Here is a 113780-nt window from a genome sequence, read left to right on the forward strand (position 1 = left end):
GGCATGACGACTGCCCGGCCTTCTCCGTCGGCTGGTCCGTGGCGATCCGAAGCTACACCACACCCAGGGACATCACCCAGTCCTGACCTCGGCCGCTTCGTCATGCCCAGGCTTGTCCCAGGCATCCACGCCTCGCCGCTGGCGCATTCTTGAGGCGCTTCCCGGCCATTCCCCGTGGATGGCCGGGACAAGCCCGGCCATGACACAGGGGAGAGGGGACGTTTCTGTGCCGGGTCATGTCCGCAAGGCCGGTGAGGCTCTTCCTCTTTTCAACCTTTGACTCTTTTCCGCCCTGAGACCTGCCGGATCGTCATGCCCGGGCTGGTCCCGGGCATCCACGCCCCGCCGCTGGCGCATTCCTGAGGCGCTTCCCGGCCATTCCCCGTGGATGGCCGGGACGAGCCCGGCCATCCACGGGGGAGGGCCCTCTCGGAGACGAACGGCAGAGCCCGTTATTCCGCCGCCGTGCGGCGGGTGCGGCGGGTGGCGCCCCGCGCGGGGGGGGCTTCGGTGGCCTCGTCGTCTTCCGCCGCGGGTGGGGCGGATTTAACCATCGGCTTTGCGGTGGATTTGGCCGTCGATTTGGCCGTGGGTTGGCCCCCAGCCGCCTTCCGCCGTCCACCCGGAGGGGCGGGGGCCGCCTCGTCCGCATCCGATGGCACCGCCGGCTTGTGCGGGCGGCGGGCCAGCACCTCGGCCAGGAAGCGGCCGGTGTGGGAGCGGGGGTTGGCGGCGATCTCTTCCGGCGTGCCGCAGGCGACGATCTCGCCGCCGCCATCGCCACCCTCGGGACCCAGATCCACCACCCAGTCGGCGGTCTTGATGACATCGAGATTGTGCTCGATGACCGCGATGGTGTTTCCCTGCTCCACCAATTCGTGCAGCACTTCCAGGAGCTTGGACACGTCGTGGAAGTGCAGGCCCGTGGTCGGCTCGTCCAGGATATAGAGGGTGCGGCCGGTGGCGCGCTTGGAGAGTTCCTTGGCGAGCTTCACCCGCTGCGCCTCGCCGCCGGACAGGGTGGTGGCCTGCTGGCCCACCTTGATATAGCCGAGCCCCACCCGCGCCAGCGTCTCCAGCTTCTCCCGCACGGACGGCACCGCCTTGAAGAAGGCGGCGCCTTCGTCCACCGTCATGTCCAGCACGTCGGCGATGGACTTGTCCTTGAAGGTGACTTCCAGCGTCTCGCGATTGTAGCGCTTGCCCTTGCAGACATCGCAGGTGACGTACACATCCGGCAGGAAGTGCATCTCGATCTTGATGACGCCGTCGCCCTGGCAGGCCTCGCACCGCCCGCCCTTCACGTTGAAGGAGAAGCGCCCGGCCCCATAGCCGCGCGCCTTGGCCTCGGGGAGACCCGCGAACCATTCGCGGATCGGGGTGAAGGCCCCCGTATAGGTGGCCGGGTTGGAGCGCGGCGTGCGGCCGATGGGGGACTGGTCGATGTCGATCACCTTGTCCAGGTGCTCGAGCCCCTCCAGTCGGTCGAAGGGGGCGGGGGCCTCGGAGGCATTGTTCAGCCGCCGCGCCACCGCCTTGTAGAGCGTGTCAATCAGCAGCGTGGACTTGCCGCCGCCCGACACGCCGGTGACGCAGGTGAACAGGCCGAGCGGCACCTCGGCGGTGACGTTCTTCAGATTGTTGCCGCGCGCGCCGACCAGCTTCAGCTGGCGCTTGGGGTTCGGCTTGCGCCGGGCCGGCACACCCACGGCGAGGGCGCCGGTGAGATACTTGCCCGTCAGCGAGGCCGGGTCCGCCATGATCTCGGCGGGTGTGCCCTTGGACACGATCCGCCCGCCATGGATGCCGGCGCCGGGGCCCACATCCACCACATAGTCGGCGGCGAGGATGGCATCCTCGTCATGCTCCACCACAATGACGGTATTGCCGAGATCCCTCAGGCGCTTCAGCGTTTCAAGCAGGCGCACATTGTCCCGCTGGTGCAGGCCGATGGAGGGCTCGTCCAGCACATAGAGAACGCCCGACAGGCCCGAGCCAATCTGCGAGGCAAGGCGAATGCGCTGGCTCTCGCCGCCGGACAAGGTGCCGGACGAACGGGCGAGGGTGAGATATTCCAGCCCCACATCCATGAGGAAGCGCAGGCGCTCGCGGATCTCCTTGAGGATGCGGACCGCGATCTCGTTCTGCTTGGCATTGAGCGCGGCGGGCAGGGCTTCGAACCAGTCGTGCGCCGCCTTGACCGAGAGCACGCCCACCTCGCCGATATGCCGGTGGCCCACCTTCACGGCCAGCGCTTCGGGCTTGAGGCGATAGCCCGTGCACACGGCGCAAGGGACGGTGGAGAAATATTTGGAGATTTCCTCCCGCGCCCAGTCGCTGTCGGTCTCCTTCCAGCGCCGGTCCAGGTTGCGCACGATGCCCTCGAAGGTCTTCGAAGTCTCATAGGCGCGCAGGCCGTCATCATAGCGGAAGGTGATGAGCTCTTCGCCTGAGCCATAGAGGATGACGTCCCTGGCCTTTTCCGGCAGTTCGGCGAAGGGCGTGGTGAGCTTGAAGCCGTAATGCTTGGCCAGCGCGTCCAGGGTCTGGCCGTAATAAGGCGAGGTGCTCTTGGCCCAGGGGGCGATGGCGCCCTGCTTCAGGGAGCGGGCCTTGTCTGGGACCACGAGATCGGGATCGATGGTCTGCTCGACGCCGAGGCCGTCGCAGGCTGGGCAGGCGCCGAAGGGATTGTTGAAGGAGAAGAGCCGCGGCTCGATCTCGGGAATGGTGAAGCCGGAGACCGGGCAGGCGAACTTTTCCGAGAACAGGATGCGCCGGGGCGCCCCGTCCGCGTCCTTCTCATCGGCAAATTCCAGCACGGCGATGCCGTCGGCGAGGCCCAAGGCGGTCTCGAAGCTGTCGGCGAGGCGGGTGGCGATGTCCGGGCGCACCACCACGCGGTCCACCACCACGTCGATGTCGTGCTTGAACTTCTTGTCGAGGGCGGGGGCCTCGGCGATCTCGTGGAAGGTGCCGTCGATCTTGACCCGCTGGAAGCCCTTCTTGAGGAACTCCGCCAGCTCCTTGCGATACTCGCCCTTTCGCCCGCGCACCACGGGCGCGAGCAGATAGAGCCGCGTGCCCTCGGGCAAAGCGAGGGTGCGGTCCACCATCTGCGAGACGGTCTGGCTCTCGATGGGCAGGCCCGTGGCGGGGGAATAGGGAATGCCCGTGCGCGCCCAGAGGAGGCGCATATAGTCATAGATTTCGGTGACCGTGCCCACCGTGGAGCGCGGGTTCTTGGAGGTGGTCTTCTGCTCGATGGAGATGGCGGGGGAGAGGCCGTCAATCTGGTCCACGTCCGGCTTCTGCATCATCTCCAGGAACTGGCGCGCATAGGCCGAGAGGCTCTCCACATAGCGCCTTTGGCCTTCCGCATAGATGGTGTCGAAGGCAAGCGACGACTTGCCCGAACCGGACAGGCCGGTGAACACGACGAGGCTGTCGCGCGGCACGTCCAGGTCCACGTTTTTCAGATTGTGCTCCCGCGCCCCGCGCACGGACAGCATCCGCGCATCGCGGCGCTCGCGCGAAGCGGGCAGGGAGGACGGGGAGGCGGAAGCACGATCGGTCATGGATGGGGGCTCGGACTTGTGGCGCAGGCCGGGCGCCAGACCGGAGGGAGACAAGGCAGGCCGAAGATCGCGCTCCGCCCCACTACGCCCTCCGGCCCGGTGGGGATCACCGAGGTGAGGGACAGGAGGAGAACGGGAAAGCGCGGCGACATGGCTCGCACGTCCTATCTAAGAGCAGGCGGTTCAGGAACAAGGGTGCGGTGCAAAAGGAAGCCTCTTCCATGGCCGCCCGCCTGTCAAAGGCGGCGGATGTCGCCCGCCTGTCGGCACGCGCCGCATATGCGGTTGAAGAAGCCGTTCCGGCGCGACTCTCCCCTTGCCACTCAAATCGGCGACCTATAGAACATATCAAGAACGCAGAGGGAAGGGGCCGAGGGCCTTTTTGGTGGACAAAGGCTTTGCGCGCCTTCCCCGGCGGGTTTTGCGCTGTAGGGTGCATGCGCGTCCGCGAGGGCGGGCCTTGCGCCCGGCGCTCAAGCGGATGCAATCGGGAACGGACGGCGGAGGAAGAAGATGGCCGGCAGCGTCAACAAGGTGATCCTGGTCGGCAATCTGGGCCGCGACCCGGAGGTGCGCTCCTTCCAGAATGGCGGGCGGGTGTGCAATCTGCGCATCGCCACCTCCGAAACCTGGCGCGACAAGGCGTCGGGCGAGCGGCGCGAGCGCACCGAATGGCACACGGTCGCCATCTTCAACGAGAATCTCGTGGGAGTGGCCGAGCGGTTCCTGAAGAAGGGCTCCAAGGTCTATATCGAAGGCCAGCTGGAGACCCGCAAGGCCACCGACAACCAGGGCCAGGAGCGCTATTTCACCGAGGTGGTGCTGCGTCCCTATCGCGGCGAACTGACCCTTCTGGACGGCCGCAGCGGCGGCGGATCCGAGGGCGGTGATGATTATGGCGGCGGCTCCGACTTCGGCTCCTCCGGCCCCATGGGCGGCGGGGGCGGCGGCTTTGGTGGCGGCGGCGGCAGCTTCGGCGGCGGCGGCGGTGGGGGCTTCGGTGGCGGCGGCGGTGGACGTCGTGGCGGCGGCTCCTCTGGCGGCTCCTCCGGTGGTGGCGGCGGTGGCTTTGGCGGCGGCGGGGGTGGCGGCCGGCCTTCCGACGACATGGACGACGAAATCCCGTTCTGACAACGCGGCACGCACAAGAGTGCGCGGGGAGGGGCAATGACGCTGGAACCGCTCCTGTCCACCTCCCCCGCCATTCAGGTGCATGCCTTCGCCGCGCTGGCGGCGTTGGGGCTCGGCGCGGTGCAGCTGAGCCGGCCCAAGGGCGATCCGCGCCACCGGCTCATGGGCTGGGCGTGGGTGGTGCTCATGGCGGTGGTGGCCGGCTCCTCGCTGCTGATCCATGAAGTGCGGGTCTGGGGCTCCTGGAGCCCCATTCATCTGCTTTCGGTCTGGGTGCTGATCGTCCTGCCTTTTGCGGTGTTCGCGGCGCGGCGGCACCAGGTGAGCCGGCACGGGCGCACCATGCGCCATCTCTTCCTGTTCGCACTGGTGGTGGCGGGGCTGTTCACGCTCTGGCCAGGGCGCATCATGCATGCGGTGGTCTTCGGCAGCTGAGGCTGCACGGCACCGGTTGAGCCGGGCGGAACGACCTGTGCCCCCGGCGGCCGCCCCCGAATTGGGGCGGTGCGAGACCAGGCGGCCCACCTGAAGCAGCCAACCTCAATCGACCAAGATCAAGCGGACAATCCCAATCGGTCGCGATCAAGGGGGCGAGACCAGGTCGCGCGGCTCAAATCGTCCAGACCAGAAGGCCGCCGCGTGGCCTGACTGTTGCGCCTCGGCTTACGCCCCCGTGGTGTCCCTGCAATCCCGCCCGAAAGGGGCGCGCGGCCTTTGCGCGCCCAAGGCCTCAGGGGCGCCATGTCTGGCCGGCAGGGCCCGTCATGGGGTCAAGGCGCGCCTTTGCCGCTGGCGGCGGCGCCCGCGCATTCCATCGCCATGGCCATCCCCATCCTGTCCTTTCGGGGCTGAGGCACAGGCCGGCGCCGCGCCCGCCATGGCGCCATCGCAGGGCCAGTCCTGACGCGCTGCCGTCCGTCCATTGCCCCTTGCGATGCGCCGGTTTTTCCGGCCGGACGGGTGCATTGCCGCAATGTCGCCCGAAAGGCCCGGGCGCCTGTGGCTAATATATTGAATTATCAGCATAAAATAACCGTTCAAGGCGCCGGTTTCGCTGGAGTTTCACGGCTGAATCAGGTAAAAGCTGCAACAGCTGTGCATCATGTGAGATTTGTCTCTTGGCTGAAAACGAGACTCCGAAGCAGGGCGGTGATCTGCCCTCGGACATCCGGCCCGTATCCATTACCGAAGAACTGTCGCGCTCTTATCTCGACTACGCGATGAGCGTGATCGTCGCGCGCGCTCTTCCAGACGTGCGGGACGGACTGAAGCCGGTGCATCGCCGCATCCTGTTCTCCATGCATGAGAACGGGTACGAGTGGAACAAGTCCTACCGCAAGTCGGCCCGCGTGGTCGGCGACGTCATCGGTAAATACCATCCGCACGGCGACCAGTCGGTCTATGAGGCCCTGGTGCGCATGGCGCAGCCCTTCTCCATGCGGGTGCCGCTGGTGGATGGCCAAGGCAATTTCGGCTCCGTGGACGGCGATCCTCCGGCGGCCATGCGCTACACCGAGGTGCGCCTGGAAAAGGTCACCCAGTCGCTGCTGGACGACCTGGACAAGGAAACCGTCGACTATCAGGACAATTATGACGGCAGCGAGCATGAGCCCGTCGTCCTCCCCGCCAAGTTCCCGAACCTGCTGGTGAATGGCGCCGGCGGCATCGCGGTGGGCATGGCCACCAACATCCCGCCGCACAATCTGGGCGAAGTGATCGACGGGGCGGTGGCGCTGATCGACGATCCCACCCTGCTCCCGGAAGCGCTCATCGAGCACATTCCCGGCCCCGATTTCCCCACCGGCGGCCTCATCCTCGGCCGCGCCGGCATCCGCCAGGCCTATCTGACCGGGCGCGGCTCCATGGTGGTGCGGGCCAAGGTGACGATCGAGACGATCCGCAAGGAGCGCGAGGCGATCATCATCACCGAGATCCCCTACCAGGTGAACAAGGCCTCGATGATCGAGAAGATCGCCGAGCTGGTGCGCGACAAGCGCCTGGAGGGCATTTCCGAGATCCGCGACGAATCCGACCGCGAAGGCATGCGGGTGGTAATCGAGGTCAAGCGCGACGCCCAGGCGGACGTGGTGCTGAACAACCTCTACCGCATGACGCCCCTGCAGTCGTCCTTCGGCGCCAATATGGTGGCCCTGTCCGGCGGCAAGCCGGCGGTGATGACCATCCATGACATGCTCACCGCCTTCATCGCCTTCCGGGAAGAGGTGGTGAGCCGGCGAACCAAGTTCCTGCTGCGCAAGGCGCGCGACCGTGCCCATGTGCTGGTGGGCCTCGCCATCGCCGTGGCGAACATTGATGAAATCATTCGTCTTATCCGCACCGCGCCCGACCCGGCAGCGGCGCGTGAAGCCCTGATGTCGCGTGATTGGCCGGCTAAGGATGTCGAATCGCTGATCGCCCTCATCGCCGATCCCCGCCATGTGGTCTCGGCGGACGGCACCTATCGCCTCTCCAACGAGCAGGCCCGCGCGATTCTGGACCTGCGCCTCCAGCGGCTCACCGCCCTCGGGCGCGACGAGATTGCGGACGAATTGGACAAGCTGGCGGTGGAGATCGCCAATTACCTGGAAATCCTGGCGAGCCGCGCCCGCATCCAGGCCATCGTCCGGGAGGAGCTGCTGGCCATCAAAGCCGAGTTCGGCACCCCCCGCCGCACCGAGCTGGTGGAAGGCTATGGCGACCTCGACGACGAGGACCTGATCCAGCGCGAGGAGATGGTGGTCACCGTCTCCCATGCCGGCTACGTGAAGCGCGTGCCGCTCTCCACCTATCGGGCGCAGCGCCGGGGCGGCAAGGGTCGCTCGGCCATGCAGACCCGCGAGGAGGATTTCGTCACCCGCCTCTTCGTGGCCTCCACCCATGCGCCGGTGCTGTTCTTCTCGTCCAAGGGGCAGGTCTACAAGCTCAAGGTCTATCGTCTGCCCGCCGCCGCGCCCCAGGCGCGCGGCAAGGCGCTCATCAATATCCTGCCGCTGGACCCGGACGAGCGCATCACCTCCATCGTTCCCCTGCCGGAGGATGCGGAGGAGCATGCCCGCTGGCAGATCCTGTTCGCCACCACGGGCGGCACGGTGCGGCGGAACGAACTGGCCGATTTCAGCCAGGTGAACCGCAATGGCAAGATCGCCATGAAGCTGGAGGAGGGCGAGTCCATCGCCTCGGTCCAGCTGTGCACCGAGAATGACGACGTGCTCCTGACCACGGCGGAAGGCGCCTGCATCCGCTTCCCGGTTACCGATGTGCGCGTCTTCAAGGGGCGCGATTCCGTGGGCGTGCGCGGCATCCGGCTGGAGAAGGACGACACGGTCATCTCCATGGCCGTGATCGGCCATTCCGATGCCAGCGCGGAAGAGCGCTCCTCTTATCTCAAGGCCGCCAATGCGGTGCGCCGGGGTGGCGAGGACGTCGCCGTCGAGACGGATGGCGAGGAGGTGGCAGCCGATGCCGCTCTCTCCACCGAGCGTTATGCGGAAATGAGCGCCCGTGAGCAGTTCATCCTGACCCTGTCGGAGAACGGCTACGGCAAGCGCACCTCGTCCTACGAGTATCGCGTCACCGGCCGGGGCGGTAAGGGCATCGTCGCCATGGCGGTGAACGAGCGCAATGGCCGGCTGGTGGCCTCCTTCCCGGTGGAGGATACCGACCAGATCATGCTGGTGACCAATGGCGGCCAGCTCATCCGCTGCCCGGTGGATGGCATCCGCGTGGTGGGCCGCGCCAGCCAGGGCGTCATCGTCTTCAACACCGCATCGGGTGAGCGGGTGGTCTCCGTCGAGCATATCAGCGAGGACGGCGCCGCCGAGGAGGGCGAACTGGGCGGCGAGGCCGGCGAAGCCGGAGGCGAGCCGGAAGCATGATCTCCGCCGAGAGCCTCGCGATCTTCGTGCTGGCCTGTCTGGCGCTGGGCGCGACGCCGGGGCCCAATGTGGCCCTCATCGTCGGCACCAGCCTCAAGCACGGCCGGCGCGCGGGGCTTCTCACCGCCACCGGGGTGAATGTGGGTCTGGTGCTTCAGCTGGCCTTCGTGGCGGCGGGGCTCGCCTGGGTTGTGGAGGTCTTCTCCCGTCATTTCGACCTGGTGCGCTATGCGGGCGCCGCCTATCTCATCTGGCTTGCCATCGCCCAATGGCGGGCGGCGGGGCAGGAGCGGGCGGAAGCTCCGCCCACCGGCCGTGCCGCCTTCTCGCGCGGGCTGGCTGTGGCCTTCGCCAATCCCAAGACGCTGCTCTTCCATGCAGCCTTCCTGCCGCAATTCGTCGCCGACCCCACCGATCCCGTGCCGCAGATCGCGCTGCTGGCCGCCATTTTCGCGGTAATCGCCCTGGTGGGCGACATGCTGTGGGCGGTCATCGCCGATCGCGCCCGCACCGCGCTCACGGGCCGGTTCACGGCGATGGCGGACCGGGTGTCGGCCGTGATCCTGGCGGGGGGCGCCGCGCTGCTGCTGGCGGCAGGTCGCCGCTGAAGTCCTCTCTGTGCGGCCGGGCGGTCAGGTCCCGGCCGGGCGGGGCGCCGAACAGGCGGGCATAGTCGCGGGTGAAGTGGGACACGCTCTCATAGCCCACGTCGAACGCGGCCTCGGCAATGGCGAGCCCCTCCCCATGCAGCCGCCGCCGCGCCTCCACCAGGCGCAGCCGCTTCTGGAACTGGAGCGGCGAGAGCGAGGTCACCGCCTTGAAGTGGGCGTGGAAAGACGACACGCTCATGCCCGCTACCTCGGCCAGTTCGTCCACCGGCAGGGGCCGGGCATAGTCCGCGCGCAGCACGGCCACCGCACGGGAAATGCGCGCCGCATGGCTGTCCGGCAGGCTCAATTGGCTGAGCATGGCGCCATGGGGGCCGCGCAGCAGCCAGTAATGGAGTTCGCGCAGGATGGAGGGGCGCAGCACCGCAAGGGCATCGGGCGTCTCGATCAGCCGCACCAGCCGGGCGACGCAGTCCTGCACGGCGGCCTGCGTCTGCGCCACCGCCACGCGCACGGTCTTCTGCGCCTCCGGCACCGCCGCCATCTCGCCCATCAGGTCCTTGAGCAGGGCGAGGTCGATGCCGAGGGCCACGGCCAGATAGGGCTCGGTCGGGCTCGCCTGCCGCACCCGGCCGGAGACGGCAAGGTCCGTGCCCACGATCAGCGTCTCCCCCGCCTTGAAGGACCAGGTGTCCATGCCCGAGGTCACATCCTTCGCCCCTTGGAGAACCAGGCAAAGCAGCGGGCGATAGAGCGCATGCACGTAAGGCGTGGGGGAGCGGGCGCAGGCAAAGCCGATGCCCTCCACATCCGCCAGATGCAGGCCCTCGGGCGCCGGCAGTCCGGCGGTATAGCGGGTTGCGGCGGTGCGCAGATCTTCACTCATGGCGGCAGTCTCCCCCGGCGGACCGATGGCACGGCCGGGCAGGGAAAGCATAGCCCATCGCATGCCGGAGGGAAGCGGGTTTGGAGAAATGGGCAAGACTTCGCCAGCATCCGGCAAGAGGCGCAGGGGGGGCGGGCGTTACAGTGGTCTCATCGCTGAAGGAGACCTTCCCATGACGAACTCAACGCGCTCTTCCGCCCCCATCGCCCTCGTCACCGGCGGCAGCCGGGGCCTTGGCCGCAACACCGTGCTCGCCCTGGCGGCGCGGGGTGTGGACGTGATCTTCACCTATCATTCCCGCGCCGAAGAGGCCGAGGCGGTGCGTGCCGAGATCGCCGCCCTCGGCCGCGTTGGCCATGCCCTCCAGCTGGATGTGGGCCGGGCCGCCACCTTCCCCGCCTTCGCCGAGGCCGTGCGCGGCGCGCTGGCCGGGACGTTCGGCGCGGAACGGTTCGATTACCTGGTGAACAATGCCGGCATCGGCATCTACGCCCCCTTCATGGAGACGACGGAAGCCATGTTCGACCAATTGGTCGACATCCACCTGAAGGGCACCTTCTTCCTCACCCAGGCGCTGGTGCCGCTGATGGCCGATGGCGGGTCCATCATCAATCTGTCCAGCGGCCTTGCCCGCTTCTCCATGCCGGGCTTTGCCGCCTATGCGGCCATGAAGGGAGGCATCGAGGTGCTCACCCGCTACATGGCCAAGGAGCTGGGCGCGCGCCATATCCGCGTCAACACCGTGGCGCCCGGCGCCATCGAGACCGATTTCGGCGGCGGCATGGTGCGCGACAATGCGGCCGTGAACCAGGTCATCGCCGGCGAGACGGCGCTTGGCCGGGTGGGGGTGGCCGATGACATCGGGCCGATGATCGCGACCCTGCTGGGCGAGGCGAATCGCTGGGTGAACGGCCAGCGCATCGAGGTGTCCGGCGGCATCCATCTGTGAACTTGCCGATCCTGTGACCGGAAGGGGCGGTGCCGCGCGGCACCGCCCCATTGCGCGTGGGCGCGGGGCGCGATAACGCTTTCGCCCCATGACAGACGCCAACACCGCGCCCCACGCCCCCCGCATCGCCATCTATGCGGGCTCGTTCGATCCGCCCACCAACGGGCACCTGGACGTGGTGCGCTCGGCGTGCCGCCTGGCGGACAAGCTGGTGCTGGCGGTCGGCATCCATCCCGGCAAGACTCCCGTCTTCTCGCCCGCAGAGCGGCTCGACATGCTCCGAGAAGTCTGCGGCCCCGTCGCCGCCGAGGAAGGGGCGAGCCTTGAGGTGGTCACCTTCGACAAGCTGGTGGTCACCACCGCGCTGGAGGTGGGCGCCACCCTCCTCATCCGCGGGCTGCGCGACGGCACCGACCTGGATTACGAGATGCAGATGGCCGGCATGAACGGCACGCTCTCGCCCACCATCCAGACGGTTTTCCTGCCTGCTTCCCCCCGCGTGCGCCCCATCACCGCCACCTTGGTCCGGCAGATCGCTTCCATGGGCGGTGACGTGTCCGCCTTCGTTCCCGAGGCCGTGCTTGCGCGGCTGAAGGTGAAATTCTCCCGCGCCTGAGGCGTGGGGGACGCCATCCGAGGAGACTTCTCCATGACCGCTTCCACCGGTGCCCGCCTCGCGCGCCGCTCCGTTCTCGGCCTCGCGCTCGCGGCTGCCGTCGCAGGTCCGGCCCTTGCCCAGTCGAAGCCCAAGCTCGACCCGGAGAACACGCTCTACCTGGACACGCCCTATGGCCGGGTGGTCATCGCGCTGCGCCCGGACATCGCGCCCAAGCATGCCGAGCGCCTGAAGCTGCTGGCGCGCGAGGGCTATTACAACAACGTGCCGTTCCACCGCGTCATTGACGGCTTCATGGCCCAGACGGGCGATGGCCAGTATGGCAACGGGACGGGCGGCTCCAAATATCCGAACCTGCCGGCGGAATTCTCCAACGTGCCGTTCAAGCGCGGCACGGTTGGCATGGCCCGTTCCTCCTCGCCGGACAGCGCCAATTCCCAGTTCTTCATCTGCTTCGACGCCGCTCCCTTCCTCGATGGCAAATATACGGTCGTGGGCGAGGTGGTCTCGGGCATGGAGTTCGTCGACAAGATCAAGAAGGGGTCGCAGGCCAATAATGGCACCGTCGCCACCCCCGACCGGATCGTGAAGATGCAGGTGGCGGCGGACGCCAAGTAAGCGTCCCGCCTCGCCTCTCACCACCCTTTCGAGCCGCACAAGGAGACATCCATGGCCGAAGACGTGATCATCCTGGAAACCACCAAGGGCGACGTGACCATCGGACTGCGCCCCGACCTCGCCCCGGGCCACGTGGCCCGCATCAAGGAGCTGGTCTCCGAGGGCTTCTATAATGGCGTGCCGTTCCACCGCGTCATTGACGGCTTCATGGCCCAGACCGGCGATCCCACCGGCACCGGCATGGGCGGCTCGGGCAAGAAGCTCAAGGCCGAGTTCAACCGCCAGCCCCACACGCGCGGCACGGTGTCCATGGCCCGCGCGGCCAACCCGGATTCCGGCGACAGCCAGTTCTTCATCTGCTTCGGCGATGCCCGCTTCCTGGACGGCCAGTATACCGTGTGGGGCGAAGTCATCTCCGGCATGGAGAATGTGGACCAGATCAAGCGCGGCGAGCCGGTGAAGGATCCCGACAAGATCGTCACCGCGCGCCTGGCGCCCAAGCCTGAGTGAGCGTTTTGCCTGAGTGAGCGTTTTGCCCCGCTGAGCCCTCCGGCTCATCGGCATCCAGGTTGAATGAGCGATGGCCGGGCTCCTGCCCGGCCATTTGCGTTTGAAGGGCTCAGCCCTCGTCCGGGACGGCGAAGACCGAGCCCTCGAACCGCCGCCTTTCGCGGCGGAACAGGTCCGCCAGGAATTGCGTGACCAGCTCCACCGCCGGCTCCTCCTCCGGCCGGCGCAGAAGCCACAGCTCGCGCGAGGGCGGGGGCGCCTTGAGGTCCACGGGAATGAGGCCCGGCTCCCCGGTGCCGATGAAATGGGGCAGCAGGGCGATGCCGCAGCCTGAGCAGGCGGCGAGCGCCTGGGCGGCCTGGCTGTTGGAGCGGAACACCGCCCGCGCGCCGGGAAAGCGCCGGGCCAGCCACAGCGCCTCGGGCAGATGGGCGCCACCGTCGTCGAATGTGATGAAGCAGGGCGCTTCCCCCGACGCGAGCCGTTCCAGCCAGGAAGCCGTCGCATAGAATCCGAAGGACAGGCCGGTGAGCCGCCGGGCCAGCAAGTCGCCATCCTGCGGGCGGGCGAGGCGCAGGGCAATGTCGGCTTCCCGTCGGGCGAGGCTGATGGCGCGCCGGTCGGCAATGAGATCAAGGTCGAGGCCGGGATGGGCGGCGAGGAGGCCGGTCAGGCGTTCCAGCAGGAAGCCTTCCGCGAGGCTCGGGGTCGCCGTCACCCGCACCCGGCCGAGCCGGCCGCCATCGGGGGCAGGGGCGTTCGCCCCGATGCCGGAGGCGGCCCGTTCCATGGCGGCGGCGGCCGCCAGCGTATTGCGGCCGGCGGCGGTGAGGGCATAGCCCTCGGGCATGCGCTCGAACAGCGGTGCTTCGATCTGCGCCTCCAGCGCCGCGATGCGGCGGGCCACGGTGGCATGGTTCACGCCGAGGCTGCGGGCGGCGGCGGAAAGCGAGCCGTGGCGGGAGAGCGCCATGAAGTAGCGCAGGTCGTCCCAGTCCAGGCTTGTGCGATTTCGATCAGTCATTGTGAGAACTTGGCGAATTCCCGCTCAGGCCGCCAGGGCCTATCCCGCTTCTCAGATCCACGCGGGAGGCCTTCATGGCAGATGACATCACCTTCACCCTCATTGGCGGTCCCACGGTCCTGGTGGAACTGGCGGGCCTGCGTTTCCTCACCGACCCCACCTTCGACGCGCCGCAGGCCTATGCGGGCGCCGTCACCCTTGAAAAGCGGACCAGCCCGGCACTTTCGGCCGATGCGCTCGGGGTGGTCGATGCGGTGCTGCTGAGCCACGACCAGCACAAGGACAACCTGGACCTGTCCGGCCGCGCCCTGCTCGACCGCGTGCCGCTGACCCTCACCACGCAGGTGGCGGAAGGCCGGCTGGGGTTACCCGCAGGCCGTGCCATCGGACTTGCCCCCTGGCAAAGCCATCAGGTGCCCTCCTCCGGGGGACGGCCTGTGATCGTCACCGCCACGCCGGCGCGCCACGGCCCCGTGGGCATCGAGCCCTTGGCCGGCGACGTGGTGGGCTTTGCCCTTGGCCGGGAGCGGGAAGGCGATGCGGTTTATGTGAGCGGTGATACGGTCTGGTACGAAGGCGTCGCCGAAGTAGCCCGGCGTTTCGATCCCAAGGTGGTGGTGCTGTTCACCGGCTCGGCCAAGACGCGCGGCTCATTCCACCTGACCATGGACACGAACGATGCCATCGAGGCGGCCCATGCCTTTCCCCGCGCGCGCATCATCGCCGTGCACAATGAAGGCTGGGCGCATTTCACCGAGACCGAGGACGATCTGGCCCGGGCCTTCACGGCGCTGGGCCTCGGCGACCGGCTGGAGCGCCTGGCGCCCGGCGTGCCGCTCACGCTGTCACTGGCCTGAGGTCAGCGAGATCCGGGGAAGGCGCGCGAAGGCGCGCCGTCAGCGGCACAGCGGATCGTCGGCCTTCAGTGGCGTGATCTGCCAGAAGCTCTCGCGGCGCGGCTTCATGAGCGGCGACCACCATTTGGCCCACACATCGATGGCGGTGCCTTCCATGCGAGGCGGGGCGAGGGCACCCGACCCGTTCACCACGCCGGTCACCTGGCCGCAGCCGGTGGCCGCGCGGGGCGGGGGGCGATAGCCGGGCTCGTTGACGATCACCACGCGGGCCTCCGGCACGGCGGCCCGCAATCGCCCCGCGGAAAGGCGGTCGGCGGCCACCAAAGTGGGCCGATCTCCCAACTGGGCGAGCACCACGGGGCGAATCTTCCCCAGGGGCTCAGCCGCCACGCAGCGCCCGCACAGGCGCGGGTCCGGCCAGAGTGTGACCGCCGCGCGCGCGCCCATGACGCCGATGGCCACCAGGAACAGGATGGTCAGGTAGATCTTCACACGGTCCTGCCATCCCCCCAGCCGCTCGGCTTCGGCGAAGACGTAGACGGTGGAGAACAGGAAGAAGACGTGGAAGTAGCGGTCGCGGATGCTCACCGAACCGGCGGCCATCACCGCGATGGCCGTGCCAATGGTGCCGATGAGGAACATGGAGCGCAGCACATGCCGCAGCGCCCGCTGCTCGGGGGTCGGAATGCGCGCGCCTTCCCCCCGGTTGAAAGGGAGGAAGACGAGGCACGCCACCGCCAGGAAGGGCAGGAGATAGCCGATCCAGGCGCCAGCGAAGGTGTCCATCACCTTGACCCAGTCGGGCTTGGCATTGGCGGCCACCACGTCGGCGGTCGCCGCCACAACGTCCTGCTTGAGGACGATGAGGAAGCCCGCATAGACGGCGAGCGGCACCGCCGCGACCAGCAGGGACAAGAGCATGCGCCAGTCGAGGATCACCCGGCGATAGCTCTGCTCCAGCAGGCAGGAGATGACCAGCGCGGCGAAGAAGGCGAAATAGCCGAACTTGCCGAGAATGCCGACCGCGATCCAGACGCCCAGGGCCGCATAGAGGCTGGTGCGCTTTTCCTGCGCCAGCGCCGCCACCGTGAGCATGGTGCCGGCTATGGCCAGGATCATGATGTTGGAATGGGTCAGGATGCGGTGGCTGTGATAGCCCACCACCCACAGCAGCGAGAGCGAATAGACCGCCAGCGCCTGCAGGCGCGGATCAAAGATGGCCCGCCGCGCCACCCGGTAGACCAGGAGCGCGGTCCCCACCAGCAGCGCGTAGCGCAGGATGGCGAAGGACAGCAGGCCCGGCCCCGTCACCCGCTGGATGGCATAGAGCAGCCAGTCGAACACCGGGGGATTGCGCGGCACATAGGAAAATTCGAGCGACTGGACGAGATAGCTCTCGACCGCGTCATCCACATTGATCGCGGTCTCCATGAAGACGGCGATGGCCGCATGGGCAAGGCCCCACAGCACCAGCACCAGCGCCACGCCCCAGGGCTCCGCCCACCAGGGCGCCGGAGGGGGGACTTCCCGATGGGCATAGCCGCCGGGGGGAAGTTGGAAGCGGAGCGAACCCGTCTCCGCCGATGCGCTCGGTGGCACAGGGCACTCCGCAGGCTGTCGACACCAGCCAGCTATAAACGCGCAGGTGGCAGCAGGCCATGCCTCGTGCTCCCGCCGCGTGCATTCGGGCGGGGAGCGTAACATCGTTGCTACAGTGCGTATTCCCCGAGGCGCGATGCTACAGCGTGGGCAGGACCACGAACCGCCCCGCCCCGCCGCCGGCCGCCAGCGCGGCCTCGGACGCCTCGTGCACCAGCAGGTCGTCCACACGGGCGCCCGGCGGGCCGGAGCGGCAGGCATCTGCCATGGCCGTCACCGCCGCCTCCGGCCCGGCGAGCACCGCCTCCACCGCGCCGCTGGCGCGGTTGCGCACCCAGCCGGACAAGCCCCGCTCCTGCGCCTCCCGGGCGCACCAGGCCCGATAGCCCACCCCCTGGACGCGTCCCCGGATGGTCAGGTGGAGATAGCGCATGGCCTGCCTATTTCGTGCAGGGCGCAGCCGCGGGAAGCGCCTCGAAGGAGGACATCACGCCGCGCAGGACGAAGTCGCCATAGTCGATGGACACCCGCCCGATCACCCCATTGTCGTAGAGGGTGATCGTCATGGTGTATTCGGGTGTCGAATCGGCGCTGTCCTCGTCGAAATAGGAGATGGTGACGGGGTAATAGGTCACGCCCGCGAGGGCCGCATCCGCCGCCTGGGGCAGGCCCTTGGCGTCCTTGGCCGGCCGGCCGATGACCGCAAGGGTGGAGAAGACCCGCTGGCCGTCCTCCGACCCGTCAAACACGCGCGCCTCATAGAGGGACTCGCCCGCCTGCGCGGCGGCGATCACCTTTTCCACATGCTCGGTGGGCATGAGGATGTCGCCCTTCAGCTCCACCGTCTCGGCCTTGGGCTTGGTCAACTGGACGGTGGCGCCGGTGGCGGTGCGGTTGACGATGCCGTCCACGTCCGACTTCACCTCGTTGCCGACCCGGTTGACGGTCTTGAAGCGATAGGCCTCGCCCTTGCCGTCCTCCCAGGTGGTGGAGGCCATGTCGGAGCGCACCGCAGCCCCTTCGCCCGGCTCCAGGACGTTGGATTGGCGCATATTGACGCTGTAGCCCTCGCAGGCATTGCCCTTGATCTCATAGTCGAGCCGGCCGTTGGCGCTCTCCAATTGCTGGGAGGAGCGGGAGGCATCGAGGGAGAGGGCGTATCCCACCCGATGGGGCAGCAGGGAACCGGCCTGTGCCGCCGTGGCGCAGACAAGCGCGATCACCGCCGCCGTGCAGGCGCCGGCTGGGGTCAAGCGGGCGAAAAGCGTCATGCCGACCGTCCTTCTGCGGGGCGCGGCGCGCGCGAAGGTGCGCCGTCCAGCCCCAATCTTGCCGCTTGCGCGGCATACCCACGGGCGTCCTCCGACGGTTCCCACCGGAGGGCACCTGGCGATGTGACGTGGCCGCTTGCGCGGCCTCCGCCCTTCGGCCAAGAGAGGGCGGCAATTTGAGGGCGTATCCTACGCCCAGGTGTGGCTGGAGGCGAGAATGTCGCAAACCATTGAGCAGAAGCTGGCTGAACTCGGGATCACCCTTCCCACCCCGGTGGCTCCGCTGGCCAATTACGTCCCGGTCGTGCGCACCGGCAACCTGCTCATGGTGTCGGGCCAGCTTTCCATCGATTCCGCCGGCAAGCTGATGACCGGCAAGCTCGGTGGCGGCGTGGAGATCGAGACCGGCCGCGCGGCCGCGCGCCTGTGCGGCATCAACATCCTCGCCCAGGTGAAGGCCGCCATCGGCGACCTCGACAAGGTGGTGCGGGTGGTGAAGCTGGTGGGCTTCGTGAATTCCGTCCCCGATTTTGCCGACCAGCCCAAGGTCATGAACGGCTGCTCCGACCTGTTCGTGGAAGTGCTCGGTGACAAGGGCCGCCATGCCCGCTCGGCGGTGGGCATCGCCGCGCTGCCGTTCGATGCGGCGGTCGAGGTGGAAGCCATCATCGAAGTGGCCTGACCCCAGCCGAAGGCGTCCCCATGGTCGACCTGAGCTTTCTGACCCGCCGCCCGGTGGCCCATCGCGGGCTGCATGACCGTTCGGCGGGTCTTATCGAGAACACGGCCTCGGCCATCGAGGCCGCCATCGATGCCGATTACGCGGTGGAGGTGGATGTCCAGCTCAGCCGCGATTCGGAGGCCATGGTCTTCCATGACGCCACCCTCGACCGGCTGACCGTTGCGGATGGGGCGCTGGCCAATTTCAACAGCAATGCCCTGCGCCGCATTCCGCTCAAGGACACCTCCGACCGGATGATGTCCTTGCCGGAGCTGCTCGGCCGGGTGAACGGGCGCACGCCCGTGCTGATCGAGGTCAAGAGCGACTTTTCCGGCGATCTGCGCCTGGCCCGGCGGGCGGCGCGGCTGGCCTCCACCTATCGGGGCGCCTGTGCGCTCATGTCGTTCGACCCGAAGGTGGTGGCGGCGCTGGCGGAATTCGCCCCGGGCGTGCCGCGCGGCATCGTCGCCCAGCGCGCGCCGCTGACCGGGGAGGGCGCGGCCTCCTCATTGAAGGAGCGCCTCGCGCACGCGAACCTGCTTCACTGGCGCGCCTCGCGCTTCCAGTTCGTGGCCTATCGGGTTGGCGACCTGCCGTCTTTGCCGGCGCGCGTGGCGCGGGCGTTTTCCGTGCCGGTGCTGGCCTGGACGGTGCGCACTGAGGCCGAGCGCAAGGTGGCCGCCAGGCATGCGGACCAGATGATCTTCGAGGGCTTTAGGCCCTGAACGGGAGCGGGCTGGACTGGGACCGGCCCGATCCCCGATGGTAGAACAGTCCCGGATGTCGGACCACCGCCCGGGCGCCCCGTGCGGCTCCCTACGATGCGAGACCACCATGCGCCGCGCCGTCCTGTCCTCCTGTCTTGCTGTCGGCCTGCTCGCCCTCTCCGGCGGCGCCCGCGCCAACGACACCACCGCGGCGCTCGAGGCTGGCGGCCTCATCTTCGTGCGGAACGAGAATGTGGAGATGCGCTCGGAGGATTTGTTCATCTCCGAGAAGGAGGTGCGCGTCTCCTATCTGTTCCATTCCACCGCCGAGAAGGACACGACCGTGCTCGTGGCCTTCCCCATGCCGGACATCATTCTGGTGGAGCAGGATGTGGCGATGCCCAATCCTGCTTCTCCCAATTTTCTCGACTTTGTCACCAAGGTGGACGGCAAGCCGGTTGAGACCAAGGTGGAACAGAGGGTCATATCGTTTGGCCTCGACCAGACGAAAGTTCTCACCGACTTGAATGTGCCGCTCAATCCGCGTCAGCGCGAGACCTTCGCGGTGCTCGATGCCCTGCCGACCGACAAGCAGCAGACCTTGCTGGAGCGCGGCCTGGTGCGGGTGGAGGAATATGACGCGGGCAAGGGCATGGAACGCCACCTCACCCCGCTCTGGACGCTGCGCACCACCTTTTATTGGATGCAGACCTTCCCGGCAAAGAAGGACCTGAAGGTGGAGCACCGCTACACGCCGAGCGTGGGCATGGCGGTGGGCACCATTCTGGGCTCAGAGATGAAGGGAGAGCCGGGTTTCGTAAACCTCATCAAGGCCCAGCGGGACAAGTATTGCGTCGAGCCGGCGCTGATGGCGAGCCTTCAGAAGGCAACGCGCGAAGCGCAGAAGCAGGACCGGCTGGCTTATTCGGAAGCCTTCATCGGCTATGTTCTGAAGACCGGCGGCAACTGGCAGGGCCCCATCACCGACTTCACGCTCACCATCGACAAGGGCGCGCCTGAAAACATCCTCAGCTTCTGCGGCACGGGGGTCAAGAAGATCGGCCCGACCACGTTCCAGGTGAAGGCCAAGGATTTCTGGCCGGAGAACGATCTGGAGATCCTGATCCTGAAGCCCTATCCGAAGAAGTGAGCGGGCGACCCGTTCCCCATCGCTGCACCGCACGCATATGATGGGGCACCATGTCCGAGACCCGCTTGCGCATTCTCTCCTCGCTCTCCGAGATCACGCCCGAAGCCTGGGACGCCTGCGCAGCCGGCGGCGCGGCGCGCCCTGAGCCTTTCGTGTCCCATGCCTTCCTTCAGGCCCTGGAGGAATCGGGCAGCGCCGCCCCCCGCACCGGCTGGGCGCCCCAGCATCTGGTGCTGGACGGCGCCGAAGGGGTGCGGGCGGTGGCGCCGGCCTATCTGAAGTCCCATTCGCGCGGCGAATATGTCTTCGACCAGGGCTGGGCGGAAGCCTATGAGCAGGCCGGCGGGCGCTATTATCCCAAGCTCCAGGTCGCCGTTCCCTTCACGCCCGTTACCGGCCGGCGCCTGCTGGTGCGCGCCACTGCGGACGAAGCGGAGGCGGGCACCTTGCTCGCCGCCGGCCTTGTGGAACTCACCCGCCAGCACCGCGCCTCCTCCGCCCATGTGACCTTCGCCACCAAGGGGGAGTGGGAGCATCTGGCGCGCCTTGGCTTCCTCCAGCGCATGGACCAGCAATTCCACTGGACCAACAAGGATTACGGCTCGTACGAGGATTTCCTGGGCGAGCTGGCGTCCCGCAAGCGCAAGGCGCTGCGGCGGGAGCGGCGAGAGGCGCTCGCCTCCGGCATCACCATCGAATGGCTGACGGGGACAGCCATCACGGAAGCCGCCTGGGATGCCTTCTTCGCCTTCTACATGGACACCGGCGCGCGCAAATGGGGCCGGCCCTATCTGAACCGGCCGTTCTTTTCGCTGCTGGGGGAGCGCATGGCCGACCAGGTGCTGCTGGTGATGGCAAAGCGCGAGGGGCGTTACATTGCCGGCGCGCTCAACCTCATCGGCGCCAGCACCCTTTATGGGCGCTATTGGGGCGCGGTGGAGGACCATCCCTTCCTCCATTTCGAGGTCTGCTACCACCAGGCCGTCGACTATGCCATCGCCCACCGCCTTGCCGTGGTGGAAGCGGGCGCGCAGGGCGAGCACAAGCTGGCGCGCGGCTATCTGCCGACCCCCACCTATTCGGCCCATTACATCGCCGATCCCGCCTTGCGGCGGGGCGTGGCGCAGTATCTGGAGCGCGAACGGGCCTATGTGGAGGAGGCGGGGGCGGATCTGGCCGAACTCGGACCCTTCCGGCGCGGGGAGCTCCAGGAGGGCGACTGAGGTCCAGGCCAGCGGAAGCGTTGCCGGGAGGCGACACTGCGCCGGACACGAAAATCATATTCCTCTCGCGGGGTCTCGCGGATTGCGGCCGGCCGCAAGGGCTGGCTATAAGTCCGTCGAGGCGAGGGAAGGCAATGACATATTGTTGCGGGGTTCTGGTTCGGGAAGGCCTGGTCATGGTGGCGGACACGCGCACCAATGCGGGCCTCGACAACATCTCCACCTTCCGCAAGCTCCACGTCTTCGAGGAGCCGGGCCATTATGTGATGGCGCTGGCTTCCGCCGGGAACCTGTCCGTCTCCCAGTCGGTGGTGAGTCTGCTCCATGAAGGGGTGGAGGACCACGAGGCCGGCGAGCGGCAGATGCTGCGCGACTCGCGCACCATGTTCCAGGCCGCCCAATTGGTGGGCCGGGCCATCCGCCAGGTGCATTCGCTGGACGGCGGGGCGCTCGAACAGAGCAATGTGAGCTTCGATGTGTCCTTCCTGCTGGGCGGACAGATCGCCGGCGGTCCGCTGCGGCTGTTCATGGTCTACTCGGCGGGCAATTTCATTGAGTGCACCACCGACACGCCTTTCCTACAGATCGGCGAGCATAAATACGGCAAGCCGGTGCTCGACCGCGCCGTGACCTATGACATGGACATTGCCGACGCGCTGAAATCCAGCCTCATCTCCATGGACTCAACCATGCGCTCGAATCTCGGCGTGGGCCTGCCCATCGACGTGCTGGTTCTGTGCCCCGACGCCCTGGAAGCCGAGCTGCGCTACCGCATCGAGCCGGGCGAGCCCTATTTCCACGATCTGCGCGAGCGCTGGTCGGCGGCCCTGCGGGCGGCCCATTCCTCCATCCCCCGCCCGCCTTATCTGAAGACCCGCCGCACGGCGGTGCCTGACCAGGGCTGAGCGGCTCTGTCTTCACGCATGTGGCGGCGGCTTTCGGGCCGCCGTTTTCGTTTGTGGTGCCCCCAAATGAAAAGGGCGCCGCTCGCGCGACGCCCTTTCCGAATTCAGACCCTGGAATGACCCAGCCGGCTCTGCCGGCTGGGCACTCAAAGCCTCGGTCGGCTTGGATTTCCTCAGAAATCCATGCCGCCACCCAGCCGGAGCTGCCGGCTGGGCACTCAAAGCCTCGGTCGGCTTGGATTTCCTCAGAAATCCATGCCGCCACCCAGCCGGCGCTGCCGGCTGGGCACTCAAAGCCTCGGTCGGCTTGGATTTCCTCAGAAATCCATGCCGCCCATGCCGCCGCCGGGCATGGCGGGGGCCGCCGCGCCGCCCTTCTTGGGCAGGTCGGCGACGAGGGCTTCGGTGGTCACGATCAGGGCCGCGATGGAGGCCGCATCCTGGAGCGCGGTGCGCACGACCTTGGTGGGGTCGATGATGCCGGCCTTCACCATGTCCACATACGTGCCGGACTGGGCATCATAGCCGAAGGCATAGTCGGCATTCTCGAGGATCTTGCCGACCACCACCGAGCCGTCATCGCCGGCATTGCTGGCGATCTGGCGGGCGGGGGACTGGATGGCGCGGCGAACGATCTCGATGCCGGTCTTCTGGTCCGAGTTGGTGCCGGTGAGGCCTTCCAGCGCCTTGATGGAGCGCAGCAGGGCCACGCCGCCGCCGGGCAGCACGCCTTCTTCCACCGCAGCGCGGGTGGCATGCAGGGCGTCGTCCACGCGGTCCTTCTTCTCCTTGACCTCGACCTCGGTCGCGCCGCCGACGCGGATCACCGCGACGCCGCCAGCGAGCTTGGCGAGACGCTCCTGGAGCTTCTCACGGTCGTAGTCGGAGGTGGTCTCTTCGATCTGGGCCTTGATCTGGGCGACGCGGGCCTCGATGTCGGACTTCTCGCCGGCACCGTCGACGATCGTGGTGTTCTCCTTCTCGATCACGACCTTGCGGGCGCGGCCGAGCATGGTGAGGTTCACGTTCTCGAGCTTGATGCCGAGGTCCTCGGAGATGGCCTGGCCGCCGGTCAGGATCGCGATGTCCTGCAGCATGGCCTTGCGGCGGTCGCCGAAGCCGGGAGCCTTCACGGCCGCGACCTTCAGGCCGCCGCGCAGCTTGTTGACCACGAGGGTGGCCAGAGCCTCGCCTTCCACGTCCTCGGCGATGATGACCAGCGCCTTGCCGGACTGCACCACGGCCTCGAGAACGGGCAGCAGCTCCTGGAGGGCGCCGAGCTTCTTCTCGTGGATGAGGATGTAGGGGTCCTCGAACTCAACGCGCATCTTCTCGGCGTTGGTCACGAAGTAGGGGGAGAGGTAGCCGCGGTCGAACTGCATGCCCTCGACGACGTCGAGCTCGGTGACGGCGGTCTTGGCTTCCTCGACGGTGATGACACCCTCGTTGCCGACCTTCTGCATGGCCTCTGCGAGGAACTTGCCCACCTCGGAATCGCCGTTGGCGGAGATGGTGCCGACCTGGGCGATCTCCTCGTTGGAGGTCACCTTCTTGGACTTGGCGGCCAGGTCCTTGACGATGGCCTCAACCGCGAGGTCGATGCCGCGCTTCAGGTCCATCGGGTTCATGCCGGCGGCAACCGCCTTGGCGCCTTCCTTGACGATCGCCTGGGCGAGCACGGTGGCGGTGGTGGTGCCGTCGCCGGCCAGGTCATTGGTCTTGGAAGCGACTTCGCGGACCAGCTGGGCGCCGAGATTCTCGAACTTGTCCTCGAGCTCGATCTCCTTGGCGACCGATACGCCGTCCTTGGTGATGCGCGGGGCGCCGAACGACTTCTCGATCACCACGTTGCGGCCCTTGGGACCGAGCGTGACCTTCACCGCATTGGCGAGGATGTCGACGCCGCGCAGCAGCTTCTCACGGGCATCGCCGGAAAATTTCACGTCCTTGGCAGCCATGTGCCTGCTCCTTCAGCTTGGGACGATGGAAAGGGTGAAAAAGCGGCTCACGCCGCCTTCTTGGCGGAAGCGGAGGCCTCGACGACGCCGAGGATGTCGCTTTCCTTCATGATGAGCAGGTCCTGGCCGTCGATCTTGACCTCGGTGCCGGACCACTTGCCGAACAGGACGCGGTCGCCAGCCTTCACGTCGAGCGCGACCAGCTCGCCCTTCTCGTTGCGCACGCCCGGACCCACGGCCACCACCTCGCCCTCCTGGGGCTTTTCCTTGGCGGTGTCGGGGATGATGATGCCGCCGGCAGTCTTCTGCTCAGCTTCGATGCGCTTCACGACCACGCGGTCGTGCAGAGGACGGAAACCCATCGGGGAACCTCCAATTGGCTTTGACTTCATTCCGGCCACGCCGAGGTTCGGTCGCAGCCTGGGCGCCATCTAAGGAGGGTGGGAGGCGGGTGCAAGAGGGGCACCGACATTTTTTGGCACTCATGGGGTCAGAGTGCTAGCGGCGCTGTTCCCCCGTTTCCGGACTGCCCGCGGGCAGCGGATCGGACCTTGGGGCGAACATTGTCAGCAGTCTCCTATAACCGCTGCTAACGCCTTGTTTTTGCACGCTTAAACCATTTTTTGGTCTGGCTCGCGCAAGATTGTCAGCCGACAATGGATCCGTTCCCACCGCGTCGGATTGAAAAGCCGGTGGGGCCAGTGGCGTGCATGGAGGTGTCGAACATGGCTTGCGGCGACTTCGTGAAGCAGATTTCCGGCTATGGCCTGGTGACGGCCGAGATCCTCTACCACCTGCCGGATCATCCCGCGTTTCTTCAGTCCTATATCTGGCAGGATTACGACCTCTCACCGAAATTCCCGGAGCTCAACAAGTTCCTGGCCTTCTGGCGCCGCGAGCTGGAGGGCCCGCTGCATTCGGTGAAGGTGGCCCATTGCGAGCTCATCAAGCCGGCGGAGCTGCGGGCGGTGGGTGGGCTTTACCTCCTCAATTGACCATCTTTCATGACGTTAGGTCAGGGTGTGTGGGGATCTTTCGCCCCCCGCCCTGACACCGCCGCTTTCTCGGTGCTATGAGTGTGCCTCCATCTCATCGAGGCACCTGTGGATCACCGTACGCCGCGGACTTCTGAACTGCTCGCCGCCGTCCTGGCCTCCCAGGAGGGGGAGAAGGTGGCGATTGGCGACCTGGTGAATGCACTGCGCAACAGGGCCTTCGGCATCATCTTCCTGCTGTTCGGCATCCCCAACTGCATCCCCATGCCGCCCGGCATTCCCGTCATCTGTGGCATCGTTCTGGGGCTGATCGGCCTGCAGATGGCCATGGGCCGCCAGGAATTGTGGCTGCCCGAGCGCATCTCACGGCAGACCTTCTCGCGCTCCATGCTGGAGGCCATCGTCACCCGCTCGCGGCCCTACATCATGTGGTTCGAGCGCTGGTCGCGGCCGCGCATGGAGACCTTCGCCGGCCCGCTGGCCCGGCGCCTCGTGGGCGCCACGGTGGTGCTGCTGGGCTTCATTCTTCTCCTGCCCATCCCCTTCCTCGGCAATCTGCCGCCCGGATTTGCGGTCTGCGTCTTCGGCCTTGGCCTTGTGGAGCGGGATGGCGGCGTGATTCTCGCCGGCTTCTTTGCCACGGTGCTGGGCCTCTTGATCACCGCCGCCATGAGCTGGGCGATCTGGCAGGGCGCCGTCGCCATTTTCTGAGGCGTCCGGCCGGTCTTCCCGTTTTGCGCTAGAGTGCGTCCTGACCTTGGCGATGGCCGGGCAGGGGGCGAAACATGTGCGTTCATTGCGCGAGTGGAATGTCGCGGCGCGGCCTGGTGTTCGGGGCGGCGGCCCTGGCCGGTGCCTGCCTGGTGCGCCCGGTCCTGGCGGCGGATGACCTGCCGCCCGGCCAGAAGGCTCCCAACGCCATTCCCGGCTACGAGGCTCTGGACCGCCTGATGGCCGGCAATGCCCGCTATGTGGCTGACACCACGGAGCACCGGGACTTCTCCGCCCGGCGGCAGATGCTGGCGAAGGGGCAGTATCCCATCGCCGCCGTGCTGGGCTGTTCGGATTCCCGTGTCTCTCCCGAACTTTGCTTCGACCAGGAGCCCGGCGAGCTGTTCGTGGTGCGCCTCGCCGGCAATGTGGTGGATGGCGATGGCCTGGCCAGCCTCGAATATGCCGTGGCCTATCTGGGCGTGCCCTTGGTCCTGGTGCTCGGCCATACCGGTTGCGGGGCGGTTGCTGCGGCGGTGAAGTCGGCCACGCAGCAGGCGCAGTTTCCCGGCCATTTGCCGGGCCTTATCCAGAACATCCTTCCCGCCGTGGCGCAGGCCAGGGACCAGGGGCCGGACTTGCTGGAGGCCGCGATCGTCGCCAATGCCCGCCTCTCGGCGAAGGAGGTGGCCGGCAAGAGTGCCCTCATCGGGGGCGCCATCGCGTCGGGCAAGGTGAAGCTTGCCACCGGCATCTATGAGCTGGGCACCGGCAAGGTCACGCTGGTCTGATCCCGTTCCGGGCGGATCGCCATCCTGTCGGGCTTCACCTCGCCGCCGGGAGGCTCTAGGAAGGCGCTCCGTTGCGCCGGTCGTTTGCCGCGCGTCCTGGATGAAAGCCTGATGCGCGTCGACGCCTTCGATTTCGAACTGCCTCCCGAACTTATCGCCCTGCGCCCCGCCACGCCGCGCGAGAGCGCACGTCTTCTGGTGGTGCGCCCCGGCGCGGAGACCGAGCTGACCGACGCGCGCATTTCCGATCTTCCCTCGCTGCTGCGTCCGGGCGACGCGGTGGTGGTGAACGACACCAAGGTCATCCCCGCCCGCCTCGACGGCACCCGCACGCGCGCGGGCGGCTCCACCGTGCACATCGAGGCGACCCTGGTGAAGCGCCTCGACGAGGCCCGCTGGGCGGCCTTCGCGCGGCCCGCCAAGCGCCTCGTGGCAGGCGATCGCATCGTCTTCACCCATCCCGACACGGCGCGGGAGCTGGTTGCCGCGGTGACCGGGCGCGGCGCGGAAGGGGAGGTGCTGCTGGCCTTCGACGTGGCGGGCGCGGACCTCGACGCAGCCCTCCAGGAGGTCGGGCACATGCCCTTGCCGCCCTACATTGCCGCCAAGCGGCCGGAGGATGCGCGTGACCGCACCGACTACCAGCCGGTCTTCGCCCGCAACGAGGGCTCGGTGGCGGCGCCCACCGCCAGCCTCCATTTCACCCCGGCGCTGATGGACCAGATCCGCGCGGCGGGGGCCCAATTTCACCATGTGACGCTCCATGTGGGCCCCGGCACATTCCTGCCGGTGAAGGCAGAGGACACGTCCGGCCACCATATGCATTCGGAATGGGGCGAGGTGAGCGCTGAGGTCGCCGAGACGCTGAACCGGGTGCGCGCGTCGGGTGGGCGCATCCTGGCGGTGGGGTCAACGGCGACCCGGCTTCTGGAAAGCGCGGCGGCGCCGGACGGTACGTTTCACGCCTATCGGGGCGAGACCGACATCTTCATTACCCCCGGCTATGCCTTCCGCGCCGTGGACATGATGATGACGAATTTCCACCTGCCGCGCTCCACCCTGGTGATGCTGGTGGCGGCCTTCGTGGGCCATGAGACGCAAAAGCGTGCCTATGCCCATGCCATCGAAACCGGCTATCGCTTCTATTCCTATGGCGATGCCAGCCTGCTCTTTCCTGATCGCGCGCCGGCGCGCTGAGTGCCTATGACCGAGACCGCAAAGACCGAAGGCCGCTTCGCCTTCACCCTGAACGCAACCGATGGCACGGCGCGCACCGGCGCCATCTCCACCCCCAGAGGCGAGATCGCGACCCCGGCCTTCATGCCGGTGGGGACGGTGGCGACCGTCAAGGGCCTCTATCCCGAGCAGGTGCGGGCGACCGGGGCCGACATCCTCTTGGGCAACACCTACCACCTGATGCTGCGCCCCGGCGCCGAGCGGGTGGCGGAACTGGGCGGGCTGCATCGCTTCATGCGCTGGGAGCGCCCGATCCTCACCGATTCCGGCGGCTTCCAGGTCATGTCCCTGTCCGCCTTGCGCAAATTGGACGAGACCGGCGTCACGTTCCGTTCCCATGTGGATGGCGCGGTCCACCAGCTCACGCCGGAGCGGGCGGTGGAGATCCAGGGGCTTTTGGGGGCCGACATCCAGATGCAGCTGGATGAATGCGTGCGCCTGCCCTGCACGGACGAGGAAGCCGCCCGCGCCATGCGCCTGTCCCTGCGCTGGGCCGAACGCAGCAAGCGCGCCTTCGAGAGCCAGCCCAAGGGGCGGGCGCTGTTCGGCATCGTCCAGGGCGGGGCGGTGAAGGCGCTGCGGGTGGAATCGGCGCAGGCGCTGGCCGGCATGGACTTCCCCGGCTATTCCATCGGCGGCCTTGCCGTGGGCGAGCCGCAGGACATCATGCTGGACATGATCGAGACGGTGGAGCCCCATCTGCCCACCCACAAGCCCCGTTATCTCATGGGGGTCGGCACGCCCGACGACCTGCTGGAGGCCGTGGCGCGGGGCATCGACATGTTCGACTGCGTCATGCCCACACGGTCCGGCCGCCATGCTCTGGCCTTCACCCGCTTCGGCCGCATCAATCTGAAGAATGCCCGCCACGCCTCAGATCCGCGCCCGCTGGACGAGGAAAGCGATTGCCCGGCACTGCGCGACTATTCGCGTGCCTATCTCCATCACCTCGTGCGATGCGGGGAGATGCTGGGCGGCATGCTGCTTTCCTGGGCCAATCTCCATTATTATCAGGACCTCATGCGCGGCGCCCGGCAGGCCATCGCGGAAGGGCGGTATGGGGACTACAAGGCGCAGGTGAAGGCGGGCTGGGTCGCTGGCGATATTCCACCCCGCGGATAAAAATTTTCTCTTTACGAAAATCACCTTCGCCGCAAGAATGCGCTCCCATCAGGCCAGGGGCGCGGCGGCGGGGCTTGCCAGGGCAAGCGCCGCAGGCGAGAAGTCCGGCCACACGCACATATTGGCATCAAACTCGCGGGGACAGTCGTGATCGAGACCCAGCCCATCGATGGCAAGGCATTCGCGGCCGGCCTGCGCGGCCGCATCGCGGTGGAAGTGGAAGGTCTCGTCGCCCGCACGGGCCAGAAGCCCGGCCTTGCCGTCGTGCTTGTGGGCGAGGACCCCGCCAGCCAGGTCTATGTGCGCAACAAGGCGGCGCAGACGGTGGAAGCGGGCATGACGTCCTTCGAGCACCGCCTGCCGGTCGACACCGCCGAGGCGGACCTGCTGGCTCTGGTGGCGCGACTGAATGCTGATCCGGAAGTCAACGGCATCCTGGTGCAGCTTCCGCTGCCGGGTCATATCGACACCAACAAGGTGCTTGCCGCCATCGATCCGGCCAAGGATGTGGACGGCTTCCATGTGGTCAATGCCGGGCGCTTGGCGGTGGGCCTTGATGCCCTGGTGCCCTGCACGCCACTCGGCTGCGTGATGCTGCTGAAGCATCATTTGGGCAATCTCGCCGGCCTGAAGGCGGTCGTGGTGGGCCGCTCCAACATCGTCGGCAAGCCCGCCGCCCAGCTTCTGCTGCGGGAGGATTGCACCGTCACCATCGCCCATTCCCGCACCCGCGATTTGCCGGGTGAGTGCCGCACCGCCGACATCCTGGTGGCGGCCGTGGGCCGGCCGGAAATGGTGCGCGGCGATTGGATAAAGCCCGGCGCGACCGTCATCGACGTGGGCATCAACCGCGTGCCCAAGGGCGACGGCAAGACCCGCCTCGTGGGGGATGTTGCCTACGAGGAAGCGCAGGGCGTTGCCGGCCTCATCACGCCCGTGCCCGGCGGCGTCGGCCCCATGACCATCGCCTGCCTGTTGCAGAACACGCTGACCGCCTTCAAGCGGCAGAAGGGCCTGTAAGGCCTGAGACTTTTCGCACGCCCTCGGGCGTGTTAGCTCTTGTTGAAACAACAGACGCATGGCCCGGCGGCCTTGAGGGCGCCGGAGCACTGCAACGACAAGCGGACAACCGCCGCGGCGTCTTGATCGGACTTCCACAATCGGAGGCACGTCGCATGGCCGTGGACCGCAAAGCCACATTTTCGTCGGACGAGATCGCAGCGCACCTGTCCGCGCACCTGCCCCATTGGCGCTATGAGGACGGCTGGATCCGCCGCACCTATCGCACCAACAGCTGGAAGGGCACGCTGATGGTCATCAATGCGGTGGGCCATCTGGCCGAGGCCGCCTGGCACCATCCCGACCTCACCGCCTCCTATGCCTGGGTGGAGGTGCGTCTCATGTCCCACGACGCCAAGGGCATCACCGCCCGCGACTTCGCGCTCGCCGCCAAGATCGAGGAGGTCGTGCAATGGCAGCCGGGCCTGGAAGCGGGTGGCCCGCTGGAAGGCACGCCGCAGAATGATTTGCGTTTTTCCTATGTGAAATATGACTGAGGCGGGCAAGGCCATGTCGGCGCAGGTTCCGCGCATCGTCAGCGATCTCGCCTGCGGCTTTTGCGGGCTCGGCTGCGATGATCTGGAAGTAGCGGTGACGGGGCGGGAGGTTCGCCCCCGCCGCGCCTGCCCTGAGGCGGCGCGGCTTCTGCGGCGGGGCCCCGGCCAGCCCGGCGGCCCACGCGTCGGCGGGCGGGAGGTTTCGCTGGCCGAAGCCGCGTCTGCCGCCGCCGCCCATCTGAAATCCAGCCGTGCCGCCGCCTTTTCCGGGCTTGGCGCGGATGTGGCGGGGCTGCGGGGGCTGGCCGATCTCGCCGTGGCCTTCGGCGCCAGCCTCGACCATTCCGGCGCGGAGGGGCTGTTTCGCAATCTCGACACCCTCCAGCGGGTGGGGTGGGTGGCCTGCACCCTGGCGGAACTGCGCAATCGCTGCGACGTGCTGGTGGTTGTGGGCGCTGATCCCACGGGCGTCTTCTCCCGCTTCTTTGAGCGGGCTGTTCCCGCCCCGCGAACCGACGGCGCCGGCCCGCTCTTCCTGCCGCAGGGGCGCACCATCGTGTTTCTCGGCCACGGGCCGGAGGCGGCGACCCGCAATCTCCTGGCGGGCCAGGACGTGCGCGAGGTGCCCGTGCCGGACGGCCTCCTGGCCGAGGCGCTGGCGGCGCTCGGCGCCTTCGTGGCCGGCCGTTCGCTGGCGGATCTCGGCGGCGCCTTCGCCGGCGCGCTGGGGGAGGCGCTCCTGGAGGTGTCCGGCCTTCTGAAAGCCGCCCGCTATGGCGTCCTCACCTGGAATGCGGCCACCCTCCAGTCTGGCGAGGCCGGGCTGGTGGTAAGCCGGGCGGCGGACATCGTCGCCACCCTCAACGCCACCACCCGCGCCGCCGTCTTCCCGCTGGGCGGGCGCGACAATTGCCTGGGTGCGCACCAGGTGATGCTGTGGCGCTTTGGATATCCGCTGCGCACCTTGGTGGGCGGCGGCGAGGCGCGCCATGCGCCCGGCCTCTACGCGACCGCCGCTGCGCTTGATGATGCGGACCTTCTCTTGCACACCAGCGCCTTCCGCCCCGATCCCCCACCGGCCTTCGACCGGGGGCCGGTGATTGCGCTGGCGCATCCCGAGACCGAGTTTGCCCGCGAGCCGGAGGTCTTCATCCCCGTGGGCACGCCGGGCGTCGACCATGGCGGCCAGGTGTTCCGCATGGACGGCGTCGTCTGCCTGCCGCTGGAAGGTGTCCGCGAGGCGGGCCTTGCCTCGGTCGCGCAGGCGGCTGCGGCCATTCTCCAGGCGGGGAGGGCGGCATGAGGGTGCGTGTCTCCGGCGGGCGCCTGTTCGATCCCGCGAGCGGGGTAGTGGATGTGGTGCGCGACGTGGTGATCGAGGATGGCCGCGTGGTGGCCGATGATCCCACCTTGCCGTCCCATCAGGTCCATGATGCGCGTGGCTGCGTGGTCATGGCGGGGGGCATCGACCTGCACAGCCACATTGCCGGCGGCAAGGTCAATCTCGCCCGCCTGCTCATGACCAATGACCGGGCGGCCTATCCCGAGCCCTTCGGCGATTTCTGCGGCTGCGGCGGCGGGCAGGCTGCTCCCACCACCCATCTCACCGGCTGCCGCTATTCGCAGATGGGCTATACCGCCGTGTTCGAGCCGGCGGTGGTGGGCGCCAATGCCCGTCATGCCCATCTGGAAATGGCGGATATTCCCAATATCGACACCGGCGGTTTCCTGGTGCTCGGCAATGACGACGCCTTGCTTCGTCTCATCGCGCAGGGCGAAGGGCAGGGGGCGGTGAACGATTATGTGGCCTGGATGCTGCGGGCCACCCAGTGCTGCGCCATCAAGATCGTCAATCCCGGCGGCATCTCGGCCTTCAAATTCAATGGCCGGTCGCTCGACCTGGACGAGCAGGGGCCGTTTTATGGCCTCACCCCCCGGCGCATCCTCACCACCCTCCAGCGGGCGGTGACGGAACTGGGCGTGCCCCATCCTATCCATCTCCACGGCTGCAATCTGGGCGTGCCCGGCAATATCTCCACCACGCTCGCCACCATCGGCGCCACCGATGGCTTCCCGCTGCACCTCACCCATGTGCAGTTCCATTCCTACGGCACGGCGGGGGACCGCAAATTCTCGTCCGGCGCGGCGGAGCTGGCGGCAGCGGTGAATGCCAATCCCCACATCTCCGTCGATGTCGGGCAGGTGATGTTCGGCCAGACGGTGACGGCCTCCGCCGATCTGATGGCGCAATATCGCAACCACGGCATCGCCGATCCGAAGAAGTGGATCGGCATGGACATCGAATGCGACGCCGCCTGCGGCGTGGTGCCTTTCGCCTATCGGGACAAATCATTCGTCAATGCCCTGCAATGGGCCATCGGGCTGGAACTGTTCCTGCTCATCGAGGACCCCTGGCGGGTCTTCCTGACCACCGACCATCCCAATGGCGGGCCATTCACCTCCTATCCCCATCTCATCCGGCTTTTGATGGACCGGGACTTCCGCAACGCCCAGCTCGCCCGCCTGCACAAGGCGGCGCGCGCCCATACGAACCTGGAAAGCCTCACGCGCGAATACACGCTGGAGGAGATCGCCATCGTCACCCGCGCCGCGCCCGCGCGCACGCTGGGCCTGAAGGATCGCGGCCACCTGGCGCCGGGCGCGGTGGGCGACGTGGTCCTCTATGAGGATGGCGCCGATCGCGAGGCCATGTTCGCTGCGCCCCGCCTGGTGCTCAAGGACGGTCGGGAGATCGTGCGCAAGGGCGAGGTGGTGGCGCTGGTGGAGGGGCGCACCTTCGCGGTGAAGCCCGATTACGATCCCCTCATGGACAAGCGCATGGAGCGTTGGTTCGACGAGGCCATCGGGCTGAAGGCCAAGCATTTCCGCATCGCCGACGGGGAGATCCGGGACGGGCAGGGGCCGACCTGCGTGGAGTGCGCGCCATGAGCAATGGCGGCTCGGTGTTCCGCAACGGCGTTGAAATCCGCGACGGCTTCGCCGAAGCCTTCCCCATGGCCGGCACACGGCTCGTCATCACCGCCGATACGGCCCGCTGGGCGCGCATCGCGGCGCAGACCCTCACCGGCTTTGCCACCTCCGTCATCGGCTGCGGCTGCGAGGCGGGGATCGAGGCGGAGATCCCACCCCACGAGACGCCGGACGGGCGGCCGGGCGTCTCCGTGCTCCTCTTCGCCATGTCGCTGAAGGATCTGAAAAAGATCGTGCCCAGCCGGGTCGGCCAATGCGTGCTCACCTGCCCCACCACCGCCTGCTATGCGGGCCTTGCCGGCGGCGCGTCCGTGCCGGTCGGGCGGGCGCTGCGCTATTTCGGCGACGGGCATCAGGTGTCCAAGCGGCTCGGCGATGAACGCATCTGGCGCATTCCGGTGATGGAAGGCGAGTTCGTCTGCGACGATATCACCGGCTCGGTGACGGACGGAGTGGGGGGCGGCAATTTCCTCATCCTCGCCCGCTCTCGCGCGGCGGCGCTCCATGCGGCCGAGTATGCGGTGGAGGCCATGGGGCAGGTGCGGGGTGCCATCCTGCCGTTCCCGGGCGGCGTTGTCCGCTCGGGCTCGAAGGTCGGGTCCAAATATCCCGGCCTCATCGCCTCCACCAACGGCGCCTATTGCCCCACCTTGCGGGCCCAGGTGCCTTCGGCGCTGTCGCCGGATGTGGGCAGCGTGCTGGAGATCGTGATTGACGGTCTGAGCGCGGCCGAGGTGGCCGCCAGCATGAAAGCGGGCATTGAGGCGGTCTGCGCGCTCGGCGAGGAGGCCGGCATCCTCGCCATCGATGCGGGCAATTATGGCGGCAATCTCGGGCCGTTCCACTTCCACCTGCGGGAGCTTCTGGCATGAGCGGCGCCGGCTTTCGCTTCGCCTTGAAGGCGGCCCCGCCGGCGCGGGTGGACATGACCGGCCTCACGCCCGATCGCCTCGCTGGCTTCGATGCGGGGGCGGTGGCGCGGCTCACCGTCTTCGTGGGCGCCGCGGCGGTGGCGCTCGGGGATGTCTTCGCCATTTCCGGCGGCCCCGGTGAACGCTTGACCCTTGAGGGGCATCCTCGCCTCGACAATGTGGGGGCAGGAATGGCGGCCGGGCATCTGCTGGTGGAAGGCCCGGTTGGCGCGCTGGCGGGCGCCGGCATGAGCGCGGGACACTTGTCCATTCGCGGAGACGCGGGCGACGATCTCGGCGCGGGGCTCGCCGGCGGCTGCATCGATCTTGCCGGGGATGCCGGCGCACGCCTTGCCGGCGCCTTGCCCGGCGAGCGGCGGGGCATGAGTGGCGGAACGGTGCGGGTGACGGGACAGGTGGGCCCTCAGGCCTGCGAACGCATGCGGGGCGGACTGGTACTCATTGCCGGGTCGGCCGGTGCGGGCGCCGCCCAGCGCATGATCGCCGGCACGCTGGCGGTGAAGGGCGAGCTCGGCCCGGACGCGGGCATCGGCATGAAGCGGGGAACCCTCCTGCTGGACAAGGCCCCGGAGCTTCTTTCCGCCGGTTTCGGCGATGCGGGGGAGCACGATCTCGTTTTCCTGGCGCTCCTCGCCCGTCGCAGGCCGGAGGTTGCGACCCTTTTCGGCGGCCCCCTCAGCAGCCGCGCCCGGCGCCTCGTGGGGGATCGGCTGGTGGGCGGACAAGGGGAGATGCTGGTTCTTCTGTGAGTGCGGCGCTGGCGCGCCACATGAGAAGAGCGGGGCAAGCCATTGTTTTCGTGTATGCAAAGGCGCTTGTGCAAAGGTCGAGCGTGGTGGGCGGGTTCCCGGCCGTCACCCGCTGATCGCGTTGGCGTCCGGGACAGTGGGCGCCTTGCTGCGATGTTTCGACGACCGTGTCCTGCGCTGCGCCCGCCGCTCAGCCGCGTCAGTGTTTCGTGCAAACGCCGCACAGCGCCCTTCCTTTGTCCAAAGGCAGTATGCCGGTTCGACCGCCTCGCAGATCGACCACAGCTGGCGCCACAGACCTCTTGAATCAAAAAGGCCGGGGCATTGGCCCGGCCTTTCCAAAACGCGCCGTGTGAGTCTCTGTCCGCCTCAGCTCGCCTTCACCCGCACCGGGCGCAGGAGGAAGGCGGGGAGGTGGGACATGTCAGCGGGCTCGCTGTCCTGCCGGTTTTCGCGGCGGGGGCGCTTGTTGCCTTCGGAGCGGTCGCGGGTCTCATTGCGATCGCGCACCTCGGCCCGGTCCCGGGGCTCGGAACGCTCGCGGGCCTCGGTGCGTTCACGCGGCTCGGTGCGGGGGCGGGAGGCTTCCCGCTCGTCCGCATCGCGGGCCGGACGTTCGCGGGTCCGCTCGCGGGCAGGTGCGGGCGAGGCCGCGACTTCCGCTTCCTCGCGGCGGGGCGGACGGGCCTCGTCCCGGGGCTTGTCGCGGCTGCTGCGCTTGGTGCGCTCGCTCCGTTCTCCCCGTTCCCCGTCCTTGCGACGGTCCTTGTCCCGGCCGCGCTTGTCGCCGCGACGCTCGCGGGGCGGCGCCTCGCCGAGGGGCTCGCCCTGCCAGGGGATGGGATTGCCGATCAGCTTCTCGATGGCCGCCAAAGACTTGGCGTCGTCGTGCGTGACGATGGCAATGGTGGTGCCGGTGCGGCCGGCGCGGCCGGTGCGGCCGATGCGGTGCACATAGTCTTCCGAATGGTGGGGCACGTCATAATTGAAGACGTGGCTCACCGCCGGAATGTCGAGGCCGCGGGCGGCGACGTCGGAAGCCACCAGAAGCGTCGCCTCGCCGCTGCGGAACTGATCGAGAGCCTGGGTGCGGGCATGCTGGTCCATGTCGCCATGGAGGCAGACCACGTTGAAGCCGTGCTTCTGGAGCGAGCGGTGCACCACCGCCACGTCGCGCTTGCGATTGCAGAAGACGATGCCGTTCTGCAGCCCCTCCGCATTGCGGATGAGCTCGCGCAGCGTCTCGCGCTTCTCGTAATCCTCGCTGCCCGAGGCCACCAGGAGCTGGGTCACCGTGGTGGCGGTGGAGGCGGGCTTGGACACCTCCACCCGCACCGGGTTGGACAGGAATTGCGACACCAGGCGCTGGATTTCCGGCGGCATGGTGGCGGAGAAGAACAGCGTCTGCCGGGTGAAGGGCACCAGCTTACAGATGCGCTCGATGTCCGGGATGAAGCCCATGTCCAGCATGCGGTCGGCTTCGTCGATCACCAGGATCTCGATGCCGGAGAGCAGCAGGCGCCCCCGCTCCACATGGTCCAGCAGGCGGCCGGGGGTGGCGATGAGCACGTCCACGCCCCGCAGCAGCTTGCTGTCCTGGTCACCGAACGAGACGCCGCCGATCAGCAGGGCCACGTTGAGCTTGTGGTTGGAACCGTAGCGGACGAAATTCTCCTCCACCTGCGCCGCGAGTTCGCGCGTCGGTTCGAGGATGAGGGTGCGCGGCATGCGGGCACGCGCACGTCCCTGCTCCAGCAGGGTGAGCATGGGCAGCGTGAAGGCGGCGGTCTTGCCGGTGCCGGTCTGCGCAAGGCCCAGGACGTCGCGGCGCGCGAGCACATGGGGGATCGCCTGCGCCTGGATGGGCGTCGGTTGCGTGTAGCCGGTTTCCTTTACGGCCGCGAGGACCTTTTCGCTCAGGCCGAGTTCGGTAAATGACATTGCATCTTTATGATGCGGCGGCACGCCGGTAATCGCGCGTCCCGTGCCGTACGGGCTGGGCGAGGGGTCGTCGTTCGGCGCGCTTGGACTCGAAAAAGCTCGGACGACAGCTTGCAAAGTATGAATTTTGTGCGCTGTGTCAATGATTACCGCGCGCCGAGCCATGCGGTGGGCGCTGGCGCCGCCTCCCGGCCATGTGTCGAGCTGCCTTGACCCCTGGCGGCGGGCGTTGGAAACGGGAGCTCCTTCCCGCGCGATCCCCCGGCGCATCCCCATGCCTTTCCTGCTGATTCTCGGCCTTGCGGGCTTTTCCAGCGCGGTCTCCATGCGCGCCATGGATCCCATGCTGACGCTGGTGGCGGCTGATCTGCAGGTGAGCCTCCAGCGCGCTGCCCTCCTCGCCACGGCCTTCACCTTGCCTTATGCGGCGACGCAACTGGTGTTCGGTCCGGCAGGGGACGCCTTCGGGCGGGTGCGCCTCATCCGCATCACGCTGGCCATGCTCACGCTGTCGCTGATGCTATGCGCGCTGGCGCCGTCCCATGAGGTGCTCCTGGTGGCCCGCATCGTGGCCGGAGGCTGGGCCGGTGGCGTGATCCCGGTGGCGCTCGCCACGGTGGGCGATCGGGTGAGCTATGCGGAACGGCCCATCGCACTGGGGCGCCTCCTGTCCGCCATCGTGCTGGGACAGCTGGCCGGCGCCGTGGTCTCAGGGATGATCGCCAGCGCCTTCGGCTGGCGCGCCGTGTTCTGGAGCTGCGCCACGGTCACCGGCACGGCGGCGCTGGGCGCAACGCTGTTCCTCAACGAGGCGAAGGCGCGGGAGACGCTCTCATTCGGCCGGGCCCTGAAGGGCTATCTGGTGGTGTTCTCCAATCCGCTGTCCATCCGCCTCTTTGCCGTGGCGGCCATCGAGGGCGGGCTGATCTTCGGCTGCTTTCCCTTTGTCGCCACCCATCTCGACAGCCATAACATCGGCCATGCGGTGGAGGCGGGCTTCGCCATCGGCGCCTTCGGGCTGGGCGGCGTGCTGTACACGCTGGTGGTGCGGGTGCTGGTGAACCGGCTGGGCCTGTCCGGCATGGCGGGGACGGGCGCTGTGGTGGCGGGGCTGTGCCTCATGGGCGTGGTTCTGGTGCCCAACCTGCCGCTGGTGATCGCGGTCTTCCTGCTGCTGGGCTTCGGCTTCTACATGCTGCACAACACCATCCAGATCATGGCGACCGAGCTGGTGCCCACGGCGCGCGGGGCGGGCGTTGCGCTTTATGCCACCTGCTTTTTCGCCGGCCAGGCCACGGGCGCCTTCATCGCCGCTCAGGTGATCGGCTTTCTGGGGTCCGTGGGGTTGTTCCTGGGGGCGGGCGTCGGCCTGATCCTGCTGGCCTGGCCCGCCTCCCGCCTGCCGCTGCGGGTGCGCACGACGCCTTGAGGGCGTGCGTCCGCCCGGTCAGATGTCCAGAATCTCTTCGCCGGCGAAGGCGGCATGCTCGGAGATGAAGGCGAACCGCGCCTCCGGCTTGTTGCCCATCAGGCGCTCCACCAGGTCGGCGGTGGCGGCGGCGGCGGCTTCCTCGATATTCACCTGGAGCAGCGTGCGGGTGCGCGGGTCCATGGTGGTCTCCTTCAACTGCGCCGGCATCATCTCGCCGAGGCCTTTGAAGCGGCCGATCTCCACCTTGCCGCGGCTGGAGAATTCCTTCTTGAGCAACTGATCCTTGTGCGCGTCGTCACGTGCATAGAGCGTCTTGGCGCCCTGCGTGATGCGGTAGAGCGGCGGCACCGCCAGGAAGAGATGGCCCTGCTCGATGAGCTTGGGGATCTGGCGGAAGAAGAAGGTCACCAGGAGCGACGCGATGTGGGCGCCGTCCACGTCCGCGTCGGTCATGATGATGACCTTCTCGTAGCGCAGGTCCGCCTCGCGATAATGGGAGAGCGTGGCGCAGCCGAGCGCCTGGAGCAGGTCCGCCAATTGCTGGTTCTGGGCGAGCTTGTCGCGCCCGGCGCTTGCCACGTTCAGGATCTTGCCGCGCAAGGGCAACACCGCCTGGGTGCGGCGGTCGCGGGCCTGCTTGGCGGAACCGCCGGCCGAGTCACCCTCCACAATGAAGAGCTCGGAGCCGGCCGCCTCGGTGTTGGAGCAATCCGCCAGCTTGCCCGGCAGGCGCAGCTTGCGCACGGCGGTCTTGCGGGAGATTTCCTTTTCCTGCTTGCGCCGCAGCCGCTCCTCGGCACGATCGATCACATGGTCGAGGAGGCGGGTGGCCTGGACCGGATTGGCGGCGAGCCAATGATCGAAGGGGTCGCGGATCGCCTGCTCGACGATGCGTGCGGCCTCCGCCGTGGCGAGGCGGTCCTTGGTCTGGCCCTGGAATTCCGGCTCGCGGACGAAGACCGACAGCATGGCGGCGCAGCCGGTGGTGACGTCGTCGCCGATCAGGATGGCGGCGCGCTTGCCCTGGCCGGTGCGCTCGGCATGGTCCTTCAGGCCCTTCAGCAGCACCAGCTTGAGGCCATTCTCGTGGGTGCCGCCATCCGGGGTGGGAATGGTGTTGCAGTAGGAGGAGATGCCGCCGTCGGCATCGGCCACCCACGCCACCGCCCATTCCACCGCCCCATGGCCGCCGGTCTTCTGGGTGCGGCCGGAGAAGATGTCCGAATGGACCAGCGTCTGGCCTTCAAGGTCCGCCGCCAGATAGTCCCGAAGGCCGCCCGGGAAGCGGAAGCTGGTCTTTTCCGGCACGCCGGTCACGCCCACCAGGAGCGCGGCATCGCAGGACCAGCGGATTTCCACGCCGCCGAAGAGATAGGCCTTGGAGCGGGCCATGCGGAACACGCGGGCCGGCTCGAAGGTGGCGCCGGCGCCGAAAATCTCCGGGTCCGGATGGAATTTCACCCGTGTGCCGCGCCGGTTGGGCGCGCGGCCCACTTCCTTCAGCGGGCCTTGCGGCAGGCCGCGCGAAAAGGTCTGGCGATAGAGCACCTGGTTGCGCGCCACCTCCACTTCCAGGAGGTCGGAGAGGGCGTTCACCACGGAGACGCCCACGCCGTGGAGGCCACCGGAGGTCTCATAGACCTTGCTGTCGAATTTTCCGCCCGCATGGAGCGTGGTCATGATGACTTCGACGGTGGACTTCTTAGGGAACTTGGGATGCGGCTCCACGGGAATGCCGCGGCCATTGTCGGAGACCGTCAGCGTGCCGTCGGCGGAAAGCTGCACCTCGATGAAGGTGGCATGGCCGGCGACCGCTTCGTCCATGCAATTGTCGATGACCTCGGCGAAGAGGTGGTGCAGCGCCTTGGCATCGGTGCCGCCGATATACATGCCGGGCCGGCGCCGGACCGGCTCCAGGCCTTCCAGCACCTCGATATGGGCGGCGGTGTAATCGCTCGCCATGGCCAGGACCACGGTGGTCTTGGCGCGGCCGGAAGCGGGCGCCTTGGCGGCGCCGGCGGGACGGGAGGCGAAGAGATCGTCGCTATCGGACATGGCACTCTTTAGGTCAGGCGAATCGCCGCGTCCATCATGAACGAGACGCGGGCAAGGGGGAACAGACCGGAAACGGACCAGCTGTCGTCTCCTGTCTTTCGCCCGTAACGGCTTCGGTGTACAGACCTTCCCCGCATTGCTGCCGACGCGCCTCACGCGCCGCGCCGATCAGGGATGCGGTGCCGGGAAGGGAAGCCCTTCCCGCAGCACACCTTTTCTCGACGGGAGAAGATCATGTCGGACGCTGGCAAGGCAAGGATCGCAGTACTGGGCGCCTCGGGCTATACGGGCTCCGAGCTGGTCCGACTGCTGCTGCGCCATCCCCGCGTCGAGATCGTCGCCTTGACGGCGGATCGGAAGGCAGGGCAGTCCATGGCCGATGTCTTCCCGCAATTTGCGCCCTTCGCCTTGCCCAAGCTCATCACCATCGACGAGGTGGATTTCACCGCCGTCGACCTCGTCTTCTGCGCGCTGCCGCATGCGACCACGCAGGAAGTCATCAAGAAGGTGTTCGACAAGGCCCCGGCCGTGAAGGTGGTGGACCTGTCCGCCGATTTCCGGCTCCAGGACCCCGGCATGTACGAGAAGTGGTATGGCCACCCCCATTCCGCCCTCGATCTCCAGAAGGAGGCGGTGTTCGGCCTCGTTGAGATCTATCGCGACGAGATCCGCAAGGCGCGGCTGGTGGCCAATCCCGGTTGCCACACCACCACGGCCATCCTGCCGGCGGTGCCTCTGCTGGAGGCCTCCGCCATCGATCCCGACACCATCGTGATCGACAGCAAGACCGGCATGTCCGGCGCCGGCCGCGCGGCCAAGGAGAACATGCTGTTCTCGGAGGTCTCGGAAGGCATCCATGCCTATTCGGTGGGTGCGCACCGGCACATGGGCGAACTGGACCAGGAATATTCCAAGGCCGCCGGCCGGTCCGTGGCGCCCATGTTCGTACCGCATCTGGTGCCCATGAACCGGGGCATCTATGCCACGCTCTATGTGCGCACCACCGGCGCCAAGCCCGCCGACCTGCACGCTTTGCTGGCCGACTATTACAAGGGCGAGCCCTTCGTGCACGTCCTGCCGTTTGGCCAGGTTCCGCAGTCGCGCCATGTGCGCGGGTCCAACATGGCCTTTATCGGCGTGGTGGCGGATCGCGCCAATGGCCGGGCCGTGGTGCTCTCCACCACCGACAATCTGGTGAAGGGCGCCTCCGGCCAGGCGGTGCAGAATATGAACCTGGTGCTGGGCTATCCCGAGACGCTGGGCCTGGAACAGATCGCCCTGATGCCATGAGCGGGCGGGGCGGGTCGCTTGGCTCGCCCCCGTCCGGTCATTTCGCCACGAAGGGGCAGCCGCCGGCATCGAGCGGGCGGATCACATCATCCGCCTTCAGGCGGGTGCTGATCTTGTAGAAATCCCAGGGGCCCTTGGACTGGGCCGGGCTCTTCACTTCGGCCAGGAACAGGTCGTTCATGAGCCGCCCGTCCGCCCGCACCCGCGCACCCTCCGCGAAGAAGTCGTCCACCGGCTGGGCCCGGATCTTCTCCGCCACGGCCTTGCCTTCGTCGGTGCCTGCCGCCGCCACCGCCTTCAGATAGGCCAGCGTCGCCGAATACATGCCGGCCTGGACCTGGGACGGCATGCGCCCGCCGCTGCGTTCGCCAAACCGCTTGGCAAAGGCGCGGGTGGCGTCGGTGCGGTCCCAATAGAAGGTGGTAACGAACTTCAGGCCCTGCGCGGCCTCCAGGCCCAGGGCCTGGATGGTCTGCAGGTAGATCACCGTGCCCACCAATGATTGCCCGCTTTTGTCGAGCCCGAACTCCCGCGCCTGCTTGATGGCGTTGGCGGTGTCGTCGCCGGTATTGAGCAAGGCGATGTTGCGCGCGCCGGAGGCCTGGGCCTGGAGCAGATAGGACGAGAAGTCGGGGGCGCCGACCGGATGCTTCACCGCGCCAAGGATGCGCCCGCCACTGGCCTGGATGACCGGCCCCAGCTGCGCCTCCATGGCCTTGGCGAAGGCCGTGTCGGAGGCGATGAAGAACCAGCTTCCCGTCGGTCCCCCCGACAGGGCAAGGCCCATGCCGCGGGCGAAGGAATAGGTGTCGTAGACCCACAGGAAGCCGGTGGGCGAGCAGTCCGCCCCATAGAGGCGGTCGGTGCCCCCGCCCACATGCAGGATCACCTTGCCCCGCTCCCGGCCCAGCCCCTGCACGGCAAGCGCGATGGTGGAGGAGGTCAGGTCGGTGATGACGTCGACGCCCTTGGCGTCGAACCATTCCCGCGCCGTGGTCACGGCAATGTCGGGCGAATTGCGGTGGTCGGCGACCACCACCTCGATGGGGACACCGTTGACGGTGCCGCCGAAATCCTCCACCGCCATGCGCGCGGCGATCACCGAGCCGGGCCCTGAATAGCCCGACAGGGGGCCGGACTGGTCGTTCAGGACGCCGATGCGGACCACATTGTCCGACATCTGCGCCCCGGCGGACGTGAGTGTCAGGCCGGCCAGCGCGCCGGCCGCAACGATGCCTTTCAGCGCGGCGGCCAGGCCGCGCCTCCACGTGACGTTCATATTGTCCTCCCGGTGGGGTTTTTTGGTTCTTGGCGTCGAAAGAGGGGAGAGGGGCGCGCTCAGGCCACGAACAGATCCTTGGTGAGCGCCTCGCCGGGCACCACCGCATAGGGGCTGAAGTCCCTCACCCCCTCGTCCGCAAGCGCGTCTTCATCGAGGAAAAAGCGGCCCGTCGCGATGCGAGCGTCGCGGGTCAGGATGGCATGGGCGGCGTCCGCCATGATGTCCGGCGTCCGGCACCCGCCGCCGGAGACGCCGATCATCTTCGTGGCGGCGGTGTCGATCATGGTGGCGGGCCACAAGGCGTTGACCGCAATGCCCGCCGCCCGGAACTCTTCCGCCATGCCCAGCACGCACATGCTCATGCCATACTTGGACATGGTGTAGGCGCAATGGTCCGCGAACCAGGCCGGGATAAGGTTGAGCGGCGGGGAGAGCACCAGGACGTGGGGGTTGCGCGCCCGGCTGAGATAGGGGTGGCAGGCCTGCGTGGTGGCGAAGGTGCCGCGCACATTGACCTGATGCATCAGGTCGAAGCGCTTCATGGGCGTATCAGGGGTGCGGGCCAGATAGAGGGCGCTGGCATTGTTGACGAGAATGTCGATGCTGCCGAAATGATCCGCGGTCCGCTTCACGGCGCTGGCGATCTCCTCCTCGTTGCGCACATCCATCTCCAACGGCAAGGCCCGGCCGCCGGCCGCTTCGATCTCCTCGGCCACCGTGAAAATCGTGCCGGGAAGGGTGGGGTGGGGATCGGCGGTCTTGGAGGCGATGGCCACGTTGGCGCCGTCGCGGGCGGCCCGCAGGGCGATGGCCCGGCCGATGCCGCGGCTTCCGCCAGTGATGAACAGGGTTTGTCCCTTGAGCGATCTCGTCACTGAACCGTTTCCTTTTCCCTTAGCACTTGCTCGCGCAGCGCAAATTTCTGGATCTTTCCCGATGCGGTCTGGGGAAAGGCCGTCACCACCCGCCAGATGCGGGGCACCTTGAAAGGCGCGAGATGCGCGCGGCAGAAGGTGGCCAGTTCGTCCGTGCCGACCGGCACCCCCGCGCGAGGCTGGATGAAGGCGGCCACCTGCTCGCCCCACTCGGCGTCCGGCACCCCCACCACGCTCACATTGGCGATGCCGGGATGGGTGAAGAGCACATCCTCGATCTCGCGGGGATAGATGTTCTCGCCGCCGCGAATGATCATGTCCTTCAGCCGCCCCTGGATGCGGCAGTAGCCTTGCGCATCGAGGCTGCCGAGATCGCCCGTATGCAGCCAGCCTTCGGCATCCAGCGCATGAGCGGTGGCGCCGGGATTGTCGAAATAGCCGGCCATCACCCCGCAGCCCCGGGCACAGATCTCGCCCACCACGCCGAGCGGCACGGTCTCACCGGAGAGGGGATCGATCACTTTCAGCTCGGTCTGGGGGAGGGGGCGACCGACGGTTTCGATCCAGTCGGGATTGGGGTCGTCCGGCACGGTGTGGGTGATGTAGGGCGAGGCCTCGGTCTGGCCGAAGCCGATGGTGACCTTGAGGCCCACCTCCTCCGCCGCCCGGCGCGCCAGTTCCGGCGGCACGGGTGCCCCGCCCAGCGCGGAGAGACGCCAGGAGGTCAGGTCGCGGGTGCGGGCGTCGGGATGGTCCAGCAGGCGGATGAGCATGGTGGGCACGGACAGCATCACCGTGCCCCGCTCCGCCTCGAAAAGGGCCAGCAGGAGGGCGGGGTCGAAGGCGGGCGGCAGGACGTGAACCCCACCGGTCTGGAGCGCGCCAAGGGTCACGAGCCCGCACCCGGCGGTGTGGAACATGGGCATGGGATTGACCCATACGTCCTCCGGTCCGGCCCCGATGGCGCGCGCGAACAGGCGGCCATTATTGGCAAGCCCCCGGTGGGTGAGGCAGGCCCCCTTTGGAAAGCCCGTGGTGCCTGACGTGTACTGGATCTGCGCGATATCAAGGGGCGCCACATCCGGCAGGACCGTGTCTCGCACGCCCGAGGCGAGGAAGGCGGACCAGCCGTCGAGGGCGATCACCTCCCGCAGATGGGGCAGGCCCGAGCGCGCCTCCGCCACCACGGCCAGGAGATCGCGGCCCCGATATTCGGGCTGGACCACCACGCCGCTGGCGCGGGACTGGCCGAGCACATAGGCCACTTCCTGGGCCAGGAAGGCGGGATTGACGGTCACAAGGGTCAAGCCGGCGAGCGCTGCGCCCATTTCCAGCAGGACCCATTCGGGGCTGTTTGCGGCAAAGACCGCCACATGCTCGCCCGGCTGAAAGCGCCCCAGGAGCGCACGCGCCACCTGTTCGGCATCGGCCAGAAGCTGGCTGTAGGTCCAGCGGCGGCGAGGTCCCTCCACGCCTTCCACCAAGGCGGTGCGATTGCCGTGGCGGGCGGCCGCCGCACGCAGCGCATCGCCGATGCTGCGCTCCAGCACCGGGACGCTGCAATCTGCCGGCCGGTAGGACAGCGCCGTTTCGGGCGTGCGATTTCCGCCGCTCATGTCATACCCTCCCCATCGCCATCCTCTCTGGATGGTCTCGTTTCTATAGTCCAAAGCGTATGGTATGAATCGGACTATGTCAAAGCATGCTTCCCCCGGTGATGCCGCCGCCATCCGCCTGAGCCCGGTCTCCTATCTGGTGATGGGCCTGATCGGACTGCGTGGCCCCTCCACCCCCTATGAGCTGAAGCGGGCGGCCGGCCGGTCTGTGAACTATTTCTGGCCCTTCCCCCATTCCCAGCTCTATGGCGAGCCGGAGCGCCTCGCCGCATTCGGCCTGCTGGCGCAGGAGCAGGAGGAGGGGGGGCGGCATCGCAAGATGTATTCCCTCACCGAGGCCGGCCGGAAGGCGCTGGATGACTGGTTCCTGTCGCCTCCCGGTGAAGTCTTCGAAATGCGGGACATGGCCGTCCTGCAACTCTTCTTCTCCGAGTTCATGAGCCGCGAGCAGTTGGTGGCGCTCGCCGCCGACCAGATGCGCCTGTATCGCGAGCGGCTGGCCGTGCTGGAAGCGATCGCGGCCCAGAATGTGGAGCGCCAGGGCACCCGCCGCATGGCCCCCCTGGACCTGGGCCTGCGCATGGCGCGGACCTGCCTGGAGTTTTGGAGCGACATGGCGGCCCATCCTCCCGAAGCCTGACCAGGCGGATGACGGAAACGTCACTTCCATTCCACGCATAATGGGTCCGTATGGGCTTCCTTTGCGTCTCAAATGGAACGGGTCTCGTGGAACGTCTGGAATGCGACCGCATGTTCGTGGCGGTGCTCGACGCTGGCAGCTTTGCCGGTGGCGCGCGCCGGCTTGGCACCAGCAGCGGACAAGCCTCGAAGCTGGTGTCAAAGCTCGAGACCGATCTTAATGTCCAGCTCATCAAGCGCACCACCCGCGCCTTGTCGCCCACCGAGGTGGGTCAAGCCTATTACGAGCGCATCAAGGCCCTGCTGGAGGAGTTCGACGCGCTCGATGCCTCGGTGCGGCAGGCGTCGGGCACGCCCTCGGGCCGGCTGCGCATCACCGCGCCCATGTCGTTCGGCACCATCCAGCTTGCCCCCGTGCTGCTGGATTTCGCACAGGCCTTTCCCGCCATCCAGCTGGACGTGTCCTTCTCCGACCGGGTGGTGAACCTGGTGGACGAGGGGTTCGACGCCGCCATCCGCATCGGATCGCCCGGCGACAGCAGCCTCATCGCGCGCAAGCTGTGCGAGGCCCGCGTGGTGCTGGTGGCCGCGCCCGCTTATCTCGCCGCCCACGGCACGCCGGAGGAGCCCCAGCAGCTTCTGGGGCACGAATGCCTCATCGACACCAATTTCGCAGATCCGATGACCTGGGTTTTCAAGGGCGCGGATGGCGCGAGCGTGCCGGTGCCTGTGTCCGGGCGGTTGCGCTTTTCCAATGGCGAGGCGTGCCTTGCCGCGGCGGAGGCGGGGTTCGGCATCGCCAATATGCCGAGTTTCATTGCCGGCCGGAGTCTCAAGGCGGGACGGGTCGTACGGCTGCTGGCGCCGTTCGAACGCGACCCGCACGGGCTCTACGCGCTCTATCCGCCCGGCCGGCATCTGGCCCTCAAAGTGAGGGTGCTGGTGGATTTCCTCGCCAATTGCTTCCGCGGCAAGCCCGCCTGGGATCAGGGCTGGTGAGGGTCCGCGCCGGCACTAGGCCGGCGAACGGTTGGCGGGCAAGGAAGAAGCGCGCTGAGGTCTGGAGATTGCAACCGGACCATTCTTTCCAGATTGGAAGGAAACCCTGCGGGCCCGCCCGGATAATCATCGGATCGGGTTGGGGGCATCTTCCCGCCATCCTTCCTTTCCCCAGGACCTACCGATGACCGATACCCGCACCGCCCCCTATGCCGCCTTGCTGCTGCGCCTTGTGCTTGGCGTGCTGTTCCTGGCCCATGCCGGGCTTAAGATCTTCGTCTTCACCCCTGCCGGCACCGCCGGCTTCTTCGGCTCGCTCGGCCTTCCCGGATGGCTGGCCTATGTGACCATCGTGTGGGAAGTGGTGGGTGGCGTGGCGTTGATCCTCGGCCTCTGGCCGCGCTTGGTGGCGATCGCGGTGATCCCGATCCTCCTCGGCGCGCTCTTCACCGTGCACATCCATGCCGGTTTCTTCTTCAACAACCCCAAGGGCGGCTGGGAATTCCTCGCCTTGTGGATCGCCGGCCTCCTCGCATTGGCATTGCTTGGCGACGGCGCCTTCGCCCTGAAGCCCACCCCGCTCGGCGCCCGTTCGCGCTGATCCCCACGCCCCTCGTCGTCCGGCCGAACGTGCTAGGTTCGCGCCGGACGGCCGGGAACGGCCGGGGCCCAGGTCCGCATCGGATCGGCGCCGGTCCGGAGGACATGACCATGACCACTTCCCTTCCGATTGCTCCCGGCGCAATACCTGCGCTTTCTATGGGCCGCGTCGTCCTCACCGTGAACGATCTCGACCTGGTCGCGCGCTTCTACCGGAATGTGCTGGGCTTCGAGGCGCTGCGGTCCGATGGGACGGTGGCGGAGTTGGGCGCAGGAGGGGATGTGCTCCTGGAACTGCGGCAGGACCGCGCCGCCCGCCGCGCCACGCCCCGCGAGGCCGGTCTCTTCCACACCGCCTTTCTTCTGCCCGAGCGGGCCGATCTTGCGCGCTGGGTGAAGCATGCGGCCGCCGCCCGCGCGCCGGTGGTGGGGGCCTCCGACCATCTGGTGAGCGAGGCCATCTATCTGTCCGACCCTGAAGGCAACGGCGTCGAGATCTATGCGGATCGCCCGCCGCAAGCCTGGACATGGGACGCGGGGACCGTGCACATGGCCACAGAGCCGCTCGATGTGGACGATCTCGTTCAGGCCGCGGGTTCTTCGTCCTGGCGCGGAGCCCCGGAGGGCACCAGGGTCGGCCATGTGCATCTGAAAGTGGGCGCCTTGCCACCGGCCGAGGACTTCTATGCCGGCCTTCTCGGCTTCGGCATCACCAGCCGCTATCCCGGCGGAACCTTCTATGCCCTGGACCATTATCACCACCACCTGGCCACCAATGTGTGGAACAGCCGGGGCGCTGGCGTTCGGGCCTTTCCTTCGACTGGGCTTGCCGCCTTCGAGATCGCTCTGGATGCCGATCGCCTCGCCGCCATTGCCGCGCGGGCGGGCCAGGAGGCCGCGGACACGCTCGAACTCACGGACCCGTGGGGCACGGCAGTGCGGATCGTGACCGCTGGTGCGGCGCGCACCTGATGCGGTCAGGGCGGACCAGACGAACGGTGAAATGTTCTCCAACGCGCCGGGCGGCGCATGAAGGGATGATGCGATCATGCTGGTGGACGGCAAGTGGACCAAGGACTGGCAGCCCGTCCAGGGCACGGATTCCAAGGGTGGCTTTGTCCGCCAGGATTCAGGCTTCCGGAACTTTGTCACGCCCGACGGCGCTCCGGGGCCGACGGGGGAGGGCGGCTTTCCGGCCCAGGCGGGGCGCTACCATCTCTATGTGGGCTATATCTGCCCCTGGGCCTCGCGCACCCTCATGGCGCGCAAGCTGAAGGGGCTGGAGGATGCCATCTCGGTCAGCGTCGTGGAGCCGGCCCTCACCGACCAGGGCTGGCGCTTCGGCGACTATCCCGGCGCCGACAGGGACACGTTGAACGGCGCCACTTACATGCACGAGCTCTATAGCCGGGCGGACCCTCACTATACCGGACGCGCCACCATTCCCGTCCTTTGGGACAAGGAGCGCGGCACCATCGTGAACAATGAATCCGCCGACATCATCCGCATGTTCAATAGCGGCTTCGGCGCGTTGGCATCGTCCGGAATTGATCTCTACCCGGAAAATCTGAGGGGCGGCATCGATGCCCTGAATGCCGACATCTATCCCACCCTCAATAACGGGGTATACCGCGCCGGCTTCGCCACCACCCAGGAGGCCTATGAAGAGGCGTTCTGGGACGTGTTCGGCATGCTCGACCACCTGGAGCCGCGTTTGGCCGAGGGCGGGCCTTTCCTGTTCGGGGAGCAGATCACGGAAGCCGACATCCGCCTGTTCGTGACGCTGGTGCGGTTCGATGCGGCCTATTACGGCCTCTTCAAGTGCAACCTGCGCCGCCTCGCCGACTATCCCGCCTTGTCGGCCTATCTGCTGCGCGTGCTGGCGGTGCCCGGCGTGCGGGAGACCGTGAATATCGATCACATCAAGCGGGGCTATTATTCCATCAAGGCGCTCAATCCCTCGGGTGTGGTCCCGGTGGGACCCGACCTGCCGGGGATCGAGAGCGTGGGCTAAGAGGCCTGTTCAGAAAAGAACGCCCGGGCTTCTGGCCCGGGCGTTTTTGCGTGGGGGTCCTGCCGTCTATTCGCCGGCCGCGAGGCGCAACTGCTTGTTGAACCGCAGCGCCAGGAGTGTGCACACCGCGCCGGAGAGCAGATACACGCCGGCGGCCATGATGCCGAAGTTCGACGAGAGCAGCAGCGCCGCCAGCGGGGCGAAGCCCGCGCCAAACAGCCAGGCGAGGTCGTTGGTGATGGCCGAGGCGGTGTAGCGGTAGGTGCGCGTGAAGTTGGATGCCACCACACCCGAGGACTGGCCGAACGAGATGCCCAGCAGCACGAAGCCGGTGACCATGAACAGCGCCTCGCCGGCAAAGCCCGCGTCCAGAAGGTGCGGAGCAAAGCCGCTGAAGACCGCAATGGCGATGGCCGAGCCGCCCAGCAAGGTCCGTCGACCCACTTGGTCGGCGATTCGGCCCGATGCGATCACCGCCAAAAGGCCGAAGCCGGCGGCCACGCATTCGATCAGCAGGAAGCGGGTGGGGCGCTCGTCGGCGAACAGGTAGACCCAGGACAGTGGGAACACCGTCACCATGTGGAACAGCGCAAAGGTGGCGAGCGGCGCGAAGGCACCGACCGCGATCTTGCGGCCTTCCGAGGCAAGGGTGGCGCCCACCGGCGCGGCGCTGAGATCGCCGCGGGCGAACAGTTCCTGATATTCGGGCGTCACCACCATGCGCAGGCGGGCGAACAGGGCCACCACATTGATGGCGAAGGCGACGAAGAAGGGGAAGCGCCAGCCCCAGCTGTAGAAATCATCCGCCTGAAGCGTGCCGGAGAAATAGGCGAACAGGCCCGCGGCCACGATCAGGCCGATGGGTGCGCCAAGCTGGGGCAACATGGCGTACCAGCCCTTTCGGCCCTCGGGCGCGTTCACCGCGAGCAGGGAGGCGAGGCCATCCCAGGCGCCACCCCATGCAAGACCTTGGCCGATGCGGAACATGGCCAGCAGCCACACCGCCAGCGGGCCAACCTGTTCCCGGCTCGGGAGGAAGGCGATGGCGACCGTGGAGACGCCCAGCAAGAAGAGCGCGGATGTCAGCTTCGCCCCGCGACCGTATTTGCGGTCGACCGCCATGAAAATGGCGGTGCCGAACGGCCGGGCGATGAAGGCGAGGGCGAAGAGGGCGAAGGAGTAGAGCGTTCCCGTCAGCGGATCCACGTTCGAGAAGACGAGGTGGGGGAACACAATGACAGAGGCGATGCCGAACACGAAGAAGTCGAAGAACTCCGACGTGCGGCCAATAACGACGCCGATGGCAATCTCGCCCGGATCGACGCGGCCGTGATGGCTGGTTTGAGCGGGAAATCCTTCCCGTCCGAGGGTGCCTGCGGAGTGAACCATTTTTTCCGCCTCGCTGACTTGAGCCTATGGGCAACAGTCTAGATCAGAGTCGGTTCCATAGTCCCGCTCAATTTTGATCTAGATCATGGCCGTAAAGAAGGGCCTCTACGGCAAGGCGTTGGAAACGATTTTTCATCTTGATCAATACTGCAGCGCACCATTATCGGAACATTTTACCGTCAAACTTTCGCCCGCTCCCTTAACGGGATTGGACAAATTGTCCAATGTCCCAATTGCTGCGCTGCATCTAGCGATGCCCCCCAAACGGCAACGTTCCTGCCTGATGGTCCGAAGACAGGTGAAATGGTGAGACGCTTCCGATTTATCGCCCTGCTCCCGCTCGTTGCTCTCCTGTGCGGGTGCAACTTTGTCGTGCTCTCGCCGTCCGGCGACATCGCCATGCAGCAGCGCGACCTGATCATCGTGTCCACGGTGCTGATGCTCATCATCATCATCCCGGTCATGGTGCTCACCGTGCTGTTCGCCTGGCGCTATCGCCAGCAGAACACCGAGGCCACCTATGACCCGGACTGGCACCACTCCACCAAGCTCGAGCTGATCATCTGGGGCGCCCCGCTCCTGATCATCATCTGCCTGGGCTCGCTGACCTGGGTGGCCACCCACCTGCTCGATCCCTACCGTCCGCTGGCGCGCATCGCGCCGGACCAGCCCATCCCTGCCGGCACCAAGCCGCTGGAAGTCCAGGTGGTCGCGCTCGATTGGAAGTGGCTGTTCATTTATCCCGAGCAGGGCGTGGCTTCGATCAACGAGCTGGCGGCTCCGGTGGACCGGCCCATCACCTTCCGCATCAGCGCCTCCTCGGTGATGAACTCCTTCTACATCCCCGCCTTGGCCGGCCAGATCTACGCCATGCCGGCCATGGAATCGAAGCTGCACGCGGTCATCAACCAAGCCGGCACCTATCGCGGCTTCTCGGCCAATTATTCCGGCGCCGGCTTCTCCGGCATGCACTTCGCCTTCAAGGGCCTCTCCCACGCCGATTTCGACAAGTGGGTGGCCGATGTGAAGGCGGGCGGCGGCGACCTGACCCGCGAGAGCTACCTGGCGATCGAGCGGCCGAGCGAGAATGTCCCCGTCCAGCACTTCGCCAAGGTGGACCCCGAGCTCTTCAACGCCATCGTCAATCTGTGCGTCGAACAGGGCAAGATGTGCATGGCCGACATGATGGCCATCGACGCCAAGGGCGGCCTCGGCATGGCCGGCATCAACAATGTGATGCCGGTGACCTACGACAAGTATGCCCGCCGCGGCACCGTTCTCGGCGGCGAGAAGAACAGCTTCGTGGTGGGCATCTGCGCCCCCGAGGACCTGACCGGCCCTGCCGCCACCGTCTCCACCGCCGCCGGCCTTGCCGCCGGTGCCAAGCGGGGCTTCACGCCCTTCAACGCCTCATCGGATGAGATCCTTCCGATGCTGCGCAAGCCGTCCAACTCCTGAGACTGCGCCTCCATGTCTGTTTCCCACATCGAAACGAGCCCGATCTTCGGGCGGCTCACGCTGGAGAGCCTGCCGTTCCACGAGCCGATCCTGGTCGCCACCTTCGCCGTGGTGGCGCTGGGTGGCATCGGTGTCGTCGGCGCCCTCACCTATTTCCGCCTCTGGGGCTACCTGTGGCGGGAATGGTTCACCAGTGTCGATCACAAGAAGATCGGCATCATGTACATCGTGCTCGGCATCATCATGCTGCTGCGCGGCTTTGCCGACGCCATCATGATGCGCCTCCAGCAGGCGCTGGCCTTCGGCGGGTCCGAGGGCTACCTGCCGGCACACCATTATGACCAGGTCTTCACCGCCCACGGCGTGATCATGATCTTCTTCGTCGCCATGCCTCTGGTGACGGGCTTCATGAACTATGTGGTGCCGCTGCAGATCGGCGCCCGCGACGTGTCCTTCCCGTTCCTGAACAATTTCAGCTTCTGGATGACGGCGGGCGGCGCGGTCCTGGTGATGATGTCGCTGTTCATCGGCGAGTTCGCCAAGACGGGCTGGCTGGCCTATCCGCCGCTGTCGGGCATCGCCTACAGTCCGGATGTGGGCGTCGACTATTACATATGGGCGCTGCAGGTGGCGGGCGTGGGAACGACCCTATCCGGCATCAACCTCATATGTACGATCATCAAGATGCGTGCCCCCGGCATGACCCTGATGAAGATGCCGGTCTTCACCTGGACCTCGCTGTGCACCAACGTGCTCATCGTGGCGACCTTCCCGGTGCTCACCGCGGTGCTGGTGCTCCTGTCCCTCGACCGCTATCTCGGCATGAACTTCTTCACGAATGACTTCGGCGGCAGCCCGATGTTGTACGTGAACCTGATCTGGATCTGGGGCCACCCGGAGGTCTACATTCTGATCCTGCCGGCCTTCGGCATCTTCTCGGAAGTCACCTCAACCTTCTGCGGCAAGCGCCTGTTCGGCTATACGTCGATGGTCTACGCCACGGTGGTCATCACCATCCTGTCCTACCTGGTGTGGCTGCACCACTTCTTCACCATGGGCTCCGGCGCCAGCGTGAATTCCTTCTTCGGAATCACGACGATGATCATCTCCATCCCCACGGGTGCGAAGATGTTCAACTGGCTGTTCACCATGTATCGCGGGCGCATCCGGTTCGAGGTGCCCATGATGTACACGGTGGCCTTCATGCTCACCTTCGTCATCGGCGGCATGACGGGCGTGCTGCTGGCGGTGCCTCCGGCCGACTTCGTGCTGCACAACTCGCTGTTCCTGATCGCCCACTTCCACAACGTGATCATCGGCGGCGTGGTGTTCGGCATGTTCGCCGGCATCTACTTCTGGTTCCCCAAGGCCTTCGGGTTCCGCCTCGACCCCTTCTGGGGCAAGGCGTCCTTCTGGCTGTGGGTGGTCGGCTTCTACGCCGCGTTCATGCCGCTCTATGTGCTGGGCCTGATGGGCGTGACGCGCCGCCTGCGGGTGTTCGACGACCCCTCGCTGCACATCTGGTTCATCATCGCGGCCTTTGGTGCGTTCCTGATCGCGCTCGGCATCCTGTGCTTCCTGATCCAGATCGGCGTCTCGATCCTGAAGCGCGACCAGCTGCGCGATGTCACGGGCGATCCGTGGGACGGCCGCACCCTGGAATGGGCGACCTCCTCGCCTCCGCCCGCCTACAACTTCGCGTTCACCCCGGTCATCCATGACAGCGATGCCTGGTGGGACATGAAGAAGCGCGGCTACAAGCGGCCGCTGGAAGGCTTCAAGCCCATCCACATGCCGTCCAACACGCCCGCCGGCATCCTGCTCGCCGGCTGCAGCGTGGCCCTCGGCTTCGGCCTGATCTGGTACATCTGGTGGCTGGCCGCCCTGAGCTTCATCGCTCTCCTGGCCATCGCCATCGGCCATACCTTCAACTACCACCGTGATTTCTACATCCCCGCGGATGAGGTGGTGCGGACCGAAGAGCAGCGGACGCGCGACCTTGCCGGGCAGGTGACCCCATGAGCCAGACCTCGACCGCGACCACGGCCGAAGCCCCGGTCTTCTACGAAGTCGACGAGCACGCCCATCCCGAAGGCCACAGCACCGCGCTGGGCTTCTGGATCTATCTGATGAGCGACTGCCTCATCTTCGCGATGCTCTTCGCCACCTATGCGGTGCTCGGCGGCAATTATGCCGCCGGGCCGTCCCCGAAGGACCTGTTCGATCTCAAGCTGGTGGCGCTGAACACCACCATGCTGCTCCTGTCCTCCATCACCTACGGCTTCGCCATGCTCGCCATGGCCAAGGACAAGGTGAAGGAGGTGCAGGTGTGGCTGGCGATCACGGGCCTGTTCGGCCTCGCCTTCCTCGGCATCGAGCTCTACGAGTTCCACCACATGATCCATGAAGGTGCCACGCCCCAGCGCAGCGCCTTCCTGTCCGCCTTTTTCACCCTGGTGGGCACCCACGGCCTTCACGTCACCTTCGGCATCATCTGGCTGGTGACGATGATGGTGCAGGTCTCCAAGAAGGGTCTGATCGCGGCCAACAAGCGGCGCCTCAACTGCCTGAGCATGTTCTGGCACTTTCTGGACGTGATCTGGATCGGCGTCTTCACCTTTGTCTATCTCATGGGGGTGCTGAGATGAGCACCGACACGCACGCCAACACCGCCGCGCACGCCGAGGGCCACGGCCACGGTCATGATGCCCACGGTCATGACGAACACGCTCATGGCTCGTTCGGCAGCTACATGGCCGGCTTTGTCCTGTCGGTCATCCTCACCGCCATTCCCTTCTGGCTGGTGATGGGCGAGGTCCTGTCGGACAAGACGCTGACCGCCATCGTCATCATGGGCTTCGCCGTGGTGCAGATCGTGGTGCATATGGTGTTCTTCCTCCATATGACCCCGAAGGCGGAGGGCGGCTGGTCCTTCACGGCCCTCATCTTCACCGTGATCGTGGTGGTGATCGCCCTCAGCGGCTCGCTGTGGGTCATGTACCACCTCAACACGAACATGATGCCGACACACGAGATGAGCCAGCCGCGTTGAGCGGGGCATCTCCCACCGGACCGGGGGCGGGCGAAACGTCCCCCGGTCCCTCTCCGTCTCCCCGTCGCCGGCCGGTGGCGTTCTGCCTCTTCCTCTTGGTGGCGGCCGCGCTCTTCAGCGGCCTCGGCTTCTGGCAGGTGGAGCGGCGGGCCTGGAAGCACGATTTGATCGCGCGGGTGGATGCCCGGATCCATGCGCCGGCTGTTCCGGCACCCGGTCCGCAGGCCTGGCCGCAGGTCTCGCCCGACACATCCGAATATCTGCGCGTGACCGCACGCGGGCGTTTTGTGCCCGCCAAGGCCGCCCTGGTGCAGGCGGTGACGACGCTCGGCCCGGGCTTCTGGTTCATGGTGCCGCTTGAGACCGACCAGGGCTTCACCATTCTCGTCAATCGCGGCTATGTGCCCGGTGACTGGAAGGATCCGGCGGCCCGCACCGATCCCGCGCCGCCCGGCGAGGTCACCGTCAGCGGCCTTCTGCGTCTCACCGAGCCCGGCGGCGGCTTCCTGCGCGCCAATGATCCGGCCGGCGACCGCTGGTTCTCCCGCGACGTGGCCGCCATCGCCGCCGCGCGCGGCCTTGGCCCGGTCGCGCCTTATTTCATTGATTCGGACGCCGCGGGACCGGCGGGGCGCTTCCCGGCCGGCGGGCTGACGGTGGTGTCCTTCCCCGACAATCACCTCGTCTATGCCCTCACCTGGTTCGCGATGGCGCTGCTGTCGGCCGGCGCCGCCATCGCCTTGTGGCGGCGGCGGATCTGAGCCCGCCTCCCGGCATCTGTGCACCATCCCAAGGGCGCGCATCCGGTCTATAAGGGCTGAGGCTTCCTCGCCCGTCCTTCACCCCGAGCCCGCGTGTCCGCCTGATGCCCCTTTCCAATCCCGACATGGAGGGCAAGAAGAACCTGCTGTTGGTGATCCAGCTGCGCTGGATCGCGGCGGCCGGGCAGGTGGTGACCATCCTGGTGGCGGAGCTCTGGTATCGCATTCATTTGCCGCTGCTGGAAATGGCCTCCGTGCTGGGCTTTCTTGCGGCCCTCAACCTGGTGAGCGTGTGGCGGCACCAGCGTCAGGGTGTAGTGACCAACATGGAGCTCCTGGTCGAGCTGCTCCTGGATGTGACCGCCCTGACCATCCAGCTTTATCTGAGCGGCGGCATCACCAACCCCTTCATCTCGCTTTTCCTGCTCCAGGTGGGGCTGGGCGCCGTTCTTCTGGAGGCGTGGTCCGCCTGGATCCTCGCCACGGCGGCGGCGGGCTGCTTCGTGTGGCTGACCCGGGCCTACATGCCCCTGGTGCTGCCGCTCGGGCTCGATGAGAGCCTGGCCGAACTCCAGGTGCAGGGCATGTTCGTGTGCTTCGTGCTCACGGCGGCCCTGCTGGTCCTGTTCCTCAACCAGATCAGCCGGAACCTGCGGGACCGCGACGCGCATCTGGCTGACCTGCGCCAGCGCTCGGCCGAGGAGGACCACATCGTGCGCCTGGGCCTCCTGGCGTCGGGCGCAGCGCACGAATTGGGGACGCCGCTGTCCACCATCTCCGTCATCCTGAATGACTGGCGACGCATGCCGGTCATCAAGGCAGACCCTGACCTTGCCGAGGAGATCGCCGAGATGCAGAGCCAGATCGGTCGCTGCAAGGCCATCGTCTCCGGCATCCTGCTCTCATCGGGCGAGGCGCGCGGCGAGGGGACGCAGCGCACCACCGCGCCTGGATTCATCAACGAGGTGGTTGCCGAATGGCGGGACAGCCGCTCGCCCTCGGTCTTGGAGTTCCGCAATCTGGTGCGCAGTGCGGATCCCATCATCTCGGACACCGCCTTGAAGCAAGTCATCTTCAACGTGTTCGACAACGCCCTGGAGGCCTCCCCCGACTGGGTCAGCGTGACGGCCGAGGAAGCGGGGGGCGATCTTGTGATGACCGTGCGCGATGCCGGGCCGGGATTTCCGCCGGACATGCTGGATGAGATCGGCAAGCCCTATCGCTCCACCAAGAACCGGACCGGCGGCGGCCTCGGGCTGTTCCTGGTGATGAATGTGATCCGCAAGCTCGGAGGGCGCGTTACCGTACGGAACGAGTTGAACGGCGCATGCGTCACGCTTGCCTTCCCATTGTCCGCCTTGTCGCCGGGAGGCGCCCATGGACACTAATGGCCTGCTCCTGATCGTCGAGGACGACGAGACACTCGCCAAGGCGCTGCGTCGCTCCTTCGAGCGGCGAGACTATGATGTGCGCGTGTGCGCCACCATTGAGGGCGTGCGCGAGCTGATCGAGGACGCCAGCCCTGACTTTGCCGTGGTGGACCTGAAGCTGGCCAATGGCTCCGGCCTGGAATGCGTCAAGCTGCTGCACGGGCGCAACGAGGACTGCCGGATCGTGGTCCTCACCGGCTTTGCCAGCATCGCCACGGCGGTGGAGGCGATCAAGCTCGGTGCCTGTCACTACCTCGCCAAGCCCGCCAATACGGACGATATCGAGGCCGCCTTCGGGCGCGCGGAGGGAGACGAGACCATCGCGGTCACCGCCCGTCCCACGTCGCTGAAGAATCTGGAATGGGAGCGCATCCACCAGACCCTGGCGGAGACGGACTTCAACATTTCCGAGACCGCCCGGCGCCTCGGCATGCACCGGCGGACCCTCGCCCGGAAGCTGGAAAAGAAGCGCGTGCCATGAGGAGGCCGGCCGGGTCGCCCCCGGCCGGCTGAGGCGGACGGTCAGAAGGAGACCGTCACGCGGGTGTTGATGGACCGGCCGGGGCCCGCCACCGGATAACCCCAGGCGGGTGACGTGCCCATCATGGATGAGACCTGGTAGTTGACGAGGTTGGCTCCTCCGAGCGGCAGGTCATATTCGGTGTCGAGGATGTTATCGATGCCGAACGCGATGTTGACCTGGTTCCATTGGTAGCTGGTGCGGAAATTAAGCAGCGCATAGGCGGAGGTTTCCACCTCGTTGCGCACCTCGTTCACCAGCGTCTTCGCGCCTACCAATTGCACCTCGAAGCTGGAACTCCAGTTGCCGAGCGTGTGGTCCAGCGCCAGCGTCGCGTTGACGGGCATCATGTGATAGAGGTTGATGCCATCGGTGCGCTGGCCGCGCACGAAGTTCAGCGCGCCCCGGAAGGTGCCCTGGCCATAGGTGCGGTCGTCCCACAGTGCCAGCTTGCCATCGATGTTCACGCCATAGAGCCAGGCGTCGAAATTGGCGAACTGCAGGAACACGAAGGTGTTCTGCGCGGTGAGATTGTTCGGCAGGCTGGAGAGGCAGCCGGGCAGGGCGCAACGTTGGACGTCGATATAGTCCTGCACATAGCTGTAATAGGGCGAGACGCGCAGCTGCCAGACCTTGTTGGCCGGGTCGTGCCAGTCGGCGGTGAAGCTCACTGTGTGCGCCTTCTCGGGCACCAGGTCGATATTGCCCACATAGCCGTTGCCGTCGCCGAACCAGCCGATCATGTCCATGGCCATGGCATTGGTGGACCAGGCATAGCGCTCATAGAGGTTGGGCGAGCGCGTCTTGCGGGCAAGGCCGAACTCATAGAGCGAGAAGGCATTGGCCTCGTAGCGGACGATGGCGGAACCGTCGATGTTGAAGTCGGTGCGCTGGTGGCTGAGGGCGTTGAAGGCGGCGGCGTTGGCGCCGTACATCATTTCATTATAGCCCTGGACGTCGCCCGTATTCATCCAGACGATGTCGTTGCGCAGGCCGATGATGGTGGACCACTGGGCATTCACCTGCCGCTGCCACTCGGCATAATAGCCGAACCGCAGGCGCTGGCCGTTATTGATGTTGATGAAGGTGTTGGGTCCCATCATCATCGAGCCGTCGACGGGCGGCCACCAGTCGTCGAGATTGTTGTAGAAGAGGTCGTTGCCGACCCGCACCACGTCGATGGCGCTGGCGGCGATGGTGCCCTTCACCGTGTAGCCCATGTCGGTGCTGCGGGTATCCATGGGCATGTCGCCGGTCTTGTCCGGCTGGATGAAGCCCATGGTGTGGCGGACATTGTTGGCGAAGGCGGTCGCCTCCAGCTTGCCCCAGTCGAAATATCCCTCATAGGCCCCGTTCACGAACACCGACTTGTTGTCGACCATGTCCATGTATTGGTTCACATAGCCCTGATAGGGGATGAACTGCCCTCCCACCTGGACCGTCAGGAGGCCGTCATTCGCCAGCTTCTTGGAAATGCTGAGCGCGTGGTTCTGCGTCTCATACATGGTGGACTTGATGACGGTGCCGTTGCCGGACGTGTAGTCGCTGGCCCGCACCCAGCCGCCCGTATAGGTGACGCTGGTGTCCTCGTTTGAGGCGGTGGCGTTCACGTCGACGCCGTAGCCATTGCCGTTGCCCCGATAGAAGCCGGAGACGCTGCCGGTCACCTTCACCGCCTGTCCCGGCGTGAAGGCGGGAGGGGCCAGGGACACATCCACCCGCGCTCCCGTATAGTCGCCGCCGGCGCTGACCGGCGCGGTGGCGGTATACACTTTCACCTTCGAGATCTGGGCCGGGTTCACATAGGACAAAGGCGGATTCATCTCGTTCGGGCAGGCCGGCGAGAAGATCATGGAGTTGATGGCGACCTGGACGCGGTCCGCGCCCATGCCGTTCACCATGGGCAAGCTCGAAACGCCGCCAGCGCCCCAGGCGGCGCCGCCGGGAAGCCTGGAGACGAGCGAGCCGGAATCGCTGGTGAAGAGGGTCGCCCGCGCGGCCTCGTCAGCGGAGAGGGTCGACGTGTCGATAGGGGTGAAGGGGGCGAGCCCCGCGCCCCGTCCCCCGCTGCCACCGATGCTGGTGGTGGTCACCATGATGGTTGGAAGCTCCGGTTGCGGCGCGCTCATGCCGGCCGTTTGCGCGTGGGCGGGGCTGGAAGCGATCTGGAGCAGGAGGAGCACGGCCAGCGGCGCCATGGGAGCCGCCACAGCAAGGGGTGCGGGAGAGGCGAGGGCGGTGCTTCGGTGCAAGGCGCCGCGCAGGGGGGAGAGGCAGAAGTCTGTCATGTCGAACCGCAAGGTTGGGGCGCGGCATCGGCTGGTCGCGGGTGCTTACCCGTCGGGACCTGCGCGCCGGCGCAAGGAGGGAAGGGGAGGGTGCATCGGGACAGCCGTGGCCGGGCAGCCGCCGGCGCGAAGCGCAAGGCGTTGGCTGGACGGGAAGAGGGCGTGTTCCTGCGCGTCCGCTGGTTTCAGGTGACCCGAACGGGGGGATCGCGCGGGCGAAAGCCGGGGCGATCCGCCGGGATGTGAACCGGTTGCGCGTGGCCCGGCTGGAATCGCAGGGGGGTCGCGAGCCGCTCGATGTGCAAGTTCGGAGCGGGCGGCGGAAGGACCACCGCGTCCACCCGCGAGAGGCACAGCGGGCAGTGGAGGACGGCGGCTTGCGGGCCGTGCGGCACCCCATCGGAGGCCCCTTCGGCCCCCTCCTGGAGGTCACCGGCGCCGACGGTTGAAAGGCAAAGGCTCCCGGCATCGAACGCATTGGCGGCCTGCGCGGCCATGAGGCCGCTCGCCAGGACCACCTGAAACACCAGCGCATAGGCCAGGAGGAGGGGCAGAAGGGCGAACGTGGCGCGCGCGAGGCTGGACGCGCGAACGCCCGCCTTCGTCTTCGCCCGTGCCCGACCGCCCTGCATTTGTTTCCCCCTGCCCCGTTCCGCCCATCCCATGCCCATGGCGTGCAGGCTTCCGCGAAGGATCACATGCGGCAAGGGGACTGAGGGCGCGATCGCTCTCGAACTATGGCAGAATATTGCCTGAATGGCAGCTGCATTTCCACAATTTACGAAAGTAATGCTTAGATAATGAGTTGAAACTAAACGCGTTCGGGCACGCGTTTTCGTTCCCTGAGGCGGATCGCGTCAAGGTGAAAAACCGTAATGAGGAAACTTATTTTGTCAGAATGAGCGTATTTTTTCTTGTGAGTGTCAGTGTGTAGACTTGATCTCCATGGGCGATGCGAATCCGGCGGTCGCCCTGGAACAGGTCCCCGCTCTCGATGCATCCGCTCACCACCGGCACGGCCCGGACAGGCTTCGGCTGGGGCGGAGCAGGGGCCAGGCGAACGATGCGCATGCGTCCTCTCCCTCGCATTGGACTCATGACCGGCCAAGGCCGGAGCGAAGGGACACGGCCACGCCGTGTCCCGAGGGGCGCCTTGTCAGGCGCGGATCATGACCGGCAGCACGAAGCGCGCGAGCACCGCCATCTGACCAAAAATCCAGGCCAAGGCTGCCACGTCGCGCAGATCCAGGCCGTCCCCGCGGATATCGATGAGGGTCATTGCCCCCGTCAGACCCAGGCCCTGTACGCCGGCGGCAAAGAGAAATCCGGCTGCGGCGCCCGAGACGAAGGTCACCGCGAGGTCCGCGAGGGCGGAACGGGCTTCGGCCCTCATGACGGACCCGCCGATTTTGCCAGCAGCTCGCGCAGCTTGCGGTCGCGGGTGGCTTCATCATCCTTGTAGGCGATGAAGCCCTCATAGCCGCCCTTGGCGTCCATCAGATAGATGAGCGCCGTATGGTCCATGGTGTAGTCGCCGTCTGAAGTCGGCACTTTCCGCCAATAGACCCGATAGGCCTTGGCCGCCGCCTCCATCTCCTTCTGGCTGCCTGACAGCCCGATGATGCGCGGATCGAAGGACTGGAGATATCGGGCGAGAATCTCGGGCGTGTCCCGCTCGGGATCCACGGTGACAAACAGGACCTTCAGCTTGTCCGCCTCCGGTCCGAGCCGCTTCAGCGATTCGGACATTTCCCACAGGCTGGTCGGGCAGATTTCCGGGCAGTGGGTGAAGCCGAAGAAGATGGCAAAGGGCGCGCCCTTCAGGTCCTGGTCGGACAACGTGCCGCCTTTTGAGGAGGCCAGCTTGAAGGGGCCGCCAATGGCGGCCGGAGCGGCGGCGGAGGCCGAGCCGGACGGAGCGAGTCGGCTGCCACCGCCCGTGAACGGTGTCACCGCCAAGCCCGCGCCCAGCAGAAGCAGGGCCCCGGCCGTCGCGGCCAGGGCGAGCGTTGGAATCTTGAACCTGGCCATGGGGCTACTTGCCCGTAGCGGGCATGCTGCCGTGATCATGCCCGCTGGTCTGCGCCGCCAGGGCCTCCACCACATATTGCACCTGCACGGTGCCGGCCTTCTCGAAGGTCAGCGTCCCGTTCACCTTGGTGCCTTGCTTGAGCGGCTGGCTGAGGCCGATGAACATCACATGATAGGAGCCCGGCTTCAGCGCCATGGTGCCGGAGGCGGGAATCTCCACGCCGCCGGTGACGGGGCGCATGATCATGACGCCGTCCTTCATCGCCATTTCGTGGATCTCCACCTTCTGCACCCCGTCAAGGGTGCCGGCGATGAGATGGTCGGCGGTGGTTCCGGAATTCTTCAGCGTCATGTAGCCGGCGGCCACATTGGCGCCGTCTGGGGTGGCGCGGGTCCAGGGATGGTCGATCTCGATGGGCCCGACCTTGAATTCGTGCGCCAGCAGGGCCTGCGCCGAGAAGGTCAAAAGGAAGGCGGCAAAGGCGAGCGCAGCGACCACCTCCTCAACATAGAGGCGCTGCAAAAGGCGCGCGAGCGGGGCAGGCAGGCGAGACAGGGGCGCGGCGCGGCGCGCGCGAGCGGCAAAGCTCATGGGAATGCTCCTTGGCCACCGGGCAAGGCCGCGGCGGCACATCCGTCAGAAAGAGGGCGACAGCGAAAAGGCGGTCAGACCTGTGACGGAGGAGCGCGTGCCTGGGCGGCCGAGGAGCCAAGGCCCGCTCCCACCCGATGCGACTGGCCCTGTTGCGTGGCCATGTCAAAGGCGCGCGCCGGAAGCGGAGCGGAAAAGGCCGGAGGCGGTGCCACCGTGGGGCCGAACATGGGGCAACCGAGAATGCAGCAGTCGGCGGAGGGGCTCCCCCCCGGCGAAAGCGGCCCCTCGGAATCGGCGCCCGCCGCGGACTGGCAGAGGATGCCGGCCGATTCGAGCGTAAGGGCAGGTGTCGCCAACCCGACCATGAGCATCTGCAGGACAAGCAGATAGGCCGCCGCAAGGGCGGTCCATGCTCTCCAGGCAGGATGCGTGGTTCTCAAGGCCGGTCTTCCCGCGCACCATGCGCGGGGCGAGTATGACACCGAAAGGCGGGGGGCCGTAAAGGGTGCATCCGATGCGGCACGGTGCCTCGCGCCCCATGCAGGGACAAAGCGTCCACCGCCGCTGTCGCGAAAGTTTTGCACAGGGTCGGAAACGTCTGCGAGAGGGCCTGCTTGACTTGGACCCGAGGCGGCCTTATCGAAGCGCCACACCGACGCGGCGCCGCAAACGCACCGTCGCTTCGGGGGTGTAGCTCAGTTGGTTAGAGCGCCGGCCTGTCACGCCGGAGGTCGCGGGTTCGAGCCCCGTCACTCCCGCCATTCATTCCGAAAATCAAGACTGGAACGGATCGCTTCGCATGCGCGTCGGCGCAGAAGCGCACACCTTGGTCAAATGGTCCGCCAGCCTGTCATTGCTGCTGGACGGGCCAGCCGATAGGTTCGCGGCCGAGCCTTCTTTGCCGAGCTTTTGATTGCGAATGAACAAGAGTGCCGTGCCGTCGCACGCCGAACTTTGCCTGACCCTCCAGCACCTTGCCGCCGCCAGCGCCGACGACATCGTGAAACGATTCTATGCCGGGTTCCTGGATGATCCGCAGGCCCAGGCTTTTCTGAGCTCGGACATGGTGGAAGCGCGCCTCAAGCACTCCCTCCATCACTGGATCGTCTCCCTGTTCGCAGACGCGCAGATGGACGAGGCGGCGCAGCGCCAGATCGGCGAAGTTCATGCACGCATCAAGATCCCGCCCTCGCTGGTGGTGAAGGGTGCGGGCCTCATCAAGACCGAATTGCTGGCGCGGCTGGAAGGGTTGCCCATGGCGCTCCCGCATCTGGTGGCGCTCATCCGCGCCATGAATGCGCGCGTGGACGCCGCCGTTGCGGTCATGACCGATGCCTACATGGCCCGCTCGGTGCAACGCGCGCAAATGGACGAGGCCTATCGGCTGTTCGAGCTGGGCCAGGACATCACGCTTGAGCACGAGCGCCAGCGTGCCGAATTGATGGAGTGGAGCCAGGGGCTTCTGTTCGCGCTTCTCGATCCTGGCACGGGTGGATCGTTGCGCCGCATCTCCTCCGCGCCGTTCGGGCTTTGGGTCGTCCATCGCGCCGGCCTGCTTTTCGACGGGCGCAAGGGCCTCGACGATCTGGTGGCGGGCTTGCGGAAAATCGACCTTCAGATGCTCCCGCGCATCGAGGCGGCCAAGGCGTCGGGCAGCGCCGATCTCCAGCCCTTGGTGACGCAGCTCCAGCGCGTTGTGGAGGAACTGAAATTCCTGCTCGGCGAAATGTTCCAGTCCATCGCCGCCGTGGAATCGGGACGTGATCCGCTCACCCGTGCGCTCAACCGCCGCTTCATGGCGACGATTCTCGGGCGCGAAATCTCCATCGCGGCGAAGTCGGGTCGTCCCTTTTCCGTGCTGATGCTGGACGTGGACAACTTCAAGGCCATCAATGACCGGTATGGCCACGGCGTCGGCGACGTGGTGCTGCGCCATGTGGCCGAGCATGTGCTCTATTGCGTGCGGGCCAGCGACTTCGTGTTTCGCTATGGCGGCGAGGAATTCCTGATCGCGCTTGTCGAGACAGGGGGTGATGAAGCCATCATCGCGGCCGAGCGCATGCGCGCCACGCTGGAGGCCGCGCCGCTGCGCCTGCCGGACCAGAGCGAGACGCGGGTGACGGTTTCCATCGGCATCGCGGTCTATGGCGGGCACCCGGACTATGCAGTGCTCGTGGATCGCGCAGACCGCGCGCTCTATGCGGCCAAGGCGGCGGGGCGGAACAGGTCCGTCCTCGCCGAGTAATGTCTGGGTCCGTGGGGCCTGTGCACCCGGCGGCTCTCAGCGCTTGTCGTGCGAGTGGATCTCCAGCGCCTCCAGGAAGCGCGAGACCATGTTGTAGGCGCCGATGGTGGCGGTCAGCTCCACCATCTCTCGGTCGTTGAAATGGGCGCGCACGGCGGCGAACACGTCCTGCGGCACCTGGATCTGCCGGGTCATGGCATCCACATAGCCGAGCACCGCCCGCTCCTTGGCCGAGAACAGGGCGCTTTCCTTCCACTGGGCGAGGGCGTCGAGCTGTGCCTGGGGCACGCCTTCCTTCAGCGCGATCGGCACGTGCTGGTCGGCTTCATAGGGGGCGTTGTTGAGGCCGGCGATGCGGATGATGATCATCTCCCGCAGCCCACCGGGCAGCACGCCCTTCTGACGGATGGCGGTGAGGAGATTCAGCCAGCCCTCGGCCACCGGGCCGCTATGGATGAGCATCTGGTAGAGGTGAAGCAGGTTGCCGCGTTCGGCGACGATGCGATCCACCAGGGGCTTGACCTCGGGGGCTTCCGGATCGCCATAGGGAATGCGGGCCATGGGAGCGTTTCCTTGATTGGGCCACCGGGGCGCGAGAGGCGGCCGGCGGCGCGGTGCCCCTCGTTTTCGGGGGCGGCAGGGGCGGGGAGGACAATGGGCCTCCCGCCTCACCGGCTGGGAGGGATCATCCCTTCCGCGTCTCTAAAGGGGACCGCGCGGGAAGAAAAGGTCGCCGCCTCACACGCCCAGCAAGTTGCGCCGCACCGTGAGGAGATGCGCCGCGATGGCCGCCTCCGCCGCCGCCACGTCCCGAGCGCGGAGGGCGGCCACCATGACGCCATGCTCCACGGAATAGAGGGCGCGCCGCTCAGCCGTGATGGTGCGGCGCTTCAGGTCGCCCCACTCGGTCCGGTCGCGGGCGCCGGTGATGGCGCCATAGATGTCGATGATGAGCGGGTTGCGCGTCGCCTGGGCAATGGCTTCGTGGAGGGCCGCGTCCCAATGCTCGAAGGCTTCGAAATCCTCCGCCATGTCCGTGGCGCGGTTGCACTGGTCGATGCGCTCCAGGTCCGCGCTCGTGGCATTGGTGACCACCAAGGCGGCAAGGCGCGGCTCCACCACGAGGCGGGCGGCCATGATGTCGGCGGGGCTGGCATCCCGGCCCATCTGGGGCAGGGCGGGAGCAGGGGCCGCCTTTGGCGCCTCCGCCACATAGGTGCCGCTGCCCACGATCCGAACCACCTGGCCCCGCGCTTCCAGCACGGAAAGGCCGTCACGCACCGCGCTGCGCGGCACGCCCAGTTTCTCGGACAAAGCGCGCTCCGTCGGCAGCTTGGCGCCCGGACTGAAGTCGCCGCCCTTGATCGCGGCAGCCAGGAAGTCATGCACCCGCGCCGATTGCTTGGTGGCGGCTGGCGCGCTCATCCGGGAATGGTCAACCAATCTCTCACCCATCGCGGCAATGGTTCATCTATTTTTGCGCTGTACAACAGGCATCGGCTTCATATAGTCAACCAATCCATCAATGTCCACAAATTGGTTGACCAAAGAAGCCCGATCATGAAATTGGCCACTTTTGAATTCGAGGGACGCACCCAGGTGGGCGTCGTGGATGCGCAGGCCGGCACCGTCCGTCCGGTGAAGGCGGGCGGCATGCTCGAACTGATCGCCGGCTGGCAGGCCCACCAGGACGCGCTCGCCGCCGCCGGCGAACCCATCGCCCTCTCGCAGGTCCACCTGCTCGCCCCCATCCCGCGCCCGAGCCGCAACATCATCTGCGTCGGCAAGAACTACCGCGAGCATGCCAAGGAATTCGCCCAGTCCGGTTTCGAGGCCGGTGCGGTGGCGGGTGCCGAGATCGATGCCTATCCGGCCGTCTTCAGCAAGCCGCCGGCCACCGTGGTGGGGCCTGGCGCGACAGTTGAGACCCATCCCGGCGTCACCGACGCCATCGACTATGAGGTCGAGCTGGCGCTCATCATCGGCAAGGGCGGGCGCAACATCGCCAAGGCGGACGCCTTCGACCACATCTTCGGCTACACCATTGTGAACGATGTGACCGCCCGGGATCGCCAGAAGAATCACAAGCAGTGGTATCTGGGCAAGGCGCTCGACACTTTCTGCCCCATGGGTCCCTGGATCACCACCGCGGACGAGGTGGACGCCACCAACCTTCAGGTCCAGTCCTGGGTGAATGGCGAACTGCGCCAGGATGCCAACACGTCCGACCTCATCTTCGACATTCCGACCCTCATCGCGTTCATCTCCGGCGGCTCCACGCTTGAGCCCGGCGACATCATTGCCACCGGCACGCCCCAGGGCGTCGGCATCGGCTTCAAGCCGCCGAAATTCCTGAAGTCTGGGGATGTGGTGCGCCTCGCCATCACCGGCCTCGGCAGCCTGGAGAACCCGTTCCACTGATCCTTTAGGCGCGGCGGCCGTGTCGCCGCGCCTGGCATCGCCCTGTGCATCAAAAAACAAGCGGCCCGAAGCGGCCATGATCCCTTAGGGAGGTCCCCATGTTGAAACGCCTCGCCCACGGCATTGCCATCCTGTCCGCGCTTGCCATCGCCACGCCCGCGCTGGCGCAGAATGCGGCGCAGTCCTATCCCTCCCGCGCGGTGAAGATCATCGTGCCCTTCGGCCCCGGCGGCCCGGCCGACCTTTATGCCCGCCTCGTGGGCCAGCGCCTCCAGGAGGTGTTCAACCAGCCGTTCGTGGTCGAAAACCGTCCCGGTGCCGGCTCGGTGATCGGCACCGTTGAAGCCGCCAAGGCCCCGGCGGACGGCTACACGCTGCTGATGATGTCGAACACCCAGACCGCCAACGAATCCCTGCTGCGCAAGAAGCCCTACGAGCTGATGCGCGATTTCGTGGGCGTGTCGCCGGTCAATTATTCCGACCTGGTGATCGTGGTGAACCCGCAGGTTGAGGCGCGCACGCTCAAGGAGTTCATCGCCTACGCCAAGGCCAATCCCGGCAAGATCAACTATGCCTCGTCGGGCCAGGGCACGCCCTACCATATGGCCACCGAGCTGTTCCGCGCCATGAGCGGCACGGACATGATCCACATCGCCCACAAGAGCAGCGGCGATGCCCGCAACAATGTGGTGGGCGGCCATGTGCAGATGATGATGGATGCGGTCACCACCATGGCGCCCATGGTGCAGGCGGGGAAGGTGATTGCCCTGGCCACCACCGGCCCCACCCGCTCCACCGTGCTGCCCAATGTGCCCACCGCCGAGGAAGCCGGCCTGCCCGGCTACCAGGCCTCCATCTGGCTCGGCTTCATGGCGCCCGCCGGCACGCCGCGCGAGATCGTCGACAAGCTGAATGCCGAGATCGTGAAATATCTCAGCAATCCCGACCTCAAGATCGACTGGGGCAAGACCGGCGCCGTGCCCATGATCATGACGCCCACCCAGTTCGACGATTATCTGAAGGCCGACATCGCCAAGTGGCGGGGCGTGGTCGAGAAGTTCAACATCACGGCCGACTGACCCCGATGGCCTGTCACGTCCTGCATGTGAATGGCGCGGACCGGCCCGTGGAGGCCGATCCGCAGTCCACCTTGCTCAGCGTCCTGCGTGGAGCGCTGGGATTGTCCGGCCCGCGCTTCGGCTGTGGCGAGGGGGAATGCGGCGCCTGCCGGGTGCTGGTGGACGGCGCCTGCATCACCGCCTGCGAGACCCCGCTCTGGGCGGTGGAAGGCAAGGAGGTCACCACCCTGGAAGGACTGGGGGACGAAACTCGCCCCCATCCGCTCCAGGCGGCCTTCCTGTCCGAACAGGCCATGCAATGCGGCTATTGCGTCTCGGGCATCATCATGTCGGCTGCGGCGCTGTTGTCTTCCAATCCCGATCCCACGGAGGACGAGGTGCGCCATGCCCTCGCCCGCAACCTGTGCCGGTGCGGCGCCCATAATCGGATGGTGCGGGCCATCCTGAAGGCGGCCGGGGAGATGCGGCCATGACCGGCCCGGCGCTTCCCGGAAGCCTGCGCACCAATCCCACGCTCGGCCGCTGGCTGCGCCTGACGCCCGATGGCCAGGTGCATGTCAGCCCCGGCAAGGTGGAGATCGGGCAGGGCATTCTCACCGCGCTTGCCACCATCGCCGCCGATGCGCTGGAGGTGGACCGTGCCCGCATCCGCATGGTGCCGCCGAGCACCGCCCACAGCCCCGACGAAGGGGTAACCTCCGGCAGCCTTTCGGTGCAGGACAGTGGCCGCGCTTTGCGCCATGTGGGGCGCGAGGTGCGCCAGATGCTGGTGGAGATGGCGGCCGTCCGCATGGGCGTTCGCCCAGAGGCGTGCCGGGTGGAGGATGGCATCGTCCGGGGACCGGGCAATGCCCATGTGAGCTACTTCGATCTCGCCGCCGATCTCTTCCTCGATCGGCCCGCAGCCCCCGAGAGTGCCAGCCCACTGCCGGTGCAGGCATACGAAGCCGGCGACCTGCCCCGGCTCGACACTCCAGACAAGGTCTTCGGCCGCGCCCGCTTCATCCACGATTTGCGTCTGCCCGGCATGCGCCACGGCCGCGTGGTGCGCCCGCTGCGCTCCGGCGCCCGGCTGGTGGACGTGCCCGACATCGACGATCTTTCGTCGGACGTTCAGATCGTGCGCGACGGGAATTTTCTGGGCGTCGTGGGCGGCACCGAGCAGAACCTTGACCGCGCCGCGGCGCGGCTGAAGGCGCGGGCGGTCTGGGAGGGCGGCATCGATCTTCCCGACGAGGCCGACCTGGCGGGCTGGCTCCGCTCTGCCCCCTGCGAGACCATGCTGGTGGATCGCCGGGAGGGCCCGGCCGATCGGACGGTGACGCGGACGCTGACGCGTCGCTTTTCCCGCCCCTTCATCGCCCACGCTGCCATCGCGCCCTGCTGCGCGCTGTCGCGATGGGACGGGGACCGGCTGGAGGTGTGGAGCCACAGCCAGGGCATCTTCATGCTCCGCGCCGACCTCGCGCGCACGTTTTCGCTGTCACCCGATCATGTGGTGGTCAACCACGTGGAGGGCGCCGGCTGCTATGGCCATAACGGCGCCGATGACGTGGCGCTCGATGCGGCGCTTCTCGCGCGCGCCTGCCCCGGTGAGCCGGTGCGGGTGCAGTGGACCCGGGAGGACGAGCTTGCCAACGCGCCCTTCGGCGCCGCCATGGCGGTGGAGATCGGCGTCGACCTCGATGGCGACGGCGAAGTCGTATCGTGGCGCCACGATGTGTGGAGCAATGGCCACAGCCTGCGGCCGGGCCGGGCGGCGACGCCCACCCTGTTGGCGGCAAGCGAGATCGCGGCGGGCTTTCCCCGGCCGGTCTCCATCAACATGCCGCTGGCCACCGGCGGAGGCTCCGACCGCAATGCGGTGCCGCTCTATGATTTCCCGGATTGGCGCATCACCAATCATCGGCTCCTGACCATGCCGGTGCGCACCTCGGCGCTGCGGGCGCTGGGGGCGTTCGCAAATGTCTTTGCCATCGAGCAGGTGATGGATGAACTGGCCCGCGAGCGCGGCGAGGACCCGTTGGCCTTTCGCCTGCGTCACCTGAAGGATCCGCGCGCCCTTGCCGTTCTTGAAGCGGTGGCGCGACGTTCGGGCTGGCCCTCGGGCCAGGGGGCGGGGGATGGGACGGGGCGTGGCATCGCCTATGCCCGCTACAAGAATACGGGCGCCTATTGCGCCGCGGTGGCGGACGTTCTGTGCGAGGAGGAGGTGCGCGTGAGGCGCCTCACCATCGCGGTGGACGTGGGCGAAGTCATCAGCCGGGACGGCGTCGCCAACCAGATCGAGGGCGGCGCGGTCCAGGCCACGAGCTGGGCCTTGAAGGAGGCGGTGCGGTTCGACCGGGAGGCGATCACCTCCCGCGCCTGGGCCACCTATCCGATCTTGACCTTCGCCGAAGTGCCGGCCGTGGACGTGGAGATCTGCACCCATCCGGGGGCTCCGCCTCTGGGGGCGGGCGAGGCTTCACAGGGGCCGACAGCGGCCGCCATCGCCAATGCGGTGTTCGATGCCATCGGCGTGCGGGTGCGGCACATGCCCATCACGCGCGATGCCATCCTTTCAGCCATGGAGTGATCCCGTGACGAGTTTGCGCGTACTGAGCGGCGGCGCCGCCCATGGGCTGGTGCGGAGCCTTGCCCCGGCCTTCAAGGAAAAGACCGGTCTCTCCGTGGATGGGGAGTTCGGCGCGGTCGGGGGCATGGCCACCCGCTTCCGCGAGGGCGATCCGGCGGATTTCCTGATCCTCACCCGCGCGCTCATCGAGGCGCTCGCCGCCGAGGGGCGCCTTGTGCCTGGCAGCATCACCGATGTGGGGCGCGTCGCCACCTGCGTGGCGGTGCCCGCCGGCCAGGCCCATCCCGATGTCCACACGCCCGAGGCCTTGAAGGCGGCCTGGCAGCGGGCGGAGAGCCTCTTTGTGCCGGACATGACAAAGTCCACCGCTGGCCAGCATGTGGCCAAGGTGCTGTCCATGCTCGGTCTTGCGGAGGAGATGGCGCCCCGCATTCGCGAGTTTCCGAACGGCGCCACCGCCATGGCCGCCCTTGCGGCGTCTGGCGCGCAAGGTGCCTTCGGCTGCACGCAGGCCACCGAAATCCTCGCCACCGACGGTCTCGACGTCATCGGCGAACTGCCCGGGCCGCTGGCGCTGACCTCCATGTATACGGCGGCGGTTGCGCTCTCCAGCCCACGCGCCGCTGAGGCCGCCCAGTTCATCGCCGCTCTTTCCAGCGCCTCCAACCGGGAAGACCTGGGCTTTTCGGTGTGAGCGGCCGGGCCGGTGCGTGCGGGGCGCACCGGCCCGTTTTCGCGATCAGGCCGGCCCGACGGGGCCGAGGGGTGCGTCGATGAGGCTGTGGGTGCGCTCGCGGCGCTCCACCATCCGGAAATAAAGCAGCTTCACCCCGTCCATGATGAGCGTCCAGGCGAGGCAATAGACCCAGACGACCCCGATCAGCAGCCAGGGCAGCGCCGGCATGAAGAGGCCATAGGCGCACATGAGGATGGCGAAGACCTGCGTGCCGAAGATGGCCGCCAGCACCGGCCAGCTTGGATAAGGCGGCCTGAACAGCGTGCCCTGCACCCGCGACACGAAGAACAAGAGGTGCCCGCCGGCGGCCAGCTGCAGGAACAGCATGGTCTGCACATGGGGCAGATCCATGGGCAGGATGGCGGTGAGCTCGGGACTACGCATCCAGAACATGCCGAGCATGACAATGCCGAAGCTCTGCACCAGCGCCATCAGGCCCATGATGGAGGAGAAGGAAATGATCCGGTGCATGTTCCACCGCACCGGCCGGTCCTGAACCTTCACATTGTCATAGGCGATGGTCATGATCGGGATGTCGTCAAGCAAGGCCTGGAACACGATCATGATCGCGGTGAGCGGCATGAAGTCGTAGACGAGATAGACCAGCACCACCACCAGCATGATGTTGATGGTCATGGCGATGCGGTAATAGATGTAGCTCGTGATGCGCTCGAAGATCGCGCGCGCTTCCATGATGGCATGGATGATGGTGGACAGGCCCGGCGCGGTGAGGATGAGGGCCGCCGCCCCCCGAGCTGCGTCCGTCGCCCCGCTCACCGCCACGCCGCAATCGGCCTGCTTGAGGGCAGGGGCATCGTTCACGCCGTCGCCGGTCATGGCCACGATATGGCCGCGCTCCTGCAGGGCCTTCACGATGGCAAACTTGTGCTCGGGGAAGACGCGCCCGAAGCCATCCGCCACTTCCACTGCGCGGGCGGTGTCGATGGCGATGCGCTCGGGGCTCTCGTCCTTGCCGAACACGTCGCTGGCCACCAGGAGCCGGTCGCCGAGCCCCAATTGGCGGGAAATCTCGCCGCCAATGGCCACGTCGTCGCCGGTGACCATCTTCACCGTCACGCCCAGTTCCTTCGCCCGCGCGATGGTGGCGGCGGCGTCGGGCCGGGGCGGGTCCAGCATGGGCAGGAGGCCGAGCAGGGTCCAGTTCGTGCCATCGGTGGAACGGGCAACGCCGAGGGCGCGGGTGCCGGAGCGGGCCAGGGTCTCCACCGTGCCGAAATAGGCGCGCGCCGCGTCGCCTTCTGTGAGGCCGCACAGGCTGGCGATGGCCTGCGGGGCGCCCTTGGCCACATGGATCACCTGTCCGTCCGGCCCCCGGTGGCTGGCCGTGGTCTTCTTGTTGACGGGATCGAAGGGGGTGAAATCCACGGGCACATAGGTGGCGAGCACAGAGGCATTCGCCGCCGCGAGCACGGCCTTGTCGATGGCGTCGTCGCTTTGGCGCTGGGAGGCGAGGGCGGCGGCCAGCACGAGATCGTCCGCCTTGGCATCGCCGAACGGAATGGCCGGCTGGAGCGTCAATTGGTTCAGCGTCAGGGTGCCCGTTTTGTCCGAACACAGGATGTCCACGCCCGCCAGTTCCTCGATGGCGGACAGGCGCGAGACGATGGCCTTCTGCTTCGACAAGGCGAGCGCGCCCAGCGCCATGGTCACCGACATGACGGCCGGCGTCGCCACCGGCACCGAGGCCACCAGCAGCACCAGCACCAGCTGTACGATGGAGCCCGCATGGCTCCATTCCCAGTGCCCATCTGCACCGATGTCCCGCCAGACCTGCGCGAACACCAGCACCAGGGCCAGGGCAGCCGACAGGATGATGAGGAAGTCCCCCATCTGGATGACCGCCTTCTCCGCATGGGATTTCGCCCCCGCGCTCGCCACGAGGCGGGCGGTGCGACCGAAGAAGGTGGCGTTGCCGGTGGCGGTGACCAGCCCGGTCATGGTCCCCTGGCGCACGATGGAGCCGGAATAGGCGCTATCGCCCACCGCCTTTGAGACGGGCAGGGATTCCCCCGTCAGCGCCGCCTGGTCGACGGAGAGATACTTCCCTTCCACCAGCAGGAGGTCCGCCGGCAGCGTCTCCCCACCGGCCACGCTCACCACGTCACCGGGGACAAGCTCCGCCGTGTCGATGGTGACCCACGCCCCGTCGCGCAGCGCCCGCGCCTTCAAAGCGAGGCTTTGCTTGAGCGCGGCGAGCGCGCTTGCCGCCTTGCTGTCCTGCCAGAAGCCGACGACCGCATTGTAGAGCAGGAGCCCCATCACCACGGCAAAGTCCGGCCAGTCGAAGCGGATGAGCGAGAGCAGGGCGGCGGCCTCGATCATCCAGGGGATCGGCCCCCAGAAATAGCCGACCAGCTTCTCCCACTTGCCCTCTTCCTTCGCCTCGATGGCGTTGGGGCCGTATTTTTCCTGCCGGGCTTTCACCTCCGCGCCGGGCAAGCCCCTGGGGGTGCTGTCCAGCTCCTTGAATTTGGCCGCGATGGCAGGCGCGTCGAGGCGGGTGATGCCCGCAGTGCTTCCCGCTGGCGCGGATGCTGCCGGCTTTGAGTCGGGGGGGGCCTCCCTTGGCGCCTGAACGCCCGGCGCCGCCAATGTCTGTGACATGTCCGCCTCTCATTTCCGCTGCCGCAAAGCCACGCTTGCGCATGCTCCCTGAAGCGGTGCGGCCGTGAATTGACCTTGCTCAAGCGCCTGTCCCGGACGCGACATTCCGGCGGGACCCACCGCGCCCAGACGGGTCGGGCGGAATGGTCCCGCCCTTGGGCCGGGATCCACGTTCCGGGCTATTCCGCCGCGCTGGTCAGCGCCGGCAGGCCAGAAGCTGCGTCCGGTCCTGCGTCCAGGGGCGCCGGGACGGCGAGAAGTGCCGCCAAGCTCTCGATGCGCTGGCGCGCGGCGACAGGAAGGGGACCCGAAGCCCGCGCGATGTCGCGCGTCGTCTCCAGCAGCAGGCTTCGCTCTGCGGGGGCAGGCACCAGGCCGGCAATCGCCTCAATGGCGGCCTCGCGCTCGAGAAGCATGATGTAGAACTGCTCCCGCACCAGGTGCTTGAAGGCGGCGATGGGCATCTGCATCAGATGCTCGCGCACCTCGTTCAGCGCCTGGGCACTGCGCTCGTCCAGCACGCGCTCGGCCGAGCCCACGAAGAGGACCGCGCGCAGCAGCGCCTCGTTGAATCCGCCGCTCGTGACGCGTGCGCGGAAGGCCGCCATCTTGTGCTCCCGGAATGCCCGCTTTTCGGGCGAGACGGGCGGCAGATCTCGGAGCTTCTCCTCGGCCGTCATGCCAAGCGCCGCCTGGAGCAGAGGAGAGCCGTAAAGCGCGAAGAAGCTCGCCTCCACCCAACGGTCCCGCAGGTCGCGCCACGTATCGAGCGCGCGGGTGATCTGGTCGGACGCCTGCGTTTGCGCCACCAGGAAGGGATTGTCGGCCTCCACGGGCCGCCGGTCCGCCTTCACGGCCTCCGCGGCGGGGGCGAGGCCCTTCATGAAGGGGTTGCTGTCGGCGAACAGCCTGTAACTCAGCCGCAAGGGGTTGGCCTTGAACAGGAGATCCGCCATCTGCGGTGTGGCGAGTGCCCGCACCACCGGTTGGAGGAACGTGCGGTAGAGTGCGAGATTGATCTGCGACACCCGGCGCACCGCCTCGAACGCGCGATCATCCTCCACGCTGTTGCGGCCATAGGCGCGAATGTCGTCCAGGGAGCGCAGTTCGAAGCGGCTGTGCCAGGCATGGCCGCCCGCCGCCACCTCCTCGGCGCTGGCTGGCGAGATGACCAACTCGTAAAGGCCCGGTGGCAGGCAATCCACCAGATCCATCAGGCGCACCATTTCCTCGTCTTCCTTCGCGCCCACCTTGGCGGAGACGAAGATGGCGAGGTGGCCCACTTTCTGGTTCATGCAATAGACGATGGTGCGCCCCTCGGCGCGGATGTCGTCCACATCCTTGTAGAGATCCAGGATCCAGCCCAGCGTCTGAGGCGGAGGGCTGATATTGTCGCCGAGCGAGGTGAAGACGATCACCGGCGAAGAGATGTTGCGCAGGTCGAAAGCCGATCCATCGCTGGCGCGGATGGCGTTGCGGGTGAGCTTGTCGCCGATGAACATCTCGTCCACCAGGAACTGGATCTCATCGCCATTCAGCGTGATGAAATCGCCCCACCATTTCTCGAACGAGAGATAACGCGGCCCCTCCGTGTCGATCGCCGCATAGACCTCATATTGCTTGCCCCACAGCCAGTTGGCCGGGTTGAGGCTGTCGAAATTGAGGATCAGCCAAGTGCCGTCGAACTTGCCCTTGCCCAGGTCGCTCACCAGCGCGGTCAGCCAGCTGCCGCCCAGGAGCCCGCCGGAATAGCGCATGGGATTCTTGCCATGCTCGCCCTGCCAGTAGGACATGGGCGAGCCGGCCACCATGCAGGGGCCGAACAGGTCCGGCCGCAACATGGCGACCATCAAGGTCTGGTAGCCGGCCTGGCAATTGCCGATGGCGAAGGGCGGGGGCGCATCGGGATGGAGGAGCGCCACCTGCTCGAAAAAGGCCACCTGCCCTTCCACCACATCGAGAAAGGTCTGGCTGGGCTCGGGATCGGCGGAAAAGGCGATGAAATAGACCGGGTGCCCATTCGCGAGTGCCTCACCGATCTCGCTCTCGGTCTTGAAGCCGCCGATGCCGGGTCCTTGCCCGGCGCGGGGGTCCACCACCACGACGGGGCGCTTGGTGGGGTCCACCTCCACCCCCGGCGGGGGAATGATGCGCGTGAGGGAATAATTGATGGGCCGCGGCAAGGCACGCCCGCTGGCGATCACCTCATGATCGAAGCTGAGCACCGTGGCGGTGGGCCGGGACGTGATCTCCTCCTGCTGGTTGCCGCGCTGGCGCAGAAGGTCCGCAAAGAGAATGGAGCGCTGCCAGCCATCCTGGACATAAGCCCCGAATGGGTTGCCCGCCAAATGCGGCAGGGCGCCGGCATGGGAAAAGGCGAGCGGCGCGCCACTTGCCGGCTTCGCCCAGGCATCGACGAACGCTTTGAAGGGGGGCAGGGCCTTCGCGGTGGGGAACCAGGCCGCCGGATCGAAGGGAGAAGGGAGGCCTGAGGGTGGGATCTGCGCGCCCATGGATCGCTCCTGCTGTCCGCCCGCGCCTGAGGCGGGGACGGGCGAGACCGCGATTCACCTGCCGTGTCACGGACCCCGCCGACCAACTGGCGCGTCGCCAAGCAGTTGGTCTTTGATAGGCGTGGTCAGCGGACGCGTCGTGTGTCGCCTCTCGATTGCACGGGCGAACGGTAGGAGGGCTTGAACTTTGCAGCAATTCCGCAGAACTACGGCATGCGACTGCTGCTGCGCTGCATTTCAAACGATTACAAAGGAAGCCGCGAAGGGCGGGCGGTCGTTATTGGGCCGTGACCAGACGGAACCATTGCTTTGCTTTCACAAACAAAATCCACCTTGGGCGCCTGGGGGGGCGTTGTTGCGCCGCACCGGAAGGGGACGGAAGGGAGGGGCGCCGGGAGATGGGCCGGGAGCCCGTCAAGCAGCGGACGCTGGCGCGCGCGGCACAGGCGCGGGGCGTGAATGCCCCGCGGTATTAATTTGGACGGTCAGCGCGAGGGCGGATCGACCTTCACACCGTTCGGTCCCACCTCGATCTGAAGCGAGCGCTCGTCCTTCTCGTGCTCCTGATAGGTCTGGTAGGCGAAATAGCCTCCGGCCACCACCAGGACAGCGATGATGGCGTAAAGACCGGTGCGGCTCATAGCGAAGTCTCCGTTTGTTTCGCTTGAGAAACGCACAGCCAAGCATCCGGTTCCGGAGAAAATGGCCAAGCTGAAAATCACATGTGGACAGGCATCGGCGGCCAAAGCACGGAGCGATCCACTTGCGCGAGGGTCGTGCGGCCGGTGAGGGCCATGGCCACTTCAAGCTCAGCCCGCAGCAGATGCAGGACATGGGCAACACCGGGCGCGCCCGCAGCCGCCAGCCCATGCAGGCACGGTCGGCCGACGAGCACCGCCCGCGCGCCGAGTGCCAGGGCCTTCACGACGTCCGTGCCGCGCCGGATCCCGCCATCCATCAAGACGGGCACGGCCCCGGCCACCGCCTCCGCCACGTGCGGGAGAGCGTCGATCGCGGCGGGGACGGTGTCGAGGACCCGGCCGCCATGGTTGGAGACGATGAGACCATCCATCCCCATCGCCACCGCGCGGCGGGCGTCGTCGGGATGGATAATGCCCTTCAGCAGGATCGGCAGACGGCACGCCTCCCGCAGCCAGCCCAGGTCACTCCAGCCGGGCACGGCATCCAGCCCGCCATTGAAGACGGGTACCTCGCCCATGGCGGCGGGAGAGGGCGTGGGCAGAGGAGGCAGCCCCTTCAGGTGCATCGCTTCCACGTCCGGCGGCAGGCGGAAGCCGCCCCTCTCCTCGCGGTTACGCAGGCTCACCGGCGCATCCACGGTCACCACCAAGGCGCGGCAGCCGGCCGCCTCGGCCCGCTGCACCAGATGTTGGGTCACACCCCGGTCTGGATGCATGTAGAGCTGGAACCAGAGTGGTGCGGTGGCCAAGGCAGCGATGTCCTCCACCGCCACGCTCGCCTGGGTGCTGACGACCATGACGGCGCCCATCACTCCCGCGCCTTGGGCGGTCGCCCGCTCGCCTTCTGGATGGACCAGGCGGTGATAGGCGGTGGGTGCCACGAGAATGGGATGGGGCAAGTCCAGCCCGAGCAGTTCCAGGCGCGTGTTCGCCCCTCTGAGGTCGGGCAGCACCCGGGGCGCGAGGCGGATGCGATCGAAAGCGGCGCGGTTCTCCCGCAACGTGATTTCATCGGCCGCGCCGCCCTCCAGATAGGCCTGCACGGCCCCGTCCAGGCGCGCCAGCGCGAGGCGTTCATAATCGGCGAGGCAGACCGGGATGAAGGGCGCCGCGGCCATGGCTAGGGGCGGACGGCTCGCGTCCCGTTATGGGACAGGAGGTCGCTCGGGGCGAACATGTGGCGGACAAACGCGGAGCGAATCGCGGGCGCGCGCATGTTCATGCTTCAGCCTGGCGTGCGGCCTGCTGGGCGAGAAAATCCAGCGCGCCCTGCAGGATGAAGAGAGCCGCGTGCTGGTCGATGACCGCCGCCCGCTTGGCCCGGCTGACATCCGCCTGGATCAGCGCCCGCTCCACTGCGGCGGTGGACAGGCGCTCGTCCCACAGGGCGATGGGGCAGGCGGTGAGGCGGGCAAAATTGCGGGCAAAGGCACGGCTCGCCTGGGCGCGGGGGCCTTCCGTACCGTCCATGTTGAGGGGAAGGCCGAGGACGAAAGCCACCACCTTGCGGTCATGCGCCAGGTGCAGCAGGCGCTGAGCATCGGCGGTGAATTTTGTGCGCTTCACCGTCTCCACCACGGTCGCCAGCCGACGGTCCGGATCGCAGGCGGCAACGCCGATGGTCTTGGTGCCAAGATCGAGGCCGATCAAGCTGCCGCGCGGCGCAAGCAACGGCGCCAGATCCGCCAGGGGGACGACGGGGGCGGGCTGCGTGGAGGGCGTCGGAACAATCTGATCGGACATGGCCTTGGCTACCATGGATGGGGTGGGCTCGCCACCGGCGCGAGATGCGTTGCGCCGCAGCCGGCCTTTCGGCATGCTCCGCCCGCCGTTCACCACCGAAAGAGGCACCTCATGAAAATTACCTGGTTCGGCCACGCCGCGTTCCGCCTGGATTTCGCGGAGAAGGTGGTGCTCTTCGATCCCTTCTTCACCGGCAATCCGGCCTTTGTGAGCGACAAGGCCAAGGCAGCCGAGGGCGTGACGCACATCCTCCTAACTCACGGTCATGGCGACCATATCGGAGACACGGTTTCCATCGTGAAGGCCGCCGAGGCGGCAGGCCGGACGGTCAAGGTGGTGGCCAATCCCGAAGTGTGCGCCTATCTGGGCGGGGAGGGCCTCAGCGCCTTCGAGATGATGAACACCGGCGGCACCGTGGAGATGGGCGGCTTCAGCGCCACCTTCGTGCGGGCGGACCATTCCTCGGGCGGCGGCGGCGCCAACCCGACCTATCTCGGCAATCCCAACGGCATCATCGTGAAGGCGCCGGGCGAACCGACGGTCTGGCATCTGGGAGATACCGACCTGTTCTCCGACATGGCCCTCATCAGCGAGATCCATGCGCCCGACGTGGCCTTCGTGCCCATCGGCGACCGCTTCACCATGGGACCCGCCACGGCGGCCTTGGCGGTGAAGCGGTTCATCACGGCCAAGACCGTGGTGCCCTGCCACTACGCCACGTTCGGCCTGCTGATCCAGGATCCGGCGCCGTTCGTGGACGCGTTGAAGGACGGCCCGGCCAAGGTGGTCATCCCGCCCAAGGGCGAGGCCTTTACCGCTTGAGCCGGCGCGCCGGCTGCCGGTCGTCAGATGACGGCCTGCCGCAGCCGGTCGGCCATGGTTGCGGAAAGCAGGGGGCGGTCCTCGATGGAGACAATGGAGCGGATGCCGAGGCTGGACGTCAAAAACGCCTCCTCGGCCCGCTCCAGGTCCGCGAGGGTGAGACTGTGCTCGCGCCCGCCCGCCGCCAGCACCTCCCGACGCAGGATGCCGGGAAGCGCGCCTTCGGTCAGGGGGGGCGTCACCAGGTGGCCGTCCAGGATCACGAACAGGTTCGCATAGGTGCCCTCCGCAACCCGGCCCTGCGTGTTCAGAAGCAACGCATCGTCATAGCCGCGCGCCGCCGCCTCCTGCCGCGCGATGATGTTGTCCAGATAGTTCAGGGATTTGATACGCACCAGCGGGGAGAATTCGTTGCGGCGCGTGCGCTGTGAGAGGCACAGACGCGCTGGCGGCATCGGCGCCGGCAAGGGCGCCGCGGCGATCACGAGCGTAGGACGGGCATCCGCCGGGGGCAGGATGCCGCGAGGACCCACGCCCCGGCTCAGCGTCAGCCGCACCACCGCATCCAGCAATCGGTTTGCACCGAGCACCGCAGCAATGGCGGCGCCCAGATCGAGGTGCGGCACCGGCAGGGCGAGCACCTGCGCTCCCTCTCGCAGCCGTGCAAAATGGCGGTCCTGGCGCAGCACGCGGCCGCCGACAGCCTTCATGGTCTCGAACAGGCCGTCGCCGAGGGTGAAGCCGCGATCCTGCGGGGAAATGGCGGCGGCATCAGCCTCCACCAACCCATCGTTCAGCCAGATCAACATGGTCGTCTCCTCAGGGGCGCGGACCCGCCACGGCGCGCAGGAGCGGAGCGATCTTCACCATGCTCTCCTCATACTCGGCGGCCGGATCGGAATCGGCGACGATGCCTCCGCCCGCCTGCGCCATGACCGTGTCGCCGACCCGTACCAAGGTGCGGATGACGATGGAGGAATCCATGGCTCCGTCAAAGCCGATCCAGGCGATGGCCCCGCAATAGACGCCGCGCGGGGCGGGCTCCAGTTCGTGGATGATCTCCATGGCCCGGATCTTGGGCGCGCCCGTGATGGACCCGCCGGGAAACGTGGCCCGCAGCAGGTCCACGGGGCCCAGCCCCTCGCGCAACCGCGCGCGGACCACCGAAACAAGGTGATGGACGGAGGCGAAGGTCTCCAGTCCGTTCAGGACTGGAACGGTCACGCTGCCCAGTTCCGCCACGCGGCCGAGATCGTTGCGCATGAGGTCGACGATCATCAGATTCTCGGCGCGGTCCTTGGCACTTTGCGAAAGGTCCGCCGCGAACGCCGCATCCTGCCATGGATCGGGATGGCGGGGGCGCGTGCCCTTGATGGGGCGCGTCTCCACCCAGCGATCGGCGTCAAGGCTGAGGAAGCGCTCCGGAGAGGCGCTCGCCACCGCCATGGCACGACCGCAGGTGAGGAGGGCGGCGAAGGGGGCAGGGGAAAGCGCGCGCAGCCGCGCATAAAGCCCGCGATCATTCAGGCCCACCGGCATGGGCGCGGTGAAGCGCTGGGTGATGTTGGCCTGGAAAACGTCGCCGGCGCAGATATAGGCGATGGTCCGGGCGATACGCTCTTCCACCTCGGCCCGGCCGAGATCCGGGTGCCAGGCGCTTTGTGGCCCCCAGTCGGGCGCGGCCGGGGTCTCGCTGGCACCAGAGAGGCGGTGGAGGAAGCCGTGGGCGCGCATTGCCGCGCGGCGGGCACGGGCGATCGGGTCTGTCTCCGGCGCGCCGCTTGAGATCACATAGGCCGCTTCCTCCTGGTGATCGAAGGCGATGACGGTGTCATAGAGCCCCATGACCATTTCCGGCTGGCCGGGACCCACCATGTGGGGGGGCGGCAGCCGCTCCAGGTGCCGGCCCAACTCATAGCCGAGAAAGCCAACGGCGCCGGTCCGGAACGGAACGGGGCAGGGACCATCGGGGGGCGGCACGGCGGCAAGCTCGCGCTCGAGCACCGAAAACGGATCGCCGGGCACCACCTCCCCGTCCACCATCACGCCACGGCCGGTGGCAACGATCAGGCGGTAGGGCTCCGCTGCGATATAGGAATAGCGCCCACGCGGACCGTCTGGGGCGCAGCTTTGCAGCAGGGCCGCGACGGGCTCATCCGCAAATGCCGCGAAGGCTGCGGCGGGATCGGTATAGGCGATGGGAACGACGCGCACGTGTCAAAACTTTTTCCCGGGAAGCACACTTGGTTCTAAAATGGCGACGCTTCCGGGGGAAGGGCTTTCCGTCGCGCGAACGCCTGCGGCCCGGGCCTGCGATGCCGGCATGAACCGGGCTAAAGCCCTGCGCCCATGGGAGGTTCAGCGTCGCCACCGCCAGTGCTAGCTTGCGCCCCCAAGCCCCTGTTCGAGACCTCAACCGTGACCATTGCACAGCCGCCGCTGTCCGGCGACCCGGCCGGAACCTTGACGCCGGCTCCGCGCGGCACCCTGGGATGGTTCGCCCAAGGCGCACGCTGCGCGATTTCCGTGCCCGGCCTCGTGCTTTTCGCGGGATATGTGGGCTATGGCGGCCTGCTGCAGGGCGTCGGCTATCCCTTCTTCGCGGGCGTGCTGTCCACCTTCTTCATCTGGGCGCTGCCGGGTCAGGTCATCATGATCGGCGGGCTGGTCACCGGCACCGCCCTGCCGGCGGTCGCGCTCGCGGTCGCCCTCTCCTCCATCCGCCTTCTGCCCATGGTGGTCTCCATCGCGCCCTTGATGCGCGGGCCACGCCGGAGCCTGTGGAAGGACCTGCTGTGTGCCCATTTCGTCGCCATGACCCTGTGGGTGGAAGGCCAGAGACTGCTGCCGCATGTGCCCTTGCATGGCCGCACCCCATTCGTGCTCGGCTTTGGCATGCTGCTGCTGGCCTTCAGCATGTCCGGCACCGCCACCGGCTTTCTGCTGGCCGGTGAACTTCCCCCCTCCATGGGGGCAGCCCTGCTGTTCATGACCCCCTTATCCTTCACCTTGCTGCTGATTCGGGGCGCGCGGGACGCCACCGACTGGCTGGCCCTGGCCTTCGGCACCATCATGGCCCCCTTCGTGGTGGGCATGAGCGGGGGGGCGGATCTCATGATCACCGGCTTTGGCGGTGGCACCGCGGCCTATCTGGTGGGGCGGTGGTGGAGGAGCCGTCGGTGACCTATCCCTTCAGCGGCGAATGGACGGCGATCTTCGTGATGCTCCTGGTCGGGTTCCTGCCCACCGAAATCTGGCGGTCCCTGGCGGTTATCGCAGGCCGGCGGGTGCAGGAGGGGAGCGAGATCTTCATCTGGGTGAAGGCCGTCGCGACGGCCCTGCTGGCTGCGGTCATCGCGCGGCTCATCCTGATGCCCACCGGCGCGCTTGCGGACATTCCCCTTGCCTTGCGCCTCGGCTGCGTGCTCGCCGGGATCGCGTCCTTCCTCGCTTTTCGCCGCTCCATTCTGGCGGGGGTTGTGGCGGGAGAGCTGGTTCTCATCGGCGGGGCGATCTGGCTGACCCACTGAGCCCAGCCGGGCCTTCGTCGCGCATGCTCTCAGCGGGTCCCTCCTGAAGCGACCCCGCCCCCAATCGGACATCACCCGACGGTTTCACCCCCTGTGCGGCATGCCCCGTGCTGTCGATCTTTCACGCCCGCACACCAAGGATCAGTCCGCACGCCCCTGCTGCGCACACCGACGGACCTTAGGTCAAGTGTATGTAGATCTCATCTTCCGTCTTGACATCGGTTGCCAATAAAAATCATGTAATCGCGAAGTAAGGGCAATCGCAAAATAACCTTGCGTCATTTTGTTATTCAACTCGGGCGATCAAAGTCGCGAACTGTATCCTCACGTCGCGTTATTCCGCAGCGGAATATACATGAGTGCGGGGAATGTTTCGAAGATGAATTCTGTTCGTCCGTCCTCATATCCAAGAAAAACAAAAATTCGATGTATCGGGAAGGAAACGCAATCGATGTCGACACCACTCATCGGCCCCAATGACGGGAAAGGGCCGGCAGGCGCCAATAAGTCCGATCCCCGGACGGATGCCATCATCCGCCATTTCCTCACATGGCGGGATCTCTATGGCGGGGTGCTGCTGCTCTTGTTGGGTCTTGGCGCGGTGGCAGAGGGTTTGTCCCATCCGGTGGGCAATCTCTTCCGCATGGGCACGGGCTATTTCCCCATCATCCTGGGCGTCACGCTGAGCGGAATTGGCGCGGCCATCGCCATCGGGACTCTGCTGAAGGGCGGCGGGTCCACCGAGTTGGAGCCGGGGGAGCACTTCCACCTGCCGGACGTGCGCGGCTTCGTGGCCATTGTCGGCGGCATCCTCGCCTTTATCGGCCTGGCTGAACATGTGGGATTTGCACCGGCCACCTTCGCGCTGGTGTTCATCTCCGCCATGGGCGACCGCACCATGAGTGTGAAGGCGGCGCTTGTCCTGGCGTCCATCATGACGGGAGTGCTGATCGGGCTGTTCTGGTACGCCCTTCAGATCCCCCTCAAGCTGTGGTGAGGGCGGATCATGATCACGGCTTTGACTGATCTCTATCACGGCTTCGGCGTCGCGCTTCAGCCTGAAAACCTGCTCTGGTGCTTTGTCGGCGTGCTGTTCGGCAACATCGTGGGCGTGCTGCCGGGCATGGGCGTCATGGCCGCCATCTCGGTGCTGTTGCCGCTGACCTTCGCCATGAAGCCGGTGGCCGCCATCCTGATGCTGGCGGGCATCTACTACGGCGCCCAATATGGTGGGGCCATCTGTTCCATCCTCCTGAACCTGCCGTGCCATCCCCCGCACGCGGTGACATGCCTGGACGGCTATCCGCTCACCAAGCAGGGGCGGGGCGGCGTGGCGCTCGGCGTGACCATGATTTCCTCGTTCGTGGGGGCCTCCTTCGGCATCATCGAGATGATCTTCTTCGCGCCCGTGCTGGTGGGGGTCGCCCTTCAGTTCGGGCCGGCGGACATCTGCTCCCTGATGCTGCTCGGCCTGCTGGCGGGCGCGACCTTGGCCAAGAGCTCGCCGCTGAAAGGCGTCGCCATGACCGTCCTGGGCCTGCTCATGGGCATCGCCGGCACGGACGTGAACACTGGCGAGCCGCGCTTCACCTTCGGCATTACGGAGATGATGGACGGCATCGAGATCGTGGCATTGGCGCTGGGCATTTTCGGCGTCGCGGAGTTCCTGAAAAGCGTCAACCGGGTGGCCAAGGTGTCCACCAAGGACAGCAAGATCAGCCTCGCTGACATGCGCCCCACCAAGGAGGACATGAAGCTGGCCTTCCCGGCCATGATTCGCGGCACGCTCATCGGCGCGCTGTGCTCGCTCATTCCCGGCACCGGGCCCACCATCGCCTCCTTCGTCTCCTACTCGACGGAGAAGAAGATCTCGAAGACCCCGCACCGCTTCGGCCACGGGGCCATTGAGGGCGTCGCATGCCCTGAGGCGTCCACCCATTCCTCGGTTCAGGGCGACTTCATCCCCACCATGAGCCTGGGCATTCCAGGCGATGCGGTGATGGCGCTGATTCTGGGCGCCCTGATCATCCAGGGCATCACGCCGGGGCCGCAGCTCATCTCGGACCATCCGGACATCTTCTGGGGCCTGGTCGCGAGCTTCTGGATCGGCAACATCCTGCTGGTCATCCTGAACGTGCCCATGATCGGCGTCTGGGTGAAGCTGCTGTCGATCCCGTACAAATATCTCTATCCCAGCGCGCTCTTCTTCATCTGCATCGGCGTCTACAGCGCCCAGAATGACCTGTTCGCTGTGGTGGAGACATTGGTCATCGGGCTTGGTGGCTATGTGCTGCTCCAGCTCGGCTTCCACCCGGCGCCCATCATGCTGGGCTTCGTCCTGGGGCCGCGCTTCGAGGAGACGTTCCGGCGGGCGCTGCTGATCTCGCGGGGGGACCTGATGACCTTCGTGGAACGGCCCATCAGCGCCGCCTTCCTGCTGCTGGCGGTGATCCTCATTGCGGCGCAGGTTTATGTCCGCCTCCGCAAGACGGAGCGACCGCTGCTCACCTCGCCGCAACCGCGCCCCTATGGCGAGATGCTGGAATAGCGCAAGGCCCGCGCCCGCAGGCCACATGGCCCCGCTCTGGAGACGGAGCGGGGCCGTTCTGTTTCGGCCTTCGAGATGAGCGCGCTCCAAACAAAAGGGGCGCCCCGAAGGACGCCCCGATGCCGGATGATCGTGTCCCTGGGGACGATCAGACCGAGTAGTACATCTCGAACTCGACCGGGTGGGGCGTCATCTCGAAACGCATCACTTCGGTCATCTTGAGGTCGATATAGGCGCTGATGAAGTCCTCGGTGAACACGCCGCCCTTGGTCAGGTAGGCATTGTCCTCCTCGAGGGCCTTCAGGGCCTCGCGCAGCGAGCCGCAGACGGTGGGGATCTGCTTCAGCTCGGCGGGGGGCAGGTCGTACAGGTCCTTGTCCATGGCCGCGCCGGGATCGATGCGGTTGAGGATGCCGTCCATGCCGGCCATGAACAGGGCCGCGAAGGCCAGATAGGGGTTCGCGCCCGGATCGGGGAAGCGGACCTCGACGCGCTTGGCCTTCGGGTTGTTGGTGTAGGGGATGCGGCAGGAGGCCGAACGGTTGCGCGCCGAATAGGCGAGCAGCACGGGCGCCTCATAGCCGGGCACCAGCCGCTTGTAGGAATTGGTCAGCGGGTTGGTGAAGGCGTTCAGCGACTTGGCATGCTTGATGATGCCGCCGATGTACCACAGGCATTCCTGGGAAAGGTCGGCATACTTGTCGCCGGCGAACAGGGGCTTGCCGTCCTTCCAGATGGACTGGTGGACGTGCATGCCGGACCCGTTGTCGCCATAGACCGGCTTCGGCATGAAGGTCGCGGTCTTGCCGTAGATGTTGGCCACCTGGTGGATGCAGTACTTGTAGATCTGCAGGTGGTCGGCCATGGTCACGAGCGGGCCGAACTTCAGGCCAAGCTCATGCTGGGCGGACGCCACTTCATGATGGTGCTTTTCCACCTTGGCGCCCATCTTGGCCATGGCGCCGAGCATCTCGGAGCGCATGTCCTGCGCGCTGTCGATGGGGGGCACGGGGAAGTAGCCGCCCTTGGTCCGCACCCGGTGGCCGAGATTGCCGCCTTCATAGTCGGTGTCGGAATTGGTGGGCAGTTCGACCGAGTCGAGCTTGAAGCCGGTGTTGTAGGGATCGGCCTTGAAGCGGACGTCGTCGAAGATGAAGAACTCGGCCTCGGGGCCGAAATAGACGGTGTCGCCGATGCCGGTGGACTTGGCATAGGCCTCGGCCTTGCGGGCGATCGAACGGGGATCGCGGGCATAGGGCTCGCCGGTGGTGGGCTCCAGGATGTCGCAGACGATGGACATCGTGGTTTCGGAGAAGAAGGGGTCGATGCAGGCGGTGCCGAGATCGGGCATCAGCTGCATGTCGGATTCGTTGATGGCCTTCCAGCCGGCGATGGACGAGCCGTCGAAGGCTGTGCCCTCGGCGAAGAACTCCTCGTCGATCATGGAGATGTCAAAGGTGACATGCTGCCACTTGCCGCGGGGATCGGTGAAGCGCAGGTCGACGTAGCGCACGTCGTTGGCCTTGATGGACTCAAGGACATCCTTGGCGGTGGTCATTTGGATCTGAGCCTTTCCTACAGATACATCTTATTGCTTGCAGAACCTCAGATGGCGTCGAGGCCCGACTCTCCGGTTCTGATCCGGATCGCCTCCTCGATGCTGGAGACGAAGATCTTGCCGTCGCCAATGCGCCCGGTCTGGGCGGCGCGGCGGATCGCGTCCACGGCCTTTTCTACCATATCGTCGGGCAAAACGACCTCGATCTTCACCTTAGGCAGGAAATCCACCACATACTCGGCGCCGCGATACAGCTCCGTGTGGCCCTTCTGCCGACCGAATCCCTTTGCCTCGGTGACAGTGATGCCTTGCAGGCCAACGTCCTGCAGGGCCTCCTTCACCTCGTCCAGCTTGAAGGGCTTGATGATGGCCTCGATCTTCTTCATGCGCTCCGTCTCCCCGTGGCCCGGCCCCACCGCCGGCCGGCCGCGCCGCCATCCGGTTAAGCAGGATGCGTGCCATGGGCGTCAATACAGGATGAGGAACGGCGTCCGGGACCAACTGTGCTCGGTTATACGCCAAATGTTTATTGTTTGGGCGAACTTTTCGACGCGGACCGAGCGTCCTTGTGCGCGATTTAGGCACATGTGGGGGTGAGGGAATGATCGAGCTTCTGGACCCCGCGCAGATGGGGCGGGCGGATGCCCTGGCCATAGCAGGGGGAACGCCCGGCACGGTGCTCATGGAGCGGGCGGGGCGGGCCGTCGCCGACGTGGTGGCGCGCCGGCCCTTGTCCAGCCGCGTGCTCATCCTGTGCGGACCCGGAAACAACGGTGGCGATGGCTTCGTGGCGGCCCGTGTGCTGGTCCAGCGCGGCTTTCGGGTGCGGGTGGCGCTCCTGGGGGACCGCGAGGCCCTCAGGGGCGATGCCGCTTGGGCGGCGGACGGCTGGGCCGGGCCGATTGAGGCTGCGGAGGCCGTGGATCCCGCCGACTGCGACATCCTGGTGGATGCCCTGTTCGGCGCCGGGCTCGCCCGTGACCTTGACGGCGCGGCCCGGGAGATCGTCGAGCGCATGGCGGCGAGCGGACGTCCGATCATCGCGGTGGATCTGCCCTCCGGGCTTGATGGTGCCACCGGACAGGTGCGGGGTGCCGCCGCAAAGGCCGTCGAAACGGTCACCTTCTTCCGGCGCAAGCCCGGGCACCTCCTTATGCCCAGCCGCCTCCTGTGCGGGCCGGTTCGGGTGGCGGACATCGGCATTCCCGAAGCCGTGCTTGCCAAGATCGCGCCTGACACCTTCGCCAACGCGCCGGCCACATGGCAAAGCGCGTTCCCCGTGCCGAGGGTGGAAGGCCACAAATATGGCCGGGGCCATGGAATTGTCGTCAGCGGCGGCGCCTGGACCGCCGGCGCGGCGCGCCTGTCGGCGCGGGGGGCGTTGCGCGCAGGTGCTGGCCTCGTGACCGTCGCCTGCCCGCGCGAGGCGCGGGACATGCATGCAGTCTCATACGCCGCCTTGATGGCGCGGCCGGCGGATTCGGCGACTGAGCTCGCCCAGCTGCTGGGCGATTCGCGCTTCAACGCAGTCCTGCTGGGCCCCGGCCTCGGCGTCGGCGAGGAGACGCGCGAGAAGCTCTGCGTTGCCGCTGCTCCGCACCGTGCCCTGGTGGTGGATGCCGATGCCATCACCAGCTTCGCAGGTGATGCGGGGGCGCTGGCAGGAGTGCTCGCGGGCGCGCGCGAGGCGGTACTCACCCCCCATGACGGCGAATTCGCCCGTCTCTTCTCAGGGGATGAGGACGTGATGGCGGAGGGTGCGTCGAAACTGGCGCGAGCCCGAACGGCCGCCCGGCGCCTTGGTGCCGTTCTGGTCTTGAAAGGTCCCGACACTGTGGTGGCTGCCCCCGACGGGCGCGCCACCATTGCCGAGAATGCACCGCCCTACCTTGCCACGGCGGGGGCGGGGGACGTTCTGGCGGGTTTCATCTGCGGGCTGCTGGCGCAGGGCATGCCCGCCTTCGAGGCGGCGAGCGCCGCCGTCTGGCTGCACGGGGAAGCGGCGCGAGAGGCGGGGCCGGGACTCATTGCGGACGATCTGCCGGAGTCCCTGCGCCCCGTCTATGCCCGCCTCTTCGCCGATCTGGCGTCGCCTTCTGTGCGATAGAAGCGGCGATTGACGCCGTCGCCTTGGGTCTGGCTCGCGCCTCAGGGGTGGTGCACCCAAAAATTAAGGGGCAAGAAGGCTTTGGCGCGCGCTTTTCACCTGCCGGCTCAAGGCGCGCGCCGCAGTCTAACCTGCGGTCACTTCACCTCATAATAGCGAGCTGCCACGAGGGCGCCGTCCCCGGCGCGCTGGGCAAGGATGGGCCACTTACCCGGCAGGCTCGCCACCAAGGCAGCGCGAACCGTGGCCTTGGGCGGGACTGCGATGGCATCGTGCCACCAGGGTTTCCAGCCGTCATCCACGCCATCAAGAAGGCGGGCGGGCATGCCGAAGAGCTGCACCGCCACCGGCACGTCGTGCGGATTTTCCAGCGCCACCACCACCGTTCCGTCCTTAGCCACGGTGCCGAGGCTGGTGAGGGCAGACAGGTTGGGGGTTCCGCCCAGGCTCATCTGGTAGCGCGCGGCATTGTCCAAGGGAATGTTGGCGGGCAGGCCGTTGGAGGGCAGGGCGGCGGGCGCAGGCGCTGTGGTCTGCGGGCCGGTCGCGGTGCCGGGACCGACGGGGACCAGGATGGCGAGCTGCACCGGCAGCTGGCTGGTCTCCACCTCCAGGACCACAGGGTTCGCGGTGCCCAGATCCACGGTGATGTCGAGCCGTCCGCCCGGCGTGATCTGGGCGCGCCCGTCCTTCATGACGAACGGCTCCGTGGGCTGACCGTCCACCGCCAGCACGTAGCAGGGCGATGCGGCAACCACATGGGTCCGCAGGAAGTGGGGCGAGGCATTCAACAGACGAACGCGCACGCGCCCCCCCGCGGGCGCCTCGATTGTGGGCGACACCGCGCCATTCACCGTCAGCAGCGGCACCTTCATGGTGGGGTCGGGGGAGAAAGATTGGATCACCAGCGCCTGATCGGCGGCAAAGGGGGACGGGTCCGTCTCCTCCACGATGAGCGCGCCCACCAGGCCCCGCGTCATCTGCTCGGGCGCGAAGGCACGATAGAGAAAGGAGCCGGCATCAGGTGGGGCGAAGGAGATTTCGCGGCTGCCCGTCGGATTGAGCGCCTCGCCGGTCAGTCCTTCGATGCCCGCCGCCGCAGCGGTTGCCCGCACGCCGGGAAACACCACGGACAGTGGGGCCTTCAGGGCATTGTCCACAACCGCGGAGAGGGGCGCGCCCCGCTTCACCCGAAGCACCGGGCCGGGAAGGAGGTTCTGGAACAGCTCAAGCGGCTTCGATCCCCCGAGCTCGATCCGCTCCACGCTGGCCGCGCGCAGGCGGACGGGGCCGCCCGCAGGCTGCGCGAGGGCGAAGCGCGGCAGGGCTCCGCTCACCGCAAACGCGGCAGCGCCGGCGAGAACCGATCGGCGAGAAGGACCATGATACCGCAACATGAACAAACCCCCGGGGATGCGATGCCCACCGGCCGGACCATCTCTTTTCGCCGCCCAAAGGGCAAGATGCATTCGCCGCGCCTCGACGTGCGGGCGGCGTGCGCGGCAGCAAAAGGGGGATGGGGCCGGGGATGGGTGCTTTTTCTTGCTGCACGCCGATTTCCCCATGATATAAGCGCCCGCTCGGTCGGTGCGCGATTCAAGGGATCACGCACCCGCTGAGCCGTGCCGGAAGCGTGGACCCGAGCGACAGCAGGCGTTCCCGCGACATGCGCCGGGGGATTCCCCGGCGGTTTCGCAGGGTCGGTTTCGTGGAGGCCGCGGGCGTGGCGGAACTGGTAGACGCGCGGGATTTAGGTTCCCGTGACGAAAGTCGTGGGGGTTCGAAACCCTCCGCCCGCACCATGCCGTCGCAGCGGAACGATGCCCCTTCCGGTGGAAGCGACCCTTTTACGAAAAGAGCCGCCCCGAGGCGGACAGTGAACGAAGGCAAGACGATGCAGGTGACCGAAACCCAGGCCGACGGCCTCAAGCGCGCGTTCCGCGTGGTCCTCCCCGCCGCGGATCTGGACGCGAAGGCCAGCACCCGGCTTTCCGAGCTCAAGGACCGCGTGCGCATCAACGGATTCCGCCCCGGCAAGGTGCCGGTCGCGCATCTCAAGAAGGTGTACGGCAAGTCCGTGATGGCCGAGGTGATCGAGGCCGCGGTGACCGAGGCCAACGGCAAGATCGTCGAGGAGCGCGGCTTCCGCCTGGCGCTGCAGCCGCGCGTCGAGCTGCCGAGCGACGAGGCCGAGGTGAAGAGCGTCATCGAGGGCGGGCAGGACCTGTCCTACACGGTGGAGCTGGAAATCCTGCCGCAGATCGAGCTCGGCAATTTCAAGGACATCTCCATCGAGAAGCCGGTGGTCGCGGTCTCGGACGCCGAAGTCGAGGAGACCATCAACCGTCTCGCCGACGCCAACCGCCCCTATGAGGCCAAGGACGGCGCCGCCGCCTCCGGCGACCGCGTGACCGTGGATTTCGTGGGCTCCATCGACGGCGTGCCGTTCGAGGGTGGCGCTGGCCAGGACATCCAGGTGGTGCTCGGCTCCAAGAGCTTCATCCCCGGCTTCGAGGAGCAGATCGAGGGCATCGCCGCCGGCGAGACCCGCACGATCTCCGTGACCTTCCCCGAGGCCTATGCGGCCCGCGAACTGGCCGGCAAGGCCGCCTCGTTTGAGGTCACCGCCAAGGCCGTGGAAGCCCCCGGCGCCCTGACCATCGACGATGAATTCGCCAAGTCGCTGGGCCTTGAGGGTCTCGACGCCCTGAAGACTCAGGTGCGCGAGCGCATCGCCCGCGAGCATGCCGGCGTCGCCCGCCAGAAGGTGAAGCGGGCGCTGCTGGACGCCCTCGACGGCCTTCACAAGTTCGACGTGCCCCCGACCCTGGTCTCGCAGGAGTTCGACGGCGTGTGGGCCCAGGTCCAGCAGGACCTCACCGCCCAGGGCCGCTCCTTCGCCGACGAAGGCACGACCGAGGACGAGGCCAAGGCCGACTACCAGCGCATCGCCGAGCGGCGCGTGCGTCTCGGCCTGGTGCTTGCGGAAATCGGCGAGCGTAACAATATTCAGGTCAGCGACGACGAGGTGACGCGCGCGGTGGTGGAGCGTGCGCGCCAGTTCCCCGGTCAGGAGCAGCAGGTGTGGGACTATTATCGCCGCAATCCGCAGGCGATGGCGTCCGTACGTGCGCCCCTGTTCGAGGAAAAAGTTGTCGACTTCCTCCTGGAGCTCGCAAACGTGACCGAAAAGGAAGTCACGCGCGAGGAGCTCTACAAGGAGGATGAGGAAAAGGCGGCCTGATCGGGGCGCTGTTTCTCCACTGCGACGATAGCGCGCGGCCGGCCCCTTTCGGGCGGCCGCGCCCGAGGATCCCAGATGCGCGACCCCATCGATACTTACATGAATTACCTCGTTCCCATGGTGGTCGAGCAGACCAACCGTGGCGAGCGGGCCTATGACATTTATTCGCGCCTCCTGAAGGAGCGCATCATCTTCCTCACGGGTCCCGTGGAAGACGGGATGTCGACCCTGGCGGTGGCCCAGCTGCTGTTCCTGGAAGCCGAGAATCCCAAGAAGGAAATCTCGATGTACATCAACTCCCCCGGGGGTGTGGTGACGTCGGGTCTCGCCATCTACGACACGATGCAGTTCATCCGGCCGCCCGTCTCGACGCTGTGCATTGGCCAGGCCGCCTCAATGGGCTCCCTGCTCCTCACGGCGGGTGAGAAGGGCATGCGCTTTGCCCTCCCGAACGCCCGAATCATGGTCCACCAGCCGTCCGGCGGCTTCCAGGGCCAGGTGACGGACATCATGCTCCACGCCCAGGAAATCCTCAGTCTGAAGAAGCGGCTGAATGAAATCTACGTGAAGCACACGGGGCGCAGCTTCGAGGAAATCGAGAACGCCCTCGAGCGCGACAACTTCATGACCGCCGGCGCGGCCAAGGATTTCGGCCTGATCGATGCGGTGATCGAACAGCGCCCGGCGGACGAGCCGGCCAAGGCCTGACAAACGGCGCGCAGCCTCGTTTGCGCGCCCCTGGGGCGCGCGGCGTTGCTCCTTTTTTCCGGCGGGCCCGCGGACCTCCCGGTCCCGGCCCGCCGGCGCATTTTCGGGTATGGGCGATTTCCGGCACTTGCGTGCAGTGCAAGATCGCGCTTGCATGCGGTGGTGAGCCGGCTCCCGCCCGCCCGTCTCATGGCCTCCGCCCGGGATCATTCCAGGTCTCCCGCCGGACAACATGCGATAGGCGGGGCTTGACCTGCAGTCTTGCACTGCCGGGCGAGGGGAACGGAACACCGTCGGCGCTTCGTGCGTCGGTGTCGGTGCAACCCTCGAGCATGCCGGTTTAGGCATAATCTGTGCATATGCCTTGAACGTATTGCTCGAGGATGGTTGGCTGAGGTCCGGCCCGGCGGCTGGACCCGGGAGCAGAGGCGGCACCCCCGTTTCGGCTCCTGAAATCGGTCCCTGATCCGGGCACGTCGGGTGCACGGAAAGGGGGCCAGACGGAGATGAAGATGAGCAAGACCGGCGGCAGCGACAGCAAGAACACGCTCTACTGCTCGTTCTGCGGCAAAAGCCAGCACGAGGTCCGCAAGCTCATCGCAGGGCCTACGGTCTTCATTTGCGACGAGTGTGTCGAACTGTGCATGGACATCATTCGCGAGGAATCGAAGTCCTCGCTGGTGAAGTCGCGGGATGGAATCCCCACCCCCAAGGAGATCCGCAAGGTTCTCGATGACTATGTCATCGGCCAGGACCATGCGAAGAAGGTCCTCTCGGTGGCGGTGCACAACCACTACAAGCGCCTCAACCACGCCACCAAGCACGGCGACGTTGAACTGGCCAAGTCCAACATCATGCTCATCGGCCCCACGGGGTCGGGCAAGACGTTGCTGGCCCAGACGCTCGCCCGCATCCTGGACGTGCCCTTCACCATGGCTGACGCCACCACGCTCACGGAAGCGGGCTATGTGGGCGAGGACGTGGAGAACATCATTCTCAAGCTGCTTCAGGCGGCCGACTACAATGTGGAGCGGGCGCAGCGCGGCATCGTCTATATCGACGAGATCGACAAGATCAGTCGCAAGTCCGACAATCCGTCCATCACCCGCGACGTGTCGGGCGAGGGCGTGCAGCAGGCGCTGCTGAAGATCATGGAAGGCACGGTCGCCTCCGTGCCGCCTCAGGGCGGCCGCAAGCATCCTCAGCAGGAATTCCTGCAGGTGGACACCACCAACATCCTGTTCATCTGCGGCGGTGCCTTCGCAGGGCTGGACAAGATCATTTCGGGCCGCTCCAAGGGCGGCACCTCCATCGGCTTCGGCGCCAAGGTTGCCCCTGTGGAGGAGCGTCGTCCCGGCGAGCTGTTCCGCGAGGTCGAGCCCGAGGACCTGCTGAAGTACGGCCTTATCCCCGAATTCATCGGCCGCCTGCCCGTGCTGGCGACGCTGGGGGACCTGGACGAGGCCGCGCTCAAGCAGATCCTGGCCGAGCCCAAGAACGCGCTGGTGAAACAGTATCAGCGCCTGTTCGAGATGGAGAACGTGGACCTGACCATCCACGAGGAGGCGCTGGGCGCCATCGCCCGTCGTGCCATCGAGCGCAAGACCGGCGCCCGTGGCCTGCGCTCCATCATGGAAGGCATCCTGCTGGACACCATGTTCGATCTTCCGGGTCTGGAAGGCGTCGAAGAGGTGGTCATCAGCAAGGAGGTGGTCGAGCAGAATGCCCGGCCGCTCTACATCTACGCCGACCGTGTCGGCGATGCCGGCGCCAGTGCGTGAGGCACCGCACTCCGGTTTGATCCCCCGCGCCGCGCGCGCGGGGGCAAGGATTGAATTTGCCTGTGCCTCGCGAGCGGCGGTCGTCCGGCAATCCATTCGGGCCGTGTCGCGCCCCATCTTGAAACTCCGGGCGCCGCTCTCCATTTCAGTTGGGAAAAATCCGGTCCCCGGGCTCGGTTATCGTGCCTCTCGCGGCCTCCTTGCCGCTCCTGCATTGAAATCCCGCTCCCGTCCCGGCTGCGCTGCGCAGGCGGATATGCGTCCGCATGCGTTGGCGCCACAAGAAAGGATTGGGTCATGACGAGCCAGAAGCCGCGCCCCCCGCTTGTTCCCGGCGTCAGCCAGACGTATCCGGTGCTGCCGCTCCGGGACATCGTGGTGTTCCCGCACATGATTGTGCCGCTGTTCGTGGGTCGCGAGAAGTCCATCCGCGCCCTCGAGGAGGTGATGCGCGGCGATACCTACATCCTGCTGGCCACGCAGGAAAACGCCTCGGACGACGATCCGGCGGCGGATGCCATCTACAAGGTCGGCACCCTTGCCACCGTCCTGCAGCTGCTGAAGCTGCCGGACGGGACGGTGAAGGTGCTGGTGGAGGGCGTCACCCGTGCGCAGGTGAAGCGCTATACCGACCGCGCCGACCTCTATGAGGCGGAAGCCGTCGCCATTGCCGACGAGGACGGCGATCGCGTCGAGGCGGAGGCGCTTGCCCGCTCGGTCATCAACGAGTTCGAAAACTATGTGAAGCTCAACAAGAAGGTCTCGCCCGAGGTGGTGGGCGTCGTCGGGCAGATCGAGGATCACTCGAAGCTCGCCGACACCATCGCCTCGCACCTGGCGGTCAAGATCCCCGAGAAGCAGGGGGTGCTTGAAACCTTGAAGGTCGCCGAGCGGCTGGAAAAGGTGCTGGGCCTCATGGAGAGCGAAATCTCCGTGCTCCAGGTCGAGAAGCGCATCCGCACGCGGGTGAAGCGCCAGATGGAGAAGACCCAGCGCGAGTACTATCTCAACGAGCAGATGAAGGCGATCCAGAAGGAACTCGGCGACGAAGAGGGCCGGGACGACCTTCAGGAGCTGGAAGACCGCATCAAGCGCACCAAGCTGACCAAGGAAGCGCGCGAGAAGGCCACACACGAGCTCAAGAAGCTGCGCCAGATGTCGCCCATGTCGGCGGAAGCCACCGTGGTGCGCAATTATCTGGACTGGCTCCTGTCCATCCCGTGGGGCGTGAAGAGCCGCGTGAAGAAGGACCTGGGCTTTGCCCAGTCCATCCTCGACAGCGACCATTACGGCCTCGACAAGGTCAAGGAGCGCATCGTCGAGTATCTGGCCGTGCAGAGCCGCGCCAACAAGCTCACCGGGCCGATCCTTTGCCTCGTTGGGCCTCCCGGCGTCGGCAAGACCTCGCTCGGCAAGTCCATCGCCAAGGCGACGGGCCGTGAGTTCGTGCGCGTGGCACTTGGCGGCGTGCGCGACGAGGCTGAGATCCGTGGCCACCGGCGGACCTATATCGGCTCCATGCCGGGCAAGGTCATCCAGTCCATGCGCAAGGCCAAGAAGTCGAACCCGCTCTTCCTTTTGGACGAGATCGACAAGATGGGGGCCGATTTCCGCGGCGACCCGTCGGCGGCCCTGCTTGAGGTGCTGGACCCCGAGCAGAACGGGACGTTCGCCGATCATTACCTGGAGGTCGACTATGACCTGTCCAACGTGATGTTCGTCACCACGGCCAACACGCTCAACATCCCCCCGGCGCTCCTCGACCGCATGGAAGTCATCCGCATTGCCGGATACACCGAGGACGAGAAGCTGGAGATCGCTCGCAAGCACCTCATCCCCAATGCGGTGCAGAAGCACGGCCTCAAGGGTAAGGAATGGGCGATCGACGATGCAGCCCTCCTGACCGTCATCCGGCGCTATACCCGGGAAGCGGGCGTCCGAAACCTGGAGCGCGAGATCTCCAACCTCGTCCGCAAGGCGGTGAAGGAACTCGTCATCTCCAAGAAGAAGTCGGTGAAGGTGACCGAGAAGAATCTCGAGACCTTCCTCGGTGCCCCGCGCTTCCGCTATGGCGAGATCGATGCGGAAGACCAGGTCGGCGTCGTCACAGGACTGGCCTGGACGGAAGTGGGCGGCGAGTTGCTGACCATCGAAGGCGTCATGATGCCCGGCAAGGGCAAGATGACCGTCACGGGCAACCTGCGTGACGTGATGAAGGAGAGCATCTCGGCCGCCGCGTCCTATGTGCGCTCGCGCGCCGTGGACTTCGGCATCGAGCCGCCGCTGTTCGAGAAGCGGGACATCCATGTCCACGTCCCTGAGGGCGCGACCCCCAAGGACGGCCCCTCGGCCGGCACGGCCATGGCCACTACCATCGTCTCGGTGCTGACCGGCATTCCGGTGCGCCGCGACGTGGCGATGACCGGCGAGATCACGCTGCGCGGTCGGGTCCTGCCCATTGGCGGCCTCAAGGAAAAGCTCCTTGCCGCCCTGCGGGGCGGCATCAAGAAGGTGCTGATCCCGGAGGAGAATGCCAAGGACCTGGCGGACATTCCCTCCAACGTGAAGAACGCGCTGGAGATCGTGCCCGTGTCTCGGATGGACGAGGTGCTCGCCCACGCTCTCGTGCGCGCGCCTGTGCCGATTGAGTGGACCGAGCGTCCCGTCGAGGCGGTGATGCCCGAGGAAGAGGGAACGGGCGTCGTCGCCCACTGAAGAAACCCCGTCCGGATCCAGCATCCGGGCGGGTTTTCCCCTGTTCGAGATGAAATGTCCGGTGCATCCCGGATCCCGCGGAAAACTGGGCTTAAAATCTAAAAAATATCATTTTATCAATAGGTTGGGTGTTTGGGCGGGCGGTTCGCGAATGCGGGTCGTCCGTTTTTTTTTCGCCTTGCGGCATCAGAAATCGTGCATTGATGCGGGTTTGACGCGGATGGCGCTTGCAAAAGCCGCATTTTCCGTAAATTTTCCGCCCCATCGTCGTTGGTGCCAGCGCCGGACGATTCTAAGACCAACATGGAAGGAACGGTCACATGACCACCAAGAACGAACTGATCGCCGCGGTGGCCGACGAGGCCAAGCTGACGAAGGCGGCTGCGGCGGCCGCGGTGGACGCGACGTTCGACATCATCACCAAGGCCCTGCAGAAGGGTGAGGAAGTCAAGCTGATCGGCTTCGGCAGCTTTTCCGTGGTGACCCGCGCTGCGCGCGAAGGCCGTAACCCGCGCACCGGCAAGCCTGTGAAGATCGACGCTTCGAAGGCTCCGAAGTTCACCCCCGGCAAGGGCCTCAAGGAAGCCGTCAACGGCTGATCCCCATTTCCCGGTTGGGCGCCGCCGGCCAGTGCCGGCGCAGCGCCCCCGGGACCGGGTCTCCGGGGAGGAGATCTTGAGGGGTCCGGCCGGGGCGACAAGGTCCCCGGCGATGGGCCACATGGCCCCGAAGAGCAAGACGCCCGCCCAAGCGGCCTCTCTGTTCAAGCAGTGAACCTGCCGCGCGAACTCCCACCATGTCCCGTACCGCCGTTCGGCGAAGTGGCTCAGCGCGCTTTAAAAGCCGTGTGCCATCCATGGTGCCCGCCTGCGCGAGGAAATAGGGTGCAGTAACCCAAGGCCGCGCAGGGTGCGGCCAGCCCCCAGAGGGGCTCCCTGAGGGCATGTCCTGTCTCATACCGCCATCGGCCATCCTGGACGCCACGGGGCGTCAAAGAGGGCGCGAGCCGATGCCTCGAAGGGGGGGCCGCCCGGCGCACCTGGCACCTGCGACCCCACCGCCCGGTGTCAGACGATGCCGGTAAGCAGATAGACAGCGATCACGAAGAACACGGCCGCGGTCTTCACCAGCGTAATGGCGAAAATATCGCCATAGGACTGGCGATGGGTGAGGCCGCATACCGCCAGCAGCGTGATCACCGCGCCATTATGGGGCAGGGTGTCCATGCCGCCCGAGGCCATGGCGGCCACGCGGTGCATCACCTCCAGCGGAATCCCGGCGGCGTGGGCGGAGGCGATGAACTGGTCGGACATGGCTGCGAGCGCGATGGACAGGCCGCCTGAGGCCGAGCCAGTGATGCCCGCCAGCGTGGTGATGGAGATCGCCTCGTTCACCAGCGGGTTTGGAATCGCCATGAGGGCTGCCTTGATGGCGAGGAACCCGGGCAATGCCGCAATGACGGCGCCGAAGCCATATTCCGAGGCGGTGTTCAGGCCTGCAAGCAGCGCGCCGCTGACCGCGGACTTGGAGCCCTCGGCGAAACTTGCAGCCACCTGACGTAACGAGAACAGGAAAACGGTGAGGATGCCCAGCAGCAGGGCGCCCGCAACAGCCCAGATGGCGGTGACCGAGGAGGTCGCCATGCTCACTGGCGTGCCGCCCTGCGTCAGGGTGGCGGCGGCGGTGGGACCGTAGAAATCGGGGATGACCCGGCCGAGGATCAGGTTGCCGACGCCCACCACGATGAGCGGCAGGATGGCGATCAGCGGATGCACGGTGCTGCCCGAATCCACCGCCGCCGGCTCATTGGTGTGGCCGGTGCCATAGGTCTCGCCAGCGCGGGCGGCCTGCCGCCGCCGGAATTCCAGGTAGCCGATGCCCACCACGAGGATGAAGGCCGTGCCGATCAAGCCCAGCAAGGGTGCGGCATAGGCGGTGGTCTTGAAGAAGGTGGTCGGGATGATGTTCTGGATCTGCGGCGTGCCCGGCAGCGTGTCCATGGTGAAGGAGAAGGCCCCGAGGGCGATGGCGGCCGGAAGCAGGCGCTTGGGGATGCCCACCTGGCGGAACAGTTCCGCGCCGAACGGGTAGACGGCGAACACCACCACGAACAGAGAGACACCGCCATAGGTGAGCACGGCGCCCACCAGAACGATGGCGAGGATCGCCTGGCTCGGCCCCAGGATTCGGATCAGGGCCGACACGATGGAGCGGGAAAAGCCCGAAAGCTCGATCACCTTCCCGAACACCGCCCCGAGCAGGAAGAGGGGGAAGTAGAGCTTCACGAAGCCCACCATCTTGTCCATGAACAGGCCCGAATAGATGACGGGCACCGCAGCCGGATCGGTGAGAAGCACGGCGCCAAGCGCCGCCACCGGCGCGAACAGGATGACGCTGAAGCCGCGGTAGGCGACGAACATCAGGAAGGCGAGCGCCCCCACACAAATGAGTAGGTTCATGGGAATTCCGTGCCTGGGATGACCGACGCGGGCCCCCTCCCGCGTCGCGAAAAGAATCTTCGCGCATGCAACATAGGCGCGCACGCGTGACAACGAAATGCCGTCACCAAGGTGCCGCAAGGTCAATCGTGGTGCGCCAATGGCTTGGGGGAGAGCCAGCCGTTGGAACGATATGACGGAGAGATGACTGATCCTCCGCAAACCGATCACCGTCTGCCCGTGCTTACATCCCCGCCGTTGCGCTGCACCTGCGAGGGGCTTCTCATGAAATCCGAAATCGTCGCTCATCTCGGGCAGACCGGCGTGCTTCTTCCAGCCCTCATTGGAGAGGGCTTGCGCGCCAATGACCGGGTGAAAGTACGGCTCGGCGTGCTCCAGGCGGCTGTGCGCCACGCCCATGATCCGCTGAACGCGCCCTTCGACCTGCGCGAGGAATGCAAAGCCGCTGGCGTCGATCCCATGGCCCTGGAGGACCTGGTCCGCCAAGCCACCGCAGGGGGCGGGGAAGACGAGGCGCGCCGCGAGATCGCAGCGCCGGGCCTTGCGGCATTGGGACGTGCCATCTGGGACGATCTGGAAGACATGGTGAAGGCGGCTGAAGCGGGGGAGGACCCCGCCGGGCCCGCTGCCCGCGCCCGCCTCGCGGCCATCCAGGCCGACAGCGCCCTTGGGCGCAGCGATGCCCTGCATGAAAGCGAGATCCGCCGCCACACCGGCATCGGGGATCCGGACGCGCCAAGCCTCCACCAGATGGTCATGGACCTGCACAAGGCGCTCAATCGGCTCTCCGCCACCCATGCGGAGGAACAGATTGCCGGCGCCCATGCCTTCGGACTCCTGCCGCAAGACCGCCCGTCGGTGGAAGCCTTCATGCGGGGTCTGAATGCCACGGCGGGGCTGAAGTTCGACCATCCCGGCCTGTCCACCACCGCCGCCCGCACGCCGGCGGGGCTCACCATCCAGAACGACATCGGCGAGACCGACGCTCATGTGGTGGTGATCGGCGTCACCGACGCGGCCGTGACCGTCACCTATACGGACGTGCACCGGGCGCGGGCCCGCTTCTTCACCGGGCTGTTCCGGGACCTGCCGGTGCGCTGGAGCGGGCTCGACCAGCACACCGCAAAAGGACTGGCGGAGGATGCCGCCTTCTATCTGGTCACCGGCCGCTGCGACGGCGACCTTGCGAGCCGGTTGGCGGTGCTGGAGGCCCTGGGCCGGAACCTCGTCTTCCTTATCGACTGGAACAAGGCGCGCAAGGTGCTGCGCAACTGGGTCTCGAAGGCGGACGCGGTGACGCTCCTGGACTTCGCTGCGCGCAACAGCATCGGGCAGCGCGCGTTTCTGGAACTGGGCGGGGCGGATCTGGTGGCCGCTGCCGTCCAGCATGCGGCCGGCGGGCGGATCGGCTTTGGCGAACGCCTTGATACGGCACTCGGCCGCGAAGGGGCGTGCGACTTCCTGCGGGCGGTCCTGCGCATCTCCACCGAGGCGTTACAGGAGGGCCAGTCCCTGCGCCTCGCCCGCGATCGCATCGAGGCGGAGCTGATGCGTCACCTCCAGCGGGTAGACCATGACCTTCTCGCTGTTGTCGTGCGCCAAGCCGGCCTCGCGCGCGAGGTCGCGGCCAGCGTGGCGGGCGCCCTTGAACAAGAAAAACCCGGGGAGGCGGATCGCCTCGCGGCCCAGGCCCGCCGCATCGAACAGAAGGCGGACCGGATCGCGGTGGCCGCCCGCGAGCGGGGTGCCCGGGTCGGGACAGACATGCGTCTTGTCGCCCTGGTCAACCAGATGGAAGAGGCCATCGACGAATTGGAGCAGGCCGCCTTCGTCGCTTCCCTGGCGCCGACGCCCGTGCCGCCGGATTTGACAGAACCGCTGGGGCGGCTGTGCCGTGCTGCCGTGGAAGGCGCGGAAGCTGCGGCCAGCGGTGCGGTCGCGGCCATCGAGGCGCCGGCCGGCCACAAGCTGGATTTCGAGGACGCCCTGCGCGCCTGTGGCCGTCTTTCCGAAATCGAGCACGCCGCGGATGAAGCCGAGCGGGCGGTGACCGCCGCCGTCCTCGCCGGGCCGGTGGACCTGAGAGCGGGCATAGCGGCGCTGGAATTTGCCCGCGCCCTGGAACGGGCCACCGATCGTCTCGCCGGCTTCGGCCATCTCCTGCGCGGGCATGTGCTCGCCGATCTGTCCACCTGAGAGGAGGCGGCCCATGCGCCCCGTCACCATCGGCTCCGGCAGCACCTTGACCCCTCCCGTCGAAGAGATCGGCGCCAAGGCGGCAAATCTTGCCCGCATGGCAGCCCTCGGCCTGCCAGTCCCTCCTGCTTTCGTCCTGCCCATCTCGCTGTGTGGTGCGATCACACGTGGCGAGCCGGGCGCGGAGCGCGAGGTCGCCAAGGCCTTGGAGGAAGGCATTGCCTTCCTGGAGCAGGCAACAGGCCGCGTTTTCGGGGATTCCCGTCGGCCGCTTCTGGTCTCCGTCCGCTCGGGCGCAGCGCGCTCCATGCCCGGCATGCTGGAGACGGTGCTGGACGTGGGGTGCACGCCAGCGGCCGTTCGGGGTCTCGTGCGCCTCAGCGGCAATCCGCGTTTTGCTTGGGATTGCCGCCGCCGCTTCCTGGAGAGCTTCGGCTCCGTTGTGCTGGGCATCGACCCCGCCGCCTTTGCCGAACCCGCTGCGGCCCTCGCGCGCTCAGAAGGGGTGAGGGATGCCACGGCCCTTGATGGCGAAGCGCTGGAGCGGCTGTGTGCGCTTCTCCAGCAGGTCATCGACGAGGGGGAGGACGTGATCCCGGATGCGCCGCGCGCGCAATTGGAAGCGGCGGCGGCCGCCGTCTACCGCTCGTGGGACAGTCCGCGCGCGCGCACCTACCGCAAGCTTGAAAAGCTGGAGCACCTGGCCGGCACCGCCGTGACGGTGCAGGCCATGGTGTTCGGCAATCGCAGCCTCACGTCCGGATCGGGCGTCGCCTTCTCGCGCGATCCCTCCACCGGCGCCAACCGGCCGGTCATCGACGTGCTGTTCGAGGCGCAGGGCGAGGATGTGGTCTCCGGCGTGCGCAACCCGGAAGGCGAGGCTGCGCTCGACCGGCGGGTGCCGCATGCGGCGGACGGCTTGCGCGCGATCCTGAGACAATTGGAGCAGGGATTTGCCGACGTGCAGGATGTGGAGTTCACCATCGAGGATGGGCGCCTCTTCATCCTTCAAACACGGTCCGCCAAGCGCACGCCCCAAGCGGCCCTGCGGATTGCCATCGATCTGGTGCGGGAGGGATTGATCAGGCCCTCCGAAGGGCTGAGTCGGCTGGAGGGCATCGACCTGGAGCGCCTCAGCCGCCGGACGCTGGCAGATGCAGGGCCCGTGGTGGGCAGCGGGACGCCCGCGTCCGCAGGCGTGGCCGTGGGGCGCGTGGCCTTCGATACCGAGGCTGCCCGCCGCCTCGCCGCGACCGGCGCGTCCGTCATTCTTATTCGGCCGGACACCAATACGGCGGATGTGGAAGGCTTCGCGCTGGCGGCCGGCATCGTCACCGCTGCAGGAGGTCGAACCGCCCATGCGGCGCTGGTGGCCCGCCAGATGGGCAAGCCCTGCCTTGTGGGATGCACGACGCTTACCGTCGATCCCGCCGCGCGACGGGCGCGTCTGGGCGAGACGGAATTGGCGGAAGGCGATCTCCTCGCGCTGGATGGGGCTACAGGCACGCTGCACCTGGGGTCCGCCCGCGTGGTCGAGGAGCGTTTCGAGGCTGAGCGGGCGGAGGTGGAGACCTGGCGCGTGCCCGCCTGAGGCGCCACCGGAGCAGGATCCGAGCCCATCCAATCCAATGGGGATCGAAAGCGCTCGCTGAATCCTGTTCAGTTCAATGGGTGAGAGAGCGACTCAGCGACCGGATGGCACCGTCTTGCGGGTGCCATCTGGTCGGAGCGCGCTCCAAGCCGGCAAGCGACCTTCCCCTGCGGCTCTTGCCAGGCTGGCTGCAGGGGGCCATTGGAAGGCCGCACGCCAAGTGCGTGCCTGTGTCGCTATGCCACGAGATGAATGATCGGATGTGCCGCCTGCGATTTCCGACCCGTCGTCTGGCCTTGGGAGCCATCCTGCTGGCCGGGCTGGCCCTGCTTCCCGCGGGCGTCGCCGCCTTCGCCGCCAGTTCCGACAAGACCATGCTCCTGCTGGAGCCTACGGAGCGCATGGAGCAGCGTTGCAATGCCCGCGCCATGGGCGAGGTGAGCCGGCAGCACCCGGGCATGCACCCCGATGAACTGGTGGCCTATGCCTTCTCCGACACGCGCATCCGGGACGACCAGGTGACGGCTCCGGGCGCAGCGGTGCGCAGTGGAGGGCACTGGTATCACCTGTCCTATCGCTGCGTGACCAAGGACGAGGGTCTCGGCATCGAGACCCTCACCTATGTGCTTGGCAACCAGATCCCCCGGGATGACTGGGACGCTCACGGCCTGGTGCCGTGACCTCAGACGTCAGGATCGCGCCCGAACATAGGAGCCGGGCGCGTCCTCGATGGGATTGAAGGCGTCGCCGCCCACCGGGCGGGCGGGCACTTCTTCGGGATGGAGGGTGGTGAGCCATTCCGCCCAGTCCGGCCACCAGGACCCGGCATGCTCCTGCGTGTGCTGGAGCCAGTCGGCATATTCACCGCTCACCGGCCCTCCGGTCCAATATTGGTACTTCTTCTTGGCCGGCGGATTGACCACCCCGGCGATGTGACCGGAGCCCGCGAGCACGTAGCGCACGGGCCCGCCCAGCAGGCCCATGCCGATATAGGCGGACATGGCCGGGGCGATGTGGTCTTCCTTGGTGGCGAGGCAATAGACGGGGATGTTCACCTTCCCCATGTCGATGCGCACGCCGGCCAACTCCGCCTTGCCCTTGGCGATGTTGTTCTCCAGGTAGCAGTTGCGCAGGTAATAGGAGTGGTTGGCCGCCGGCATGCGGGTGGAATCCGCATTCCAATAGAGCAGGTCGAAGGGGAAGGGCGCCTTGCCCTTCATGTAATTGTTGACCACGTAGGGCCAGATCAGGTCGTTCGAGCGCAGCATGTTGAAGGCGCTCGCCATCTTGGATCCCTCCAGATAGCCCAGTTCCTTCATCCGGCGCTCCAGTGCGGCGAGCTGCTCCTCGTCCACGAACACCTTCAGGTCGCCCGCATGGGTGAAGTCAATCTGGGTGGTCAGGAAGGTGCTGCTGGCCACACGGGTGTCGCCGGTCGCCGCCATGTAGGCGAGGGTGACGGCGAGCAAGGTGCCGCCGACACAATAGCCGATGGTGTGCGCCTGCGGCTCCCCGGTCACCCGCTGCACCGCGTCGAGGGCGGCGAAGATGCCGTCGCGCATGTAGTCGTCGAACCCCTTGGCCGCCAGGCGCGCATCGGGATTGACCCAGGAGATCACGAAGACGGTGAAGCCCTGGTCTACCATCCATTTGATGTAGGATTTCTCGGGCGTCAGATCGAGGATGTAGAACTTGTTGATCCAGGGCGGCACCACCAGGATCGGCATCTTCTTCACGCTGGGTGTGGAGGGCTCATACTGGATGAGCTGCATCAGGTCAGTCTGGTAGATAACCTTGCCGGGCGTGAGGGCCAGATTGCGGCCCACCTCGAAGGCGGACATGTCGGTCTGGCGGATGCGCAGGTCGCCCTTGCCCTCGATCAGGTCCTCGGTGAGGTGCTTCATGCCCCGCACCAGGTTTTCGCCGGACGAGTTGAATGTCTCCCGGAGCAATTCCGGGTTGGTCATGATGAAGTTGGACGGCGAGATGGCGTTGGAGATCTGCCGGACCAGGAACTCGGCCTTGTGTTTCAAATGCGGATCGAGGCTCTCGGCCTCGGTCACCATGGATTCGGCCCAAGTGCTGGTGACCAGATAGGTCTGCTTGAGAGCATCGAAGAAGGGATTAGCTTGCCATTCGGGATCGCGGAAGCGCGCATCGCGCGGATCGGGCGCGACAACCGGATCGGCCGGTTCGCCGGACATTCTCTTGAGCGCCGCGGTCCACACCGCAAGATAGCCGGACATCAGCCGGCTCTGTGCCTCCACGGTGCGCTTGGGGTCCGCCATCCAATATTCGGCGACGTTGCCGATGGTCTTCACCGCATCGGCCACTTCGTCCGCCAGTTCGTCCTTCTTGCCGTCCTCGCGAGGGCGGATATAGGCGGCGAGCGCCTTGCCGCCCTCTTCCACCAGCCGGGCGAGATTATTGGCGAAGGCGTCCATGTCCAGCTTGGGCTGGACCTGGGCTTGCGTGACGTCCCTCTGTTCCGACATTTGGCGTTCCCTGACCGCGCTGCCTTGCCCCGCAGGATAGGCTCCCGCAACGACAGGCACGCAACCCCTGTTTCACAATTTTAGCTTCAGGCATACTAACGGGGCATTGCGCGGTGGGCGAGGGGCGCGACCTGCGGCGGAAGGAACGGTTCACATCAACAGGATTGTCATGAGCCAACAGCACGCTTTCCGACCTCGCCGGGCTTCATCCCTTCGGCGCGCGCTTGCTGTCGCCCTCACGCTCGGCATTGCCGGCGCGCTCGCGGGCTGTGCGGGGGATGGCGGCCCGTTCGCCTGGTTCGGCAAGGATCCCGACGTCCCCAAGCCCGCCCCGAATGCGGTGTTTCCCGGATTCGCCGACAAGCCCGTGCAACGCCCGCCCGTCCTGGATGCCGGCGGGCAGGCGGCCAAGGAGACGGAGCTGGAATCGCTGGCCCAGCAGACCCGTCAGCGCGGCGAAGAAGCCGCAAAGGACGACACACAGCAGTAACATTATCCCGCTTGACGGAACGTATTCCCTGGAGAGATGAAGGGAATGCGAAGCGGGAACCGGGGTCATGTCATTCGTCGCCACGGCGGGAATTGCCAAGTGCAGTCGCAGCGGACCCATTCTGGTGGCCGGCTATGGCGGCATCGGGGATCATGTGCGCTGCTTCGCGCTGGTGCGCCATGTGGCAGCGGCGCATCCGGGGGTTCCCATCGACTTCCTGTGCCGTAGCCCCACGGACCGGGTCGTCCGGTTCGTGCCGGAACTGCGCAAGGCCTTTGTGGACGACACCCCTCATGGCCGTTTTGGCCTGAAGGAAAAGCTGCGCCTCGCCAGCCAGCTCAGGGGTGAGGGCTATAGCCGCGTCTATGTGGTCAGCCGCACGGTCAAGGCGGCGATCGTACCGTTTTTGGCCGGCATTCCTGAGCGGGTCGGCTGGTTTGGGGAGGGCAGGGCACTCCTCATCAACCGCATCTGTACAGGTGAGCGCAGCTATCCCGGCGAAACCGAGAAGATCTGCGGCCTTGCCGGTCGTGGCAGCGAACGCTGCCTTCCCCCGCGCCTAATTGTGCAGGACCATGAGCTGGCGGCCTGGCAGGTGCGCGAGCTGGGCGGGCCTCCCGTCCGGCCTGTGCTCGCCATCGCTCCGGGGGCCTACAATCCCCATCGCCTCTGGCCCGTAGGTCATTTTGCGGATCTCGCCAAGCGGTTCAAAGCCCGCGGGTGGGACGTCTGGGTGCTGGGCGGACCGCAGGAGCGTGTCGCGGCGATGGAGATTGCAGCCCAAGTCTCTGTGCGCGATTTCACCGGCACGCCGCTGGAGGATGCGGTGATGCAGATCCGCTCTGCGTCCCGATTCCTGGGTAATGATTCCGGCATGCTGCACCTCGCCGGTGCCATTGGGACGCCCAGCGTCGGACTCTTCGGTCCGACCACTGCCGAGGTTTCCGGCCCGCGCAACCCGAACGTTTATGCGCTGCGCCCACCTGTGGGATTCGTCACCGTCGATCAGATCGCGGTTGACCGGGTGGAAGAGACCCTCGCAGACCATATCTCGCAACCGCAGCATTCAATCGGTGCTTTTTCATTCAGCGAACAGTGATAGAAAGCTCGTTCGCCGCGCCCATGGAGCTTTGCGCGGCATTTGGAGCTTGAGTGAGATGACCGATTTTCACCGTATTCGCCGGCTGCCGCCCTATGTGTTCGAGCAGGTGAACCGCGTGAAGGCCGCCGCCCGAAACAACGGCGTCGACATCATCGATCTCGGCATGGGCAATCCCGACCTCGAAGCGCCTGCCCATGTGCTCGAAAAGCTGAAGGAAACCATCGGCAAGCCGCGCACCGACCGCTATTCCGCCTCCAAGGGCATTCCCGGCCTGCGCCGCGCGCAGGCGGCCTATTACGAGCGGCGGTTTGGCGTGAAGGTCAATCCCGACACGCAGGTGGTGGCGACTTTGGGCTCGAAGGAAGGCTTCGCCAATATGGCGCAGGCCATCACCGCCCCGGGCGACGTGATCCTGACACCCAATCCCTCCTATCCGATCCACGCCTTCGGCTTCCTCATGGCGGGTGGCGTGATCCGCTCCGTGCCGGTTGAGCCCGGGCCGGGCTTCTTCCATGCCATGGAGCGGGCGGTCCAGCATTCCATCCCGAAGCCCATCGCGGTGGTGCTGTGCTATCCGTCCAACCCCACCGCCACGGTGGCGAGCCTGGATTTCTATAAGGACGTGGTGGCGTTCGCGAAGAAGAACGACCTCATCATCCTGTCGGACCTTGCCTACGCGGAACTTTATTTCGACGGCAATCCGCCGCCGTCCGTGCTGCAGGTGCCCGGTGCCGTGGACGTGACGGTGGAGTTCACCTCCATGTCCAAGACCTATTCCATGGCCGGCTGGCGCATGGGCTTTGCGGTGGGCAATGAGCGTCTCATCGCCGCCCTCTCGCGGGTGAAGTCCTACCTCGATTACGGCGCCTACACCCCGATCCAGGTGGCGGCGACCGCGGCTCTGAACGGTCCGCAGGACTATATCGGCGAGATGCGCGAGACCTATAAGCGCCGCCGCGATGCCATGGTGGACAGCTTCGGCCGCGCCGGATGGACCATTCCGGTCCCCTCCGCCTCCATGTTTGCCTGGGCGCCGATCCCCGAACCCTTCCGGGCCATGGGAAGCGTCGAATTCTCCAAGCTTCTCATCGAGAAGGCGGAGGTGGCGGTGGCCCCCGGCGTCGGCTTTGGCGAGCATGGCGACGATTATGTGCGCATCGCGGTGGTGGAGAACGAGCAGCGCATCCGGCAGGCCGCGCGCAACATTCGCCGCTTCTTCGACACCGCCGGCACCACCCTCCACAATGTGGTGCCGCTGACCGCCGCGCGCTGACACTGGCCGCGCCCCCTTCCAGGCTGGCGCAAGCCCGGGCGGCCATAGCCGTCGCCTGAAACTGAGCGGAAGCGATGAGCCGGCCGGGTCCGCAGCGATCCGGCCGAGATCTGCTTCCAAGATCTGCGACACAGGGACATTCGGTTCGATCCATGAGCCAGTTGAGAGTGGGGCTTGCGGGCCTCGGCACCGTCGGGGCGGCGGTGATCCGCATGCTCGAAGCCCGCAAGGCCGATCTTGCCGCCCGCACGGGTCGCGAGATCAAGGTGGTCGCCGTGAGCGCCCGCAGCCGCGGCAAGGATCGTGGGCTGGACCTTTCGGGCGTGCGTTGGCTCGACGATCCGGTGGCGCTGGCGCGCGATCCGGACATTGACGTGTTCGTCGAACTGATGGGCGGGGATGGCGATCCGGCCAAGGCGGCGGTCTCTGCTGCGTTGGAGGCCGGCAAGCCGGTGGTGACCGCAAACAAGGCGCTGCTCGCCAAATGCGGCCTCGACCTTGCCCGCACATCGGAAGCCGCCGGCGGGGGACTGCATTTCGAGGCAGCGGTGGCCGGCGGCATTCCCATCGTGAAGACGCTGCGCGAGGCGTTGGCAGGGAACCGCATCGCCCGCGTGTCCGGCATTCTCAACGGCACTTGCAACTACATCCTGACCCGCATGGCGGACGAGAAGCTCTCCTTCGAGACCTGCCTCGCGGAGGCCCAGCGGCTGGGCTATGCGGAGGCCGACCCGACATTCGACATTGACGGGCACGACACCGCCCACAAGCTGTCCATCCTCACGTCTCTCGCCTTCGGCACGCAGGTGGATGCGGACGCCATCTATCTGGAGGGCATCCGCTCCCTGACGCTGGCCGACCTCGAAGCCGCGGACGACCTTGGCTACAAGGTCAAGCTGCTGGGGGTTGCGGTGCGCACCGACCAGGGCATCGAGCAGCGGGTTCATCCCACCATGGTGCCCAAGCACTGGCCCATCGCCCAGGTGTCGGGCGTCACCAATGCGGTCGCGGTGGACGGCGATGCGGTCGCCCTCACCCTGGTCGGCCCCGGAGCGGGAGGCGCGGCCACCGCGTCCGCCGTGGTGGGCGACCTCGCCGACGTTGCGCAGGGCAAGGGAAGCTTTGCCTTCGGCCTGCCCGCCTCCCACCTGGTGCGCGCCGAACGCGCGCCCATGCAGCACCATGAGGGTGGCTACTATATCCGCCTGGCGGCCGTGAACCGTCCCGGCACCGCCGCGACCATCGCTCGGCGCATGGCGGACGAAGGCATTTCCCTTGAGTCCATCGTGCAGCGCCGTCCCAGTTCAAGCAGTGCGAATGATCCCGCAACGGTGATCCTGATTACCTACGCCACGACCGAGGAGGCCGTGCGTCGCGCGGTCGCCTCCATCGACGCGGATGGTGTCCTGGCCTCCCGGCCTCAGGTGATCCGCATCGAGAAGGATTGAGGCATGTCCCACAGCCGCGTTCCCCAGGTGCTCGACCGTCGCCTCGCTTTGGAGCTTGCGCGGGTCACTGAACGCGCGGCGGTGGTCGCAGCCCGGTTTCGAGGGCGTGGGGACGAACAGGCCGCCGACGAGGCTGCGCTCCAGGCAGCGCACGGCGTGCTCGCGGGCATGGCCATCCGCGGCCGGGTTGTGATCGGCGAAGGCTTGGAGGGCGAGGTGCCCCATCTCTTCCTCGGCGAAGAGGTGGGGGCGGGCGGCGATGCCGTGGATCTCGCCGTGGATCCGCTGGAAGGCGCAACCTTGTGCGCCAAGGACATGGCCGGCTCCATTTCGGTGGTGGTCCTGGCCGCGCCCGGCTCGCTGCTCAATGCGCCCCCCGTCTATATGGAGAAAGTGGCCATCGGACCCGGCTATCCCGATGGCATCGTCTCGCTGGCTGCCACGCCGGAGGAGAACATCGCCGCTCTGGCGAAGGCCCGGGGCGTTCCCACTTCCCAGATCACCGCCCTGGTTCTGGATCGCCCCCGGCACGCCCGGCTGATTGAGACGGTGCGCTCGACCGGCGCGGCCGTTAAGCTCATCACCGATGGCGACGTGGCGGGCGTCATCCACACCACCAATCCCACGGAAAGCGGCGTCGACATCTATCTCGGCATCGGTGGCGCCGCGGAAGGTGTTCTGGCGGCGGCTGCTCTACGCTGCATCGGCGGCCAGATGGAAGGCCGGCTGGTCCTGGACAGCGAGAAAAAGCGCGAGCAGGCGAAGGCCTTGGGCATTCGTGACTTCGGACGGGTCTATAAGCTCGACGACATGGTGCGCGGCGATTGCCTTGTGGCGGTCACGGGAGTCACGGACGGGCCTCTTCTTCAGGGCGTGCGGTTCTCCGGTGATGTCATCGGCACGGACACCTTGCTGATGCGGGCGGCGACCGGAACCGTGCGCCGCATCGCCACGGACCATCGCGACCTGCGCAAATTCCACCTCTCCGAGGACGTGCTTCCGTAAAGGGCCTCGACTTGTGCGTGCTGGCTCGGCTGGGGGACGGCCGATCTCGGCCTATTCCCGTGCAGGGACACGCGAAGCATGATCCCTGCAGAGAGTTTCGCGGCGCCGGGCAGCCGCAGGATTTCACTGTCATCGCGACCGACTCGCTCTCGCACAGAGCGGAAGCGCGACCGGCCGGCTTGAAGGAGCGGCGACGACCGGCACCTCTGGATCATTCGATCAGGATGTTGGACGACCGTTCGCCGGCAAATGGATGATGAGTATGTTTTGATCATTTTTAACGAAAAATTAACTATTTAACGGGTCGCGAGGCGGCTAAGTAGTTGTGGTCTTAGTCGGCGCGCTGGATTGCACGCGTGCCCCGCCCACAAGCCATGCATACCTCGTCATGGACGGCCGTGGCGTCCTCTGGCTTCATGCGCGCGTGAACATGCAGCTGACGAATCGCCCGTTTCTCAACGTGTCGGCCTCTGTCACCGGGCGCACTTGGCGCGACCGGCTGGATGTGCGCGCCTCGCAGACGGCTCTTGC

Annotated in this window: 99 protein-coding genes and 2 tRNA genes (1 of these 101 running past the window's edge); 67 read left to right on the forward strand and 34 right to left on the reverse strand. The window is 66.7% G+C overall.

The window, feature by feature from the left end; translation table 11 throughout:
* Positions 1-452: 452 nt before the first annotated feature.
* Entirely contained in the window at positions 453-3512 is a 3060-nt protein-coding gene (gene uvrA / locus PV781_RS00005) for an excinuclease ABC subunit UvrA (protein WP_425532344.1), read from the reverse strand.
* A gap of 579 nt (positions 3513-4091) precedes the next feature.
* Between uvrA and ssb the strand changes: the two genes are divergently transcribed.
* The 4 genes from ssb to PV781_RS00025 all read left to right on the forward strand — a co-directional run bounded on the left by ssb (position 4092) and on the right by PV781_RS00025 (position 9192).
* Positions 4092-4709, forward strand: coding sequence for a single-stranded DNA-binding protein (gene ssb / locus PV781_RS00010; RefSeq protein ID WP_274773606.1), 618 nt, complete (start codon positions 4092-4094; stop codon positions 4707-4709).
* A gap of 36 nt (positions 4710-4745) precedes the next feature.
* A complete protein-coding gene (locus PV781_RS00015) occupies positions 4746-5144 on the forward strand; it encodes a DUF2306 domain-containing protein (protein WP_274773607.1) in 399 nt (132 codons plus the stop codon).
* A gap of 785 nt (positions 5145-5929) precedes the next feature.
* On the forward strand, positions 5930-8584 hold the full coding sequence (gyrA, locus tag PV781_RS00020) for a DNA gyrase subunit A (RefSeq protein WP_425532338.1): 2655 nt from the start codon (positions 5930-5932) through the stop codon (positions 8582-8584).
* Positions 8581-9192 carry a LysE family translocator gene (locus tag PV781_RS00025; RefSeq protein WP_274773609.1) on the forward strand — a complete coding sequence of 204 codons (612 nt, stop codon included), beginning with the start codon at positions 8581-8583 and terminating at the stop codon, positions 9190-9192. The genes gyrA and PV781_RS00025 overlap by 4 nt, the downstream gene beginning before the upstream one ends.
* Here the strand turns inward: PV781_RS00025 and PV781_RS00030 are convergent.
* Positions 9113-10078, reverse strand: a complete 966-nt coding sequence (locus PV781_RS00030; protein WP_274773610.1) for an AraC family transcriptional regulator — start codon at positions 10076-10078, stop codon at positions 9113-9115. The genes PV781_RS00025 and PV781_RS00030 overlap by 80 nt on opposite strands.
* A gap of 172 nt (positions 10079-10250) precedes the next feature.
* Here PV781_RS00030 and PV781_RS00035 point away from each other — a divergent pair, with 172 nt between their 5' ends.
* From PV781_RS00035 to PV781_RS00050, 4 genes are all read left to right on the forward strand, one after another.
* Complete coding sequence (locus PV781_RS00035; protein ID WP_274773611.1) at positions 10251-11027, forward strand: SDR family NAD(P)-dependent oxidoreductase; 777 nt, start codon at positions 10251-10253, stop codon at positions 11025-11027.
* Between the two features lie 88 nt (positions 11028-11115).
* Entirely contained in the window at positions 11116-11643 is a 528-nt protein-coding gene (coaD, locus tag PV781_RS00040) for a pantetheine-phosphate adenylyltransferase (protein ID WP_274773612.1), read from the forward strand.
* A gap of 33 nt (positions 11644-11676) precedes the next feature.
* Complete coding sequence (locus PV781_RS00045) at positions 11677-12261, forward strand: peptidylprolyl isomerase (RefSeq protein WP_274773613.1); 585 nt, start codon at positions 11677-11679, stop codon at positions 12259-12261.
* Between the two features lie 51 nt (positions 12262-12312).
* A complete protein-coding gene (locus PV781_RS00050) occupies positions 12313-12771 on the forward strand; it encodes a peptidylprolyl isomerase (protein ID WP_209100118.1) in 459 nt (152 codons plus the stop codon).
* A gap of 109 nt (positions 12772-12880) precedes the next feature.
* Here the strand turns inward: PV781_RS00050 and PV781_RS00055 are convergent, their stop codons facing one another.
* Positions 12881-13795: a LysR family transcriptional regulator gene (locus tag PV781_RS00055; protein WP_274773614.1), complete on the reverse strand. Its 915-nt coding sequence runs from the start codon at positions 13793-13795 to the stop codon at positions 12881-12883.
* A gap of 74 nt (positions 13796-13869) precedes the next feature.
* Here PV781_RS00055 and PV781_RS00060 point away from each other — a divergent pair, with 74 nt between their 5' ends.
* Positions 13870-14652, forward strand: a complete 783-nt coding sequence (locus PV781_RS00060) for an MBL fold metallo-hydrolase (protein WP_274773615.1) — start codon at positions 13870-13872, stop codon at positions 14650-14652.
* Between the two features lie 39 nt (positions 14653-14691).
* Here the strand turns inward: PV781_RS00060 and PV781_RS00065 are convergent, their stop codons facing one another.
* From PV781_RS00065 to PV781_RS00075, 3 genes are all read right to left on the reverse strand, one after another.
* Positions 14692-16251 (reverse strand): ArnT family glycosyltransferase, encoded by a 1560-nt coding sequence (locus tag PV781_RS00065; RefSeq protein WP_274773616.1) that lies wholly within the window; start codon positions 16249-16251, stop codon positions 14692-14694.
* Between the two features lie 139 nt (positions 16252-16390).
* Positions 16391-16684: an acylphosphatase gene (locus PV781_RS00070; protein ID WP_274773617.1), complete on the reverse strand. Its 294-nt coding sequence runs from the start codon at positions 16682-16684 to the stop codon at positions 16391-16393.
* A gap of 7 nt (positions 16685-16691) precedes the next feature.
* On the reverse strand, positions 16692-17522 hold the full coding sequence (locus PV781_RS00075) for a cell envelope integrity EipB family protein (protein ID WP_274773618.1): 831 nt from the start codon (positions 17520-17522) through the stop codon (positions 16692-16694).
* Between the two features lie 217 nt (positions 17523-17739).
* On the opposite strand from PV781_RS00075, the gene PV781_RS00080 reads away from it, so the two are divergent.
* The 5 genes from PV781_RS00080 (at position 17740) to PV781_RS00100 (ending at position 22228) form a co-directional block, all read left to right on the forward strand.
* Positions 17740-18204 (forward strand): RidA family protein, encoded by a 465-nt coding sequence (locus tag PV781_RS00080; RefSeq protein ID WP_274773619.1) that lies wholly within the window; start codon positions 17740-17742, stop codon positions 18202-18204.
* A gap of 20 nt (positions 18205-18224) precedes the next feature.
* Positions 18225-18968, forward strand: coding sequence for a glycerophosphodiester phosphodiesterase family protein (locus PV781_RS00085; protein ID WP_274773620.1), 744 nt, complete (start codon positions 18225-18227; stop codon positions 18966-18968).
* A 109-nt stretch (positions 18969-19077) separates the two neighbouring features.
* Entirely contained in the window at positions 19078-20100 is a 1023-nt protein-coding gene (locus tag PV781_RS00090) for a DUF4424 domain-containing protein (protein WP_274773621.1), read from the forward strand.
* Positions 20101-20150: 50 nt separating this feature from the next.
* Complete coding sequence (locus tag PV781_RS00095) at positions 20151-21323, forward strand: GNAT family N-acetyltransferase (RefSeq protein WP_274773622.1); 1173 nt, start codon at positions 20151-20153, stop codon at positions 21321-21323.
* A gap of 134 nt (positions 21324-21457) precedes the next feature.
* Positions 21458-22228: a proteasome-type protease gene (locus tag PV781_RS00100; protein WP_209100139.1), complete on the forward strand. Its 771-nt coding sequence runs from the start codon at positions 21458-21460 to the stop codon at positions 22226-22228.
* A 317-nt stretch (positions 22229-22545) separates the two neighbouring features.
* On the opposite strand, the gene groL is transcribed toward PV781_RS00100, so the two are convergent.
* Positions 22546-24186: a chaperonin GroEL gene (gene groL, locus PV781_RS00105; protein ID WP_274773623.1), complete on the reverse strand. Its 1641-nt coding sequence runs from the start codon at positions 24184-24186 to the stop codon at positions 22546-22548.
* 47 nt (positions 24187-24233) lie between these two features.
* A complete protein-coding gene (gene groES, locus PV781_RS00110) occupies positions 24234-24548 on the reverse strand; it encodes a co-chaperone GroES (RefSeq protein WP_209100143.1) in 315 nt (104 codons plus the stop codon).
* A gap of 363 nt (positions 24549-24911) precedes the next feature.
* On the opposite strand from groES, the gene PV781_RS00115 reads away from it, so the two are divergent.
* The 11 genes from PV781_RS00115 (at position 24912) to PV781_RS00165 (ending at position 35269) form a co-directional block, all read left to right on the forward strand.
* The gene (locus PV781_RS00115) at positions 24912-25181 is read left to right on the forward strand and encodes an usg protein (protein WP_274773624.1); all 270 of its coding nucleotides are present in this window, start codon (positions 24912-24914) and stop codon (positions 25179-25181) included.
* A gap of 108 nt (positions 25182-25289) precedes the next feature.
* Complete coding sequence (locus tag PV781_RS00120; RefSeq protein ID WP_274773625.1) at positions 25290-25892, forward strand: exopolysaccharide biosynthesis protein; 603 nt, start codon at positions 25290-25292, stop codon at positions 25890-25892.
* 98 nt (positions 25893-25990) lie between these two features.
* Positions 25991-26683: a carbonic anhydrase gene (locus PV781_RS00125; RefSeq protein WP_274773626.1), complete on the forward strand. Its 693-nt coding sequence runs from the start codon at positions 25991-25993 to the stop codon at positions 26681-26683.
* A 111-nt stretch (positions 26684-26794) separates the two neighbouring features.
* Positions 26795-27880 carry a tRNA preQ1(34) S-adenosylmethionine ribosyltransferase-isomerase QueA gene (gene queA, locus PV781_RS00130; protein WP_274773627.1) on the forward strand — a complete coding sequence of 362 codons (1086 nt, stop codon included), beginning with the start codon at positions 26795-26797 and terminating at the stop codon, positions 27878-27880.
* 6 nt (positions 27881-27886) lie between these two features.
* Positions 27887-29041 (forward strand): tRNA guanosine(34) transglycosylase Tgt, encoded by a 1155-nt coding sequence (tgt, locus tag PV781_RS00135; protein ID WP_274773628.1) that lies wholly within the window; start codon positions 27887-27889, stop codon positions 29039-29041.
* Positions 29042-29188: 147 nt separating this feature from the next.
* Positions 29189-30061 (forward strand): bifunctional methylenetetrahydrofolate dehydrogenase/methenyltetrahydrofolate cyclohydrolase FolD, encoded by an 873-nt coding sequence (gene folD, locus PV781_RS00140; RefSeq protein ID WP_274773629.1) that lies wholly within the window; start codon positions 29189-29191, stop codon positions 30059-30061.
* Positions 30062-30216: 155 nt separating this feature from the next.
* Positions 30217-30597, forward strand: a complete 381-nt coding sequence (locus PV781_RS00145) for a 4a-hydroxytetrahydrobiopterin dehydratase (protein WP_274773630.1) — start codon at positions 30217-30219, stop codon at positions 30595-30597.
* 13 nt (positions 30598-30610) lie between these two features.
* Positions 30611-31900, forward strand: coding sequence for a molybdopterin-binding domain-containing protein (locus PV781_RS00150; protein WP_274773631.1), 1290 nt, complete (start codon positions 30611-30613; stop codon positions 31898-31900).
* The gene (locus PV781_RS00155) at positions 31897-33546 is read left to right on the forward strand and encodes a formylmethanofuran dehydrogenase subunit A (RefSeq protein WP_274773632.1); all 1650 of its coding nucleotides are present in this window, start codon (positions 31897-31899) and stop codon (positions 33544-33546) included. Before PV781_RS00150 ends, PV781_RS00155 begins: the two co-directional genes overlap by 4 nt.
* On the forward strand, positions 33543-34460 hold the full coding sequence (gene fhcD / locus PV781_RS00160) for a formylmethanofuran--tetrahydromethanopterin N-formyltransferase (protein WP_274773633.1): 918 nt from the start codon (positions 33543-33545) through the stop codon (positions 34458-34460). The genes PV781_RS00155 and fhcD overlap by 4 nt, the downstream gene beginning before the upstream one ends.
* Entirely contained in the window at positions 34457-35269 is an 813-nt protein-coding gene (locus tag PV781_RS00165; RefSeq protein ID WP_274773634.1) for a formylmethanofuran dehydrogenase subunit C, read from the forward strand. Before fhcD ends, PV781_RS00165 begins: the two co-directional genes overlap by 4 nt.
* Before the next feature lie 369 nt (positions 35270-35638).
* Here PV781_RS00165 and PV781_RS00170 read toward each other — a convergent pair whose 3' ends face one another.
* A complete protein-coding gene (locus tag PV781_RS00170; RefSeq protein ID WP_274773635.1) occupies positions 35639-37210 on the reverse strand; it encodes a DEAD/DEAH box helicase in 1572 nt (523 codons plus the stop codon).
* 274 nt (positions 37211-37484) lie between these two features.
* Here PV781_RS00170 and PV781_RS00175 point away from each other — a divergent pair, with 274 nt between their 5' ends.
* On the forward strand, positions 37485-38639 hold the full coding sequence (locus tag PV781_RS00175; RefSeq protein ID WP_274773636.1) for an MFS transporter: 1155 nt from the start codon (positions 37485-37487) through the stop codon (positions 38637-38639).
* An 18-nt stretch (positions 38640-38657) separates the two neighbouring features.
* Here the strand turns inward: PV781_RS00175 and parE are convergent, their stop codons facing one another.
* Positions 38658-40697 (reverse strand): DNA topoisomerase IV subunit B, encoded by a 2040-nt coding sequence (gene parE / locus PV781_RS00180; RefSeq protein ID WP_274773637.1) that lies wholly within the window; start codon positions 40695-40697, stop codon positions 38658-38660.
* Positions 40698-40931: 234 nt separating this feature from the next.
* Here parE and argC point away from each other — a divergent pair, with 234 nt between their 5' ends.
* On the forward strand, positions 40932-41987 hold the full coding sequence (gene argC / locus PV781_RS00185; RefSeq protein ID WP_274773638.1) for an N-acetyl-gamma-glutamyl-phosphate reductase: 1056 nt from the start codon (positions 40932-40934) through the stop codon (positions 41985-41987).
* Positions 41988-42024: 37 nt separating this feature from the next.
* Here the strand turns inward: argC and PV781_RS00190 are convergent, their stop codons facing one another.
* Genes PV781_RS00190 through PV781_RS00200 form a run of 3 tightly spaced genes read right to left on the reverse strand, consistent with a single transcriptional unit; the run spans position 42025 to position 45760 of the window.
* Positions 42025-43266, reverse strand: coding sequence for an ABC transporter substrate-binding protein (locus PV781_RS00190; protein WP_274773639.1), 1242 nt, complete (start codon positions 43264-43266; stop codon positions 42025-42027).
* A gap of 59 nt (positions 43267-43325) precedes the next feature.
* Positions 43326-44144, reverse strand: a complete 819-nt coding sequence (locus PV781_RS00195) for an SDR family oxidoreductase (protein WP_274773640.1) — start codon at positions 44142-44144, stop codon at positions 43326-43328.
* Positions 44141-45760, reverse strand: a complete 1620-nt coding sequence (locus PV781_RS00200) for an AMP-binding protein (protein ID WP_274773641.1) — start codon at positions 45758-45760, stop codon at positions 44141-44143. The genes PV781_RS00195 and PV781_RS00200 overlap by 4 nt, the downstream gene beginning before the upstream one ends.
* Positions 45761-45836: 76 nt before the next feature.
* Here PV781_RS00200 and PV781_RS00205 point away from each other — a divergent pair, with 76 nt between their 5' ends.
* The 5 genes from PV781_RS00205 to PV781_RS00225 all read left to right on the forward strand — a co-directional run bounded on the left by PV781_RS00205 (position 45837) and on the right by PV781_RS00225 (position 50012).
* Positions 45837-46400, forward strand: coding sequence for a PadR family transcriptional regulator (locus PV781_RS00205; protein WP_274773642.1), 564 nt, complete (start codon positions 45837-45839; stop codon positions 46398-46400).
* 86 nt (positions 46401-46486) lie between these two features.
* Positions 46487-47398, forward strand: a complete 912-nt coding sequence (locus PV781_RS00210) for a LysR family transcriptional regulator (RefSeq protein ID WP_274773643.1) — start codon at positions 46487-46489, stop codon at positions 47396-47398.
* A gap of 184 nt (positions 47399-47582) precedes the next feature.
* On the forward strand, positions 47583-47999 hold the full coding sequence (locus PV781_RS00215) for a DoxX family protein (RefSeq protein ID WP_274773644.1): 417 nt from the start codon (positions 47583-47585) through the stop codon (positions 47997-47999).
* Between the two features lie 110 nt (positions 48000-48109).
* A complete protein-coding gene (locus tag PV781_RS00220) occupies positions 48110-48970 on the forward strand; it encodes a VOC family protein (protein ID WP_274773645.1) in 861 nt (286 codons plus the stop codon).
* A gap of 76 nt (positions 48971-49046) precedes the next feature.
* On the forward strand, positions 49047-50012 hold the full coding sequence (locus PV781_RS00225; RefSeq protein WP_274773646.1) for a glutathione S-transferase family protein: 966 nt from the start codon (positions 49047-49049) through the stop codon (positions 50010-50012).
* A 66-nt stretch (positions 50013-50078) separates the two neighbouring features.
* On the opposite strand, the gene PV781_RS00230 is transcribed toward PV781_RS00225, so the two are convergent.
* Positions 50079-51401 (reverse strand): MFS transporter, encoded by a 1323-nt coding sequence (locus PV781_RS00230; protein WP_274773647.1) that lies wholly within the window; start codon positions 51399-51401, stop codon positions 50079-50081.
* A gap of 306 nt (positions 51402-51707) precedes the next feature.
* Here PV781_RS00230 and cyoA point away from each other — a divergent pair, with 306 nt between their 5' ends.
* The 7 genes from cyoA (at position 51708) to PV781_RS00265 (ending at position 58583) form a co-directional block, all read left to right on the forward strand.
* Entirely contained in the window at positions 51708-52859 is a 1152-nt protein-coding gene (gene cyoA, locus PV781_RS00235) for a ubiquinol oxidase subunit II (RefSeq protein ID WP_274774138.1), read from the forward strand.
* A 12-nt stretch (positions 52860-52871) separates the two neighbouring features.
* Complete coding sequence (cyoB, locus tag PV781_RS00240) at positions 52872-54881, forward strand: cytochrome o ubiquinol oxidase subunit I (RefSeq protein ID WP_274773648.1); 2010 nt, start codon at positions 52872-52874, stop codon at positions 54879-54881.
* Positions 54878-55507 (forward strand): cytochrome o ubiquinol oxidase subunit III, encoded by a 630-nt coding sequence (gene cyoC / locus PV781_RS00245; protein WP_274773649.1) that lies wholly within the window; start codon positions 54878-54880, stop codon positions 55505-55507. The genes cyoB and cyoC overlap by 4 nt, the downstream gene beginning before the upstream one ends.
* Positions 55504-55911 (forward strand): cytochrome o ubiquinol oxidase subunit IV, encoded by a 408-nt coding sequence (cyoD, locus tag PV781_RS00250; RefSeq protein WP_274773650.1) that lies wholly within the window; start codon positions 55504-55506, stop codon positions 55909-55911. Before cyoC ends, cyoD begins: the two co-directional genes overlap by 4 nt.
* Positions 55912-55985: 74 nt before the next feature.
* Positions 55986-56672, forward strand: a complete 687-nt coding sequence (locus PV781_RS00255; protein WP_274773651.1) for an SURF1 family protein — start codon at positions 55986-55988, stop codon at positions 56670-56672.
* Positions 56673-56776: 104 nt separating this feature from the next.
* Positions 56777-58060: an ATP-binding protein gene (locus PV781_RS00260; protein ID WP_274773652.1), complete on the forward strand. Its 1284-nt coding sequence runs from the start codon at positions 56777-56779 to the stop codon at positions 58058-58060.
* Positions 58050-58583 carry a response regulator transcription factor gene (locus PV781_RS00265; RefSeq protein ID WP_274773653.1) on the forward strand — a complete coding sequence of 178 codons (534 nt, stop codon included), beginning with the start codon at positions 58050-58052 and terminating at the stop codon, positions 58581-58583. Before PV781_RS00260 ends, PV781_RS00265 begins: the two co-directional genes overlap by 11 nt.
* Before the next feature lie 41 nt (positions 58584-58624).
* On the opposite strand, the gene PV781_RS00270 is transcribed toward PV781_RS00265, so the two are convergent.
* The 6 genes from PV781_RS00270 to PV781_RS00295 all read right to left on the reverse strand — a co-directional run bounded on the left by PV781_RS00270 (position 58625) and on the right by PV781_RS00295 (position 63533).
* On the reverse strand, positions 58625-60910 hold the full coding sequence (locus tag PV781_RS00270) for a TonB-dependent receptor (RefSeq protein WP_274773654.1): 2286 nt from the start codon (positions 60908-60910) through the stop codon (positions 58625-58627).
* Positions 60911-61095: 185 nt separating this feature from the next.
* The gene (locus PV781_RS00275) at positions 61096-61542 is read right to left on the reverse strand and encodes a DUF2946 family protein (RefSeq protein ID WP_274773655.1); all 447 of its coding nucleotides are present in this window, start codon (positions 61540-61542) and stop codon (positions 61096-61098) included.
* A 253-nt stretch (positions 61543-61795) separates the two neighbouring features.
* Positions 61796-61981 carry a hemin uptake protein HemP gene (locus PV781_RS00280; RefSeq protein WP_274773656.1) on the reverse strand — a complete coding sequence of 62 codons (186 nt, stop codon included), beginning with the start codon at positions 61979-61981 and terminating at the stop codon, positions 61796-61798.
* Positions 61982-62066: 85 nt separating this feature from the next.
* Complete coding sequence (locus tag PV781_RS00285; protein WP_274773657.1) at positions 62067-62303, reverse strand: hypothetical protein; 237 nt, start codon at positions 62301-62303, stop codon at positions 62067-62069.
* Positions 62300-62941: an SCO family protein gene (locus PV781_RS00290; protein ID WP_274773658.1), complete on the reverse strand. Its 642-nt coding sequence runs from the start codon at positions 62939-62941 to the stop codon at positions 62300-62302. The genes PV781_RS00285 and PV781_RS00290 overlap by 4 nt, the downstream gene beginning before the upstream one ends.
* A gap of 4 nt (positions 62942-62945) precedes the next feature.
* Complete coding sequence (locus tag PV781_RS00295) at positions 62946-63533, reverse strand: copper chaperone PCu(A)C (protein ID WP_274773659.1); 588 nt, start codon at positions 63531-63533, stop codon at positions 62946-62948.
* Positions 63534-64220: 687 nt separating this feature from the next.
* On the opposite strand from PV781_RS00295, the gene PV781_RS00300 reads away from it, so the two are divergent.
* Together PV781_RS00300 and PV781_RS00305 are read left to right on the forward strand one after the other, a co-directional pair.
* Positions 64221-64297, forward strand: a tRNA-Asp gene (locus PV781_RS00300).
* 173 nt (positions 64298-64470) lie between these two features.
* Complete coding sequence (locus PV781_RS00305; protein ID WP_274773660.1) at positions 64471-65781, forward strand: GGDEF domain-containing protein; 1311 nt, start codon at positions 64471-64473, stop codon at positions 65779-65781.
* A 36-nt stretch (positions 65782-65817) separates the two neighbouring features.
* On the opposite strand, the gene PV781_RS00310 is transcribed toward PV781_RS00305, so the two are convergent.
* Positions 65818-66342: a carboxymuconolactone decarboxylase family protein gene (locus PV781_RS00310; RefSeq protein WP_274773661.1), complete on the reverse strand. Its 525-nt coding sequence runs from the start codon at positions 66340-66342 to the stop codon at positions 65818-65820.
* Positions 66343-66519: 177 nt separating this feature from the next.
* A complete protein-coding gene (locus PV781_RS00315; RefSeq protein WP_274773662.1) occupies positions 66520-67206 on the reverse strand; it encodes a FadR/GntR family transcriptional regulator in 687 nt (228 codons plus the stop codon).
* Between the two features lie 135 nt (positions 67207-67341).
* Here PV781_RS00315 and PV781_RS00320 point away from each other — a divergent pair, with 135 nt between their 5' ends.
* The 5 genes from PV781_RS00320 (at position 67342) to PV781_RS00340 (ending at position 72553) form a co-directional block, all read left to right on the forward strand.
* Positions 67342-68202: a fumarylacetoacetate hydrolase family protein gene (locus tag PV781_RS00320; RefSeq protein ID WP_274773663.1), complete on the forward strand. Its 861-nt coding sequence runs from the start codon at positions 67342-67344 to the stop codon at positions 68200-68202.
* A gap of 98 nt (positions 68203-68300) precedes the next feature.
* Positions 68301-69281 (forward strand): Bug family tripartite tricarboxylate transporter substrate binding protein, encoded by a 981-nt coding sequence (locus tag PV781_RS00325; protein WP_274773664.1) that lies wholly within the window; start codon positions 68301-68303, stop codon positions 69279-69281.
* 5 nt (positions 69282-69286) lie between these two features.
* Positions 69287-69754 carry a (2Fe-2S)-binding protein gene (locus PV781_RS00330; RefSeq protein WP_274773665.1) on the forward strand — a complete coding sequence of 156 codons (468 nt, stop codon included), beginning with the start codon at positions 69287-69289 and terminating at the stop codon, positions 69752-69754.
* Positions 69751-71859 carry a xanthine dehydrogenase family protein molybdopterin-binding subunit gene (locus PV781_RS00335; RefSeq protein WP_274773666.1) on the forward strand — a complete coding sequence of 703 codons (2109 nt, stop codon included), beginning with the start codon at positions 69751-69753 and terminating at the stop codon, positions 71857-71859. The genes PV781_RS00330 and PV781_RS00335 overlap by 4 nt, the downstream gene beginning before the upstream one ends.
* A 4-nt stretch (positions 71860-71863) precedes the next feature.
* On the forward strand, positions 71864-72553 hold the full coding sequence (locus PV781_RS00340) for a molybdate ABC transporter substrate-binding protein (protein WP_274773667.1): 690 nt from the start codon (positions 71864-71866) through the stop codon (positions 72551-72553).
* 45 nt (positions 72554-72598) lie between these two features.
* Here PV781_RS00340 and PV781_RS00345 read toward each other — a convergent pair whose 3' ends face one another.
* The 5 genes from PV781_RS00345 to ruvX all read right to left on the reverse strand — a co-directional run bounded on the left by PV781_RS00345 (position 72599) and on the right by ruvX (position 80177).
* Positions 72599-75220, reverse strand: coding sequence for a plasma-membrane proton-efflux P-type ATPase (locus tag PV781_RS00345; RefSeq protein WP_274773668.1), 2622 nt, complete (start codon positions 75218-75220; stop codon positions 72599-72601).
* Positions 75221-75399: 179 nt separating this feature from the next.
* Complete coding sequence (locus PV781_RS00350) at positions 75400-77733, reverse strand: DUF3141 domain-containing protein (RefSeq protein ID WP_274773669.1); 2334 nt, start codon at positions 77731-77733, stop codon at positions 75400-75402.
* Positions 77734-78218: 485 nt separating this feature from the next.
* Positions 78219-78374 (reverse strand): hypothetical protein, encoded by a 156-nt coding sequence (locus tag PV781_RS00355; protein WP_209100228.1) that lies wholly within the window; start codon positions 78372-78374, stop codon positions 78219-78221.
* A gap of 77 nt (positions 78375-78451) precedes the next feature.
* The gene (locus PV781_RS00360; RefSeq protein WP_274773670.1) at positions 78452-79552 is read right to left on the reverse strand and encodes an alpha-hydroxy acid oxidase; all 1101 of its coding nucleotides are present in this window, start codon (positions 79550-79552) and stop codon (positions 78452-78454) included.
* Between the two features lie 100 nt (positions 79553-79652).
* Complete coding sequence (ruvX, locus tag PV781_RS00365; protein WP_274773671.1) at positions 79653-80177, reverse strand: Holliday junction resolvase RuvX; 525 nt, start codon at positions 80175-80177, stop codon at positions 79653-79655.
* A gap of 111 nt (positions 80178-80288) precedes the next feature.
* On the opposite strand from ruvX, the gene PV781_RS00370 reads away from it, so the two are divergent.
* A complete protein-coding gene (locus PV781_RS00370) occupies positions 80289-80999 on the forward strand; it encodes a metal-dependent hydrolase (protein ID WP_274773672.1) in 711 nt (236 codons plus the stop codon).
* Positions 81000-81022: 23 nt separating this feature from the next.
* On the opposite strand, the gene PV781_RS00375 is transcribed toward PV781_RS00370, so the two are convergent.
* Together PV781_RS00375 and pabB are read right to left on the reverse strand one after the other, a co-directional pair.
* Positions 81023-81808: an aminotransferase class IV gene (locus tag PV781_RS00375; RefSeq protein ID WP_274773673.1), complete on the reverse strand. Its 786-nt coding sequence runs from the start codon at positions 81806-81808 to the stop codon at positions 81023-81025.
* Between the two features lie 10 nt (positions 81809-81818).
* A complete protein-coding gene (gene pabB / locus PV781_RS00380; protein ID WP_274773674.1) occupies positions 81819-83213 on the reverse strand; it encodes an aminodeoxychorismate synthase component I in 1395 nt (464 codons plus the stop codon).
* Between the two features lie 204 nt (positions 83214-83417).
* On the opposite strand from pabB, the gene PV781_RS00385 reads away from it, so the two are divergent.
* From PV781_RS00385 to PV781_RS00400, 4 genes are all read left to right on the forward strand, one after another.
* Positions 83418-84182, forward strand: coding sequence for an AzlC family ABC transporter permease (locus PV781_RS00385; protein ID WP_274773675.1), 765 nt, complete (start codon positions 83418-83420; stop codon positions 84180-84182).
* Positions 84183-84220: 38 nt separating this feature from the next.
* Positions 84221-84529: an AzlD domain-containing protein gene (locus PV781_RS00390; RefSeq protein ID WP_274774139.1), complete on the forward strand. Its 309-nt coding sequence runs from the start codon at positions 84221-84223 to the stop codon at positions 84527-84529.
* Positions 84530-84980: 451 nt separating this feature from the next.
* Positions 84981-85526 (forward strand): tripartite tricarboxylate transporter TctB family protein, encoded by a 546-nt coding sequence (locus PV781_RS00395; protein ID WP_274773676.1) that lies wholly within the window; start codon positions 84981-84983, stop codon positions 85524-85526.
* Positions 85527-85535: 9 nt separating this feature from the next.
* On the forward strand, positions 85536-87077 hold the full coding sequence (locus PV781_RS00400) for a tripartite tricarboxylate transporter permease (protein ID WP_274773677.1): 1542 nt from the start codon (positions 85536-85538) through the stop codon (positions 87075-87077).
* A 148-nt stretch (positions 87078-87225) separates the two neighbouring features.
* On the opposite strand, the gene glnA is transcribed toward PV781_RS00400, so the two are convergent.
* Complete coding sequence (gene glnA, locus PV781_RS00405; RefSeq protein WP_274773678.1) at positions 87226-88635, reverse strand: type I glutamate--ammonia ligase; 1410 nt, start codon at positions 88633-88635, stop codon at positions 87226-87228.
* Positions 88636-88682: 47 nt separating this feature from the next.
* On the reverse strand, positions 88683-89021 hold the full coding sequence (locus tag PV781_RS00410; RefSeq protein ID WP_274773679.1) for a P-II family nitrogen regulator: 339 nt from the start codon (positions 89019-89021) through the stop codon (positions 88683-88685).
* A 215-nt stretch (positions 89022-89236) separates the two neighbouring features.
* Between PV781_RS00410 and PV781_RS00415 the strand changes: the two genes are divergently transcribed.
* Positions 89237-90742 carry an NAD(P)H-hydrate dehydratase gene (locus PV781_RS00415; protein WP_274773680.1) on the forward strand — a complete coding sequence of 502 codons (1506 nt, stop codon included), beginning with the start codon at positions 89237-89239 and terminating at the stop codon, positions 90740-90742.
* A gap of 137 nt (positions 90743-90879) precedes the next feature.
* Here the strand turns inward: PV781_RS00415 and PV781_RS00420 are convergent, their stop codons facing one another.
* On the reverse strand, positions 90880-92139 hold the full coding sequence (locus PV781_RS00420; RefSeq protein WP_274773681.1) for a multicopper oxidase family protein: 1260 nt from the start codon (positions 92137-92139) through the stop codon (positions 90880-90882).
* Positions 92140-92459: 320 nt separating this feature from the next.
* Here PV781_RS00420 and PV781_RS00425 point away from each other — a divergent pair.
* The 6 genes from PV781_RS00425 (at position 92460) to PV781_RS00450 (ending at position 99789) form a co-directional block, all read left to right on the forward strand.
* Positions 92460-92544: transfer RNA gene (locus PV781_RS00425), tRNA-Leu, on the forward strand.
* 92 nt (positions 92545-92636) lie between these two features.
* Positions 92637-93986 carry a trigger factor gene (gene tig, locus PV781_RS00430; protein ID WP_274773682.1) on the forward strand — a complete coding sequence of 450 codons (1350 nt, stop codon included), beginning with the start codon at positions 92637-92639 and terminating at the stop codon, positions 93984-93986.
* Positions 93987-94061: 75 nt separating this feature from the next.
* Positions 94062-94694: an ATP-dependent Clp protease proteolytic subunit gene (locus PV781_RS00435; RefSeq protein ID WP_274773683.1), complete on the forward strand. Its 633-nt coding sequence runs from the start codon at positions 94062-94064 to the stop codon at positions 94692-94694.
* A 512-nt stretch (positions 94695-95206) separates the two neighbouring features.
* A complete protein-coding gene (gene clpX, locus PV781_RS00440) occupies positions 95207-96475 on the forward strand; it encodes an ATP-dependent Clp protease ATP-binding subunit ClpX (RefSeq protein WP_209100264.1) in 1269 nt (422 codons plus the stop codon).
* A 297-nt stretch (positions 96476-96772) separates the two neighbouring features.
* On the forward strand, positions 96773-99190 hold the full coding sequence (lon, locus tag PV781_RS00445; RefSeq protein WP_274773684.1) for an endopeptidase La: 2418 nt from the start codon (positions 96773-96775) through the stop codon (positions 99188-99190).
* Positions 99191-99510: 320 nt separating this feature from the next.
* Positions 99511-99789 (forward strand): HU family DNA-binding protein, encoded by a 279-nt coding sequence (locus PV781_RS00450; protein ID WP_209100268.1) that lies wholly within the window; start codon positions 99511-99513, stop codon positions 99787-99789.
* A gap of 468 nt (positions 99790-100257) precedes the next feature.
* On the opposite strand, the gene PV781_RS00455 is transcribed toward PV781_RS00450, so the two are convergent.
* Positions 100258-101649 (reverse strand): GntP family permease, encoded by a 1392-nt coding sequence (locus PV781_RS00455; protein ID WP_274773685.1) that lies wholly within the window; start codon positions 101647-101649, stop codon positions 100258-100260.
* Positions 101650-101913: 264 nt separating this feature from the next.
* Between PV781_RS00455 and PV781_RS00460 the strand changes: the two genes are divergently transcribed.
* The 3 genes from PV781_RS00460 to PV781_RS00470 all read left to right on the forward strand — a co-directional run bounded on the left by PV781_RS00460 (position 101914) and on the right by PV781_RS00470 (position 106116).
* Entirely contained in the window at positions 101914-103845 is a 1932-nt protein-coding gene (locus PV781_RS00460) for a hypothetical protein (protein ID WP_274773686.1), read from the forward strand.
* 13 nt (positions 103846-103858) lie between these two features.
* A complete protein-coding gene (locus PV781_RS00465) occupies positions 103859-105436 on the forward strand; it encodes a PEP/pyruvate-binding domain-containing protein (protein WP_274773687.1) in 1578 nt (525 codons plus the stop codon).
* A gap of 260 nt (positions 105437-105696) precedes the next feature.
* Complete coding sequence (locus PV781_RS00470; RefSeq protein ID WP_274773688.1) at positions 105697-106116, forward strand: DUF930 domain-containing protein; 420 nt, start codon at positions 105697-105699, stop codon at positions 106114-106116.
* Between the two features lie 9 nt (positions 106117-106125).
* On the opposite strand, the gene phaC is transcribed toward PV781_RS00470, so the two are convergent.
* Positions 106126-107931, reverse strand: coding sequence for a class I poly(R)-hydroxyalkanoic acid synthase (gene phaC, locus PV781_RS00475; RefSeq protein ID WP_274773689.1), 1806 nt, complete (start codon positions 107929-107931; stop codon positions 106126-106128).
* A 169-nt stretch (positions 107932-108100) separates the two neighbouring features.
* Here phaC and PV781_RS00480 point away from each other — a divergent pair, with 169 nt between their 5' ends.
* The 6 genes from PV781_RS00480 to recJ form a co-directional block, all read left to right on the forward strand.
* Complete coding sequence (locus PV781_RS00480) at positions 108101-108421, forward strand: hypothetical protein (protein ID WP_274773690.1); 321 nt, start codon at positions 108101-108103, stop codon at positions 108419-108421.
* Between the two features lie 67 nt (positions 108422-108488).
* The gene (gene waaF, locus PV781_RS00485) at positions 108489-109520 is read left to right on the forward strand and encodes a lipopolysaccharide heptosyltransferase II (RefSeq protein WP_274773691.1); all 1032 of its coding nucleotides are present in this window, start codon (positions 108489-108491) and stop codon (positions 109518-109520) included.
* Between the two features lie 58 nt (positions 109521-109578).
* Positions 109579-110796, forward strand: a complete 1218-nt coding sequence (locus PV781_RS00490; RefSeq protein WP_274773692.1) for an LL-diaminopimelate aminotransferase — start codon at positions 109579-109581, stop codon at positions 110794-110796.
* Between the two features lie 152 nt (positions 110797-110948).
* The gene (locus PV781_RS00495) at positions 110949-112244 is read left to right on the forward strand and encodes a homoserine dehydrogenase (RefSeq protein ID WP_274773693.1); all 1296 of its coding nucleotides are present in this window, start codon (positions 110949-110951) and stop codon (positions 112242-112244) included.
* A gap of 3 nt (positions 112245-112247) precedes the next feature.
* Complete coding sequence (glpX, locus tag PV781_RS00500) at positions 112248-113249, forward strand: class II fructose-bisphosphatase (RefSeq protein WP_274773694.1); 1002 nt, start codon at positions 112248-112250, stop codon at positions 113247-113249.
* A gap of 430 nt (positions 113250-113679) precedes the next feature.
* Positions 113680-113780 carry the 5' portion of a single-stranded-DNA-specific exonuclease RecJ gene (gene recJ / locus PV781_RS00505; RefSeq protein WP_274773695.1) on the forward strand. Its footprint extends 1693 nt past the window's final position, so the window shows 101 of its 1794 coding nt (coding positions 1-101); the start codon lies at positions 113680-113682; its stop codon lies off the right edge, out of view.

This window comes from Aquabacter sediminis, from assembly GCF_028863665.1.
Classification (GTDB): Bacteria; Pseudomonadota; Alphaproteobacteria; order Rhizobiales; family Xanthobacteraceae; genus L1I39.

What these genes read in the sequence shown, in the direction of transcription:
- uvrA (WP_425532344.1), bottom strand. Translation starts at nt 3,512, where the DNA reads ATGCTGTCCGTGCGCGGGGCGCGGGAGCACAATCTGAAAAACGTGGAC.
- ssb (WP_274773606.1), top strand. Translation starts at nt 4,092, where the DNA reads ATGGCCGGCAGCGTCAACAAGGTGATCCTGGTCGGCAATCTGGGCCGC.
- PV781_RS00015 (WP_274773607.1), top strand. Translation starts at nt 4,746, where the DNA reads ATGACGCTGGAACCGCTCCTGTCCACCTCCCCCGCCATTCAGGTGCAT.
- gyrA (WP_425532338.1), top strand. Translation starts at nt 5,930, where the DNA reads ATGAGCGTGATCGTCGCGCGCGCTCTTCCAGACGTGCGGGACGGACTG.
- PV781_RS00025 (WP_274773609.1), top strand. Translation starts at nt 8,581, where the DNA reads ATGATCTCCGCCGAGAGCCTCGCGATCTTCGTGCTGGCCTGTCTGGCG.
- PV781_RS00030 (WP_274773610.1), bottom strand. Translation starts at nt 10,078, where the DNA reads ATGAGTGAAGATCTGCGCACCGCCGCAACCCGCTATACCGCCGGACTG.
- PV781_RS00035 (WP_274773611.1), top strand. Translation starts at nt 10,251, where the DNA reads ATGACGAACTCAACGCGCTCTTCCGCCCCCATCGCCCTCGTCACCGGC.
- coaD (WP_274773612.1), top strand. Translation starts at nt 11,116, where the DNA reads ATGACAGACGCCAACACCGCGCCCCACGCCCCCCGCATCGCCATCTAT.
- PV781_RS00045 (WP_274773613.1), top strand. Translation starts at nt 11,677, where the DNA reads ATGACCGCTTCCACCGGTGCCCGCCTCGCGCGCCGCTCCGTTCTCGGC.
- PV781_RS00050 (WP_209100118.1), top strand. Translation starts at nt 12,313, where the DNA reads ATGGCCGAAGACGTGATCATCCTGGAAACCACCAAGGGCGACGTGACC.
- PV781_RS00055 (WP_274773614.1), bottom strand. Translation starts at nt 13,795, where the DNA reads ATGACTGATCGAAATCGCACAAGCCTGGACTGGGACGACCTGCGCTAC.
- PV781_RS00060 (WP_274773615.1), top strand. Translation starts at nt 13,870, where the DNA reads ATGGCAGATGACATCACCTTCACCCTCATTGGCGGTCCCACGGTCCTG.
- PV781_RS00070 (WP_274773617.1), bottom strand. Translation starts at nt 16,684, where the DNA reads ATGCGCTATCTCCACCTGACCATCCGGGGACGCGTCCAGGGGGTGGGC.
- PV781_RS00075 (WP_274773618.1), bottom strand. Translation starts at nt 17,522, where the DNA reads ATGACGCTTTTCGCCCGCTTGACCCCAGCCGGCGCCTGCACGGCGGCG.
- PV781_RS00080 (WP_274773619.1), top strand. Translation starts at nt 17,740, where the DNA reads ATGTCGCAAACCATTGAGCAGAAGCTGGCTGAACTCGGGATCACCCTT.
- PV781_RS00085 (WP_274773620.1), top strand. Translation starts at nt 18,225, where the DNA reads ATGGTCGACCTGAGCTTTCTGACCCGCCGCCCGGTGGCCCATCGCGGG.
- PV781_RS00090 (WP_274773621.1), top strand. Translation starts at nt 19,078, where the DNA reads ATGCGCCGCGCCGTCCTGTCCTCCTGTCTTGCTGTCGGCCTGCTCGCC.
- PV781_RS00095 (WP_274773622.1), top strand. Translation starts at nt 20,151, where the DNA reads ATGTCCGAGACCCGCTTGCGCATTCTCTCCTCGCTCTCCGAGATCACG.
- PV781_RS00100 (WP_209100139.1), top strand. Translation starts at nt 21,458, where the DNA reads ATGACATATTGTTGCGGGGTTCTGGTTCGGGAAGGCCTGGTCATGGTG.
- groL (WP_274773623.1), bottom strand. Translation starts at nt 24,186, where the DNA reads ATGGCTGCCAAGGACGTGAAATTTTCCGGCGATGCCCGTGAGAAGCTG.
- groES (WP_209100143.1), bottom strand. Translation starts at nt 24,548, where the DNA reads ATGGGTTTCCGTCCTCTGCACGACCGCGTGGTCGTGAAGCGCATCGAA.
- PV781_RS00115 (WP_274773624.1), top strand. Translation starts at nt 24,912, where the DNA reads ATGGCTTGCGGCGACTTCGTGAAGCAGATTTCCGGCTATGGCCTGGTG.
- PV781_RS00125 (WP_274773626.1), top strand. Translation starts at nt 25,991, where the DNA reads ATGTCGCGGCGCGGCCTGGTGTTCGGGGCGGCGGCCCTGGCCGGTGCC.
- queA (WP_274773627.1), top strand. Translation starts at nt 26,795, where the DNA reads ATGCGCGTCGACGCCTTCGATTTCGAACTGCCTCCCGAACTTATCGCC.
- tgt (WP_274773628.1), top strand. Translation starts at nt 27,887, where the DNA reads ATGACCGAGACCGCAAAGACCGAAGGCCGCTTCGCCTTCACCCTGAAC.
- PV781_RS00145 (WP_274773630.1), top strand. Translation starts at nt 30,217, where the DNA reads ATGGCCGTGGACCGCAAAGCCACATTTTCGTCGGACGAGATCGCAGCG.
- PV781_RS00150 (WP_274773631.1), top strand. Translation starts at nt 30,611, where the DNA reads ATGTCGGCGCAGGTTCCGCGCATCGTCAGCGATCTCGCCTGCGGCTTT.
- PV781_RS00155 (WP_274773632.1), top strand. Translation starts at nt 31,897, where the DNA reads ATGAGGGTGCGTGTCTCCGGCGGGCGCCTGTTCGATCCCGCGAGCGGG.
- fhcD (WP_274773633.1), top strand. Translation starts at nt 33,543, where the DNA reads ATGAGCAATGGCGGCTCGGTGTTCCGCAACGGCGTTGAAATCCGCGAC.
- PV781_RS00165 (WP_274773634.1), top strand. Translation starts at nt 34,457, where the DNA reads ATGAGCGGCGCCGGCTTTCGCTTCGCCTTGAAGGCGGCCCCGCCGGCG.
- PV781_RS00170 (WP_274773635.1), bottom strand. Translation starts at nt 37,210, where the DNA reads ATGTCATTTACCGAACTCGGCCTGAGCGAAAAGGTCCTCGCGGCCGTA.
- PV781_RS00175 (WP_274773636.1), top strand. Translation starts at nt 37,485, where the DNA reads ATGCCTTTCCTGCTGATTCTCGGCCTTGCGGGCTTTTCCAGCGCGGTC.
- parE (WP_274773637.1), bottom strand. Translation starts at nt 40,697, where the DNA reads ATGTCCGATAGCGACGATCTCTTCGCCTCCCGTCCCGCCGGCGCCGCC.
- argC (WP_274773638.1), top strand. Translation starts at nt 40,932, where the DNA reads ATGTCGGACGCTGGCAAGGCAAGGATCGCAGTACTGGGCGCCTCGGGC.
- PV781_RS00190 (WP_274773639.1), bottom strand. Translation starts at nt 43,266, where the DNA reads ATGAACGTCACGTGGAGGCGCGGCCTGGCCGCCGCGCTGAAAGGCATC.
- PV781_RS00200 (WP_274773641.1), bottom strand. Translation starts at nt 45,760, where the DNA reads ATGAGCGGCGGAAATCGCACGCCCGAAACGGCGCTGTCCTACCGGCCG.
- PV781_RS00205 (WP_274773642.1), top strand. Translation starts at nt 45,837, where the DNA reads ATGTCAAAGCATGCTTCCCCCGGTGATGCCGCCGCCATCCGCCTGAGC.
- PV781_RS00215 (WP_274773644.1), top strand. Translation starts at nt 47,583, where the DNA reads ATGACCGATACCCGCACCGCCCCCTATGCCGCCTTGCTGCTGCGCCTT.
- PV781_RS00220 (WP_274773645.1), top strand. Translation starts at nt 48,110, where the DNA reads ATGACCACTTCCCTTCCGATTGCTCCCGGCGCAATACCTGCGCTTTCT.
- PV781_RS00225 (WP_274773646.1), top strand. Translation starts at nt 49,047, where the DNA reads ATGCTGGTGGACGGCAAGTGGACCAAGGACTGGCAGCCCGTCCAGGGC.
- PV781_RS00230 (WP_274773647.1), bottom strand. Translation starts at nt 51,401, where the DNA reads ATGGTTCACTCCGCAGGCACCCTCGGACGGGAAGGATTTCCCGCTCAA.
- cyoB (WP_274773648.1), top strand. Translation starts at nt 52,872, where the DNA reads ATGTCTGTTTCCCACATCGAAACGAGCCCGATCTTCGGGCGGCTCACG.
- cyoC (WP_274773649.1), top strand. Translation starts at nt 54,878, where the DNA reads ATGAGCCAGACCTCGACCGCGACCACGGCCGAAGCCCCGGTCTTCTAC.
- cyoD (WP_274773650.1), top strand. Translation starts at nt 55,504, where the DNA reads ATGAGCACCGACACGCACGCCAACACCGCCGCGCACGCCGAGGGCCAC.
- PV781_RS00260 (WP_274773652.1), top strand. Translation starts at nt 56,777, where the DNA reads ATGCCCCTTTCCAATCCCGACATGGAGGGCAAGAAGAACCTGCTGTTG.
- PV781_RS00265 (WP_274773653.1), top strand. Translation starts at nt 58,050, where the DNA reads ATGGACACTAATGGCCTGCTCCTGATCGTCGAGGACGACGAGACACTC.
- PV781_RS00270 (WP_274773654.1), bottom strand. Translation starts at nt 60,910, where the DNA reads ATGACAGACTTCTGCCTCTCCCCCCTGCGCGGCGCCTTGCACCGAAGC.
- PV781_RS00275 (WP_274773655.1), bottom strand. Translation starts at nt 61,542, where the DNA reads ATGCAGGGCGGTCGGGCACGGGCGAAGACGAAGGCGGGCGTTCGCGCG.
- PV781_RS00280 (WP_274773656.1), bottom strand. Translation starts at nt 61,981, where the DNA reads ATGCGCATCGTTCGCCTGGCCCCTGCTCCGCCCCAGCCGAAGCCTGTC.
- PV781_RS00285 (WP_274773657.1), bottom strand. Translation starts at nt 62,303, where the DNA reads ATGAGGGCCGAAGCCCGTTCCGCCCTCGCGGACCTCGCGGTGACCTTC.
- PV781_RS00290 (WP_274773658.1), bottom strand. Translation starts at nt 62,941, where the DNA reads ATGGCCAGGTTCAAGATTCCAACGCTCGCCCTGGCCGCGACGGCCGGG.
- PV781_RS00295 (WP_274773659.1), bottom strand. Translation starts at nt 63,533, where the DNA reads ATGAGCTTTGCCGCTCGCGCGCGCCGCGCCGCGCCCCTGTCTCGCCTG.
- PV781_RS00310 (WP_274773661.1), bottom strand. Translation starts at nt 66,342, where the DNA reads ATGGCCCGCATTCCCTATGGCGATCCGGAAGCCCCCGAGGTCAAGCCC.
- PV781_RS00315 (WP_274773662.1), bottom strand. Translation starts at nt 67,206, where the DNA reads ATGAGCGCGCCAGCCGCCACCAAGCAATCGGCGCGGGTGCATGACTTC.
- PV781_RS00320 (WP_274773663.1), top strand. Translation starts at nt 67,342, where the DNA reads ATGAAATTGGCCACTTTTGAATTCGAGGGACGCACCCAGGTGGGCGTC.
- PV781_RS00325 (WP_274773664.1), top strand. Translation starts at nt 68,301, where the DNA reads ATGTTGAAACGCCTCGCCCACGGCATTGCCATCCTGTCCGCGCTTGCC.
- PV781_RS00330 (WP_274773665.1), top strand. Translation starts at nt 69,287, where the DNA reads ATGGCCTGTCACGTCCTGCATGTGAATGGCGCGGACCGGCCCGTGGAG.
- PV781_RS00335 (WP_274773666.1), top strand. Translation starts at nt 69,751, where the DNA reads ATGACCGGCCCGGCGCTTCCCGGAAGCCTGCGCACCAATCCCACGCTC.
- PV781_RS00345 (WP_274773668.1), bottom strand. Translation starts at nt 75,220, where the DNA reads ATGTCACAGACATTGGCGGCGCCGGGCGTTCAGGCGCCAAGGGAGGCC.
- PV781_RS00350 (WP_274773669.1), bottom strand. Translation starts at nt 77,733, where the DNA reads ATGGGCGCGCAGATCCCACCCTCAGGCCTCCCTTCTCCCTTCGATCCG.
- PV781_RS00355 (WP_209100228.1), bottom strand. Translation starts at nt 78,374, where the DNA reads ATGAGCCGCACCGGTCTTTACGCCATCATCGCTGTCCTGGTGGTGGCC.
- PV781_RS00360 (WP_274773670.1), bottom strand. Translation starts at nt 79,552, where the DNA reads ATGGCCGCGGCGCCCTTCATCCCGGTCTGCCTCGCCGATTATGAACGC.
- ruvX (WP_274773671.1), bottom strand. Translation starts at nt 80,177, where the DNA reads ATGTCCGATCAGATTGTTCCGACGCCCTCCACGCAGCCCGCCCCCGTC.
- PV781_RS00370 (WP_274773672.1), top strand. Translation starts at nt 80,289, where the DNA reads ATGAAAATTACCTGGTTCGGCCACGCCGCGTTCCGCCTGGATTTCGCG.
- PV781_RS00375 (WP_274773673.1), bottom strand. Translation starts at nt 81,808, where the DNA reads ATGTTGATCTGGCTGAACGATGGGTTGGTGGAGGCTGATGCCGCCGCC.
- PV781_RS00390 (WP_274774139.1), top strand. Translation starts at nt 84,221, where the DNA reads ATGCTCCTGGTCGGGTTCCTGCCCACCGAAATCTGGCGGTCCCTGGCG.
- PV781_RS00395 (WP_274773676.1), top strand. Translation starts at nt 84,981, where the DNA reads ATGTCGACACCACTCATCGGCCCCAATGACGGGAAAGGGCCGGCAGGC.
- PV781_RS00400 (WP_274773677.1), top strand. Translation starts at nt 85,536, where the DNA reads ATGATCACGGCTTTGACTGATCTCTATCACGGCTTCGGCGTCGCGCTT.
- glnA (WP_274773678.1), bottom strand. Translation starts at nt 88,635, where the DNA reads ATGACCACCGCCAAGGATGTCCTTGAGTCCATCAAGGCCAACGACGTG.
- PV781_RS00410 (WP_274773679.1), bottom strand. Translation starts at nt 89,021, where the DNA reads ATGAAGAAGATCGAGGCCATCATCAAGCCCTTCAAGCTGGACGAGGTG.
- PV781_RS00415 (WP_274773680.1), top strand. Translation starts at nt 89,237, where the DNA reads ATGATCGAGCTTCTGGACCCCGCGCAGATGGGGCGGGCGGATGCCCTG.
- PV781_RS00420 (WP_274773681.1), bottom strand. Translation starts at nt 92,139, where the DNA reads ATGTTGCGGTATCATGGTCCTTCTCGCCGATCGGTTCTCGCCGGCGCT.
- tig (WP_274773682.1), top strand. Translation starts at nt 92,637, where the DNA reads ATGCAGGTGACCGAAACCCAGGCCGACGGCCTCAAGCGCGCGTTCCGC.
- PV781_RS00435 (WP_274773683.1), top strand. Translation starts at nt 94,062, where the DNA reads ATGCGCGACCCCATCGATACTTACATGAATTACCTCGTTCCCATGGTG.
- clpX (WP_209100264.1), top strand. Translation starts at nt 95,207, where the DNA reads ATGAGCAAGACCGGCGGCAGCGACAGCAAGAACACGCTCTACTGCTCG.
- lon (WP_274773684.1), top strand. Translation starts at nt 96,773, where the DNA reads ATGACGAGCCAGAAGCCGCGCCCCCCGCTTGTTCCCGGCGTCAGCCAG.
- PV781_RS00450 (WP_209100268.1), top strand. Translation starts at nt 99,511, where the DNA reads ATGACCACCAAGAACGAACTGATCGCCGCGGTGGCCGACGAGGCCAAG.
- PV781_RS00455 (WP_274773685.1), bottom strand. Translation starts at nt 101,649, where the DNA reads ATGAACCTACTCATTTGTGTGGGGGCGCTCGCCTTCCTGATGTTCGTC.
- PV781_RS00460 (WP_274773686.1), top strand. Translation starts at nt 101,914, where the DNA reads ATGAAATCCGAAATCGTCGCTCATCTCGGGCAGACCGGCGTGCTTCTT.
- PV781_RS00465 (WP_274773687.1), top strand. Translation starts at nt 103,859, where the DNA reads ATGCGCCCCGTCACCATCGGCTCCGGCAGCACCTTGACCCCTCCCGTC.
- PV781_RS00470 (WP_274773688.1), top strand. Translation starts at nt 105,697, where the DNA reads ATGTGCCGCCTGCGATTTCCGACCCGTCGTCTGGCCTTGGGAGCCATC.
- phaC (WP_274773689.1), bottom strand. Translation starts at nt 107,931, where the DNA reads ATGTCGGAACAGAGGGACGTCACGCAAGCCCAGGTCCAGCCCAAGCTG.
- PV781_RS00480 (WP_274773690.1), top strand. Translation starts at nt 108,101, where the DNA reads ATGAGCCAACAGCACGCTTTCCGACCTCGCCGGGCTTCATCCCTTCGG.
- waaF (WP_274773691.1), top strand. Translation starts at nt 108,489, where the DNA reads ATGTCATTCGTCGCCACGGCGGGAATTGCCAAGTGCAGTCGCAGCGGA.
- PV781_RS00490 (WP_274773692.1), top strand. Translation starts at nt 109,579, where the DNA reads ATGACCGATTTTCACCGTATTCGCCGGCTGCCGCCCTATGTGTTCGAG.
- PV781_RS00495 (WP_274773693.1), top strand. Translation starts at nt 110,949, where the DNA reads ATGAGCCAGTTGAGAGTGGGGCTTGCGGGCCTCGGCACCGTCGGGGCG.
- glpX (WP_274773694.1), top strand. Translation starts at nt 112,248, where the DNA reads ATGTCCCACAGCCGCGTTCCCCAGGTGCTCGACCGTCGCCTCGCTTTG.